General features: G+C 42.2%; 99 protein-coding genes and 1 tRNA gene (1 of these 100 running past the window's edge). 22 read left to right on the plus strand and 78 right to left on the minus strand.

Going from position 1 to position 115,343, the window contains the following annotated elements; genetic code table 11:
- Positions 1 to 156 precede the first annotated feature (156 nt).
- Positions 157 to 1,314 (plus strand): site-specific integrase, encoded by a 1,158-nt coding sequence (locus DWW23_RS00005; protein ID WP_122351268.1) that lies wholly within the window; start codon positions 157 to 159, stop codon positions 1,312 to 1,314.
- Between the two features lie 1,602 nt (positions 1,315 to 2,916).
- Here DWW23_RS00005 and DWW23_RS00020 read toward each other — a convergent pair.
- The 7 genes from DWW23_RS00020 to DWW23_RS00055 all read right to left on the minus strand — a co-directional run bounded on the left by DWW23_RS00020 (position 2,917) and on the right by DWW23_RS00055 (position 8,536).
- A complete protein-coding gene (locus DWW23_RS00020) occupies positions 2,917 to 3,837 on the minus strand; it encodes a DUF5712 family protein (protein WP_122351269.1) in 921 nt (306 codons plus the stop codon).
- A 4-nt stretch (positions 3,838 to 3,841) separates the two neighbouring features.
- On the minus strand, positions 3,842 to 4,426 hold the full coding sequence (locus tag DWW23_RS00025; protein ID WP_122351270.1) for a BfmA/BtgA family mobilization protein: 585 nt from the start codon (positions 4,424 to 4,426) through the stop codon (positions 3,842 to 3,844).
- Positions 4,427 to 4,710: 284 nt separating this feature from the next.
- Complete coding sequence (locus DWW23_RS00035; RefSeq protein ID WP_122351272.1) at positions 4,711 to 5,043, minus strand: helix-turn-helix domain-containing protein; 333 nt, start codon at positions 5,041 to 5,043, stop codon at positions 4,711 to 4,713.
- Positions 5,044 to 5,172: 129 nt separating this feature from the next.
- Positions 5,173 to 5,799 carry a hypothetical protein gene (locus DWW23_RS00040; protein ID WP_122351273.1) on the minus strand — a complete coding sequence of 209 codons (627 nt, stop codon included), beginning with the start codon at positions 5,797 to 5,799 and terminating at the stop codon, positions 5,173 to 5,175.
- Between the two features lie 39 nt (positions 5,800 to 5,838).
- The gene (locus DWW23_RS00045) at positions 5,839 to 6,642 is read right to left on the minus strand and encodes a class I SAM-dependent methyltransferase (RefSeq protein ID WP_122351274.1); all 804 of its coding nucleotides are present in this window, start codon (positions 6,640 to 6,642) and stop codon (positions 5,839 to 5,841) included.
- Positions 6,643 to 7,131: 489 nt separating this feature from the next.
- Entirely contained in the window at positions 7,132 to 7,617 is a 486-nt protein-coding gene (locus tag DWW23_RS00050) for a DinB family protein (protein WP_122351650.1), read from the minus strand.
- Between the two features lie 85 nt (positions 7,618 to 7,702).
- Entirely contained in the window at positions 7,703 to 8,536 is an 834-nt protein-coding gene (locus tag DWW23_RS00055) for a helix-turn-helix domain-containing protein (protein WP_122351275.1), read from the minus strand.
- Positions 8,537 to 8,868: 332 nt separating this feature from the next.
- On the opposite strand from DWW23_RS00055, the gene DWW23_RS00060 reads away from it, so the two are divergent.
- The 4 genes from DWW23_RS00060 (at position 8,869) to DWW23_RS00075 (ending at position 10,453) form a co-directional block, all read left to right on the plus strand.
- Positions 8,869 to 9,183, plus strand: a complete 315-nt coding sequence (locus tag DWW23_RS00060; RefSeq protein WP_122351276.1) for a helix-turn-helix domain-containing protein — start codon at positions 8,869 to 8,871, stop codon at positions 9,181 to 9,183.
- Positions 9,170 to 9,463, plus strand: a complete 294-nt coding sequence (locus tag DWW23_RS00065; protein ID WP_122351277.1) for a DUF3876 domain-containing protein — start codon at positions 9,170 to 9,172, stop codon at positions 9,461 to 9,463. Before DWW23_RS00060 ends, DWW23_RS00065 begins: the two co-directional genes overlap by 14 nt.
- A gap of 77 nt (positions 9,464 to 9,540) precedes the next feature.
- Positions 9,541 to 9,834, plus strand: a complete 294-nt coding sequence (locus tag DWW23_RS00070) for a helix-turn-helix domain-containing protein (RefSeq protein ID WP_122351278.1) — start codon at positions 9,541 to 9,543, stop codon at positions 9,832 to 9,834.
- A gap of 91 nt (positions 9,835 to 9,925) precedes the next feature.
- A complete protein-coding gene (locus tag DWW23_RS00075) occupies positions 9,926 to 10,453 on the plus strand; it encodes a GNAT family N-acetyltransferase (RefSeq protein WP_122351279.1) in 528 nt (175 codons plus the stop codon).
- Between the two features lie 315 nt (positions 10,454 to 10,768).
- Here the strand turns inward: DWW23_RS00075 and DWW23_RS00080 are convergent, their stop codons facing one another.
- The gene (locus DWW23_RS00080; protein WP_122351280.1) at positions 10,769 to 11,989 is read right to left on the minus strand and encodes a site-specific integrase; all 1,221 of its coding nucleotides are present in this window, start codon (positions 11,987 to 11,989) and stop codon (positions 10,769 to 10,771) included.
- Between the two features lie 242 nt (positions 11,990 to 12,231).
- Positions 12,232 to 12,304 (minus strand) — tRNA-Lys (locus tag DWW23_RS00085).
- A gap of 380 nt (positions 12,305 to 12,684) precedes the next feature.
- On the opposite strand from DWW23_RS00085, the gene ettA reads away from it, so the two are divergent.
- The 4 genes from ettA to DWW23_RS00105 all read left to right on the plus strand — a co-directional run bounded on the left by ettA (position 12,685) and on the right by DWW23_RS00105 (position 17,331).
- Complete coding sequence (gene ettA, locus DWW23_RS00090; protein WP_122351281.1) at positions 12,685 to 14,373, plus strand: energy-dependent translational throttle protein EttA; 1,689 nt, start codon at positions 12,685 to 12,687, stop codon at positions 14,371 to 14,373.
- 24 nt (positions 14,374 to 14,397) lie between these two features.
- Positions 14,398 to 15,051 (plus strand): DUF1080 domain-containing protein, encoded by a 654-nt coding sequence (locus tag DWW23_RS00095; RefSeq protein WP_122351282.1) that lies wholly within the window; start codon positions 14,398 to 14,400, stop codon positions 15,049 to 15,051.
- 3 nt (positions 15,052 to 15,054) lie between these two features.
- Positions 15,055 to 15,573 (plus strand): GNAT family N-acetyltransferase, encoded by a 519-nt coding sequence (locus tag DWW23_RS00100; RefSeq protein WP_075557309.1) that lies wholly within the window; start codon positions 15,055 to 15,057, stop codon positions 15,571 to 15,573.
- 255 nt (positions 15,574 to 15,828) lie between these two features.
- Positions 15,829 to 17,331, plus strand: a complete 1,503-nt coding sequence (locus DWW23_RS00105; protein ID WP_122351283.1) for a mechanosensitive ion channel family protein — start codon at positions 15,829 to 15,831, stop codon at positions 17,329 to 17,331.
- Here DWW23_RS00105 and DWW23_RS00110 read toward each other — a convergent pair.
- The 14 genes from DWW23_RS00110 to DWW23_RS00175 form a co-directional block, all read right to left on the minus strand.
- Positions 17,328 to 17,669 carry a hypothetical protein gene (locus DWW23_RS00110; protein WP_122351284.1) on the minus strand — a complete coding sequence of 114 codons (342 nt, stop codon included), beginning with the start codon at positions 17,667 to 17,669 and terminating at the stop codon, positions 17,328 to 17,330. The genes DWW23_RS00105 and DWW23_RS00110 overlap by 4 nt on opposite strands.
- A 587-nt stretch (positions 17,670 to 18,256) precedes the next feature.
- Positions 18,257 to 18,604: a hypothetical protein gene (locus tag DWW23_RS00115; protein WP_122351285.1), complete on the minus strand. Its 348-nt coding sequence runs from the start codon at positions 18,602 to 18,604 to the stop codon at positions 18,257 to 18,259.
- Positions 18,605 to 18,639: 35 nt separating this feature from the next.
- Positions 18,640 to 18,951, minus strand: coding sequence for an HU family DNA-binding protein (locus DWW23_RS00120; protein WP_122351286.1), 312 nt, complete (start codon positions 18,949 to 18,951; stop codon positions 18,640 to 18,642).
- 9 nt (positions 18,952 to 18,960) lie between these two features.
- Positions 18,961 to 21,699 (minus strand): fimbrial protein, encoded by a 2,739-nt coding sequence (locus tag DWW23_RS00125; RefSeq protein ID WP_122351287.1) that lies wholly within the window; start codon positions 21,697 to 21,699, stop codon positions 18,961 to 18,963.
- 44 nt (positions 21,700 to 21,743) lie between these two features.
- Positions 21,744 to 22,625: a hypothetical protein gene (locus DWW23_RS00130; RefSeq protein WP_122351288.1), complete on the minus strand. Its 882-nt coding sequence runs from the start codon at positions 22,623 to 22,625 to the stop codon at positions 21,744 to 21,746.
- A 302-nt stretch (positions 22,626 to 22,927) separates the two neighbouring features.
- Positions 22,928 to 23,707, minus strand: coding sequence for a DUF6261 family protein (locus DWW23_RS00135; RefSeq protein ID WP_122351289.1), 780 nt, complete (start codon positions 23,705 to 23,707; stop codon positions 22,928 to 22,930).
- A 217-nt stretch (positions 23,708 to 23,924) separates the two neighbouring features.
- A complete protein-coding gene (locus DWW23_RS00140; RefSeq protein ID WP_122351290.1) occupies positions 23,925 to 25,103 on the minus strand; it encodes a fimbrial protein in 1,179 nt (392 codons plus the stop codon).
- 6 nt (positions 25,104 to 25,109) lie between these two features.
- Positions 25,110 to 26,234 (minus strand): fimbrial protein, encoded by a 1,125-nt coding sequence (locus DWW23_RS00145; protein WP_122351291.1) that lies wholly within the window; start codon positions 26,232 to 26,234, stop codon positions 25,110 to 25,112.
- Between the two features lie 27 nt (positions 26,235 to 26,261).
- Positions 26,262 to 27,167, minus strand: a complete 906-nt coding sequence (locus DWW23_RS00150) for a FimB/Mfa2 family fimbrial subunit (RefSeq protein ID WP_122351292.1) — start codon at positions 27,165 to 27,167, stop codon at positions 26,262 to 26,264.
- A gap of 1 nt (position 27,168) precedes the next feature.
- Positions 27,169 to 28,311 carry a fimbrial protein gene (locus DWW23_RS00155; protein ID WP_122351293.1) on the minus strand — a complete coding sequence of 381 codons (1,143 nt, stop codon included), beginning with the start codon at positions 28,309 to 28,311 and terminating at the stop codon, positions 27,169 to 27,171.
- A gap of 21 nt (positions 28,312 to 28,332) precedes the next feature.
- Positions 28,333 to 29,463, minus strand: a complete 1,131-nt coding sequence (locus DWW23_RS00160; RefSeq protein WP_122351294.1) for a fimbrial protein — start codon at positions 29,461 to 29,463, stop codon at positions 28,333 to 28,335.
- Positions 29,464 to 29,586: 123 nt separating this feature from the next.
- Positions 29,587 to 30,831, minus strand: coding sequence for a fimbrial protein (locus DWW23_RS00165; protein ID WP_122351295.1), 1,245 nt, complete (start codon positions 30,829 to 30,831; stop codon positions 29,587 to 29,589).
- Between the two features lie 218 nt (positions 30,832 to 31,049).
- On the minus strand, positions 31,050 to 33,017 hold the full coding sequence (locus DWW23_RS00170) for a response regulator (protein WP_233564224.1): 1,968 nt from the start codon (positions 33,015 to 33,017) through the stop codon (positions 31,050 to 31,052).
- 538 nt (positions 33,018 to 33,555) lie between these two features.
- Positions 33,556 to 33,843, minus strand: coding sequence for an HU family DNA-binding protein (locus DWW23_RS00175; protein WP_122351296.1), 288 nt, complete (start codon positions 33,841 to 33,843; stop codon positions 33,556 to 33,558).
- A gap of 557 nt (positions 33,844 to 34,400) precedes the next feature.
- Here DWW23_RS00175 and DWW23_RS00180 point away from each other — a divergent pair.
- The 4 genes from DWW23_RS00180 to DWW23_RS00195 all read left to right on the plus strand — a co-directional run bounded on the left by DWW23_RS00180 (position 34,401) and on the right by DWW23_RS00195 (position 39,841).
- Positions 34,401 to 35,459 carry a fimbrial protein gene (locus DWW23_RS00180; protein WP_122351297.1) on the plus strand — a complete coding sequence of 353 codons (1,059 nt, stop codon included), beginning with the start codon at positions 34,401 to 34,403 and terminating at the stop codon, positions 35,457 to 35,459.
- Positions 35,453 to 36,373 (plus strand): FimB/Mfa2 family fimbrial subunit, encoded by a 921-nt coding sequence (locus DWW23_RS00185; protein ID WP_122351298.1) that lies wholly within the window; start codon positions 35,453 to 35,455, stop codon positions 36,371 to 36,373. Before DWW23_RS00180 ends, DWW23_RS00185 begins: the two co-directional genes overlap by 7 nt.
- 6 nt (positions 36,374 to 36,379) lie before the next feature.
- Positions 36,380 to 38,761 (plus strand): hypothetical protein, encoded by a 2,382-nt coding sequence (locus DWW23_RS00190; RefSeq protein WP_122351299.1) that lies wholly within the window; start codon positions 36,380 to 36,382, stop codon positions 38,759 to 38,761.
- A gap of 216 nt (positions 38,762 to 38,977) precedes the next feature.
- Positions 38,978 to 39,841, plus strand: coding sequence for an AraC family transcriptional regulator (locus DWW23_RS00195; RefSeq protein WP_122351300.1), 864 nt, complete (start codon positions 38,978 to 38,980; stop codon positions 39,839 to 39,841).
- Here the strand turns inward: DWW23_RS00195 and dnaB are convergent, their stop codons facing one another.
- Positions 39,842 to 41,371 (minus strand): replicative DNA helicase, encoded by a 1,530-nt coding sequence (dnaB, locus tag DWW23_RS00200; RefSeq protein WP_075557304.1) that lies wholly within the window; start codon positions 41,369 to 41,371, stop codon positions 39,842 to 39,844.
- 195 nt (positions 41,372 to 41,566) lie between these two features.
- Here dnaB and DWW23_RS00205 point away from each other — a divergent pair, with 195 nt between their 5' ends.
- Positions 41,567 to 42,493, plus strand: a complete 927-nt coding sequence (locus DWW23_RS00205) for a magnesium transporter CorA family protein (protein WP_075557303.1) — start codon at positions 41,567 to 41,569, stop codon at positions 42,491 to 42,493.
- An 84-nt stretch (positions 42,494 to 42,577) separates the two neighbouring features.
- On the opposite strand, the gene DWW23_RS00210 is transcribed toward DWW23_RS00205, so the two are convergent.
- The 4 genes from DWW23_RS00210 to DWW23_RS00225 are packed head-to-tail and all read right to left on the minus strand — an operon-like array spanning position 42,578 to position 49,369.
- Positions 42,578 to 43,753 carry a multidrug effflux MFS transporter gene (locus tag DWW23_RS00210; RefSeq protein ID WP_122351301.1) on the minus strand — a complete coding sequence of 392 codons (1,176 nt, stop codon included), beginning with the start codon at positions 43,751 to 43,753 and terminating at the stop codon, positions 42,578 to 42,580.
- Complete coding sequence (locus DWW23_RS00215; RefSeq protein ID WP_122351302.1) at positions 43,750 to 45,120, minus strand: efflux transporter outer membrane subunit; 1,371 nt, start codon at positions 45,118 to 45,120, stop codon at positions 43,750 to 43,752. The genes DWW23_RS00210 and DWW23_RS00215 overlap by 4 nt, the downstream gene beginning before the upstream one ends.
- On the minus strand, positions 45,117 to 48,254 hold the full coding sequence (locus DWW23_RS00220; RefSeq protein ID WP_075557300.1) for an efflux RND transporter permease subunit: 3,138 nt from the start codon (positions 48,252 to 48,254) through the stop codon (positions 45,117 to 45,119). Before DWW23_RS00220 ends, DWW23_RS00215 begins: the two co-directional genes overlap by 4 nt.
- Before the next feature lie 2 nt (positions 48,255 to 48,256).
- Positions 48,257 to 49,369 (minus strand): efflux RND transporter periplasmic adaptor subunit, encoded by a 1,113-nt coding sequence (locus DWW23_RS00225; RefSeq protein ID WP_122351303.1) that lies wholly within the window; start codon positions 49,367 to 49,369, stop codon positions 48,257 to 48,259.
- Between the two features lie 186 nt (positions 49,370 to 49,555).
- On the opposite strand from DWW23_RS00225, the gene DWW23_RS00230 reads away from it, so the two are divergent.
- Positions 49,556 to 50,443, plus strand: a complete 888-nt coding sequence (locus DWW23_RS00230; protein WP_075557298.1) for an AraC family transcriptional regulator — start codon at positions 49,556 to 49,558, stop codon at positions 50,441 to 50,443.
- Positions 50,444 to 50,505: 62 nt separating this feature from the next.
- On the opposite strand, the gene DWW23_RS00235 is transcribed toward DWW23_RS00230, so the two are convergent.
- From DWW23_RS00235 to DWW23_RS00305, 15 genes are all read right to left on the minus strand, one after another.
- Positions 50,506 to 52,074, minus strand: coding sequence for an Mfa1 family fimbria major subunit (locus tag DWW23_RS00235; RefSeq protein ID WP_122351304.1), 1,569 nt, complete (start codon positions 52,072 to 52,074; stop codon positions 50,506 to 50,508).
- A gap of 32 nt (positions 52,075 to 52,106) precedes the next feature.
- Positions 52,107 to 53,117 (minus strand): DUF3868 domain-containing protein, encoded by a 1,011-nt coding sequence (locus DWW23_RS00240; protein WP_122351305.1) that lies wholly within the window; start codon positions 53,115 to 53,117, stop codon positions 52,107 to 52,109.
- Between the two features lie 13 nt (positions 53,118 to 53,130).
- A complete protein-coding gene (locus tag DWW23_RS00245; RefSeq protein WP_233564225.1) occupies positions 53,131 to 53,646 on the minus strand; it encodes a DUF3575 domain-containing protein in 516 nt (171 codons plus the stop codon).
- A 495-nt stretch (positions 53,647 to 54,141) separates the two neighbouring features.
- Positions 54,142 to 54,429, minus strand: coding sequence for an HU family DNA-binding protein (locus DWW23_RS00250; RefSeq protein ID WP_122351307.1), 288 nt, complete (start codon positions 54,427 to 54,429; stop codon positions 54,142 to 54,144).
- A 12-nt stretch (positions 54,430 to 54,441) separates the two neighbouring features.
- Positions 54,442 to 55,197, minus strand: a complete 756-nt coding sequence (locus DWW23_RS00255) for a tyrosine-protein phosphatase (protein ID WP_122351308.1) — start codon at positions 55,195 to 55,197, stop codon at positions 54,442 to 54,444.
- An 8-nt stretch (positions 55,198 to 55,205) separates the two neighbouring features.
- The gene (locus DWW23_RS00260; protein WP_122351309.1) at positions 55,206 to 57,566 is read right to left on the minus strand and encodes a polysaccharide biosynthesis tyrosine autokinase; all 2,361 of its coding nucleotides are present in this window, start codon (positions 57,564 to 57,566) and stop codon (positions 55,206 to 55,208) included.
- Between the two features lie 12 nt (positions 57,567 to 57,578).
- Complete coding sequence (locus DWW23_RS00265) at positions 57,579 to 58,331, minus strand: polysaccharide biosynthesis/export family protein (protein ID WP_370449231.1); 753 nt, start codon at positions 58,329 to 58,331, stop codon at positions 57,579 to 57,581.
- A gap of 52 nt (positions 58,332 to 58,383) precedes the next feature.
- A complete protein-coding gene (locus DWW23_RS00270) occupies positions 58,384 to 59,619 on the minus strand; it encodes a carboxypeptidase-like regulatory domain-containing protein (protein ID WP_122351310.1) in 1,236 nt (411 codons plus the stop codon).
- Between the two features lie 37 nt (positions 59,620 to 59,656).
- Positions 59,657 to 60,889 carry a YjbH domain-containing protein gene (locus DWW23_RS00275; RefSeq protein WP_233564226.1) on the minus strand — a complete coding sequence of 411 codons (1,233 nt, stop codon included), beginning with the start codon at positions 60,887 to 60,889 and terminating at the stop codon, positions 59,657 to 59,659.
- Between the two features lie 19 nt (positions 60,890 to 60,908).
- The gene (locus tag DWW23_RS00280; protein ID WP_233564243.1) at positions 60,909 to 61,601 is read right to left on the minus strand and encodes a YjbH domain-containing protein; all 693 of its coding nucleotides are present in this window, start codon (positions 61,599 to 61,601) and stop codon (positions 60,909 to 60,911) included.
- Positions 61,602 to 61,676: 75 nt separating this feature from the next.
- Complete coding sequence (locus tag DWW23_RS00285) at positions 61,677 to 61,949, minus strand: DUF4248 domain-containing protein (protein ID WP_122351313.1); 273 nt, start codon at positions 61,947 to 61,949, stop codon at positions 61,677 to 61,679.
- Positions 61,946 to 63,133 (minus strand): DNA primase, encoded by a 1,188-nt coding sequence (locus DWW23_RS00290; RefSeq protein ID WP_122351314.1) that lies wholly within the window; start codon positions 63,131 to 63,133, stop codon positions 61,946 to 61,948. Before DWW23_RS00290 ends, DWW23_RS00285 begins: the two co-directional genes overlap by 4 nt.
- The gene (locus tag DWW23_RS00295; protein WP_122351315.1) at positions 63,130 to 64,467 is read right to left on the minus strand and encodes a DnaB-like helicase C-terminal domain-containing protein; all 1,338 of its coding nucleotides are present in this window, start codon (positions 64,465 to 64,467) and stop codon (positions 63,130 to 63,132) included. Before DWW23_RS00295 ends, DWW23_RS00290 begins: the two co-directional genes overlap by 4 nt.
- On the minus strand, positions 64,464 to 64,964 hold the full coding sequence (locus DWW23_RS00300; protein WP_122351316.1) for a hypothetical protein: 501 nt from the start codon (positions 64,962 to 64,964) through the stop codon (positions 64,464 to 64,466). Before DWW23_RS00300 ends, DWW23_RS00295 begins: the two co-directional genes overlap by 4 nt.
- 301 nt (positions 64,965 to 65,265) lie before the next feature.
- Positions 65,266 to 65,706: a hypothetical protein gene (locus DWW23_RS00305; protein ID WP_122351317.1), complete on the minus strand. Its 441-nt coding sequence runs from the start codon at positions 65,704 to 65,706 to the stop codon at positions 65,266 to 65,268.
- Between the two features lie 342 nt (positions 65,707 to 66,048).
- On the opposite strand from DWW23_RS00305, the gene DWW23_RS00310 reads away from it, so the two are divergent.
- The 3 genes from DWW23_RS00310 (at position 66,049) to DWW23_RS00320 (ending at position 67,423) form a co-directional block, all read left to right on the plus strand.
- A complete protein-coding gene (locus DWW23_RS00310) occupies positions 66,049 to 66,504 on the plus strand; it encodes an HU family DNA-binding protein (RefSeq protein ID WP_122351318.1) in 456 nt (151 codons plus the stop codon).
- 97 nt (positions 66,505 to 66,601) lie between these two features.
- On the plus strand, positions 66,602 to 67,063 hold the full coding sequence (locus tag DWW23_RS00315; protein WP_122351319.1) for a glucosaminidase domain-containing protein: 462 nt from the start codon (positions 66,602 to 66,604) through the stop codon (positions 67,061 to 67,063).
- Positions 67,064 to 67,096: 33 nt separating this feature from the next.
- Positions 67,097 to 67,423 (plus strand): hypothetical protein, encoded by a 327-nt coding sequence (locus DWW23_RS00320; RefSeq protein WP_122351320.1) that lies wholly within the window; start codon positions 67,097 to 67,099, stop codon positions 67,421 to 67,423.
- A 56-nt stretch (positions 67,424 to 67,479) separates the two neighbouring features.
- Here DWW23_RS00320 and DWW23_RS00325 read toward each other — a convergent pair whose 3' ends face one another.
- From DWW23_RS00325 to DWW23_RS00405, 17 genes are all read right to left on the minus strand, one after another.
- Complete coding sequence (locus tag DWW23_RS00325) at positions 67,480 to 67,719, minus strand: hypothetical protein (protein ID WP_122351321.1); 240 nt, start codon at positions 67,717 to 67,719, stop codon at positions 67,480 to 67,482.
- Positions 67,720 to 67,919: 200 nt separating this feature from the next.
- On the minus strand, positions 67,920 to 69,164 hold the full coding sequence (locus tag DWW23_RS00330; protein WP_122351322.1) for a DegT/DnrJ/EryC1/StrS aminotransferase family protein: 1,245 nt from the start codon (positions 69,162 to 69,164) through the stop codon (positions 67,920 to 67,922).
- Positions 69,165 to 69,170: 6 nt separating this feature from the next.
- Entirely contained in the window at positions 69,171 to 69,755 is a 585-nt protein-coding gene (locus DWW23_RS00335; protein ID WP_122351323.1) for an acetyltransferase, read from the minus strand.
- A gap of 6 nt (positions 69,756 to 69,761) precedes the next feature.
- Positions 69,762 to 70,370: a sugar transferase gene (locus tag DWW23_RS00340; RefSeq protein ID WP_122351324.1), complete on the minus strand. Its 609-nt coding sequence runs from the start codon at positions 70,368 to 70,370 to the stop codon at positions 69,762 to 69,764.
- Between the two features lie 10 nt (positions 70,371 to 70,380).
- The gene (locus tag DWW23_RS00345; protein ID WP_122351325.1) at positions 70,381 to 71,511 is read right to left on the minus strand and encodes a glycosyltransferase family 4 protein; all 1,131 of its coding nucleotides are present in this window, start codon (positions 71,509 to 71,511) and stop codon (positions 70,381 to 70,383) included.
- Positions 71,512 to 72,582, minus strand: a complete 1,071-nt coding sequence (locus tag DWW23_RS00350; RefSeq protein WP_122351326.1) for a glycosyltransferase — start codon at positions 72,580 to 72,582, stop codon at positions 71,512 to 71,514.
- A complete protein-coding gene (locus DWW23_RS00355; RefSeq protein WP_122351327.1) occupies positions 72,579 to 73,448 on the minus strand; it encodes a glycosyltransferase family A protein in 870 nt (289 codons plus the stop codon). The genes DWW23_RS00350 and DWW23_RS00355 overlap by 4 nt, the downstream gene beginning before the upstream one ends.
- Positions 73,449 to 73,454: 6 nt before the next feature.
- Positions 73,455 to 74,588, minus strand: coding sequence for an EpsG family protein (locus DWW23_RS00360; RefSeq protein WP_122351328.1), 1,134 nt, complete (start codon positions 74,586 to 74,588; stop codon positions 73,455 to 73,457).
- A gap of 6 nt (positions 74,589 to 74,594) precedes the next feature.
- Entirely contained in the window at positions 74,595 to 75,644 is a 1,050-nt protein-coding gene (locus tag DWW23_RS00365; protein WP_122351329.1) for a glycosyltransferase family 4 protein, read from the minus strand.
- 219 nt (positions 75,645 to 75,863) lie between these two features.
- A complete protein-coding gene (locus tag DWW23_RS00370) occupies positions 75,864 to 77,036 on the minus strand; it encodes a Coenzyme F420 hydrogenase/dehydrogenase, beta subunit C-terminal domain (protein WP_122351330.1) in 1,173 nt (390 codons plus the stop codon).
- 191 nt (positions 77,037 to 77,227) lie between these two features.
- Positions 77,228 to 78,250, minus strand: coding sequence for a glycosyltransferase (locus DWW23_RS00375; RefSeq protein WP_158583141.1), 1,023 nt, complete (start codon positions 78,248 to 78,250; stop codon positions 77,228 to 77,230).
- Entirely contained in the window at positions 78,247 to 79,365 is a 1,119-nt protein-coding gene (locus DWW23_RS00380; protein WP_122351332.1) for a polysaccharide pyruvyl transferase family protein, read from the minus strand. Before DWW23_RS00380 ends, DWW23_RS00375 begins: the two co-directional genes overlap by 4 nt.
- Before the next feature lie 206 nt (positions 79,366 to 79,571).
- Positions 79,572 to 80,717 (minus strand): CDP-glycerol glycerophosphotransferase family protein, encoded by a 1,146-nt coding sequence (locus DWW23_RS00385; protein WP_122351333.1) that lies wholly within the window; start codon positions 80,715 to 80,717, stop codon positions 79,572 to 79,574.
- Positions 80,718 to 80,738: 21 nt separating this feature from the next.
- Complete coding sequence (locus tag DWW23_RS00390; RefSeq protein WP_122351334.1) at positions 80,739 to 82,265, minus strand: lipopolysaccharide biosynthesis protein; 1,527 nt, start codon at positions 82,263 to 82,265, stop codon at positions 80,739 to 80,741.
- A gap of 141 nt (positions 82,266 to 82,406) precedes the next feature.
- Complete coding sequence (locus DWW23_RS00395; protein ID WP_122351653.1) at positions 82,407 to 83,756, minus strand: Gfo/Idh/MocA family oxidoreductase; 1,350 nt, start codon at positions 83,754 to 83,756, stop codon at positions 82,407 to 82,409.
- Between the two features lie 94 nt (positions 83,757 to 83,850).
- Positions 83,851 to 84,909 carry an endonuclease/exonuclease/phosphatase family protein gene (locus DWW23_RS00400; RefSeq protein ID WP_122351335.1) on the minus strand — a complete coding sequence of 353 codons (1,059 nt, stop codon included), beginning with the start codon at positions 84,907 to 84,909 and terminating at the stop codon, positions 83,851 to 83,853.
- The gene (locus DWW23_RS00405; RefSeq protein ID WP_122351336.1) at positions 84,884 to 86,803 is read right to left on the minus strand and encodes a UDP-N-acetylglucosamine 4,6-dehydratase family protein; all 1,920 of its coding nucleotides are present in this window, start codon (positions 86,801 to 86,803) and stop codon (positions 84,884 to 84,886) included. The genes DWW23_RS00400 and DWW23_RS00405 overlap by 26 nt, the downstream gene beginning before the upstream one ends.
- A 485-nt stretch (positions 86,804 to 87,288) precedes the next feature.
- Between DWW23_RS00405 and DWW23_RS00410 the strand changes: the two genes are divergently transcribed.
- Positions 87,289 to 87,900: a Fic family protein gene (locus tag DWW23_RS00410; RefSeq protein ID WP_122351337.1), complete on the plus strand. Its 612-nt coding sequence runs from the start codon at positions 87,289 to 87,291 to the stop codon at positions 87,898 to 87,900.
- Between the two features lie 253 nt (positions 87,901 to 88,153).
- Here DWW23_RS00410 and DWW23_RS00415 read toward each other — a convergent pair whose 3' ends face one another.
- The 16 genes from DWW23_RS00415 to rfbA form a co-directional block, all read right to left on the minus strand.
- Entirely contained in the window at positions 88,154 to 90,397 is a 2,244-nt protein-coding gene (locus DWW23_RS00415) for a GH92 family glycosyl hydrolase (protein WP_122351338.1), read from the minus strand.
- An 81-nt stretch (positions 90,398 to 90,478) separates the two neighbouring features.
- Entirely contained in the window at positions 90,479 to 92,653 is a 2,175-nt protein-coding gene (locus DWW23_RS00420; protein ID WP_122351654.1) for a beta-N-acetylhexosaminidase, read from the minus strand.
- 455 nt (positions 92,654 to 93,108) lie between these two features.
- On the minus strand, positions 93,109 to 93,453 hold the full coding sequence (gene rplT, locus DWW23_RS00430; protein ID WP_005635321.1) for a 50S ribosomal protein L20: 345 nt from the start codon (positions 93,451 to 93,453) through the stop codon (positions 93,109 to 93,111).
- Positions 93,454 to 93,559: 106 nt separating this feature from the next.
- The gene (gene rpmI, locus DWW23_RS00435) at positions 93,560 to 93,757 is read right to left on the minus strand and encodes a 50S ribosomal protein L35 (protein ID WP_122351339.1); all 198 of its coding nucleotides are present in this window, start codon (positions 93,755 to 93,757) and stop codon (positions 93,560 to 93,562) included.
- Positions 93,758 to 93,808: 51 nt separating this feature from the next.
- Positions 93,809 to 94,456 (minus strand): translation initiation factor IF-3, encoded by a 648-nt coding sequence (infC, locus tag DWW23_RS00440; RefSeq protein WP_122351340.1) that lies wholly within the window; start codon positions 94,454 to 94,456, stop codon positions 93,809 to 93,811.
- 33 nt (positions 94,457 to 94,489) lie between these two features.
- Positions 94,490 to 96,445: a threonine--tRNA ligase gene (gene thrS, locus DWW23_RS00445; RefSeq protein WP_122351341.1), complete on the minus strand. Its 1,956-nt coding sequence runs from the start codon at positions 96,443 to 96,445 to the stop codon at positions 94,490 to 94,492.
- A 154-nt stretch (positions 96,446 to 96,599) separates the two neighbouring features.
- Positions 96,600 to 98,723: a tetratricopeptide repeat protein gene (locus tag DWW23_RS00450; RefSeq protein ID WP_187576748.1), complete on the minus strand. Its 2,124-nt coding sequence runs from the start codon at positions 98,721 to 98,723 to the stop codon at positions 96,600 to 96,602.
- Between the two features lie 242 nt (positions 98,724 to 98,965).
- Positions 98,966 to 99,292: an acetyl-CoA carboxylase biotin carboxyl carrier protein subunit gene (locus tag DWW23_RS00455; protein ID WP_122351343.1), complete on the minus strand. Its 327-nt coding sequence runs from the start codon at positions 99,290 to 99,292 to the stop codon at positions 98,966 to 98,968.
- 28 nt (positions 99,293 to 99,320) lie between these two features.
- Positions 99,321 to 100,868 carry an acyl-CoA carboxylase subunit beta gene (locus DWW23_RS00460; protein WP_122351344.1) on the minus strand — a complete coding sequence of 516 codons (1,548 nt, stop codon included), beginning with the start codon at positions 100,866 to 100,868 and terminating at the stop codon, positions 99,321 to 99,323.
- Positions 100,869 to 100,887: 19 nt separating this feature from the next.
- The gene (def, locus tag DWW23_RS00465; RefSeq protein ID WP_122351345.1) at positions 100,888 to 101,445 is read right to left on the minus strand and encodes a peptide deformylase; all 558 of its coding nucleotides are present in this window, start codon (positions 101,443 to 101,445) and stop codon (positions 100,888 to 100,890) included.
- Positions 101,446 to 101,448: 3 nt separating this feature from the next.
- Positions 101,449 to 101,871: a Holliday junction resolvase RuvX gene (ruvX, locus tag DWW23_RS00470; protein ID WP_122351346.1), complete on the minus strand. Its 423-nt coding sequence runs from the start codon at positions 101,869 to 101,871 to the stop codon at positions 101,449 to 101,451.
- A gap of 69 nt (positions 101,872 to 101,940) precedes the next feature.
- Positions 101,941 to 103,338, minus strand: a complete 1,398-nt coding sequence (locus DWW23_RS00475; RefSeq protein ID WP_122351347.1) for an undecaprenyl-phosphate glucose phosphotransferase — start codon at positions 103,336 to 103,338, stop codon at positions 101,941 to 101,943.
- 100 nt (positions 103,339 to 103,438) lie between these two features.
- Positions 103,439 to 104,575 carry an OmpA family protein gene (locus DWW23_RS00480; RefSeq protein ID WP_122351655.1) on the minus strand — a complete coding sequence of 379 codons (1,137 nt, stop codon included), beginning with the start codon at positions 104,573 to 104,575 and terminating at the stop codon, positions 103,439 to 103,441.
- 112 nt (positions 104,576 to 104,687) lie between these two features.
- The gene (gene gmd / locus DWW23_RS00485) at positions 104,688 to 105,839 is read right to left on the minus strand and encodes a GDP-mannose 4,6-dehydratase (RefSeq protein WP_122351348.1); all 1,152 of its coding nucleotides are present in this window, start codon (positions 105,837 to 105,839) and stop codon (positions 104,688 to 104,690) included.
- A gap of 13 nt (positions 105,840 to 105,852) precedes the next feature.
- The gene (locus tag DWW23_RS00490; RefSeq protein WP_122351349.1) at positions 105,853 to 106,926 is read right to left on the minus strand and encodes a GDP-L-fucose synthase; all 1,074 of its coding nucleotides are present in this window, start codon (positions 106,924 to 106,926) and stop codon (positions 105,853 to 105,855) included.
- On the minus strand, positions 106,923 to 107,798 hold the full coding sequence (gene rfbA / locus DWW23_RS00495; RefSeq protein ID WP_122351350.1) for a glucose-1-phosphate thymidylyltransferase RfbA: 876 nt from the start codon (positions 107,796 to 107,798) through the stop codon (positions 106,923 to 106,925). The genes DWW23_RS00490 and rfbA overlap by 4 nt, the downstream gene beginning before the upstream one ends.
- A 211-nt stretch (positions 107,799 to 108,009) precedes the next feature.
- On the opposite strand from rfbA, the gene DWW23_RS00500 reads away from it, so the two are divergent.
- The 3 genes from DWW23_RS00500 (at position 108,010) to DWW23_RS00510 (ending at position 112,210) form a co-directional block, all read left to right on the plus strand.
- The gene (locus DWW23_RS00500) at positions 108,010 to 108,582 is read left to right on the plus strand and encodes an HdeD family acid-resistance protein (RefSeq protein WP_122351351.1); all 573 of its coding nucleotides are present in this window, start codon (positions 108,010 to 108,012) and stop codon (positions 108,580 to 108,582) included.
- A 308-nt stretch (positions 108,583 to 108,890) separates the two neighbouring features.
- A complete protein-coding gene (locus tag DWW23_RS00505) occupies positions 108,891 to 110,888 on the plus strand; it encodes an OPT family oligopeptide transporter (RefSeq protein WP_122351352.1) in 1,998 nt (665 codons plus the stop codon).
- 8 nt (positions 110,889 to 110,896) lie between these two features.
- Positions 110,897 to 112,210: a SpoIID/LytB domain-containing protein gene (locus DWW23_RS00510; RefSeq protein WP_122351353.1), complete on the plus strand. Its 1,314-nt coding sequence runs from the start codon at positions 110,897 to 110,899 to the stop codon at positions 112,208 to 112,210.
- A 238-nt stretch (positions 112,211 to 112,448) separates the two neighbouring features.
- On the opposite strand, the gene DWW23_RS00515 is transcribed toward DWW23_RS00510, so the two are convergent.
- Together DWW23_RS00515 and DWW23_RS00520 are read right to left on the minus strand one after the other, a co-directional pair.
- Complete coding sequence (locus DWW23_RS00515; protein WP_122351354.1) at positions 112,449 to 114,014, minus strand: RagB/SusD family nutrient uptake outer membrane protein; 1,566 nt, start codon at positions 114,012 to 114,014, stop codon at positions 112,449 to 112,451.
- Between the two features lie 20 nt (positions 114,015 to 114,034).
- Positions 114,035 to 115,343, minus strand: the final stretch of a protein-coding gene (locus DWW23_RS00520; protein WP_122351355.1) for a TonB-dependent receptor. 1,805 nt of this gene lie beyond the right edge of the window; only the last 1,309 of its 3,114 coding nucleotides appear in the window; the start codon falls outside the window, past its right edge — the gene reads right to left on this strand; its stop codon occupies positions 114,035 to 114,037.

The raw sequence follows: 115,343 nt of genomic DNA on the forward strand, positions 1-115,343 counted from the left end.
AAAACTTTTCCCAGCATTCTGTTTCAGAGGATATGGATTTCCCAACACCTGAATTAGAAGTAATTATGACTTTAATTTTCTCATAATAAGCTTGTTATTGATCCCGTATGTGAAAATATCGTATTTTTGCACTTCATAAATACTTCACAATACTATATGAATACAAGAATATCTTATAAATTTGTTCTGAAAGCAGAGGCTAATAGCAGAGGATTATATCCGGTCTATATGAGAGCTTTTCTCCATGGGAAGAAAATAGAAATCGCCACTTCGATAACTATAGTGGAAGGAGATTGGTCGGAAACCAAGCAACGTGTGAAACGGCGCAATAAGCTCAACGAGAAGCATAATATGATTCTTGAAGCTTTCGAAAAGAAAGCCTTAAAATGCATTTTGGATAACTTTGTATACGAAGAAACTCCTTTGACTTTAAGGCAATTTAAAGATTATATGCTGTCTATTGGACAAACCGAAAACAGTTTCACCGATTATATTCTCAATTATCTGAATGAAAATAAATCACGTTTGCGGTCTGAATCGTGGTGGAGCTATAAATCTCAAATCACTAAACTGCTGAAATTCAGAAAACACATCAGCTTTGCAGATCTAACAGAAAAGTTCATCAATGAATACCAACATTACATGCTGTACACTCTTCATAATAACGAAAATACAGTGAGCAAAAGCCTACGCTCTTTACGAACCTTTATAAATATAGCCATGCGGTACGGTCTTATTAAAACTAACCCATTCAAATATATTACCATTAAGAAAGTAGATGGGAAACGGGATTTTCTTTCAGCAGAAGAGTTGAGCAAATTGTCCGATGCCTATATCTCAAATAAAATAATAGACGAGCAAGAAAAAGAAGTACTTCAATATTTTTTGTTTTCTTGCTATACCGGGTTGCGCTACTCTGACTTAAAAATGTTAAAAACATCATCAATAAAGAATAATATCCTACACATAAATATGCATAAAACAAACTGTCTGGTCAGTATTCCGCTATCTCAAAAGGCATTACAACTTCTACCGAATAAAATAAATTCAGAATCCGATTATGTTTTTCGAGTTTATTGCAACAAGGTGACCAACCGAGTTCTAAAACAAGTAGGTAAACGTTACGGAATCCCTAAAAAGTTGACATGTCATGTCGCAAGACATACTTTTGCCACAGTTTCTATCATTCTTGGTATACCTATAGAAGTTGTAAGTAAACTATTAGGACACGCAAGTCTTAAAACGACTCAGATATATGCTAAGATCGTAGATAGTGTGAAAGAACGGGAAATGGAGAAATGGGATAAATTATAAGTTCAAAGAATGATGAATGAGTTAAAAAAATGCAAATTTGCAAGATTGATTAATAATCCTAATAAAAAGAGACATGGCTGGCCATACACTCAAATTAATGATTTATACAATTGTCTTAAGAGATGGAGAAAAGAAAGACTCAAATTTCAAGAAGCTCCATCAAGCTATTTATGAAAGCACAGAAAAGGAGAAGGCTAAATTGTTTGACATATACAAAGATAGGTTCTTAAAATCTTTTAAGGAGAAATTTGTTTTGTCAATAACAACACAAAAGGCATTGCAATAAAGTCTATAAACTGTATTCCTGAAATAAATATCATTGACGGAATGATGATAGGGGACTTACTGGCATTGAGCAAGAAGTTTATAAGACCTCAAGCTCTCGAGATAAAGAAGATACAATTACAGAGGATGAAATTACTGTACAGCCTTACTACTTTAAGATTTGGATGCCATATAATAGTAATTTAGGGGTTATAATGATTCAGAGTTATACAGAAGTAGGAGTGGTATCCCTCGTTGTAAATAAGCTTAGAGGCTTTGTCAGGAGCTATAGTTCATTTATTTCGACAGACCGTTTTGTCCATGAAAAATAGAAGAAAGACTTAAAATAAATATAGATAACTTGGATATATTACTAACGATTATACTTAGCGATGAATTCAAAGAACCAAGACAAGAATATCCGATTGTTGTAAAATGCAGATTCATATAAACACATTTTGTTGAGAAGAAAAAAAGAAATATAATATAAAATTCAGGATATGGAATAAAATTAAATTTAGTGAAATAAGAAAAAAATGCAAAAGTTTTTTTGAAATGTTAAAGATTTCAATAGGGATAAAAATAATAATCATATAAATAGTATTTATACGTATTTCTTTGCCACTACTACTGTTTGAATACGCTCTTTTTTTCTTTTTTAAGGGTAGACGGTTATAGAATATAGATGACAAATACACATAATTATCTGCGCTTTACGTCTGTTTGCTAATTATTACCTTTTCCGTTCATACTTTCGCAACGAACATCTGCCTTACACAAGGTGTTCCGATATAGATACTTAGCCAAATGATGGGGCATACTAATATCAAGACAGTACAAATTTAGGCAGAGGTCACTAAAACGAAAATTAATGAGGATATGACAAATTTAACAGAACGGATTGAGGGAATATACCTTTGTGCCAGAGAAAAAAGTCAACTAAGTTTATTCCATTGGAAAATAAGATATTAGATTCTCTGTTGATATTGCGAAGTTCTCACCATCTATGGAGTAAAAAACTAACTTCTTGGCAAATGCACAACTTTTAGTATTGGCGTACTCTATGCAAATATTATTAAAATCGTATTTCTAGGCTACTTCTATCAGAAATCAGATAAAGCGAGTTCCGTATCCTATCTGTTCTTTACTAAAACTAAATCGGGCAATAATCAGGCAATCAGGTGGAAATTGACTTTTAATTTTCTGATAAACAGATGCAAATCTACTCGGCTGTTTCTTTGGGTGTCGATAATATTATTCACAGTCAGGTAGACAAGCGATTTGCAATACTTAAAACACTCCATCAGGTAACAGTCTATATCGGTTCTTCGTAATCAATTATCGTCTTATTCCTCTCTGCTTTTTCTTTTTGCGTTTTTGAACTGGTAATTCCTCTGCTAGTGTTACATCGTAGTTGTTGTTATCATCTAATGAAAAGATTGATAAGAGAGAATCACCGCCACTATTATTTTGCTGATTGTTAGAGTATTTATTGTCTTGTTTGCTATCAAGATTGCAAGATATATTGTTTTCTTTTTCACAGGATTGAAATCTCTCTTTTTTCTTTTCGCCAGTAAAGTTTTGATTCTGTATTTCAAGTTGTTCGGAGATAGAACTGTTCTTCATCGTATTGTAGTAATCAAATGATTCTGTTTGCTGACGATTGTAGTTGAATAGTTTATCAAAGCCCTGTTCCGCTTGTTTGAATAGGTTCACACGGTCAAAACCTCCTGTGACAGTGCCTTTCTTAGTATTCTTATGGTTGGTAAGCGGTGACAGTTTCTTTTTATTGACTTGATCTTTACGACTTACAATCAAATGACAGTGCATATTCAGCTTATTATCGGAACGACTACGGTTAAAATGAATCTTCCCATAGAACTTTATATCTGCTTCGGATAGTCCTTTATTGAAGTTATTGGCATATTCAGAAATAAACACCTCACGGATATAGCGTTTCATTGCTTCGGCTTGTTCTTGTTCTGTGTTACCCATTACTCGAAGTTCGCTTTCCGATGGGCTGACGTGGATAGCAAAAAACTTTGCATCTGTTTTCAGCAATTGCCCGATATTGGTGTCTATATCCTTAATAACTTTTGATTTGTAGATATTATCGTCTGTCAGGTTGAAAAATCCTTCGGTATAGATACCCTTTTCCATCCGTTCTAAATCTTCATGTTCCATGTAATTGGCTAACTGTCGGGAACTTTCTGCATTATTATATGCACCGTTAGATGGTGGAGCAAAGTCTATGTGCATCAGCTTATGTATTTATCAGGTTTGTAATTTCTGTTTTCAGATTCTCCTTCCTTTTACTATCCATCACACCACAAGCAGAAAGTTCCGAATAGAGTTGTATCAAGTGAAGCAACTTCTTATTATCCCGTTGGTGTATTTGGTATAGTGCATTTATCTGTTTGGATTGGTTGTTTATTACATCGGCATGATTACAGAACTGTTCACTTAACTTTTTGAGTACGGCTGTGTGTTTCTCTTGGCTGGCTTCCAGTTGAGAGAGAATAAGAGTTTCCAAAGTTTTACCGATTGCATCGAAACGTAAAGCGATTGAATTTGTAACCCGTATCATGGGATTCAGTTGTTCTTCCTCATAGTGGCGGATGAAACGGATAATATCATCCTGCCTCTTATTTATTTTCGCCAGTTCCGATTTTACGGATTCAGGTGCTTCGGATGGGTTGATATGTGCCCTGTCTATATATCCGAACGCCAGTTTTACAACTTCACTCTTTTTCAGTGAATAGCGTTTGCATATTTTCTCTACCAAAGCTGCCGTTTCCTTGTCTATGGAAATGGTAGTAAATATCGTTTTTCTACTGCTGTTTGGCATGGTAATTACTTTTTTATAGAAATATAAATAGATAAATGCCTGATAATAAGTATTGAAAGGAAAATGCTTATTATAGGTGTTATTACAGCGTGTTCTTGTAACACGCTAAAGCCGAAGGCTTTGCCTCGCAGAGCAAGAGGGAAGAACAGGACTTGTCCAGTTCCCTCTTGCTCAATTTAGCGAAACGTGCGAAGCCGGAAGGCGTAGCTGTTTCTGCTAAATTGGGGTGGTAACATAGAGAAATAGCCTAAACATAGGCTTCTTTCCTCTGCTACCTTTTGCTTTCAAGGCTTATTCTCTAATTGATTAGCTTTTTCAAACTGTTTGTAGGTTTGAGAGTCGGCACGTTCACGAACAAAAGCCCGAATATCATTCGCTCGATAGTAGGTTTTCTTTCCGATGGTAAAGTAGGGTAGTTGTCCGCTTACCCTGTAACGTTGAAGCGTTCGGAAAGATACTTTCAACAGAAAGGCTAAATCCTGATTGTCGAGTATCTTTTCATTATCATCCAGTACCTTATCGGTGTTTATAAGAGATTTTAGGTCTTGCCCTATTTCAGTCAGTTTCTTGGATAACTTCTCCATCCATTTTTCAAAGTCTTCGTTGTCTATATACATTTTGCTTCATTTTTAAGTTAAACATTAAGATTTCCAATCGATTGATAAAGCAAAGTTCAGCAAACGGGCGCAAATAAATTAGGGGAGTAGATCATCTATTCCCCTATAAATTATTGATAAGCTACTGATTTACAAATACCCTCTATTTTTACTTTCGATCTTGATAGCGATTATTAATTCATTTAGAAACTCTGTCAGTTTTGTGGCTTTACGCTTAAAAACATCATCCCTTTTCTTGTATATGTCTGCAAATTTAAAGTTCATTCCTTTCTCAAATACCCGTGCCAGTTCTGAAAAATTCACAGGATTTCCAATCTTGTTTTTTACGGAGTGTGAATAAAATAAACCGCATATCAATTCCATTATATCAATCATATCAACATCATTAGCTAAATACACATCAGGGTCAAAACTATTTTCTGTGTTTATCGGAAATAAATCAGGGTTATCCAAGCGGAATTGTATCACCTTAAAAGTTGAATCTAATATACTTAATACCTTAATTATTAACAACCGGATTTCAAGTGAAGATTTATCATCCTCAACCTTTAGACGCATATTCAATTCTTTTACCTCTGCTACTGTGTAATTTATAGCAAAGCATAATAATATAATATTCTGTTCTTCCTGACAAAACAAAAGGAGTTGCCGTACAAAATCATCATAAGCCATTGATAATTCTATACGGTCAATCTCATTGCCATTAACAGAGCAAGAGAGTAGTTTGAATAACTTTGTTTCTAAGAAACGTTTCACTTATACTTTAAATGGCTAGGTTACATATAATCAAACATTTCACTTTTCTGCAACTATGAAAATTTCACTGCTTGATGTGAAATTGTTCTTACCGAGTAAATCTCTATAAATTGTTATTTTGCGGAATCCGACCTTTTCTAATATGTCTGTTATTTCTTTCTCTGAATAATATCTTTCCCAAATAATAAAATGTTTGATTGTTCCTTCGAGTACCAAGTTGTGTTGATATGCAAATACTTTGTTCTTAGGATAATGGAATGTTTGACTCAAAAGCAGATATTCATTTTCATCCCAGAAACCACCGTGAGGTGCATATTCCCAATTTTTATTTTCCTGTCTGTCACTAATTATCCTTTCCGAGAAAACATCAAAAATAAAAGTTCCGCCATTAGTAAGAGAGTAATATATATTATCTAGTAATCGATCACGGTCACTATCGGAATGAGTTCCCATATCACAATAGATCATGGTTATAGTATCGTACTTGCCATTGGGATAATCATTAATGTAGTCATTCAGAATGTATTTTATTCCATTCCGTTTTCTTTTAGCATACTCTATTGAAGACTTATTAAAGTCAATACCTGTTACAATATAATTTGCATCTGCAAAAAGTGACGTATATAATCCCGGTCCACATCCCAAATCAAGTAAACGACTTTTAGGTTTTGAATGTTTAAGAACAAAATTCACTATCTTTAAAACAGATTCTTGCCTTCGGCTAGCTTCATCAGACTGAAAATCGAGATGTTTTTTTAATATTTGCTGCTGAATATAAGGATCAGTCCAAATATTATGATTGGACTTTTCAAATAGAACTGGTTTTTTGTTGATGATTCTCATTTGTATTTTGAATATTTGTTATTATAAAAATCCCATAATAGGATAAGAAATACAACTATCCGTTACAAACATAGAAATTTACGCACCTTTTTCGGGCTAAAAATAATATTGCTAAAATGTTAGGAAATGATACGCAAACAAGTAACAGAAAGGTTTTCTGCTACAACAAAAAGTTTGTATGGATAGAATATCCGCGTATCTACATATAGAGTGTATTGGTTCAGTGTGCTAAAATAGCGATTTCTATTTAAATAGCGATATATTTTAATGTTTTTCTAAAAACAAATTTGATAGGCAACTCTTTTTCACGAGTTCGATAAAATATTCTATGAATGAAAGAGAGTTATTTGCAGCAACGGAAAAACATAACGGGCTAGGGTAGTTCATACGTTCTTTATCCATTCTCTATTTAGACTTTCTGTTTTGCAAAACTCTAACAGTCAGAAATATACTCCAATATGTTATACTTGTCGCAAATAACTCAATAGTTTATTGAATAGTGCTTTCAGCTAGTTCATGAATTTCTTTCATATGCAGGTGTAAATGATCTAAATAACCCTCTATCATTTCTTTTAGTGTAACCTTAGTTCCTTCAAAATCACACCAGTAATTATCTAATTTCGTTACATCTACGGAATGAATAACGTGCATGATATGTAAATTATAAAACTTCCATAATTGGATTAAGTTAACCCAATCTGCATTTTGATAATCTTGCAGAGCTATCCACAGGTCATTATCCTGACGATAATCAGGGAAAAAAAGCAGGTCTTTGCTGTATTGCAGGCGCACCATTCGTTGATGATTGTTGGATGCCGAATCAATCAAATGACCGAGTATCTGCTTGATGGTACGATTCTGCCTGTTTTTTGTTTGTGTTATCACTTCTACAGGCAAGTCGTTTAACAACCTCTCTTCCGTTTCAATAACCTTTGCAATTCCATCGGTTATATAGTTAAAATTAGTTTTTTGCATCATGTTTCAGTTTTAAATTCTTCTGCAAAAATAAGGCTTTTGCCTATCGTTCAATTGTAAAAAACTGACTTTATCCAAAGCGAAGCTATGCAAAACGATTGGATTTGATAACGTTAAGCCTACAATCTTCGGAAAAGAATGTAGAATACGGAGAGCGGGAAGATAAATATTGAGTTGGTGAACAACCTGAAAACTCCTTAAAGTCCTTTACCAAGTGAGAGGGATCATAAAAGCCACAGGAATAAGTCAGATCTGCAATCTCTAATTTTGGATTATTCTGTAATAGATACAGAACTCGCTGAAAACGGACTACTCTGTAATATTCTTTAGGGCTCATCCCTACATGGTTGGTGAATATTCTTTTAAACTGCCTATATCCTAAACAAGCACTTTCAGCAAGATTATTCACCTCTATTTGCGGTTGATTGATTATTTGGCTGATAGAATTCTGTACCCTTTTGTGATTGTAATCTATATCAATCAGCCGCTTCATGAGAAAAAGTTCGATAAACTGAATACAAGACTGAACGTTTTTTTCGCTGGAAATGGAATTTTTAAGATGGTTTAATTCTATATCCTCTAAATCTTCAATGTCTATGTAACGGTTATATAAGTCACTCATAGGGCATTGTATAAAGGGGTTTAAGCCTAAAGGATGAAATATAATAGCAATCATATCAATATTACCCGCAGAAACCAAACTTCCGTAAGCGGAAAATTGTCCCCGAATAAAATTCTTTGGTTGTAAGCCTTTTGCTTGGATGTTCAAATTGTCACCTCGATGAAAAACAAGATGTACACAGCCAGATGGAATAGTTTGAATCATTACTGGTTCTATTTCATCGGTCTTTAGCACCCAATAATATTTAATATATTGGGAAAGCGATAGTGACGGATATAGAATTTCACTTTCTCTCATTTCACATCTATGTTGTATGCTGAATATCTTGCCGTAAATATAATGTTTATTCTCCGCATTACAATAATGTAACCAATTAAAACAGGCTATAGACTATGATGTAAGCTCATAACTAGTTTTTTGCTTTCTTTTATCTGTTTTTATTAAGTGGTTCTGATAGTGAGTTTACTATTTTAACTTCCGCAGATTCTTATATATACATTTAGGTAGTTAGACATTAGTAGCTTTATGCTACCACTTCCAGACAGTTTGGAAAACGGCTCTTGATTCTTCTTTCATTTGCTGGTGAAATAGAATCAACACGTTTTATAAACCATTAAAATTAAAAGAGCATGGAAGTAGTAACCATCGAAAAGAGAACATTCTCGTATGTCTGCGAGAGGTTCACGGAGTTTGCCAAACGGATAGAGAGTTTGTGCAGCACTCATACTCAAAAAGTAGAAAACTGGCTGGATAGTCAGGAAGTATGTCTGTTGTTAGGCTTTAGCAAGCGAACGCTGCAATATTACCGAAGTAGCGGACGGCTGGCTTATTCTCAAATAGGGAGCAAGATTTATTATAAGTCTTCCGATATTGAAAGAATTATTGCAGATAGCGAAACACAGAGTCAATCACCCAAACAAATCATGCCTTATGAAAAGAACTAAAGAAGATTATCCGTCCTTCAACCTGTTCTCCATTGTTGGCACATGGGAAAGCGTTAATCTGAATCCTACGGTTATCATCTACCGGAACGACAAAGATTACCTTCTCTCTATTATATATGTATCGGAAACCACCAAACAGGCTTCACTCGCCACTTATGAAATACAGAAAGAAGGTAGCCTGTATTTTATTGCTCCTGTTCCTAAACGAATTTACATAGATTATGATCCAGTGAAAGATATACTTAATTTTTCATCATTGGGTGATTATCTGCGTAACTAATCAATCAACCAGCTAATCATACAACTAATTAGCTATCAATCTTGAAATCAATATTTCAATAAAACAATCTTTCAATCATGGAATTAATAAATAAAGATACACCGCAAGTCAAAGAGTTTATTTCTTCGCTTGACTCAATGCTGAATGGCATTGAGACTATCGTAAAGCACTATAAACCCCACCTGAACGGAGAACGTTTTCTTTCCAATCATGAGGTTTCTAAAAAACTAAATGTCAGTTTACGAACTCTGCAAGAATGGCGAGATACGGGATTAATACCCTTCATTCAGATAAAGGGTAAAATCATCTATCGGCAAAGTGAAATTGATAAACTGCTTCAAAAGCACTATTTTGAAAGCTGGAAGGAATAACTAACTAAAGAGTATGATTTCCACTATCTTTAAAAGAAATCTCTTTTATTGAGGTGGAAATTATACCTTTGCATCCCAAACATTTGTAATTATGAAGTTTGTAATAGAATCCGGCACGCCTGCCGATATTGACGAGTTAGAAAAGCTATATGATGATTTGAATGATTATCTGGCAGCTACCACCAATTATCCCGGATGGATAAAAGGCATTTATCCTGTTCGTGAATGTGCAGTCGATGGAATACAGAATAATACTCTTTACGTTGTCAGGTATGACGAAAAAATTGTCGGTTCTATTATCTTAGACCACCAGCCAGAAGAAGCCTATAATAATGCAAGGTGGAAGGTCGATACAGACTACAGCCATATTTTTGTAATACGTACTTTTGTTGTGCATCCTTCATTCCTGAAAATGGGTATTGGTCGGGCTTTAATGGATTACTCATTTGAATTGGCTTTACAATCAGACATTAAATCTATCCGCTTAGATGCTTACGAGAATAATCTTCCGGCAATCTCTCTATATGAGAAATGTGGTTTTGAATATATTGATACCGTAGACTTAGGACTCGGTAACTATGGGCTGGATTGGTTTAAACTGTACGAGAAAGTCATTTGAGGTATATCCTAACAAAAAAAGTACTTGCTCTGCTACCCTCGAAAACATTGTTTTTCGGAATTTAATTTGAATCATTGACTTTTCCAGTGAAGTATTTAGTCTGTGCAAGTCTTTTTCTAAAAATACGCTCGGAATGTAATGGAGAGGAAGATTTTTAGAAAAACCCGTAGGGCTTGGACTTGAACAGGCTAAATACGGAACTTACCTTTGTCAATGCTTCATATTGAGTTCTGGAAAACTTACTTTAAAAGAAAAGGATTGAGAAAATGAAATTCATTCTTCCCAATTTTTTTTCTATATTGGTTACTACATTATTTATATAGCCAATTCCGATAAACAGCTATTTACTTTCTGCATATCCTTTAGAATATTCTGATCCAGTACCCGTGCATAGTGTTTTGTTACGCTGGTATCTGTATGACCTAACATCTTAGCTACATTCTCCATACTTACGCCATTCGCTAGGCAAATGCTTGTGGCATAGCTGTGTCTAGCGGTGTGTGTGCTCAAATTCTTATGAATTCCGCACACATCCGCAATTTCTTTGAGGTAGCTATTCATGCGCTGATTACATAATACAGGTAATAGTTTTCCGGTACATTCTGCCACATCCTTATATTTGTCAAGTATAGAAGCTGCCACAGGCAACACAGGAATATTACACATGATTTTTGTCTTTTGGCGGTTCTTTCTTATCCAAAGTTCCCCTTTATTGTCCCTTACCAAATGTTCAGGCGATAAGTCTTTCACATCACTGAACGCCAAGCCAGTAAAAATGCAAAAGACAAAAATATCCCGTACCTGCTCTACTCGCTTAATGGTGAACTCTTTAGCGAGAATAATTTTAATCTCATCCATTGTGAGAAATTCAGGATCAGTCTCTTCCAACTTAAAGCGATAGTAAGCAAATGGATCTTTCTTAATCCAGTCGTTTTCCAAGGCAATGCGGATAATCTTCTTCAAGTTCTTCAATCGGGTGATAGCAGAGTTCTGCGCACAACCTTTTTCAATCTTCAAGAAAGCGTCAAACTTAGAAATGAAGTTCGCTTCTAAATTATTCAAGGCAATATCTGAAAGCTGATATTCCTTCTTGATAAATTCTTCCAAATATCGGGTAGTGGTTTCATACCGTTGAACGGTCTTGCTTACAAAGTCTTTGCCAATCAACTTACGACTTTGTTCGTTATGCTCTCTGAATACCTGCAATAGCGTTTTGTTATCTTCGTCTACACCGTAAAACAACTTTCTCACCAGATCGACATTGATAACTTTGTCGGAAGTTTCCAGTTCCCTATAAATTTGGTGTATGCGTGAACGTGTGATTTCCAAGTAGTGGTTCAGTTCCACCGACATACGGTCTTTACCTTTTGAGTTTTCTTTTGCCTGATTCCATAAGTTCACAGGGCAGCTTCTTTTGATAGAAATATCTACCATACAGCCATTTACAGTGATTCTCATGCACACGGGTGCTTCTCCGTTCTTTAATAATTTGCCTTTCTTGATGAAGTACAAAACCGAAAATGATTTTCTAGCCATTTTTACATCGTTTTTAGAGTTACAAAACTATGTATTCTCTTCCAAAGTAGTGCTACGCAAAATACTATGAATCAGTGAGAAATATGCAAATTCGTGGGACTTTTTTCGATTAAGTTTTAGTCCCACGATTTATCCACCGATAATATGCTTGAAACGGCTATTTTCTGCCACCTGCTAGAAAAAAGAAATCCCCGATAATGCTTGATTATCAGGGATTTGCTTGATTTTTCTTTTGTTTTCAGTGATCCGCCTGGGGTTCGAACCCAGGACCCCATCCTTAAAAGGGATGTGCTCTACCTGCTGAGCTAGCGAATCATCCTGTGCGTTACTTCTGTAATGCGGGTGCAAAGATAGAGGGTTGTTTTATATTATGCAAATATTCCAATAACTTTTTTACATAAATTTCTACCAAAAGTTCAGAACACACTGGCTTACTGCACATAACAGATACAATATTTTCACTCCGTCTTTTGGCACCACTCCAGATGTTTACCATTTGCAAAAGCCTGACACCCTTTATCTGCCCTTCCGGCCAACCCAACAAAAAGCAGGAAACAGCCGAATCACGTCATTATGTGACTGCATCAGCAGATACAAAAGAAAGATCATCGGGTATATAAGATATTATTTTCGAATCTGAAGATATTTCCGTAAGTTTGTCCTGGAAAAAAATTAATAAACATACTTTAATTAATATGGCAGACGATAAGAAAATTATTTTCTCGATGGTTGGCGTGAGTAAGACTTTCCCGCCCCAGAAACAAGTATTGAAGAATATTTATCTGTCTTTCTTCTATGGAGCCAAGATCGGTATTATCGGTTTGAACGGTTCCGGTAAGTCAACCTTGCTGAAAATCATCGCAGGCATTGAAAAAGAATACCAGGGAGAAGTGGTGTTTTCGCCCGGCTATTCGGTAGGTTACCTGGAACAGGACCCGAAACTGGAAGCTGGCAAGACTGTGAAAGAGATCGTACAGGAAGGTGTACAGGATATTGTAGACACATTAAAAGAATACGAAGAAGTAAACGAAAAATTCGGTGATCCGGAAGTGCTGGATGATCCCGACAAGATGGATGCACTGATCACCCGTCAGGCAGAATTGCAGGACAAGATCGACGCAACCGATGCCTGGAACCTCGACAGCCGCCTGGAACGTGCGATGGATGCCCTGCGCTGCCCGCCCGAAGACCAGATAGTCGATACGCTGTCAGGAGGTGAACGCCGCCGTGTTGCCCTGTGTCGCCTGTTGCTTCAGCAGCCGGATGTGTTGCTGCTCGATGAGCCGACCAACCACCTGGATGCCGAGTCGATCGACTGGCTGGAACAACACCTGCAGCAATATGCGGGTACGGTGATCTGTATCACGCACGACCGTTACTTCCTCGACCATGTGGCTGGCTGGATTCTGGAACTCGACCGTGGCGAAGGTATTCCCTGGAAAGGCAATTACTCTTCCTGGCTGGATCAGAAGACGAAGAAGATGGCTATGGAAGAAAAGCAGGTCAGCAAACGCCGCAAGACACTGGAGCGTGAGCTGGAATGGATCAACATGGCTCCTAAAGCCCGTCAGGCCAAAGGTAAGGCTCGTCTGAACTCATACGAAGCGTTGCTGAACGAGGACCAGAAAGAACGCGAAGCCAAGCTGGAAATCTTTATCCCGAACGGTCCGCGTCTGGGTAATAAGGTGATCGAGGCACAGCATGTAGCGAAGGCATTCGGTGAGAAACTGTTGTTCGACGACCTCAACTTCATGCTTCCTCCGAACGGTATCGTCGGTGTGATCGGTCCGAACGGTGCCGGTAAGACAACGCTGTTCAAGATGATTATGGGCATGGAAAGCATCGACAAAGGTACATTCGAAGTGGGTGAAACCGTGAAAGTAGGTTATGCCGACCAGACACATAAAGATATCGATCCGAAAAAGACCGTTTTCCAGGTTGTTTCCGGAGGACAGGAATTTATTCGCGTAGGTGGAAAAGAGATCAACTCGCGTGCTTACTTGTCACGGTTCAATTTTGCAGGTGCCGATCAGGAAAAACTTTGCGGTGTCCTGTCAGGTGGAGAACGCAACCGCCTGCATCTCGCCATTACGCTGAAGGCTGAAGCCAACGTGCTGCTGCTGGACGAACCGACCAACGATATCGACGTGAACACGCTGCGTGCACTGGAAGAAGGTTTGGAAAACTTCGCCGGTTGTGCCGTTGTCGTTTCTCACGACCGTTGGTTCCTCGACCGTATCTGTACGCATATCTTGTCGTTCGAAGGCGATTCGAATGTGGTCTTCTATGAAGGAACGTATTCCGAATATGAAGAATACAAGCGCAAACAGGGCGGAGATACAGAGCCTAAGCGCGTACGTTACCGTAAACTTATTGTTGATTAATTACCATATAATTCATTTAGAACCATGAAAAAAAGAATGCTCTGCATGGCGGCTATCGCTGCTGCTTTCCTCTGTTTCGGAAGCGATGCAAACGCACAGAAAACAATCAAGTTGTTCAACGGGAAAGACCTTTCCAACTGGAACTTTGTCGTCGACAAAAATTCCGTTCCGGCTGAACAGGTCTATTCCGTAGGCGACGGTGTGATCAAGATCAAAGGACAGCCTTTCGGTTACATGTACACGAAAGAGAAATACGACAACTATAAGTTGCATGTGGAATGGCGTTGGCCGAATGGTGACCAGGGTGCGAACAGCGGTATTTTCCTGTTGATCGCCGACCCGAAGAATCCGTTCCCGAACGGCATCGAATGTAACCTGATGTTAGGCAGCGCCGGCGATTTCGTCCTGTTGGGCGGTTCCGACCTGGCACAGTATCAAGGCAAGCCCGGCGAACCTCGTCCTGGTTTCCCGGTAGTGAAAAAGAACGCTCCCAGCAGCGAGAAGCCTGCCGGAGAGTGGAACGAAGCCAACATCTACGTGAAAGACGGTAAGATCAACGTCTACATCAACGGCGTTTACCAAAACACGGGATGGAACAAGCAGAAAGACGGTTACATCGGCTTGCAGAGCGAAGGGAAAGAAGTGGAGTTCCGTAATGTGACGCTCACTCCCTGGTAATTTATGGAATACATCATCAGACAAGAGACGGAGCAAGATCACCCGGCTATCTACGACCTGATCCGGACGGCCTTCGAAACGGCGAAAGTCAGTGACGGGGATGAACAGGATTTCGCTGTCAATCTAAGGAATAACAGTAAATTATACATTCCCGAACTGGCGCTGGTAGCTGAAGAAGGTGGCAAGCTGATCGGTCATATCATGTTGACCAATACGTATATCACCCAACCGGACGGCAACCGGTTCGATGTCCTCTTGGTTGCTCCGCTTTCGGTCGCCCTGGAATATCGAAGCAAGGGTATCGGCGGCGCACTTATGCGGGAAGGTCTGAAACTCGGCAAAGAGATGGGATATAAGGCGGCATTCCTGTGCGGCGATCCGAATTACTATCACCGGCTCGGCTTTAAGTCGATCGCTGATTTCGGACTGACACACAAGAGCATTCCGGCGGAATATGTCATGGGATACGAGTTAGTCCCCGGCAGCCTGAAAGGGATTACAGGGGAAGTGCGGGTTGAATAAACAATTCCGAATCAGTCTGAAAAAATAACCGGCGGATCTTAGAGTTTAAGATCCGCCGGTCAATAAAAGTAAAGTTGGTTTCTCAACGTAGAACTACGACCAAAGTCTCACCAACAGTCCAGCCAAAACCACCCGTAAAGATTGTCTTCGATAAGCTCTCCACGTTTGAAGTTATCGATCAACTCCACAAATCTAACGTAACAATTTAGCTTCTTCATTGTTGTATCTAAGTCAACAATAAAAACGAACGCCAACATGAGACTGTACAGATCATTATATCTTCTTCTGCTACTATTAGTTATGCATATAACGGGGCAGGCGCAATTACAAAAGGCTATCAAGGATATTTTTTCGGCTGACGAAATAACGACGGAGCATACCGACTCGGCCAAAGCCTCCGACAGATCGAGCACCACCGGAAATACGACTTCCGCCTCCTCCCCCGACTCTATCGCCTCGTCCGAATTACAAAAATACGATGAGACTTTCAAGCTGAAAGCCGGACAGATACAGAAACTCGACTCGCTGCGGAAAGAGTCGGTTGCCAAAGAAAAGGAGATGAAAAACGACAGCTGGTGGCAGACGGGGAAACATATCCTTTATTTCGTATTGGTATTGCTGGGGCAATTCCTACTATTCCGCCTATCTTCCTGGCTTTACAAGAAAGTGAAAAACCGTATCCAGCAGTTGAAAGATACCAAGCTAAAACCGATCTCCATACAGAATTATGAGATACTGGATACACAGAAACAGGTTTCCCTGTTGATCTTCCTGGCCAATATCCTCCGCTATCTCCTATTGTTCATCCTGTTGGTTTTAACGATACCGATCCTTTTCTCTATCTTCCCGCAGACAAAAGAACTGGCGTATAAGATCGCCTATTATATCTGGAATCCCGTAAAAGATATCCTGGAAGGTATCCTCGGCTATATCCCTAATCTTTTCACGATCATCGTGATCTGCCTGGTTATAAAATACGTCATTAAGGGCATCCGGTATCTTGCCACGGAGATAGATGCGGGAAGATTGAAGATTAATGGTTTTTATTCGGACTGGGCAATGCCGACCTATCATATTATCCGGTTCCTGTTGTATGCTTTTATGATTGCGATGATCTATCCTTATCTGCCGGGAGCCAATTCGGGAGTCTTTCAGGGAGTATCTGTTTTCGTCGGGTTGATCGTCTCGCTCGGTTCCAGCACAGTGATCGGGAATATTATTGCCGGGTTCGTGATTACTTATATGCGCGCCTTCAAACAGGGCGACCGGATCAAACTAAACGATACGGTGGGCAATGTGATCGAAAAGACCGCCTTCGTCACCCGTCTGCGCACCATCAAGAATGAGATCGTGACGATACCGAACTCATTTATCATGTCGTCACAGACGATCAACTACACGTCGTCGGCACGCACCTACGGGCTGATCATCCACTCGGAGGTAACGATCGGCTACGATGCCCCCTGGCGCAAGGTGCATCAACTTCTGATAGATGCCGCCAAAGCAACACCCGGCGTAATGCCTGAACCGGCTCCCTTCGTTCTCGAAACGGCCCTGAGCGACTTCTACCCTGTCTACCAGATCAACGCTTATATCCAGGAGGCGAACAATATGACGACCATCTATTCGGCCCTTCACCAGAATATCCAGGATTATTTCGATAAGGCAGGTGTAGAGATCATGTCGCCCCATTACACAGCGTTCCGGAATGGCAACGCTTCTACGATCCCCAAGGAAGAAGAGACGAAAACGAATTAAGCAGGCTTAGTGCCTATCTGTGCCCTTTTCCATTTGACGAAGCCGTCGATGGGTTTGTCGAGTTGGAAAAGGAGACGGTCGTCAGCAACAGTTATCAGGACGGCGGAGGGAATCAGAGGGAGACGCATGTGGTCTACGTTGAAAGAGGCTTTCATGATGATTTCACAACCGTCGTAAACAACCTCTTTGGCGAGGGTCACCGGAAAATCCTTTGCTACCAGATAGTATGCCGAACGCTCATAAGCGCACCAACAATCGTCTTCCAGATAAAGGTAGACGTATTTGTCGTTATCTACTTCGTTAAAATAAATCAAGTCTATGTCTATGATCTGTGTCATAAGTTGGTTGTTTTTCGAGAGATTGTTTATGAAATTCGTACTATGTTCGTTTTTAGTAGAAAAACAGTACTATTTACCCTGATTTTATCACTTTTATCCGGTAATCGTTTTCCTGTTGCAAGAGCCATTGTATTCGTTAGGCTACGCAGAGGCTTGGTTTGGACGATTGCCGGGGATAAAAGTGCTAGAATCATAGTTCACGTAGGACTATGTTACGATAAGAGGACAGACTTTTTAAGATGATAAACAAGAGATTTTGTCGCATGCGACGTCTTATTTCGCAAAAATGAGGCAAAGTGTACATAAAAGCAGAACGACCCCGCTAAAATTTCCGGATACTGAATGTGTACCGTGCCTTGTAAGGCTAGCGAAAAAAGGGTACAATCTGCGTCAGAAGCTATTCTGGACAGGTCTTTATAAAATAACGCCTGAGGGTCAAATCTTTTAAAATAAATATATATCTTTGAGCACGAAAAAAAATAGTCCTACGTGAACTAAGTCCATTTTAAACAATACTTTTCGATGTTATTTTACCCTTACTAAAAGAATTTATTGCAACAATTACGCACCTCGGGTACGGAGATTAATTACGCCGGCATCCTGCTTACCTGTCCTCCTTTCCACTCGACAAAACCTTCGATGGGTTTATCTATTTGGAAAAGCAGGCGGTCGTCGGCAACGGTTCGCAGGACGGTGGAACGGCACAAAGGGAGACGCATTTGATCGATATTGAATGAAGCCTTCATTAAAATGACTTCATAACCATCATCATGAACGATCTCGATATCCAGACACACAGGAAAATTCATTACAGCCAGGTAATAGGCCGAACGTTCGTAAGCGCACCAGGTATTACCTTCCAGATAGAGATGGACGTACCGGTTGTTTTCGACTTCGTTGAGTAAAATTAATTCTACGTCGGATGCTCGTTTCATATTGCGTAATATTTATTGTTTTATAATCTTTTTATTCAACCCTTTGCCGATTGATTGTTACTTTCGGTCTTATCCTCATTCAGATGTTCCAGCATCTGTTTGCTCGGTTTGAATTTTACGCTGTTGCGCGGAGCGATCATACAAGGTGTATTATATTTTGGATTCCTACCCGGACGCCCCGTCTGCTTCCATAAAGAGAAAGTACCGAAGTCCCTCAATATAACGGAATCATCTTGCTTCAAGGCATTTTCCAGTTCTTCTTCCCAAGCTTTTACAAAAATCAAAACATCACTCTTATTCAACCGAAGTTTGTCTGATATTCTATCTATTAATTCTGATCGGTTCATTTGTTTGATTTATTTATCTTTTACACAACGATAATTTGCAGATATGCTTTTTTTCAGAGGCTGTAACGAAACATTTCCCTTCATATAATATGCACGTCTATCCTCAAGAGAGTTATCATTTTCATTTAGCAATCCGGATTTTGTTGCCGAATGTAGATTATAACTTTCTGAAGTACCATCCTTGCGATGGAATGCGATAATTGAAATTTCTCTTTGATTTGGCAATCTCCAACCTTTACCTAACTTCGAACATGGATTCAACTCCATATTTTCCCATTTTACAGTGTTTGTTAACATAAGAGGACTAACCTCAAAGCTCTTCGGCAAACGATTCTCTTCAACAAGGTGGGTATGGTCCTTGCTAAGAGGCGAAGACACATTCGAACGTAATGCCCTAGGATTCAAATAGTCATTCGAGAAAGATTGATAAGTATTCTTTTCATATTCTTTGAAAGATTCCGCCTTATCTTTTAATTGCCCATGTGGCTCCAAAAAATCAATTACTTCACCTGCGATACTTGATAAATTACGAACACAACGATAAGGAAATGCACTCTTTTTAGACCAAGACAAAGCTTCCCTATAGCTACTTGTAGAAGACCCGGCACTTGCCCAAAAGACCATTATCCCGTTATTATAAGTGCTGCTCAAATAAATATAGTCATTATTATTATCTGCAATTCTTCGGTTTCCCGTAAACAAACGCACTTCTTCAGGTAGTACATCTACTCCCATCCAAAAACCCATATATTGGTTAAGAGCCGGCAAATACCAACGTATCTCATCATCATTAATCACGCCATCACCATTCAAATCCCTGTTACGATTTAAACAGGCATAAAAAGATGTATTATATCCTTCTTTCATCTCATTGTTTACAAAATCCAGAACATCATCCCATCTTTCTTTACCATTATATACATTCACCATATTTTCACGTCCTTGTAACATATCAGTGTTTCTAGATTGAATATCAGGAGTCGACGCCACAGGATCCCCTTCCATTACAGACTCAGTACCCCATACATTAAGCTTGTCTACGCTCAAATCATAGATCGACCAGATTGATTTCTGGGTAAAAACATACTTGGCCATACTGATAGAACTTTCTGACGAAGGATTATAGTTTTTATAATAATCAGTAGATATCTGTATTGTTCGGGGAGACTGGTTTATAAAGAATGAAAAATTCTCCGGTTGTTTTTTATCGGCATCTGTATAATAAAAATACTCATCAATAAAACAGGTGTAATAGATTTTTCCTTCGTTATCATAAGCATCGTCATCTTTTAGAGAATAATATAAATCCTTTTTAAAATTTACTGCATCTAAAAGCTTTGCATTATATTCGTCTGATGCATCTTTATATTTCGCATAGCTCTTTACACCCCGCTCATTTCTTCGGTAACTAACCCAGTCCAAATCCTTTTCGTCAGCCACAAATGAGTTTCTAGGAGTAGCAGCCTTTATTTCAAAACTATTCACAAAATCAGCTTCAGACGAACACTTGTCAGCTAATTCTTTTATCTCATCTTTTGTAAACGAAATCACAGTCGTGCCATAATGTGCATCAAATGTCGTTACATTCGATGAAGATAAATACATCTCCGCATCACTGCTCCAGGACTGCTCATCCGTTAGCACTTCGACCAGCAACTTATCGATGCCGATGACAGTAGCATTATAAATATAACGGGTATTACGGAATATCTTAAAGTTGGTAAAATCATTTTTACTCCAATCTCCCATATGGATATAATAGGTGGTATATGCTTTTACATCTTTTTCTTTTGTATCACCAGGCACTACTTCGTGCGATGTCTTGCCTTCATAAGTCCCTTTCAGAACAATATATGTCGAATTCTTGTCCGCATAGACAAAGGATGCGACTTTATCCTCCATTCTTTCTCTCTCATCCACAGAAGACGGAGCTCCCACACCTTCATTTATTTCTTTACGGTTCTCCATCATCAGAAAAGAAAATGAATAAGTTGTAGACGACCTGTTTCCCATTTTAAAAGTCGAATTAACTTTAGAATTGAAATAACTTCCACTACAATCATTCTCCCCCTCAATCAGAGAAGATGATTCGGGAGCGTTCACGACCTGCCAGGTATCGGCTGTAAACTTTACCGAATTTCCCCCGGAAATATTGAAAGAAACCGATGCCATAATATGCTTCAAATCGATTTTTCCCGCACTTATTTTCCCATCAGTGCCAACTATGCAACAGGCTTCTGTTTTCTTGAGCTCATTATCATCCGCTACAAACCACCCGCTCATCAGGTAATAGTCGTCGAGGATCGATATATTATGATCCGGCAACTTAATATCCAGATTTTTCAAATCATCCAGTGAAGTTATTTTCTCCAGGTCATCTTTCAAGCTAAAAAGCGAACTCTCATAATTGGCAACACCATAAATATACTTGTAACCCGATGTTGTTTTAAAGGAAACCTTACCAGATGATGGTTGTTCAAAAAAATACGTTTCCCCTTCCTTTTCAAGAGTTCCATCCTTTTCTTTGAATACCAGGATTGCCAAAGTATTTATTTTCGCACTATTCGAAATATCACTAGCCTTCGTTTCTACCGTCGTGCTCTCATGTAGGCTGAATCCCAGATTTACCGTTACCGGAACACCTTCCTGCGCATATCCTTTCTTGTTGATCAATTCTTCATCCGAACAAGAAGCCAATGCCAACAGGACCGCCAACAGGCAAATTATGTTTTTATTAAAGTTTATCATGATGTTTTTATTTTATTATACCTTCCTGCTACCTGAAAAAACGATTATGAAAAGCTTACGTCGTTACTAATCTCTCTGATTTCGTGAATCGAATACGAAACGGATACTTCAAATTTTACCGAAACCTTCAAGTCGATAATCAATTCATAAGATTTTCCATTCAACAGTGCATCTAACGTTTTACCATTTTCTTTAAAAGAAATATCAATCGAAACATCCTTTTGCTTACCGTCAACAGAAATCGCGCCTGACAGTTTCAATACCGGATCTTTAACTGTATATGTTCTGTATGTAAAAGCGCTTACATCAGTCAAGTCGTAAGAAACCGATTCTGCCAAAGCTGCTGTCGGATTAACTATTTTGGATGATGTTGCAATATTAGCCTCATAAGCATTCGCTTGAAAAGTAGGGTTTCCGTCTCCTTGGATATTAACTTTTACTTTCACCTGTGCAGACAAATGATAAAGTGCAACATCCAAATGGTTAGACTCTTTTTTAAGTTCGATTTCATTTTTACCAACCATTACCAAATCATCCAGATTTTCCACTGTAGCATTTTCAAAATCATTCAATGTATAAATAGTCGAGAATTTATCCACCGGTGCATTTACAACAACATATACTTTTACTTGACCCTCTTTACTGTCTATATTTTCGATCGATACCGGATTTCCACCCTTAGACGTGCCACTTGCATATCCTACACGGTCGCCGGTCTTTGCTTCGAATACCGCAATGACATATTGACTGATGCTATTGTCACTACTTTTAGTTGCAGTTTCTTCGGTTAAGAAATTTACTACTATAGATGTAGCAGTTTCGATACCAGCCGAATTTCCGTTGTTGTCGATACCTTCCATTTCAGAAGTACATGCTGCAAATGACAGAACCATTAAAATTGCTAAGACGATATTTTTTGCTTTCATAGGAATGAATTATTTGCGATTTAAAATTTTACCCTTTCGATTACAATGCAAATGTACTGCGTTGAACCATAACGGATGCACGGCAAATAGTTCAGCCAGGTGAGGTATTTTTTTAAGCCTTGAAATTGATAAATTCACCCTATGAAAACGATAAATACACCTAGTAAAAAAGAGGTTTCCCGAAAATAAAAAAGAACCTGAAAAATTATTCTCACAAAATTGATAAAAATACCATCGACCGTTATTTTCGGGTACTTTTTAACGTTCACCTACGGCCGGATGGTATTTATTAAAGAACAGGTTCACTCTATTTCCGGACGGTCGTCTCCTCCACCGCCACTGGGCGTATCGGGAACAAAGGGAGTGTCAATGTCACCAGGAACAGGAGGGACGGTTTGTTTCAATACCTGCTGTTTGTAATGTACGATCTCCTTATTCTGCAAGGTAATCAGGTTTCGGTAAAGATCGTCACCTTCCAAAAGGGCATGGGCGTTGATCTGTTTGACCACTTCCTGATATACCTCGTCGGTCGCCTTACGGGCTTCTGCCAATCTGTATGCAGGTTTTTCCAACTGTTCCTTTTTACGGCTGTCGGAATAGCTACGTACATTGGAGTTCCATTCTTTCAATTGCGTAAGGAAAAGGGATAAACCGAGCTTATCGACATCTTCGGCATATTTGGTTTCCAGATCCTGGATCAGATTCAACAACAGTCCGGTTTCTTTATCCAACTGCTCTTTCACGTCGATACGATAGTCTTTCAGCAATTGGTCGATTCTGATAGCGGCAGCATGAACACCGGGGTCTACAACAGCCTGCTGAGCCTTCACGATGGATTTTATTGCTGTATAGAGAGAGTCGCGCTTGCTGTCGAAGTCGGCTATCTTATCTGTATTGAGACTTTTCTGCGAGATTTTCAGCGCCTCGTCTTCACGGTCGATCGCCTGTTTATAGCGGGGTAATACCTCCGTGAGTTTTCCTTTTACCGCCGTATCGGCATCGATGCGGGCATAAAAATCAGTGTTGTAAAGGTAATGTGCTCCGTTATTCATACGGGTAATACTGATCTTGTTTATTTCCATGTTATTTACGATTAAAATGAATATGCTGTCCTGAAGAGCTACGAAAGCTCCGCGCGGTCCCGCTGAAAGAAAAATCATCCTGCAAAACGTCCGCGCTACCGGAACGGGGGTTTTGATGTGTTACAAAACCTTTGCTCCGGCAGCACGGACTTATCGAAGTGCTTCAAGAGCTTCGGCGGGACGGCGCGAAGGGTTTGAAGTGCTTCGAAGGGCTTTTTCAGTTTACCCCTTCATGCTGAGTCTCTTCAACGGCCCAGGGATCGGGAGAAACGGTGATTGTTGCATAGGCATTCTCGCGGTATGTCTCATCGCCGGAGCCTTTTCCCGTTATCGTAGCACTGATACGGATCACGTAGTTGCGGATCACACCGGAAAGTTCCCTATCCTGCGTATCCTTCATATTCAGAAGGCGGACAAAGAAATAGCGGTCTTTCAGGATCGGAGTATCACTATCTTTAGGGAGTATGTCTCCTTTCAGGATGATGGTTGTAGGGTGGCTCTTGTCCGTGTTTTCCGTGACATAACATTGCCATTTTCGGGCGGTGTTCGTGGGGGTATATTCACCACCCATTACTATAATTGGAGTTTTGTCGCTTTCAGGAGTGAATAGGTCGAGAGATGCCAAATACTTGCCCTCACCTGCTGCACGCCCATTCAGATAGGTTGGATTGTTCTGCCACTCTACCTCATTTCCATTGTCAGACTGCTCCGCCAGCATAGCGGCTTCTTTCGCATCGATCACATATACCCGTTTCAGACGGAAACGCGCCTCTGCCTTTATAAGGTCGGCGGCATCGTCATCGCTCCAATCCACCATGATCTTTTCAAAATCGATGCGACTGGCGGTGCGGTATACAGGAACTGCACTCCTACTATAAAAGGCCTCCGAAGTCGCATTTTTAAAAACCTCTTCCGGGCCGATATAGTTATTTCCCGGCTGTAGGGATGTTATATCTATGAAACGGCTGCACATCGGTTGGTTATCCACCTTGATACTTTTCAGGTCATACATTTTCGTTTTCAAATCCTCTATGCTTGAAAAAGTCTGATTGCCGACATTGACAAGGATGATATACTTATATGGTGTGTTGCTTTTGGCTGCGACGCGAATCGTGTCGGGGTTACTACTGTTATCTTTGTAATCCACATAAGAGGATGCCAGCAGATTGCCGTCAGCTTTGAAAATGGCAGCGTAGATGTTGTTGATTTTATCTTCGCCTTCCTTCATTTCACCGGCTTTTGCCGATTCGCTTTTCGTCTGCATCGAGCCGGGGACAACTGACAGGGTGAGCGTCGCGTCCTGTGGGACGGTTACTCCGGGTTCATCTTCGCCCGACGAACAGGCTGCGAGCAAAACCAATGCCAATGAAAAGAATGTGATACTGATCGTTTTCATATCTTCTTATTTTATTTCTTCGGTTTGATGTACATATCCCCAGCCAGCCACTTCGACACGGACGTCGAGCGAAGCATCGTCGCTGTCGAAACTTGTTCCTGTGAAAGTGACGTGGAGACGGTAGATATAGTTTCGCTTCACATAATTATGGTCGTACCCGTTGAGCAGCCCGTTACGGTTGACGGGCGACGTGAACATGCGGGTCTGCCCCGTTTCCACCAGCGTCGCTTTCACTACCAGCAACATAGGGGGCGTGTCGGACGAGTTGTTTTCGAAAGCGTAGGTTTCAAGAACGGGAGACAATACCGGACTGTTGTCACTGACGATCAGGTTGAAATCAGCCCCCAGGAAATCCACCGGATAAGAATCCGGGGCAAAAACGGAAGCTGCCTCGGATGCACCTGCCCCGTAAACCAGTCCGGCCTGTGCCGAAGCTGCTTCGACGGCTCCCCAGTCGGCTTCGCTGAAATAATGGGAGTTGCTCTTCACGTTTGCCAGGCTAATATGATCGATCCGCACGGTTTTCCCTTCGAGGGGCGTACCAGCAAAACGGGTTTCGATGGTGTTCATTTCTATACGGGCAGCGATGCGGGTAAGCAACAAGGGGGTGGAGAGATCGTCGACGTTGGTACCGGCGGTGAAACCGATCAGGTTGTCGTCGCCTTTCTCCAATGCCTGCGTCGAGCGGATTACAGGCGTGCTGAAAGTGAGCGAACTTTGTGTCTGTGAGGCGAGCGAGGCAAGACGCGACTGCAAAGCGGCGTAGCTGCCCACCGTCGCATCCATACTTTCCGGAAGGTTGGCCAATACGACGAGCATAACGCGCTCGGGACTTGTCTCTATGTCGGTGACGGTCAACATCGAAGGATCGGGGTTGGCAACACGCTTATAGCCGATCAGGGCGGAACCGTCGCTGTTGAAAACATAGGCCGTCAGGTCATGTATGTCGCTTTCGCCGGGCAGAGCGTTCGGGTCGTCTGCTGCCGCCTTGCTTTCCGACTGGCTGCGCAATTGTACCCCAACGGAAAGACTGGCTTGCCCTGATGGGGCCGGAACCGGTTTGTCATCTTTCGAACAGGCGGCCAACAGAGCAGTAACAGATAGAAATAAATAAATTTTATGTAAGGTCATTTTTCTGCCGATTTAATGGTGATTGATTTAAAATTCGATATGATCGTCTACCGTTCCCCAAGGGCGGACTGTCTGGCGGACGGACAGCAATGCACCGTCTTCGCCGAAACGCAGGACGACATAAAGGATACCAGCTTCGGGGGCAACCAACGGGTCGCCGTTGTCATCGTGTGTAGCGACAGCAAGGGACTTGTCTTCAGCCGTCAGTTCGACATTGATATTTTCGCCGGCGCACATGCGGTAGTTTGGGGCGAAATATTCCGTATTGTCATCCCATCCGGCATCGGGACGGTAATAAACGCTGTCGCCGATCTGATTACCCCGATAGTCGAAAGCGCTCAACGTGCGGTTCACGAAATAATCACAGTCAATTTGGCCGGCTACAGCGGCAGGGACATTCTTTTTAAGGGCGTACCGGATTCCCTGCGTCAGGATGTTGACCTGCGAAAGTTTCGGACGGACCACGATGGTGTCGTCCCGGTTAAAACCGCCTCCGGCTTTTGTCTGTACAAGACGGTTGCCATAGAACAGGTCGTCGGGTTTCTGAGCCAGACCATCACGGCTTTTGAGCATGACTTTGAGTTCTTCGATCAACTCGCTTTCCGTAACAGTCTGGTTTTCTCCGGAGACATTTCCCCAGGCTATCACATGCAGGTTCCGGTCTTCCGGATAATTCAGTATGATGTCTTTCCGGTTACGTATCTGGTCTTCCGTCATGCGGACAGTTTTCAGATATTCGTAATCTTCATCAAAGACATAGAGGGAGGCATCCGCCAGGGCGGTGCCCGTCACGTCGTCGCCTTTGGCGTTCTCCGCTTTCAGCGTCAGTTTGTAACAGGCGGTCAGGTCTTCCTGGATACAGCCGGTCGTTATCAGGGTGGCTGCACAAACTACGGCAACCAGCCATCTATGGGTATGATGGTTCTGTTTCATATTATATTTCGATTTCTTCGTCTATGGTTATTTTATCGAGCGTCACGTTATCCCATGTATTTATGATGATGGTAACAGACATGTCGATATTCTCTTTATTATCTCCGGGTTCTGGAGAGCCTTTGCCCTGGATGGTCGCCTCGATCTTATACAGGGTGTTGCGTTGAACGCCTTTTGCCAGTTTGATGCGGTAGTAACGATCGGTAAGGACATTCTTGTTAGTATTGCTGTCGTACAGATCACCTTTGATGTAGAGGATGACGGGGGCTGCGTTGTCTTTGGTATCCGAATTGGTCATGACGTAGAAGGAAGCGACATTAGATATTACAGCATCCTCCCCCGATTTAATCGCAATCGCCGGATCAAAAGATTTATTCAAATAAGAGGCATACACGTTTCCTGCTACTATATCCGAATTTGCTCCTGAATAGAACTTTTCGATACCGCATAAATAACCGCCTTCCTTATTTTCGATCGTATGCTCTGCTTCTTTGTTTAATGATGTATCGAACAGATAGGATTGCGGACGGACATTTGCCAAAAAGACTTGTTTCAGTTTAAATTGTAATCCTTTTATTTGTTTCAGGTCATTGTCTTGCCAATCGACGGCAACCTTGCTTAAATCCACACGGCCGACTATGCGTTTGATTGTTTTACCTGTTATCTTATTTTCGCCGGCTTGGATCTCTATCTCTTCCGCTGCGTTTGTCATGACAAATCCTTTGTCGGCACCTTGCACGCCCAACGAAGTTGTCAGGGCGTAATAAACGGCCGGATCGAAAGAGGCCACTTCGTCCGTATTCGCGATCAGCAGCATTTTGTATGTTCCGGTTTTCAGTCCGACACGGGCGGTCGTGTCCTGATCACTATCTCCAATCTTCCGGAAACCGTGGGCTATCACCTCGTTATTCGCTTCATCGATAAAAACGACGGTCAGGTTTTTGATCGCGTTTTCAGTATCGTTGCCTGGTTCCGTCGATGATTCAGCTTTCGTAACCTTCGTTCCGGCAACTCCATCCACCGCAACAGAAACCGTGGCGAACGCATCCGCTCCATCCGGCACTGGCGACGGGCCATCCTCTTTTGAACAGGCTGCCAGCAGCAAGCCGGACAAGAGTATATTATATAATGTATATCGTTTCATATCTGAACTGTTTTATCGGGATTAATCTATCGAGGGATTTTCTACAATCTCTCCCCATGCCTGTACTTCCACCATGCTTGTCAGTGTCGTACCATCGAATTTGGGGCCTTTGATAATGGCATCGATCGAATAGATGACATTACGCCGGACATACAGATGTTCCGTAACATTCGTGATATCATCATGTTGTCTGTTTACTTCGATCGGATAACAAATATCCTTTATTTCCTGCACAATCCCGCTTTTATCTTTATAACGATAAGTTCCGCGGATGATCAGGAGGGTATGCCAGGTCGTTTCTTTCATATTTTCGTAAACAGAATAAGCATCGACTGCACAGTTCGCAATCAGGCCGGTATCATCCGTCGCATTGCGGAAATCATAATTATAAGCTGTACGCAGGTTGGCAGATAGTTTCGGTGCATTTGCTTTGTAGATATTTTCCAGGTCGGCATTTTCGCCCGCCAGGAAAAAATCGGGCAGGGAATGATCGGTGACTTCTACTGCGCCCCAGTTTTCTTCGCTGATATAATGGCTATAATTCTTTACATTCGCCATGAATACCGACTCCAACTTGAAAGCGGCTTCATCGGCGTATTCGTCCAAAGGACGTAAAAACAGTTTATTCAGATAAACGCGGGCAATGGTGCGGTAGATCGTCACCGGAGTTGCACTGACAAGGTTGGCTCCCTCCTTTTGCATGCCGACTGTATTCATACCGGGTTTCAACAGGAAGGTTTGTACTCCCGAACTCATTGTCGGGGAGATATCTTCATTTTCAATTGTCTTGGCCTGGGTCAGGAATTGGTCCAGGGAGGTTAAACCGTCAAAAGTCCCATCCGGAGCGTTGGCAACGACGAGCATGCGGATAGAACCGGCTTTCAACGGGCCGATGTTTTCAATCGTATTCGTTTGTGATACTTCGCTGGCGACGATCAGGTTGTCGGCCTCTTCACCGGAGGTGCCGAATATAGCGATATAGAGACTTTTAATCGCTGCGCCACCGTCTGATTTGGTTCCGATCTGAGGAATCGTGATACGTAGTGAAAGTGAAGCGTCTCTGTTCTCTTCTGTTCCCTTGTCTCCGTCATGGGAGCAGGATAGTAAAGTGAGAAACAGAAATACGTTGTAAAATAAAACCCTTACGTTCATATGGTATAATTGTGTTTTATATATCGTCAAACCGGAATTTAAGGAATGAAATCAATCCGGAGAATTCTCCGGATTGATTCTTAATACATGAAAAAGTAATTGAGCGTTATCTGGCAATGATTGTTAATCGATGCTCGGATCTAATACTACTTCACCCCAGTTTACAACTTCGATCTTCGAAGTCAAACTTGCCGCATTGCTTTCCGGATCGATCGTGCCGCTACCCGGACCTGTAATAGTAACATGCATAACGTATTTAACATTACGAAGTACGCCACAATGCTGTGGGAAATCTTTACCATCGGCAGTAAGCTCATTATTATTTATAGCAACTGTCCAGTAAGCATCACTTGTAGTTGCGGGAGTACCTGCTTCTGTTGTATATGAATAAGTACCTTTAAGAACCAAAAGGGTTGCATTATTTTTAGCCGGACTGATTATGTTATTCGAAGCATTATCGTAAACGAAAAATTGAGCACCGGTAATATTCGCAGACTTGCCATCAGTATCACCACTAGCATACTCAATAACAGTAGTATTCTCTTTTGAATATGCAACTTCATTTTCTGTAGTTGAACCCGCTATTAGAGAACTACCTCCATCAACAACCGAATTCCAATTTAGTGAAGCACTGAATAACCCAGTTGTTCCATCAATACCTCCAACTCTTACACCATTACGAACATTTGCAACAAATATTTTACTTAATGTTAATTTTGCACCTTTTCCTTTTCCAAAGCCTTCACGTGGATTCACTTTAATAGAAGGAACTTCTATTCGTGCTACATTGCGGTACACTTTAATATTTTCCTCTCTAAGAACCTGATCTGCAGTTGTATTATTTTTAAAAACGCTACCTGCCAAGTTATCTACCATTACATTTCTACCGGCTTTTAATGTCAAGTCATACACTTTGCTTGACATTAATAAATTGTTTGTATTTATTGCGTCATCAGAGATTTTTTCTAGAAATCCATTCAAAGTTGAAACACCCTTAAAGAGATCTGTTGTAGGATTCGCAATCACCAAGAATTTTACAGCGCCCGATTTTGCCGCAATACAAGCAGTTGTATCTGATTGATTATCCTTTTCTACATAACTTAGTAAAGTACCTTGGGCCATGGCACTGCCCATTGCTCCATTATTAAAAACAGCAATACCTATTTTACTAACAGTACCGAAAGCATCATCCCCTGCCTTCGTTATACTTTTCAAAGAGGATCCGCTATTACCGACAGGGCTAAAAACAGCCGTAAGTGAAGCATCCATTTCCAATGCCGGATCTGGGATATTCGGATCATCGTCGTTTGAACAAGCGCTGAATGCGCATGCAACCATTGTTGCGTAAAGTAAATTCTGTAATTTCATAACTATAATTTTTTAAATGTGATAAATCATTTTATATACCCTAATACTTAATAATTTATTTGAGGATTAAGCATTTTCTATAATGTGTCTTGTTGACAGTGCAAATGTATAAAACCCTTATTTTACAGCCTATCGGTATACTTATCACCCATGTGAGGTAATTTTTAAATGATAAAAATTCCTCTGTTTATTTACATTTATTTTAATGAATACCATGTTCACACCTTTACCGGTTGTCCGTATTGAGAAGGATTTACACCATACTGTTCAGTAAACCGCTTACGGAATGTCGCCATATCGTTAAATCCAACCATTTCGCAGACTTCAATAATCGAATACCGCTGTTGCGAGATCAATTCGGCAGCCCTTTTAATACGGACGCTGCGCGTTAATTCTAGAATACTGCAATTGGAGAAAGCTTTCACCTTACGATAAAGCGTCGGAATACTCATACTCATTTCATCCGCCAGGAATTTAGCATCGAAACAGGGGTCATCCAGGTGGTTTTCAATAGTCTTCATGATCTTTTCCATAAAAGCATTCCCGGCTACTTCGATCTCGTTAAGTGGGGCGGGTATTACCACAGGGGTACCTTCCGGACTCTCCGAAGGCTGCGTATAGAACTCTTTCATCTGTTCACGACGTTTGATCTGGCTGATCAGTTTGCTACGTAACACTTCGAGGTCAAAAGGCTTAGTGATATAATCGTCTGCACCTGCTTCGATACCGGCTATCACGTCTTCGTTCTCTACCTTGGCCGTCAACATGATAATCACGGTCTGACAAGTTGCCGGGTTGGTCTTGATCTCGCGACAAACGGTAAAGCCGTCTTTAACAGGCATCATGACATCACAAAGGATAGCGTCCGGGCGTTCTTTCTTTGCAACCTCGACACCTTCGTCGCCATCACGGGCCTCCACAATGCGGTATTCTTTATTTAAAGCGTGACGGAGGAACCAACGAATCTGATCGCTATCATCGATCACCAGCAGTTTCTTTCCCGTCTCTTTCTTTTGTGGTACCAGTTGTACAAAGCCGGAGATCTCTTCTTTCTGTATTTCATTCAGTTTGACCAGGTCAGCATCCGGTTCGACGAATTCGACAGGAAGTTCCATCAATTCGCGTTTACCCAGCGGTCCTAAAATTGTACAGCGAGTCCCTCCCTGCCCGGGAAGGCTTTCCTGTATAAATTGGGCTTGGACCGCCTCGGCCATATCTTTGATGTGCTTCAATCCGATACGGGTATTATCCTGTTCATTCAAACCGTCATCCTGTACACTCAGCGAACCATAGGCTTTTCCATCTTTTCGAATTATAGAAATGTCGACGGTTATCTTACCGTACATAAATGTATTCTTTAAAGAATTAGATAAAAGGGTTCGTAAGGCATATTCCATTTTCCTACGGTCGATCCACATCCACAAAACGCGGGTTTGCGTATTGATCTTAAAGTCAATATTGTTCATAGCGATCCAATCGACGAACAAGTCGCACATCTGTTTGGTGATCTCAACGATGTCATAACGGGCCAAACGCATGTGGTTCGATACATCGTTACCGTGGCGGATTTCCTGCAGCTGGTACATCATATCCTGCAAAGCGAGTGTGTTGCGGTAAGCTGAAAGGACTTGGGTAGATACGAGCCTGTCGAGTTCACGATTCTGTACCAGCTGTCCCAAATAGCCTAATATCAACGATAAAGGTGTTCGCATCTCATGTACTGCTTCAACAAAGAAAGAGTTGTGGATCTTCTCTAGTTCGGCGGCCTTATTAAGGGCTTCCTGGCATTTGGCTTCCTGTTCCATAGTCCAGTTGTCCGTTTCTTTGATCTTGTTTACCATGAGTTGCTGCATTTCCCGGTTACGCACAGTCAGGGTGTCAATGGATTGTTTCAACTCTTCGTTCTCGACACGAAGGTCGGGGTATGGCACAGGGACGGATAACGGGATCTGGGCGGAGGTTGGTTTCTGTTCCTGCTTATCACCGATTTTCTGTTTGAGGATACGGTACAGGAGGATCGAGATACCGCACACTATTAATAACAGGAGGATGAGAATGCAAAGGAGATAGCTCCTTTCATCTGGCGAGGCTGCCTCACTTTCATTTGCGGCCATCAGAGAGGCTGCATTTCCTGTCAGTATAGTTCCTACGGGCAAAAACTTTCGAAGTAGATCAATCTTTTCCATTATATCAGGTGTTTATTTTGTTGTTTTATAGAGTGCCTCCTACTATTTCCATCCTTCCAGTAGAAGCCAGGTAGCATTTCAAAGTGTTTTTCTTTAGTTTTTCGTAAAAAACAGGTTGTTACAGCAATACTTTGAAATACTTATTATCCATACAATCATACGCTTACAGACTTTTAAAAGTTACAGGAGTGATATGCATAGTCCATACAGAACTATGTCTCAATTAGATAAACACGTTTTTTGAAATGAAAAACATATCAAAACATCTGACGCCAATTGGGAAAACGTCAAAAAACAGTGATAGTATAGAAGGAGTTTACGCAGAATAGTAGGCATTCCGAACCTCCGGTTGGTACCGCGCCCTATTTCACCCGCAGAAGTAAAAAAGAAGAGAAAAAAGAAAAACGTATAATTCCTTTATAAAATAAGGCCTCAGTCATAACCATATCAAATAATTTCCTACCTTTGAAGCCGTAATAAATATAGTTCTGTATGGACTCCGGTTACTTTTATCCATCCCGCTTCACCCGGAAACAAATCATTTTCTTTTCCTTTTATTAATCTTATCGATCAACTCTTTGCTGGGCTTCAGACGTATGGTGTCACGCGACTCAAACATCATAGATTCCCCTGTTCGTGGATTTCGCACAGCCCGAGGTTTCTGTGATAACAGAAAGATCCTCCCGAAGCCATGAAAGGTTACTTTTTCATCTGTGAGCAGCCCTTCGACCATAATCGACACAACTGTATCCACACAAACACGACTATCCACTAAACTCATACTCATCTTCTCCGCCAGCTTTCTGGCAATTAAGTTTCTATTCATCCTTATTACTTATCAAAATACACGCAATACATTATCGCCACAAAGTTCGGACTTTCAATCCATCTGTGCAATCTCAATATTTTTCTAAATATGTTCTATTTTTTCTGTGAAGGGGGAAATTATAGGGAAATTGGGAAAAGGAAGGTTTGATTTTGGTGAAAAGAGCGTTTCTATATTCAAGTGACAATTATCAATATTACTTACTAATCAAATCATGTATTGTTTTTACAAGTAGCATCGGGAGCCACCTGTTTTAATACTTTCTTTATTGCTTTCACTATTTCCGGACGTTTCATAAACCTGATATTATATCATACAACAATCACAAAGGTAACATAAAGCAAACAAAAATAATGATATCAATTACTTTTTCTATCCCCTAACCACTGATTTTTACGCCATCATATTTAATTGTTCTTTAAATATTTATGTTATTAGATCGGAATATATAAACGAACGCCACTTTTATATAAGAGCAGAACTATTGCAACATCGTAGATTTGCAGAATCAAAACCATAAATAATATAAAGAGTGTTTATTTCAATCTATTAAAAAAATGAGAACAACGAGTAAATTAATCACAGGAATGCTTGCACTGGCTTTATTGAGTGCCTGCAGCAACGACGAAATGAATGAAGGAGGTAACGGAGAGAAAGCATCTATCACGATCACTTTGAAAGGTGAAAACCTGTCATCGAAAGCGACGGGCAACACTTCGGATACCGAAACCGACGAACGGAAGATCGTAAACTATAAAGTCTACGTTTTCAGTTATAACAGCGGCGTATTGGAAAAAGAGGTAGACGGTGCTGTCAGTAATGGTATAGCAGGATCGACACAGGTCGACGGTCTGAATACTGCCGGTACGAAACGCGTAGTAGTTATCGCCAACCTCCCCGCCGGATTTCCAGCCGTCAGCAACTATACCGACTTTGAAACGGCTACTTTCGACCTCGGATTACAAAACCCGGCGAACCGTGCAACAACAGGTCTTGTCATGAGCGGTGAGTCCTCGGAATTGACATTGACCAGCGGAAGCCCTGTCCCGGTAACCGTAAGCATCAGACGCGTGGTTGCCAAAATCGAACTGGGTTCGGTCACCATTACCCCGGAAACCGGACACACCGAACCATTTATCCTGACCCATGTCAGCATCCAGAAAGCGAAGTCGAAAGCGACTATCGGACCGAAGACAGTCCTGTCTGAGATACCGTTCTACGGCGGTTTCGGTGGTACGGAAAGTGCTGTCCCCACACCCGACAACTATCTGTTGGACGCCATCACGACCGATCAGCCGAACGGAACTGCCAAATCCTTCGATAACTTCTTCTATGTATTCCCGAACGAGGAAACAGGAGCAGAAACCTTGCTGACCATTAGCGGAACATATAAAGGGACTATCACCCATTTCCCGTTCCGTATCAACAGCATCGTTTCCGGTACCGCCGACGGAACACTCATCAAACGGAACACCCGTTATATACTAAATGTAACGTTGAAGAAATTAGGAAGCGGAACGACCGATCCCGACGGTCCGGGTGATCCGGCAGCAGTCGAGGTAACTGTCACTACCGAAGGTTGGGAAGGTCCGCTGGTACAGGATGTAGAATGGTAAGATCGACAATCAGGACTATCGTTCTGTTGTTGTTGATTTTGGGGCAGACAAGCTGTATTCGCGAAGGTTTACAGGAGTGTGAAGAAGAGTATTTCGTGACTATAAAAGTGGTGGATGCACTCACCGGAGAAGATATCACCGACTCCGGAGAAGTCAGCCATGCCGATCTGTTCGTCTTTGATGCGGACGAGCAATATCGGTACACCGTCAGAGCCGACTCGAACCAGATCCGGCAAAGAATACCGATACCCATCACGCTCGAAAATATCGATCACTACTGGCTGTCCGTCTGGGGAAACCTGGACGGGAACCAGTATATCACCAAACTGGAACCTTCCAATACCCTCGATAACTCGACAGTCTCCGCATCCGTCAAAGAAAACGAAAACCAGTCTCAGACACTGGACGACCTCTTTTTCGGCTTTGCGCAGATCGGCAAATCCCCTAAATCCCCGATCAGAAATGAAGAAATAATCATTTCCAGGAAAAATGCCCGGATGTATCTGACCGTCCGGGGTCTTCCTATCCTTCATAAAGCGGTAGATTATTACTTCACGATCCATCTGAACAACAACGGATATAATTTTAAAGGGACACCGATCCCGAATGCAATAGTAATCAAGCAAAACGGCATCACGCTCGCAAACAACGATTTTGTCTCTCCCTCCTCCTTCAACCTGATCCATACAGACAGCAGCCGGGAGGATTACGCGACTGTCAATCTTTACAGAAGATCGGATGCAGAATACGGAGAAGACATACTTATAGCTAGTATAAATTCTGATTTAAACGGAAATCCCATTGTTCTTCCGGCCGGCCGGACAACCAATCTGCTGATCGACCTGCGCCAGGAGATCAGTGTTCACATCAAAACAAGCCCCTGGGACAAGACAGAGCAATGGGTCGAATGGTAATTAATTATGAATAAAAGATATCAAGCTTTCAACCGGACAACAATCTGGCTACTGCTTCTATTGACATTCGGTCTGACGACCGTTTCCTGTACCGACGAAACGTTTGTCGGCGAAGGAAGCAGCAAGCACACGGAAGACCGGATGGCAGTCCGGCTGACCATCAGCACACCTGCTGCCCAAAAGCCGGAAACCCGGAGCACGGAACAGGAAGAACAGATCGAAGAAATATGTATACTGGTGCTCTCCCGGCAGTCGGCGGATGCCGAATATCAGTTTCTTTACTGCGTAGAAGGAATAAATATTAATCGCCCCTACAGCAATACGACGACCTTCACCGCTATGCTCAAATCATCAAACGACCCGGTCAAGCTCATACTGATCGCCAACGCCAGCCAAACCATAGCGGAGAAGTATCCCGAAGCAGGCGATACGGAAACCCGTCTCAAAGAGAAGCTGGTGTACGAACTGGATAACGGCAACGGCAGTCCGAAACAGATCACCGGCTATCTGCCGATGTACGGCGAATACTCGCTTCCGAAACTGGATGCAGGGCAGGTCAATGCCGATATACAGATCAGGATGCTGCGCTCCGTAGCGAGAGCGGATGTCTATAATAACGATGCGACAGGACATTTCCGTTTGCAGAGCATACAGGTGTTCCGTCCGTACGATAAACTGCAGCTTATCCCTACCCACACGACTGTCAACAGCGAAGGAGGGCCGAAAGTCGATGCACCTTCCCTACCCGATCAGTCGGTTTTCTATCCAGTCGGATTCCCCATGCCGCAACAGAATATTGCAGGTGGCGATACTTCGATCGAACAGATATATCTTCCGGAAGCCCCGGCTCCGGCTACCGAAAAGCAGATCAGCGATGCGACCTGCCTTGTAGCCGGAGGTATCTATGATGATGGTGTCCATCCTGCCAAAACAGTATATTACCGGATCGATTTCAAGCCGTCCGGGCATCCATTCGGACAGATCCTGCGAAACCACCGGTATATGTTTGTTATCCAGAAGGTATCGACTGCGGGTTGGGAGACACCGGAAGAAGCTGCGGTAAATGTTCCGTCGGGTATTGTCGCCACCGTCGAACCATGGGATGAGAATACCACTGATATGTATTTCGACGGAGAGCATCATTACGGCGTTTCCTCCCGTCATGTCAAGCTGCAATACCGGTTGGGCTCGCAAGAGGTTGTCTACATCGACACCGATCTGACGGGCGACCTTTTGCAATGGGTGGATGCGGAAGGTAATCCGCTCGATGGCGGTGAACTGTCCACCTCTTTGTCGAGCGACCGTTTTGAAGTTTCCCTGATCGAAGGGACGGACACTTACAACAAAATACAAAAACAATTGCTGTTCCGTGCCAAACAAGCGAATAACACTTATTCCGATTACTCGGAATATATGATGATTCATGTCAACCGTTGGAAAATATTGATCACGATCACCCAGACGGCCAACAGAAACGGCAACGAGATCGTCCGCGTGTTAAGCTCCGACGAGATAGGCGGCTTACATCATACGACCGCTAAAGCCATGCGTGCCATACTTGACAATCATTTCGGTCCCGGAAAAACGGTACAACTCGGAGGCATAGAATACTCCTCCGTCCCTCCCGGAATAACGATCAAAGATGCGCTGACTTACGAGAAGCTGTCGCAACAAGATATCCTGGTCCTGTCCAACAACACCCGCCCCGACTCTGCCACAGCCCGCCGCATACTGGACTGGCTCGGGGCACGCAAGAACAGGGTGCTTGTCCTGGGCTTCGACTGGAAAGATCCGGGTATCACCGACAGTTACAGCGGCGGCCATCCCGAGTATGCCACGACAACCAATTACCAGGTCTTGAAACTGCTGCGGGATGATGTAACACCTTACTGGTACAACGGAGGAACGAACACTTCGATCGGCGACACAGGCCCGGTTCGTGAGGATATGATCGCTTCGTTCGATATCAATGCGGACAATAGTTATTTCTTCCGGACAGGTCCTTTCACGGCACCGGAAAATATCGAGATCACCAGTTGCGGATACTGGCTGGAAGATGTATGGTGGGGACGTATGGAGGTACATAATCCCGATATCGTGCCGCTTATTGTCTTCAAGGACGTAGTCAGGGACGATGGTTCAGGCCGCCTTCCTGTCTATACACCCAATCCGGGAGGCGACGGCCGGATGATCATGGGGATAGACAAGAAAAAACGGATCGTATATGTCGGCGATATGCAATTTTTCGGTGTCGGCATCGGCAATGACCTGAAGAAAAGCTCACGGATCGACAACACGAACGGCAACCTGACAAACAACTATTCGCGGATCATGGCAAACCTCTGGGCATGGATGATCGAAGAGGTTGTCCTGGGAAACAGCGAATAAGGCGTTTTTCGAAACAAGAAAACAGGATGATGTTTCTAATTTCGACACAAACAGGATTTTTAGCATCAAAATAGGCTTTTGTCACAAGCGGATTTTGTTCTAATTCCGAATAATACGTTGGGAAGTCTTATTCAAACTTAGTTATAGCACTTAAAGATCAGAGGACGACATCTAATTTTGTGGAATTCTGATAAATACAAAAAGCAATTATCGATTATGGGAATTCTTTATAAACACGAACACGTTGCCTGCAACGATTTTCAGTTCCCTGTGCAACGGACTTTCCAGGTTTTCCGTCCGCAGCCCGGGGTAAAATGTACCGAGCCGGATAATACCCGCTCCATCCTCCTTTTTCTGCTGGATGGAGAGATAGAGTTCAGTAACGACTCGATCCAGAAGCATATCCTGCAAAAGAATGAGATCGCCTTGATACCGGCGGGGAGTACCTATTCGGCAGAGATAAAAGTGCCATCCCATGTGGTCGCCTGTTGGTTCAGTAACGATATCAAGCTGTGCAACCGCATTCATCTGGAGTCTTTATCGGAACACAAAAAAGACATCACTTACAGTTATAATACACTTCCTTTCCAGGGCGAGGTAAAGACTTTCCTCTACTTGCTCAACGAGTATATGGAAAATGGTATCGGATGCAAGCACCTGCAGGAAATGAAACTGCAGGAGTTGTTTATCCTTTTCAGGGCTTATTATGCAAAGGAACAGTTGGCCGCCTTCTTCTATCCGATCCTGAGCCGGGATACGGATTTCAACCATTTTGTACTCTCCAACTACAAGAAAGTGACGAATGTGGAAGAGTTTGCCCGCCTGGCTCATATCAGCCTGTCGGCATTCAATCGCAAATTCAAGAAGCATTTCAGCGAACCGGCTTACCAATGGATGCTACATCGTAAAACAGAAGGTGTGCTGGACGATATCCGGAGCACGAACAAGTCCTTTCTGACGATCTCGCTCGACTGGAATTTCTCATCACAGGCGCACCTGACAAAGTTTACCAAACAACAATGCGGCCTGTCCCCTTCGCAAATCCGGGAACAGGCCGCACATGATCTTATCCTCGACTGATCAGAACGGAACCTCGCTGCTGCTGCCCTGGTTCAGGAAATCTGCACCGGCAGGCGGTATCGGAGGTAACGGATCCTCACTGTTCATATTCGATGAGAACTCGCGCACGGCAACATCCTCATCTATATTCATAAACTTCGCATAATCGCCTTTAAACCGCAGACGCACATCACCTGTCGCACCGTTACGATGCTTGGCGATAATGATCTCTGCCAGGCCGACCAGCGAGTTACCACGCTCATCTTCTGTGATCTTATAATATTCCGGACGGTGGATAAAGCAAACCATATCCGCATCCTGCTCGATCGCTCCTGACTCACGAAGGTCGGCCAACTGCGGACGCTTTCCTTCGGCTCCCTGACGGCTTTCCACACCACGATTCAACTGCGACAGTGCGATGATCGGTATGTTCAACTCCTTCGCCAACCCTTTCAATGAACGGGAGATCGTACTTACCTCCTGCTCGCGGCTACCGAAACTCATACCACTCGCATTCATCAACTGAAGGTAGTCGATGATGATACATCGTACCCCATGCTCACGCACCAGACGGCGAGCCTTGGTACGCAACTCAAACACCGAAAGACTCGGCGTATCGTCCACATAGATAGGTGCGTCATACAACTCCTTGATCTTGAAGTCCAGCTGCTCCCACTCATAACTTTCCAAACGTCCGCTCTTGATCTTCTCGCCCGGGATCTCACATACGTTTACGATCAGACGGTTTACCAACTGGACGTTACTCATTTCAAGCGAGAACAAAGCAACCGGCACATTATGATTCACCGCCATATTCTTCGCCATGGAAAGTACGAACGCCGTCTTACCCATCGCAGGACGGGCAGCGATAATGATCAAGTCGGAATTCTGCCATCCCGAAGTGATCTTATCCAGCGCATCGAAACCGGTACGCGTACCGCTCAGACCTTCCTTCTGGTTCGCCGCTTTCTGCAACAAATCCATCGCATCCTTGATAACGGGATTGATCTGGGTTACGTCCTTCTTTACATTCCGCTGGGATATCTCAAACAGTTTACCTTCCGCTTCCTGCATCAGGTCTTCCACGTCGATCGTTTCGTCAAAAGCCTTTCCCTGGATCATCGCAGTGAAAGAAATCAACTCTCTCGCCAGGTATTTCTGGGCGATGATACGGGCATGATATTCGATATGCGCACTACTGGCAACCTTGCTGGTCAGCTGCGAGATATAAAACGGTCCGCCCACCTGGTCCAGTTCCCCGCGTTTCCTCAACTGCTCCGTCACCGTCAGCATGTCGACCGGCCGCTGGCTGGCTGCCAGATCCACAATAGCCGCATAGATCATCTCGTGCGACTTTTCGTAAAAGCATTCCGGCTTCAAGATCTCACTGATGATCGAATAAGCATCTTTTTCAAGCATCAAGGCACCTAAAACGGCCTCTTCCAACTCACGAGCCTGTGGCTGCAGACGTCCCATATCAGACACTACAACAGGTTTTTGTTTCCCCTTTCCGGAGTTTCCTCTTCCGGTATTTTTAGTTCCTTCTGCCATTCTCTTTAGTAATTTTCGAATGCCAAAAATACGATTTTTATTTGGTATTCATTCCTTTTTTCTACCTTTGCAGCCGTAAAAAGTAATTAACTAATTATGGACGACAGTATTCCGCGAGAAACATTAACAAGTAAAAATTAGCGGACGGAGGTTTCTTATTACCTCTGTTCGTATCAACAACGAAAGGAGGCAATAATGAGATCGTTTCTTTATTGTGAAGCCGGCTTTGTGGAAAAAGACAAGTGGCTTCCCGACTGCTGGGTAAATGTAGAATGCCCTACCCCTGAAGATATCCAATACCTTTTAAACCAGTTTCACGTACCCCAATCATTCCTGAGCGATATCGAAGATACCGACGAACGTCCGCGTATCGAGTATGAAGGGAACTGGTTGCTGACGATCCTGCGTATCCCGGTACAGAGCACTGAAAGCGGTATTCCTTTTACAACTGTCCCGATCGGCATCATCACGAATAACGAGATCATTATCTCCGTCTGTTATCATAAGACGGAGTTATTGCCCGATTTCATTCGTTACAGCCGGCGCAAAGAACTCGTCGTACGTCATAAATACGACCTGATCCTGCGACTGATCCATTCGTCTGCCGTCTGGTTCCTGAAATATCTGAAACAGATCAACAACGAAGTGGCACGTGCCGAAAAAGCGCTGGAGAAAAGTATCCGTAACGAAGACCTGCTGCGGTTGATGAAGCTGGAGAAAAGTATGGTTTATTTCAATACGTCCATCCGTGGAAATGAAGTGATGCTCTCGAAGCTGCAAAGTATTTTCCAGGAGCCGATGTATATGGATGCCGAACTGGTAGAAGATGTGGAAACCGAGTTGAAGCAGGCGCATCTCACAGTGAACATCTACAGCGATATCCTTACCGGAACGATGGATGCCTTCGCCTCCATCATCTCCAACAATGTGAACACCATCATGAAACGCATGACCTCCATATCGATCATCCTGATGGTTCCGACACTGATAGCCAGCTTCTACGGGATGAATGTGATCAACTATGTAGAAGAACTACCGCACGGATTTGTCGTGATCGTACTCTTTTCCATCACCTTGTCGGCACTGGCATTCTTCATCTTCAGGAGGATCAAATGGTTCTGATACATCTCCATCACAGATAAGATTAGGGGCTGCAGTAAGATATATACTACAGCCCCGTTTCATTTGTTTGACAGAAAAAGATATTTAATGCTCCTTCGCCACATATATGCAAAGGAGAGAACATACGGCACAGACAACAAAGACGATCCCCGTCGAATGCATCAGGTTTCCCATGCCGACCAAAGGAGAAACAACCCCGCCGAAAGCGAAAGAAACCGATCCCAGCAATGCAGACGCACTCCCCGAATACATCCGTCCCTTATCCATAGCCAGTGTCGTGGAAGAAGTGAAGCAAAGCCCCAACGAAAAAAGGATACAAAGCATAAACACCTCATACACCCAAAAACTGCATCCGGCAAACAAAGCAACCATCTCACACACGGAAAAGACCAGCAACCCGACACCTCCGGCAAGCGTCCCGTTCTCCACCCGCTTAAATTTCACAGCCAACGCAGCAGCTATCACCACCGCCAGCGCATTAACCCCGAAACAGATACTGAAATCGAGCGGTGTAAACCCATAATGTTCCTGCATAATAAACGGTGCAGAAGCAATATTGGCAAAGAGTGCAGCCTGGGCGAACCCAAGCTGCAACATGTACCCCATGTAAGGACGGTTTCCAAATAAAGGTTTGAAGTTCCGGAAAGCATGTAGAAAACTGGATGAAACACGCCTTTCACGGGGTAATGACTCCTGATAATAAAAAGCTGCGAATAAAATCAGCGTGCCGATCAATAGCAAAACGCCGAAAATACCTTTCCAACCGGCTATCCCCGTCATTGCACCACCAACGACCGGTGCGAGTACGGGTGCCACCCCATTGATCGAACCGATAACCGCCAACATCTTCGCCAGTTCATGCCCTTCGAACATATCCGTAGAAACAGAACGCGAAATAACAATCCCTCCCGACGCAGCAATGCCTTGCAGTAACCGGAAAGCAACGAACTGATATATATCGGATGAATATATACACCAGAAAGTAGCTACGATAAAGAGCAGAAGCGACCACAACAACACGATCTTCCGCCCGTATTTATCGCTCAAAGGACCAAAAAACAACTGTCCTACCGCCAACCCGATCATACAGGATGTCAGACTCAGCTGCACCATCGACGAAGAGGTCCCGAACCATTCGGCCATCGACGGAAAAGACGGCAGATACATATCGGTAGCGAACGGCCCGAAAGCCGTCAGCATACCGAGGAATAATAACAAGAAAACTTTATAGTTTATTCTATTTTGAACCAGGACTCTCATTCGCAACCTCCTCCTAACGCATTATATAAACTAACAACAGATTGTAACTGTGAAAAACGATCGGAAACCACATTCAGACGGGCACTCAACAGCGACTGCCGTGCGGTAAGCAACTCCAGATAAGTTGCATTCCCCGTCCGGTACAGCGATTCGGATGTTTGTACCGTACGTTCCAACTCTTTGCATTGCCGTTGATGGCTGTCGAGTGTCCGCTTCACCGATTCTACGGCATACAGCGCATTATTCACCTCCTGCCCGGCATCCAGCAAAGCCTGTTTATAATTAAGCTGTGCGATCTGTTCTTCATCTTTCGATACACGAAGATTCGAGATCAGCTTCCCCCTATTGAATATAGGCTGTGTCAGCGAACCGATAGCCGATAGTATCCATCCGCCGGGATTTGTCACTACCTGCCCCAACGAATTGGTCCAGCCCACACTACCCGTCAGTGTCAGATTCGGATAAAAGGCAGCCCGAGACTGGTTCGTGGCATAGTAAGCATTCGCCAGTTCCATTTCAGCCTGTACCACATCCGGACGTTTGGACAACAAGCGGAGAGGAACACCGGCATTAACCTCCTCCGGCAAGGTTTGTTCCGCCAGCGTACTCCGGGAGATGGATTGCGAAGTCATCCCTAACAGCGTACAAAGCGTATTCTCTGCCTCACGCTGCTGTCTCAATAAGTCGTTATGAGTAGCTTCCAGCTCATACAGACTGGCACGCGCCTGTGTTACGGCATTCTCCGTCTCCTCGCCTACCCGTAGCTTTGCCTCCATAGTCCGCACCTGCTCATTCCAGATATCGAGCGTAGACTGGCTGATCCCGATCTGCTCATCCAACATCAACAAAGAATAGTAATTGTTGGCGACAGTCGCGATCAGTTCCGAACGAACCGCCTGCCGGTAAGCCTCCTGCTGTAAAAGAGTGGCCTGTGTCCCCTTCTTCGCATTACGCAGGCTACCGAACAGGTCGACTTCCCAACTGGCCTGCAAAGGCAACTCATACGTTTTCACACTCTTCGCCCCGTCCGTACGGCTGATAGTCCCTTGCGGCGACAAGCTCAGCGACGGAAGGAAAGAAAGACGGGCAGCCATCAACTGGGCCTTCGCCTCATCTACCCGCAGGAAAGCAACCTGCATATCCGTATTGTTCTCCAATCCGTAACGGATCAGGTTTTGCAACAACGAATCCTGAAACATCTCTTCCCAGGGAAGATCCCCCAGCGTCAGGGAATCTTCCCCGACAGCCGGGTTATCACGGTACAGGCTGTCGACCGGCAGATTGTCCGGCCGGTGATAATTCCGGTAAACCGAACAACTGCTCAGCAAAGCCGTACATATTATAATACTATATATGATCTTTTTCATTTTCTATCTTCTTTTCGTTTACCCATCACCCGCTCTTCAATATATTGGAATACGATAAAGAAAGCAGGCGTCACAAATAATAAAGCAACGGTTCCGATAACCATCCCTCCGACCGTTCCCACACCCAGCGAACGGTTACCATTGGCCCCCACACCCGAAGCAACCATCAGCGGTAACAAACCGAACACCATCGTCAACGCCGTCATAAGGATCGGACGCAGGCGGACAGAAGCTGCTGCCATCGCCGCCTGTGTCAGCGACATACCGGCCTGACGGCGTTCCGTAGCATATTCCGTCAACAAAATAGCCGTCTTTGAAAGTAATCCGATCAGCATGATCAACCCCGTTTGTAGATAAATATTATTCTCTATCCCCCACATCCGGGCAAACAGGAAACTACCCATCAAGCCGAAAGGAACGGATAAGATGACAGCCATCGGAATAAACAAGCTCTCATACAAGGCACAAAGTATCAGGTAAATGAACAGGATACATACCCCGTAAATAATCACCGTATCATGCGAGTTCGCCATCTGTTCCTCTTCCCGCGTCATACCGGAAAATTCATAACCATAACCGGTCGGCAATGTCTGGGCAGCCACTTCCGATACCGCATTGATCACATCACCCGAACTATATCCTTCGGCAGGCATCCCCTGCACATTGATGGATGAAAACATATTGAACCGTGTCAGCGACTCCGCCCCGTATGTCTTGGTCAGTTTTACGAACTGGCTTACCGGAGCCATCCCATCGGTCGTCTTCACAAAGATATTGTTCAACGACTGCATATCTTTACGGTAATCGGACGGTGCCTGCACGATCACCCGGTATATCTTCGTAAAACGGTTGAAGTTAGAGGCATAAATACTCCCGAAATACCCGGACAACACCGACAATACCTGATCGGTCGATGTCCCTGCACGCTGGCATTGTGCCTCGTCTACATCCACCCGGTACTGCGGGAAGTTCTCACTGAAAGAGGTATAAGCCATCTGTACCTCCGGACGTTTATTCAGTGCTTCCAGAAAATCATTGGTCACATTGCTCAACGCCTCGATCCCTTTTCCCGAACGATCCTGCAGATAAAGCTCGAAACTGTTTCCCGTACCATATCCGGAAATCATAGGCGGGGAAAAGACAAATAGTTTCGCATTCTTGATATGTGCCGTACGTTTATAGATCTCGGCGGAAACAGCATCCACACTGTTCTCTTCCCCCTGACGTTCATCCCAATGTTTCAGCTTGATGATAAACATTCCGTGCGAAGCCCCGCTCCCCGATCCCATACCGAAACCGGCTACCTTATTGAAATTGTCTATCTGGGGCAGATCCTTCAACTCTTTTTCCACCTCGTCCATGATACTAGCCGTTTCCGCCAGCGTACTTCCGGCAGGCGCATCCAGGCTGACAAAGATAGAACCTGTATCTTCCGAAGGAACCAACCCCGTCTTGGTAGTACTCATCAGATAAAAAAGTGCAACGACAGCAATCCCCCAGGCACCCCAGGCCATCCATTTCCGCTTAACGAAGAACTTAACGCCACTCTTATATTTAAGAACCAGTTGTTTGAAAGCCGAATCGAAAGCCAAACGGAAACGGGTGGAAAACTCCGGCTTCTTACCATCCACCAGTATCTCGTTCGGTCGCAGGATCAGTGCACAGAGTGCCGGTGAAAGCGTCAACGCATTGATAGCCGAAATACCTACGGCAACGGCCATGGTTATACCGAACTGGGTATAAAACACCCCGGAAGTCCCTCCCATAAAAGAAACAGGGATAAACACCGCCATAAATACCAGTGTAGAAGTAACGATTGCAGAAGAGATGCCGCTCATCGCATCCACCGACGCTTTGTAAGGTGAACGATACCCTTCATCGAACCGCACCTGCACCGCTTCCACCACGATAATGGCATCGTCCACAATCGTACCGATGGCAAGTACCAGCGCAAACAAGGTCAATAGGTTAATGGTAAATCCCGCAATATACAGGACGGCAAACGTACCGATCAGCGACACAAAGATACTGATGGTAGGGATCAGCGTAGAACGCGGATTCTGCAAAAAGACATACACCACCAGCACCACCAGGATAATCGCCTCCAGCAAGGTCTTTATCACCTCGTTGATGGAAGCGTCGAGGAAGTTCTTGGTACTCATCAGTTCCACCACTTCCACATCTTCCGGCAGGCTTCCTTTCAGTTCTTCCAGATACTTATCTATTTCCTGGATGATTTCATTCGCATTCGTACCGGCGGTCTGGTTGATCATACAGGTACTTCCCGGCGCACCGTTCACCGTACCGGTATAGGAATAGCTTTGCGCTCCCAGCTCCACCGTAGCAATATCTTTCAGGCGAAGTACACGCCCGTCGTCATAAGCACGGATCACGATCTCCTCGAACTCCTGCTCCTTTTCCAACCGTCCGCGATATTTCAGCGTATATTGATAGACATTCTTGGAGTCCTCGCCGATAGCACCCGTGGAGGCTTCTATATTCTGGCTGGAAAGTGCTGTTTCCACATCACTCGGTTCCAGTTCGTACTGCGCCATCACATCCGGCTTCAACCAGATACGCATCGCATAGTCCCCTCCCATCACATTCACTTCACCGACACCGGAGATACGTTGTATCTGGGGTTTCACATTAATGCTCAGGTAATTGGTCAGGAAGGTCTCATCGTATGTACCGTTCGGACTGTACAAACCGAAAATCTTCAGCATACTGCTCTGCCGCTTCATCGTTGTCACACCGACTTTGGTCACCTCTGCCGGTAACAGGGATGTGGCGGTAGATACTTTATTCTGTACATTCACGGCAGCCATATCCGCATCGCTACCCTGTTTAAAATAAACCGTGATCTCCGCGCTACCGGTATTGCTGGCGGTAGAAGTCATATAGGTCATATTCTCCACCCCGTTGATCGCCTCTTCCAGCGGGACGATCACACTCTTCTGTACAGCTTCCGCATTAGCTCCGCTATAAGTGGTAGACACACGGATCGTAGGTGGTGCGATGTCCGGATACTGTTCCACAGACAAAGCATACAGCCCGATCAATCCGGCCACCGTGATAACGACCGAAATAACCATCGATAAAATCGGCCGGTCTATAAATTGTTGTAGTTTCATAGTCAGTTCTCCTTTGTTTTAGTACCCGACACGACTGTACCGTCTTTCAACAAACCGGCACCTTCCGATACGATCACGTCACCGGCCTTCAGTCCGTCCTCCACAATATACTCTTTACCGTCATTGACCTCAAACACCCGGATAGGTGTCGACACCGCTTTACCGTCCACCACCTTATAAGCGAAAATACGGTTCTGTATCTCGTAAGTACCGCCCTGAGGAATCACGATACATTCCTCCCGATCGTAAGGCACGATCACATTGGCCGAACCTCCGCTCATCAGACGCTTTCCCTCATTGCCGAATACCGCACGCATACTGACAGTCCCGGTCGTCTTGTCTATAATCCCGCTGATCACATCCACTTTTCCCTTTTGCTCATAGACCGTTCCGTCATTCAGCTCCAGAGAAACTTCCGGGAACGACTCCAACGCCTTATTCAGCGAACCATATTGGGCGGTCAGTGAAAGAACCTGTTTTTCCGTCAGCGAAAAATAAACATACATATCCGAATTGTCCGAAACACGGATCAAGGGATCGGTCATCGAAGCACTCACCAGCGCCCCGATACGGTAAGAGGTCATACCGGCAAACCCATCCACCGGACTCTTCACCAGCGTATAAGACAAATTATTCTCCGCATCCCGCTTTTCCGCCTGTGCCTGAAGCAAAGCAGCCTTGGCACTCTTATAAGAATTTTGTGCCGTACGGAGTTCGAAATCGGAAATCACACGATCCTCATACAGCAACTGTTTTCCTTCCAGCGTCTGTTTGGCAGTTGCCTCATTCGCCTCTGCCGTAGCCACAGCCGCTTCCGCCTTCTGCAAGGCGGCTTCATAGGGAACCTGATCGATCACGAACAATACTTGTCCCTTTTGGACATGTGCCCCTTCTTCTACACACACCTGTGTGATCGTTCCTGAGACCTGCGGACGAACTTCCACATCCTGCTTTCCTTCTATCACTGCCGAATATTTGACAGACAACTGCCTGTTCTCCGGCTTCAAGGTCAATAAAGGGTAATTTTCACCTTCAACCTGTTGTTGCTCCTGTTGTTTACAAGCCACAAACAGCAGCAAACCTAAACCAATCGTAATAACACTTCTTGCCTTCATTTTCTTGCATTTGTTTTTCTCGAAGGCAAAAATAGAAGCTATCTTACAAGCGTCATTTGTACAATCCGCTCTCATATTTGTCCATTTTGCCCATCATTATAGATTATTAGCAAAACGTTTGTCTATTTAGCGCATAGATTTGCTCATTTTAGACATGATATAATTACATTCGCGAAAAAAACAGCCATGAATCCACTAAGCCTGGAAGAACTATTCCCGATGTTTCCGCCTGCCTGTGTTTTAACCGACAGGGTGTTATTGGTTCCTTCATCCGAATTCGGACGGTTAAAGGAGCATTATATCGAACGTACCCGTGCCTTCATCCTGGTATGCAAAGGTTGCCTGGTACTGCAACTCAATGGAAGACGATACGAAATGAGGGAACATACACTCCTGGATATGCTGGACGGGATCACCATCCAGATTCTCAATACCAGCACGGATATAAGAGCTTACTGCCTGTTCATCAACTACAAGTTTGCCAGTGAATCCCTGAAGAACCTGAAGCCCGGACCACTGACTTATATGTTGGACATCATGGACGCTCCCATCCTCTCTTTCTCTCCCGAAGAGAACCATATTCTGGAAAACCAAATGCTTCTGCTCCAAGACTGCCTCCGGAATACAGACAACTATTACCGGACAGAGCTGGCCAGGACTTACTTCAAAAGTTTAATGCTTGAGCTGGGTAACCTGCTTTTCAAACACAGGGCACCAGCAGATGAAACCCCTTCCACGATCGAAAAGAAAGAACTGGTCATGCTGGATTTCATGAAACTGGTATGGCAACACTTCAAGACAGAACACAATGTGGATTTCTATGCCGACAAACTCTGTATCTCGACCAAACACCTCTCACGAATCATCAAAGACCAAATGGGAAAGACACCTCATGCCGTCATCTCCGAAGAAATCTTCCACATGGCTATGACCCTATTGGAAGACGACAGAATCCCGGTTCGCCAGATCGCAGAAATACTGCATTTTTCAGACCAGGCGGCTTTTTGTAAATTCTTCAAGAAATACAAGGACATATCACCGATGGCCTATAGAAAAAAAATAGCCACGGAATAAACCGTGGCTACCTGGCCTGTTTTCATAGAAACAATCACTGTCTCCTGAACAACAATATATACTTATTTAAGGGTTGCGCCTCCGTCTCCTCCCTGATTCCGGACAATCCAGGGTAACACATTAAAATCCATTTTCAGATAAGCTTCATATTCATCCGGTTTTTCCGGATCGATCTCCGGAGTTCCCGTGCCGAGTCCTGAAATATTGGTCACCAGCAAACGATAAATATTGTTGCGTACGATCGCAAACTCCATGACTCCCATCTCATTCTCCTTATTATTATCCAGATGTCTGATCCAATAATTATAATAGCAATAATAGCTCGCCACTTCCGGATCTTTCCGGTAACGTTTCACAAACACTTTTGCCAGTTCTTCATCGGTCGATCCTTCCGTAATACCATCCAGTTTGAATCCGGCATCTTTCATAGCCTGGATGCTGGTATAAAATTTATAATTCGCATAATAGATAACATCAGGTCTCGCATCGGTCGTCTCCTTATTCTCTCCCCAAAGAGTCTCAGGTGTAAAACTGGCCTTAAACCGGACTCCGGTGGAATAAGCATTCAACTGGTTCGTTTTAAACATACAGTTTTCAAGACAGTAAAAACCATGGAACGAATTAACCGGTACAGACTGCCAGTTTTCAGCAACCGTCTTCAATGGATAAGCATAATATCCGTCCGTATTATCGAAATCGGTAGCCCCATCTATCGTTTTCGAGAAGAAATAAGGATCGATCACATACCCGTTAACAGGATTTATCTCCCCGAAATTTCCGTTTGTAATGGTATAGGAAGAAGGAGCCCGGTTTGCAGTCAGGACTGCTGTATGACGGAAGGTGTAAAACCAACGGCTTAAGTTGATATACTGGAATCCGGACAGGCTGATGGAAACATATTTATCGCCATCGCCGGTCATCAGATCGTATTTCTCTTTCGACTGTCCGACCAATACCTTAGCCATAGCCCGCTCCAGATTTATAGTTATGATAGTAGGATCTTCCGACGGTAAAATCTCACGTACAGTCACTTTCAAATTCGAATCCGTAGTACCCTCATACAAACCGCTATTGTCGGCACGCCCTGACATCAATAAAGTACCATCCTCGGTCAAAACCCCGAAGCCGTCTTTATAAGTGGATCTGTCCACCAGGTTGATAAACTCATTCTCCGTATTGAAAGAACCTGTCACATCCCCGTTGGCAACCGTAAAAATATCATACGTACCCGGATCTATCAAAACCCTGTTAGCCGTGTACTTTACGATATGTTCACTCTGGTTTCCGGAAGAAGCATTTTCCGAAACCTGTGGTCCTGCCGTACGGGTTATATTCTCCAACGAGATCTTTTTATATAAAGCCTTCGTATCCGAATTGAACAGATAAACGGTAAGCGACTTTACATTATACTCATTGGCAGTACCGGTTTCATAAATACCCGAAGTTTCCGCCTCGCCGGCTTTGGTCGTAGAACTGTTAGGAACGACAAAAGCGAACCGGACATTTCCTTCTCCCTCGTCCACAAAGCCGGAATTATCTTCCGGTAATACATCTGCATCGTTAATACATCCCGACAAGCCCAATACCAGGCATAACAGTCCTGCTGATTTTACAAAAAAGTTGTTTTTCATATGATAAAAGCACTTAGTAAATAATTATACATTCAATGACGTTTATTATTCTCAAAAAATGCGGCCAAATTCATACCGGCCTCTTCCGATCCTTCCGCTTTTGCCGCTTTCAGCAAACGAATGCCTTCATACAGATTCCCGGTCATCAACTCATACACCCCTTTGCAATTTTTATAAGCCAGGGTTTCATGGGGTGCCATCCGCAGAAACTCTCCGGCTGCCTGCCAGTTGCCCTGCTCGATAGCAGCCGCTGCCGCATTCAGATTGGCTACCGGATGAGCCGGATAAATCTTTACACTCGTTTCTATTATCTGATAAAATTTCCCCGGTTCATTTTTATAACTCAACGCCACCATATACAATTCACGTAAAGAAAGCATCTGGGGATTCATTTCCGCCACCACCCTGGCCTCTTCCAGGTTAAAATTCAGTTCTTTCTGATTCCGTACATCGGTCGCATCACTTTCCGGAGAAATGTATGAAGCCTTTAACCCGGATACTTCCGAAACCTTCGGCGAAAGCGTAACATCATTGGTTACAGCAACTCTCTTTACCTCCGGTGACCTACCCGATTCTTTCAGACCGATCGTTTCCTGGACAATTTCCCCGGAAGAAGCCAGCCTGTTTACCTTCAAAAACAGTTCCGGCATACGCATCCAATTTTCGGAAGCAACAGAAGTATTATAGATCACTTCACAAGGGTATTCTCCCGACAGTTCCCTGACAAAAAAATATTTCTCCCCTTCAATACCTTTTCGTTTATTCAATACACGGTTCCGTTCATATATGCGATGTCTTTTTTTACCGTTCAGCAAGACAGGGGCAAGTTCTTTCTCCTGCCTGTTCTCTTTTATCACCGGAATAATGGTAAGTGATTCGTCAGATGTGAAATCATGGGTATTGACAATACATTTCACCGATACCATCAACGAATCACCTTTCACAAAACATGACTGCGATTTTATCTCCACATCAATATCCTTTGCGTATAAGGAGTTGCAAATAAAAAATAAGCCCAGCAACACGAGCGGATTGATTTTCATATTTATTGTTTTTTTATTGTATAAAGTAAATTAGAGATATGCCTATTTGTGTCGGTCCCACATAATTGGTATGTGCCTTTTCTATGCGGGGAGTTCCTTTTTCCTGCCCGTATTTATCATAACTCAGATAAGCATACCCCAAAGCAATACTAGCTTCCAGGTTCCATAGCGGACTTATCATCCATTGGTATCCGTAAGAAATTCCGGCACCGACCAGATTTCCCTGAAAACGATAATCTGACAATATTCCTCCCCAATTAAAACGCGCATAATGGGCCTGTATACCTACAAAACTTCCCTGAAAAACTTCACCAAACCATCTTCTGAACTCCGGTTGTATAAGCAGATGTTTCATCTTCTTGTTATCAGCAAAAGTCCACGGGTTATAACTGATAATAGAACTGAATGAATAGGCATCTTTACATTTTATTTCTCCCCCGATATTCAAAGACGACGTCAAATCATAAAGTACATTTGTTTTCACTGCTATATTCTGACAGTTCAATTTAGATAAAGAACTGATAATCATTATTATAAAAATCAGACTCTTAGGACTATAAAGCCTGATAAACATCTTACGACACATTATCATAATAACACCAAAAACAATTATATAATTACTTTTATATCGCATATCAGATATTATAACAAACTATTAATACTATATTGAATTATTCTATTTTCATTTTAATAAAAAAATAATGACTAAAATAAACGAACGTTTTTTCTAGTCATTATTCCGAGACGAAAATTCAAGATGATATGATTATTGTAACTTCTTGAAAAACCACATATATCTGTCTGTAATTCAGTAAAATAAAAAGATAAAAAACGCTTTGTTTTTCATTTAATATAAAATATATTTGCACCAAATAAATGACTAGAAAAAACGTTCGTTTATTTTAGTCATTACATCGGATCTTTATGAATTCAGCATAAAAAAACTCTGTATTTTCCGACTTTAATTGAAATAATATCGGAAAATACAGAGTTAAATATTCAACCGGACGAAAGCTTAAAGCAGCTATTCTTCCTCTTTATTCAGTTTTCTGACCAGGTCATCCGCAGCACGAAATTTCACGGTACTTCTGGGTGCAAGCATCAGGGGTTCCATTGTTTGCGGATTCCTGACCGGACGAGGTTTCTGAAACATTGGAGAAAAAACCCCAAGGCCCCCTATCCTTACTTTATTTTCTGATTTCACTTCTTCAAATACAGTATTAATAAATGTATTCAAAACATTCCGTACAGCACTTTGCGTATACCCCGTCTTTTCTGCGATAGAGTATATCAATTCTCTTTTGTTCATCATATTTTTACAGTTTTAAATTTTTTGTTCTTCCAACGATCCGCTGTTCCAAAGCGAATCGTTATTATTAAATAGTTTGTAGATTTGTTTCATCTGACTTCCCGACAAGTAGAGTTTTTTCAGGCCTTTTTCATAATCGGCCAGCCGGTGAAAATCCGACCCCACATAATCATAATATTCTTTATTCAACAAAATCCGGGCAACCGACCGGGCTTGCTTTCCATACAGTCCGGCCAACGAGAACAAATTCAACTGAAACTTATATCCTTTGTCTTTCAGAAAATAATAATCATCCTGCGTCATATACTGATACAGTTCCGGATGAGCGATAACAGGCCTATACCCTTCCAGCATAAGATCGAATAAAAAAGTCAGGAATTTCTCGGGTGCCGATAAGCGGGAAGTCTCCACCAATATCTGCTTACCGGGGAAAGTCAATACTTTTCCCCTCTTACGGGCATCAAAACCATTATCCAGCATATATTCGGCAGCCAGACATAATTCAATATCCGCAGGGCAACACTCTTTCAGAATGGAATATTTTGCCTGTAAAAGTTCTAACGAATTATTCGTACATTCTTCCGCAATATGAGGAGTAAGGAAGATTCGCTTTACCCCTACCTCCCTCATCCTATCCAATGCAGCCATCGAGTCCATTAAGGACTCCGCTCCCCCGTCCACATTGGGAAGCAGATGTGCATGCACATCCGTCATTCCCTCAAGCAATGTGGTATAAAGAATATTTCTCTTCGGTATAATCCAGGTCAACATAACGGAAACTATTTTGATTTTTTCTTTTCATTCCCGTAACCGTAGCCATAACCATAGCCGTATCCGTATCCGTAACCATAGCCCGAATGGTTATAGCGTACGCCGTTCAGGATCAAACTCATATTCCTGAACTTATCCTGTTTATACAGCTTCTCCAGTTCCGGAAGCTGGCGGCGGTCCATCAAACCGGCACGCAGGATATAAATGGTCAGGTCAGCTACGCGATTCACAATAGCCGCATCGGCAACCAGACCTGCAGGCACATTATCCAGAATGATATAGTCATACCGTTTCTTCAGCTCTTCGATCAAAGTATCCAAACGGGTACTCAACAAAAGCTCGGAAGGATTGGGAGGAACAGGGCCCGTATGGATAATATCCAGATTCTTCGCAATTTCCTCTTTTCCTATGATTACATCTACATCATCCACTTTTCCAGATAAATAGTTTGTAACTCCCATGTTAGTGCTAGCACTAACATGGCTGCTAAGGGTACCCTTACGAATATCGAGATCGATCAGTATCACCTTTTTGCTGGTCAAAGCAAAGCTCATCGCCAGATTCATCGACACAAATGTCTTACCGGCATTCGGATTGAAAGAAGTAAACATCACCACTTTCATATCCTTTGCTTTCACACGCATGAAATCCATATTCGTACGAACAATGCGGAATGCCTCCGAAATACTGTCGCGCCCGTTTTCACGCACGACTATTTCATCTTTATTCTTCTTGTCACGCAAAGGGATCTCTCCCAGGAACGGAATCGATACGGCATCTTCCACATCTTTACGTGTACGCACGGTTGTATTCATAACTATCCGCAGCCAGATAATACCTGCCGGAATAGCCAACCCCAATACCATAGCCGCCAGTAAAATCATCATCGACTTGGGAGCCACCGGACTCCGGCTACCCTGGGCAGCATCGATCACACGGGCATTACTTTCCGTGATCGCCTGCGATAAGGCATTCTCTTCCCGCTTATTCAGCAGGTAGAGATACAGCTCTTCCTTGATCTTCTGCTGGCGTTCGACCGACAGCACATACTTCTGTTGTGTCGGTACAGCCGAGATACGGCGTGTCGTTTGTACCTCCCGCTCCTTGATATTCTTTATCTTGATATTCAGACCGACAATCAGGTTGTCAACCGCCCGGATTATGGTCTGTTTCATCGCATTCAGCGAATTGTTCAGATCCATTACCACCGGGTTCTTATTACTACTGTTGCTGATCAGTTTGTCACGTTTCAGCAACAGGTTGTTGTACTCGCTGATCTGTCCCTCGATATTCACATCCGCGATGCCGGTATTAGCCGGTATCAGGTCGGCACTTTTATGAGGGTCCGTGAGGTAATCGCGTATATATTTGGCAAGCGTCCTCTGGTTTTCCAACCCCAGTCCTTCTTTACTGTACTGACTGCTTTCCTGCAGGTACATGCCTGTCTCGGAGCTGATATCCGTTAACCGGTTTTCCCGTTTATACGTTTCGATATCGGCATCCACGCTTCCCAACTCCTTTTCAATAATGATCAGACGCTCATTGATGAAATTGGATGTATTCACCGTTACCTGGTTCTTGTCGTTTATCGCATCCTCATTGTAAACAGCGATCAACATATTCAGGATATCCTCCGCACGCGGGATAGACACATCCTGCAAAGTCAGGTTAATGATCGTAGCCGTTTTACTGGCTAATACCACTTGCAGGGCATTGCTGTAATTCAATGCGACATCTTCCCGGTTCTTCTTCCCGACAACGACAGACTTTCCGAAATATTTATCCGAATAATACAAGGTCGGAGTTACCACCAGCTTGCCGGCAGGCGTTGCCACCGTATCGTTCAACACGACCTTCTGCATTTTCCCCTCGGCCATAGAGAAATCCGACAGCAGCACTTCTTTTTCCGACAAAGGCGTCACTACCAATGAAAACGCCTGCGTCGCCTCCGCCTCCGGGAACTGTACGGCTACAGGCGACTGCGTATACAACTCAACCGTACGCAACCCATCCTTTTCCGTATAGCTGACATCCAGATTCAGACGCTCGGAAACAATATTCATCAAACGTTTCGATTTGAAAACCAACACCTCGTTATCCACGTTGCTTTTTACATTGAACATATTCAGTTCTTCAAAAGCCGCCGATTCACTAAGACCACCCCCTTTGGTATTATCCTTGATCAGCACGGAAGCCGTACGTGTATACACCTTCGGCGCCCATTTCAGATACAGGAACGCCACCCCGCAACAAAACAGGGTGGACAACAGGAACCAGTACCAGTTAGCCAGGACTATATGGAAAAGGTCGTTCAGATTCAGTTCGTTTTCTTTTTCACGTAAATAAGTAGTTTCTTGTTCAGAATTCATTAGATTATCCGATTATTTAAAGATTAATACCGCGATCGTCGTCAGCAACGAAATGACAGAAACCCAGACTCCGATCGAGTTATTCTGGTTAATGCTGCTCTGACCTGATTTCGCTTTATTCGGTTCTACATAGACAATATCGTTCTGCTGCAGGTAATAGCAGGGAGAATTAAAAATATCAGCCGACCGAAGATCATGGAAAAGGATCGTACGTTTCCCGTTATTTTCACGGATAACACCTACCCGGTCGCGACGGCCGTAGATAGTCAGGTCGCCTGCCATACTCAATGCTTCCAGCAATGTGATACGGTCGCCGGAGATAGTGAAACTACCCGGACGGCCCACTTCGCCCATCACCGAAACCTTAAAGTTCAGGAACTGTACCGTTACGATCGGATCTTTGATCAGGTCGCCTTCGATCAGCTTGCTCTTTACCAGCTCCGTCAACTGCATGCGGGTCAACCCTTCCACATGGATCTTCCCCAGGATCGGAAAATCTATATCTCCGTTCGTATCCACCAGATAACCTAAAACACGTTGCTGTCCGCCATTATTCGATCCCAACTGATAAGTCACCATCGGCATATTAAAAGGCAACGCCAGCTCCGGATCACGGCTGTTTACCATGATAGCCAGCAGGTCGTCGCTATGAATAATCACTTCATATTTCTGTTCGATCTCCTGCTGTTTCAATGGGATAACATCCTGTAGATAGATAATTTTCTTGGTTGAAGTGCAGGCGGAAAAAAACACCGCCATACACATCACCAGATAAGTCACATATTTTATCTTCATACTTTTCTTCTTTTCCGGATATTTACTCGCCTGAACCACCGGAATGACTTCCATGACTCGCCCCTTTCTCAGTTGTCACTACCAGGTCGACTCCCTCATATTTCACAACCGGAATGGTCAGCGCTACAGTCTGTCCTCCGAATACGACCGGAAAACCAAATACCGTAGTAGTGGTCTTTTCAATCATGGAAACAGTCGCTTTCATATCCCCGCTTACTCTGGCATCACGTTTCAATGTCATCTCACCGACACTCTGAGTTCCTCCCAGCAATGAAGCCAATGAACTTTCGACAGCACCGGATAAAGCTGTAACATCACTATCACTCAAGCCTGCCAATTGTTTCTTCAGCAGGTCGCTCGTAGTTCCGTCGATTTTCCAACCCAAGTGGAATGTCACATCGATCGCCTGTTCTTTTGAATCCATATTTCCCAGATTATCAATCACAACCGATGCCAGATCTTCAGTTTTAGATGTTCCCTTTTGTGATGAACAAGGCACTCCGAACGAGTGATTTGAAAATCCGTCGATCGTGGTCATATAATATCCATTTCCATTGTAATCGGCAGTACCGGTTTCATTCCACACGCCGTTCTTCTCCACATAATGCCTTACATCAGCAAAATAAACGCTGTTACTTGCCGGATTCTTCATCCGCAGAATAACAGGCTTCTCAAAAGTCTGACCGTCCGGTTCACAACTAACAGTAGAGAGACTGGCACGAACGGTACCTGCCTGAGACTTTTTAGCACCTTCCTTATAAGCCGTCACAGTTATATCCGTTGCCGTTTTAACCGCACCGGCCGGAAATTCCAGTTCCACCATTTGCCGTTTAGCCTCTATCACTGTACTTCCGGCATCCGGAGTAACGGTAACAGGCTGATTTTTTTCCTCCAGTTCCTGCACCAGCGATACGACACTCTGTTTCTTGGCATCAGACGGGAAACTGGCTTCTGCCGTAACGGTCACATACCCGCTCTTCTCAAAAGTGACAACGTAATCATTTTTCGATGTCATCTCCAACTGGAAAGTACCGTCGGCGGCCGTCGTTGCTTCCGAGTTCGATGCAGTTACTTTTACACCCTCCAAAGCATTATTTCCAGCCATCACTTTTCCGGCAATGTAATAGACCTCCGCATCCAACGGATTTTCCACAATGACGGGAGTCGGTTCATCTTTCTTACAGGAACTAAGTCCTACACCTACTGTTGCAGCAAGACATATAGCCATGCCCGCAACCAAATGCTTGTTCATTTTCATTTTGTCTTCTTTTTTGTTAAAAAAATATTTCTTGATATTATTTGGATTGTTCTGCCAGGATCACCAGGTTATCCTTGATAAAGTCAGGATTGTAGTAAGTGCGGTTTCTGTTTTCATCCGGACGTGTCTCGTAAGAACGTCCCAGCCTGCGTGATGTATACCGGGGCCCCGACTGCGCTTCATACTGCCAGTCAAAATATTCCGGCAAACGCATCCGGACAGCCCGGTGCTTGCTACGTTTTTTCCGGGGCAGAGGAATAGCAAAGTGAAATCCTCCGTTCACCTCCCCTTCGGAATACATGGCAAACAAACCGACTGTTATCTCTCCGAAATGACGGCTGCAATCACCACGCACTCCATAATCGCCATAGATATACCGATGCGCCGATAAGTCGAACTGCAAATTATAATACGGCTCGTTATAGCGCACCAATACCGAGCCGTTTACCCGTCTCCATTGTGTCACCTCCCATCTACCGCCGTAAAAAGTGGATGCTCCCGTCAGGCCGCCGCTCAAGCCGAAAGCCCAACGGTCGGAATTTGTATGATACAACAGGTTCAGGTCCACCCCGATCCGGTCCTGATTAAAATTGCCTACACTCAATGTCGCAAACACATTTTTCGGTAACCGTATTTCCTGACGTACCACCAGCATCCCTGCACGGATATAATCCATTTCTCCTACCAGATTATTCCAGACCGGAAATATCACCTGCCCGGTAAAAGAGGCACCTTTCCATAAACCGATCTCTACAGCCGGTGCTATATCGAGTACGGCTCCGTATATTTTATCCAGCCAGGAATTTTGCAATCTGACCTGGGGATACAATACCAGATCCACTTTCCCTGCCGAACGGTTTACCGCTTTCGTCCCTTTCAAAGCCTTCATAACCTCATCCGTATCGTAACTTATCGCCAGTCCCTTCATCACGGCCGCCAGTGACAAACGCCCCTGCCGGTAAGCAGAGACAAACTCCCGGTCCAGCGACACCCTGATTTGAGGAATTCCGTTTTCCAATACGGCCAGTTGTATGTTTTCATCTGCAATATCCGGTTCATCCAATAAAGTCCGGATCACCTCAAACAATCCGCGATAAGTACCCCGGTAAACATTATCCTCATAAGCAATACACACCCCACCAGCCTGTACCGCCACTTTTACGTTTTCCATCCCCAGGTCGACAAGCGTCTCCTTTACTGTCGCCTTTCCTTTCCAACCAAACAGACTACCCAGGAGAAATAAAAAAAGTATACGATATATCTTCAACATCCGACTGTAACGATTTAAGTCATTTCCAGCATCTGAACTCATACCGTATCCCGGCAGAGAGAGCTTTGAAATCATAGCAGAAAGCGTGTAGGGATAAATGATTGAAAAACCGTGCGGCAGCCCCTACACTCACTGCCTCCGTATCATATTCGACCATCAGTACGACAGGTTTCAGAAAAGCCGGACGATAGCTTACTCCTCCAAAAACGCCCTTATGGTAAGCATCTTTACGGAACGGGATATTACCTCCCAAAGAAAGCCCCAGATCATGACCGCCGAATAACAGATGTTTCGTTCCAACAACATATACGGACGAGAAAAAACGGTTGCCTTTGACTTTCGCAAACATATTCAGTTCGCCGCTCGTAAAGGCATCATTCGATCCCAGAACGATTGCCGGATGCCACTTCCCCTCTTTCAGGGGGCGAAGACGCAATGAGACAGAACGGTCCTGCTGCCATTTATTCCCGTTTTCAAATTCTCCGTGAAGTAAAGTACAACGGTATGCAACCTCCAGGAACGGCAGGAAAGTCATATTGACAAAATAGTTTCCGGTATCATAGTCCCAGTAGCCGGGTGTCATCGCTTCAGGCAGGAAATTAGCTCCTCCCATAAAAGTTCCGTCTGCTTGCATATCCGCAGTCGGAATCGTCTGCAATCCGGTCATGCCCAGCGAATACTGGGCATTCAATGACGAAGCGACCGGTAACATGCAGACCACAAAAAAGAATTTCAAAAAATAGTTCATTTGATTTATCTGTCAACAGATATTTCTTTCATCCTAAAATCAGGGTTCGCCCAGAACTTCCACAATATACCCCACCTGGCGCGGTGTCAGAATGCGTTGCGTACGGTTCCATCCCGTCTTTCCCAGGCTACGGAGTAATCCGGCATTTGCCGTCACCCATACTTTCAACCGGCGTGAGGCTGCCGCAGGAGTCAGATCCGGACTATACAATATCCCCAGTTCCATCCAGGTAAAACTGCGGTTCTTCCACATCCTTTCCTCCTCATCTTCCCCGGCGGTCTTTATCCTGCTTTTTCTATCATCCTTCTTCATACCCACCTCCAGTCCATCGTGGCCGGACGTCTCTCCCTCTGCGACAGACCGGTCAGGTAAGCCATTCCGACATTCAGGCAACGAAGTGCCTCCATCCGTTTCGCCGTATCGGTAATGGCAGACAACAGCAGTATCCCTTCCCGGATACGTCCCAACAATAAAGCCTCTTCCGAAGAGGCCCCCTGCATGAGTCTTTCCCGCAGATACCTTGTAAACCTTTCTTTTCCCCAAAGCCTGAACAACGAGTCCGGGTCTTGCCCTTCCGGCAGTTCCATCCTATACACCCGGAGATCTTGCATACCCAGCTGGCAAACCGCCTTTTCAGCAGCCTTTCTTCCTGCTGCGTCCGCATCCAGCATCACGACCACCCGCGAGGTGTATTTCTTCAACAAGGCAATATGCCCGTCGCACAAAGCCGTTCCGCAAAGCGCCACCGTATTCCTGAATCCGGCTGCGTGCATCGCCAGCACATCTTTGTATCCTTCCACCAGAATGGCAAATTGTTTTTCACGAATCATTTTCCGGGCCATATCCAAGCCGTAAAGTAGCTCGTTTTTACGATAGAGTCCGCTGGTCGGCGAGTTGATATATTTAGGGATATCCGGATTTTCGGTCAGACGGCGTGCTCCGAACCCGACCAACTGCCCCTCCTCATTCCGGATGGGAAACACCAGCCGGTTACGCATTGCCTTCCATTCTTCAGGAACCATCGCCGGTGAAGTCCCAACCCCGAAATCGAGCCAGGTCGGTGTCAGGTCCGAATCCCCTGAAGCGGCAGGAAGGAGAGACGAAAGAAACTGAAGGTTTTTTTCAATTGAAATTTGAGAATCGAGATTTGAAAATTTGTCTGTTTCACATACCGGCTTTGTCAATTTGACTTCGGGTTTGACCTCAGATTTCACTTTCGACTTTCCATTTTCCATTTTCAATTTATCTATTGCCTCTCCGAACGATATCCCTTCTATCTTCTGTAAAAAACTGATTACGTCCCCTTTCTCTCCACAGGCAAAACAGATGAAACACTGCTTCTCCGGATTTACCGCCAAAGAAGGGTGACGATCTTTATGGAACGGGCAACACCCCAACAGGCTTCTCCCCTTCTGCGTCAGCTGTACATACCGCCCGATGATTTCTTCGATCGGCGGTGCAGACTGTTTTATATTGTTTATTTCCCGTTGCGTCATGATGCAGGAGTATTACGATAGTTCGTGATCTTCGTATAAGATTCGTTGTAACGGTAACGGGCAATTCCTGTCGCCCCGTTCCTGTTTTTCACGATATAAAGTTTGCCTACTCCCACCAGGCTCTCCCCTGTCCGTTCGTCCCGTATAATCCCATGCTTTTCCGGACGATAGACAAAAATTACACAATCCGCCACCTGCTCGATCGTACCCGAATCCCTCAGGTCGCTCATCACCGGGACATGTGCCTTATCCGGTCTCGTCTCGCAGGCACGGTTCATCTGCGAAACAAGCAAAACCGGACAATCAGCCTCCAGTGACAGCTGTTTCAAGGCAGTCACATTACGTCCTACCACCTGATCCAGTGTTTCATTCTTCTGGCGGACCGACGACAACAGATGCAGATAATCGATCACCACCAGGTCGCACTCGCCCGCCTTACTCTTCAGCATCACCTTGGCTCGGATATCGCCGACCGTACAGCAAGGCGTGTAATCGATATACAACGGTAGCTTATCCAACTTCTTTCCTGCTTCCGCCAGCATCTCCAGTTCCTGTTGCGTCAATCCGGAAATACGCAGATGATCGGCATCCACATCGGTCATGCCAGCCAGGATACGGTTCAGCAGTTGCAAGTCAGACATTTCCAGGCTGAACAGGCAGACATGCTTTCCGGCACGTGCCGCATTGACAGCGATATGAAGTGCCACCGCCGTTTTCCCGTCGCTGGGACGGCCGCCCAAAACGATCACCTCCCCACGATGCAAACCGCCCGTGACATAATCAAGTTCCTCCATCCCGCTCAATATCCGGGTGACATCCTCGGAAGCATTCATCCGTTTCCGGTGCCATTCCACAGCCTTTGCCGACAGTTCTCCCACCGTCTGCATCGGTTCCCCGTCGGCCGTATTCCGCCGGATATCCATCAACGACTGCTCCGCCTCCGCGATCAGCTCATCGGGCACGGCATCGAACTGTCCCGATTTAAAATTCAGCATAACGAACAATTGTCCCAGCAGACGCAGTTTATACCGGCGTTTCACCTCATCGGCATACAGGCTTACATTCTCTCCGGTACGGACATTCAGCATGGCCGGGAGGATGAAAGAAAGCCCGTTCAGTTCTTTCCACTGTGCCTCGTCCTGGCGACGCATTTCAGTCTCGACCGTCATCATATCCGGCCGCACACCCCGGTTGTACAAATCCATGATAACCCCGTAAACAAAGCTCAGCGACTTATCTTCAAACATCTCTTTACGCAAGGAAGAAGCTACCAGCATCGGAGCTTCCGCCGAGGTCAGCAGGCAACAGATCAACGTTTTCTCGACATCCATCATACGTCACTCCTTTCCTGTCGGTTACCGGCATCCTGCATGCTGCGTCCCCCCATTTTCCGCTCGATATCGGCCAATGTGCAAGACGGCTCAGATTCCCGTTGCTGCGTGTCCGTTTCCAATTCGTAACCGGAAAAATAGTCGTAGCCGCAAATACCGATACGTGTTCCTCCGGTCACGGCATTGATTACGATCAGATGATCAATAGCCAGTAATTTCAAATAATAGCCGACCGACCCGATACTGATACAAGTCAATTCCGACAATTCATGATAGGTTCCCATATACTCCCCCCGGCGGCAAATATGCCGGTACTTCCCTAAAATCACCGTTCCGTCGATATAAAAAGCTCTGATAATCAAAGTGACGTACATTTTTGCCAGATCGCGTTCTTTTTTTATCGGACAAGTTAACTTGTTCAAGATCTTTCTCGGCAACCTGATAAAAGCCTTTCCCAGTAACGTTGCAACCTGGGCATAGTTTCTCTGCTCTCTGTTCATTGTGTTTGGTTTAACTAAAATTAGTATTTGCGTCCTTATGTGCGCTCTATTCGCAAAAACAATTGAATAACATCAGATCATATCAGGTTTATATTTGCTCTCTATTTAGCTTTTATGCGTTCCTCTTTAATATAAAAAGAAGTATTTCTTATATAAAGATTTTATAATAGGAGGTTTTTCAATTTTTTTCAGAATAAGACCGTTCTCCAACGCTTTAAAACAAAGGTACACAGTGCTTTTCTGATATAAAAAACTGTTTTTCACGTATTTATTACAACCCAACAGACTATACATCAACAGGTTAGTTATTAAAAATTCCGTTCTTTCTCTTCGGTTCGAGCTTCATTTCCCGTCTTATCTGGTCATGTATATGCAGATAATCCTCATGTGCATTCTTCAGAATGCTGCAGATGTACGATTTTTCAAAGTCGGTTTGAAAGATCATGTAGATATAATCCGCCAGTTCCTCATACGAACAATCACCGAACATCCCGCTTCTGACCATCCCCGACAAATATTCGATAAACAACTTCGGTTCCTTTACCCTGATCCGTTCCAGGTCGAGGGGACCGGTATCGTAATGGCAGTAACTGTATATCACCTCGCGGTACTGTTTGAAAAACGACCTGGCCAGGTCGTCCCATGTCCTTTTCTCCCTGATCTTCGGGTCTCCCAGCAAAAATGCCAGTAAAAAGATATCCGGTATCTCATTTTCGTGTTCGTCGATCGATTTTTTCAGCAAAGGGAACGACAGATGTTTACCTGCTATTCCTCGTATCCTTTTTTTAAAAGGCTGATTCCTTTTTGTAGATCTTGTCTGTTAAATAAATCCATAAGTCTATACTTTTTTATGTCTCCGTATAGTCTGTCCGGATTGTAAAACATATACCTTTTGTCTTCAAAACATATATGTTTTAACAACGAAACATACCTGTTTTGAATGTAAATATTTAACTGTTTTTATCTGACCCTATCTGTCTCTACCGGCATCTATCTGTCTGCGTGTTTTCGGGCTGCCGTACCTTTGTAATGTTATCGATAACCAACAATTAATTTCAAGTATCAACCCTAATTTTTAAAATCTATGCCATTAAAGTACAGACTTGTCAAACGCAAAGACATGAGTAAAGATGCAGCAGAAGGAGCCGAGCTCTACTATGCGCAGACCAGCATCAGTAAAAAGGTCGATCTGAACCGTATCTGCAGCCGTATCAGCAAATACAGTACCGCCAGCCGTGGCGATATCCTGCTGGTCCTGGACGGTTTGATCACCGTCATGAACGAATCCCTTGCCGACGGCGAATCGATCCATCTGGGCGATTTCGGTAGTTTCCGTATGGTTGCCGGCAGCAAAGGTTCCAGCACCGAAAAGGATTTCAATTCTTCGTTGTTCAATCGTGCTCATATCGTATTTTATCCGGGTACCATGCTGATGGATATTGTCCGCGACGCTTCTTACGAGAAGTGGGTCATTCCGGGCAGCGATTCAGGCTCCGGTTCAGGTTCGGGCGGCGGTAGCGACCGTCCGGAGATTGAGTAAAAGAATCAACCAATTTGCCAATGTGGCAATTAAGATTGCAATAATTGGTATTCCCATTGGCATATTGACACATTGACAAATAATTTCATTATCGATTATGACAAAACTAGATTTTATCAAACAGTATCTTCCCCTCGCCCAAAAGGCGGCAGAGCGGTTCGGAATGAACCCGGTCATCATCCTGGCTCAATCCGCCATCGAGACCGGTTGGGGCGAAAGTGCGCTGTGCAGAGGGCATAACAACTTTTTCGGCATCACCGCTTATGGCCGTCCCAACCCTTTCTGGGAAGGAGACCGTACCGACCTGTCTGCCAACGACGGCCGTCCGTGTCTGTGGTTCCGCAGTTACCTCACTCCGGAAGCCAGTTTTCTCGATTTCGCCCGTCTGATCCACTCGGCCTATCCTGTGGCCGCGACTCTCACCTTCCACCCTTCCGCCTACGCCAAAGAGATTGCTTACAGCAAATATATCAGCGAAGTGAACGGCGATAACCGTGCGGCTTACCAGCGTATGTTGGTGGCGGTCAGCCGGTCGATAGAGCGATTGAAGGTAAATTAATTTTCAATTCTCAATTTATAATTTTCAATTTCCATGAATGTCCTTGAAACAATTCTCAACTTCCTCACCGGCCTTGCCCGGATCATCTTCCCCCGCAAGCGAAAACCGGCAGCCGGTGACTGCCCCTGTTCTCATCCTCTGCCTGCTCCTCCTGAGCCTCCTCTCCCTCCTGATGAGGGAGACGGAAGTGACCCTGACCTGCATCGGGGCGATTCTCTCGCTCTCACCCAGGGGGACTGGGGAAGCCGCAGAGATGGGAAGAATAACCTCCCGCCCGGAGCTGACTGGCTCGGAATGTCAGGATATAGCCTGATGCTGATGGGCGGGGTCGGGTGTCTTTATAAATGGTTTATTGCGTAAGCGATTCCTGCTGGGGGTGTGTCACTAGGGTATTGGTGATACACTCCCTTTCTATATTACAAATCATGGGAATTATTGATTTTCTTAGAATAACAAAGAAAAAAGTTCCATCCCATCTCCTTCCTCAATCGTTCCATCACTTCTTCGGTAGAATGAAATTCACCGCGCTTATGAGCTTTAACCGCATAATCGGCCGAAGCATCCAACATTTCCTTTAAAATAAGCGTTTCTGAATTTCCTTTTGAAGTCAATTCTTTAACATACTTATAAACTTCGGATAACTTTTCTTGATCCAACTTTATAAGTTCCTTAAAATATCAACTCTCAATGTATCTACACTAAAGGTATTCATATCGTTTTATATTTGTAGTTCCTTTTTACAAAGGAAGTAAATCATTTAGAATAATCATTCTCTCTTCTTTATTTAACATTTACACTTCTTTAAAATAAGTATCCGACCAAGTCGGAGCGAACTGACATATAATATTCAATTATTTCACTTCTGAATCGCCTTCTTGAGCTCTTGCACAATATAAGCCACATCATCATCCGTCACACATGGTCCACTCGGCAAACAAAGTCCTCGTTTGAACAATGATTCACTCACACCGTTTACATAACAATGATTATTCTTATATACAGGTTGCAAATGCATCGGTTTCCATAGCGGTCGAGATTCAATACCGGCAGCATCCAACGCCATACGCATCATTTCCACATTTCTGTTCGGTTCCGAATTCGTATGCAAGGAAGAAGCCTGATGTGTCATTCCGGCAGCTCCCCCTACAGTTCCCTGAACAACCGCTTCATAAGCTCGTTCTTCCCCTTTCACATGCAAGTCCGGATCAAGTAGAATTGTATTCAGCCAGTAGTTACTATCGAACCGGGGAGAAGGATTCTCATGCAACACAATCCCCTCCACTCCGGTAAGCTGTTCCTTATAAAGCTGACAAACATGTTTATGGTGAGTGATATGCTCATTCAGAACTGTCATCTGTCCTCGACCGATACCGGCACAGATATTCGACATACGGTAATTATAACCTATCTCCTCATGCTGATAATAAGGATAAGACTCGCGAGCCTGAGTTGCATAGAACATGATCTTCTTTTTCACCTCTTCGTCCGGACAGATCAACGCTCCTCCACCAGAAGTGGTGATCATCTTGTTACCGTTGAAAGAAAGTACCCCGTACCGTCCGAACGTACCGCAAACCTGTCCGTCATACCGGCTGCCCAATCCTTCGGCCGCATCTTCGATAACCGGAATATCATATTTATCGGCTACTGCCATGATCTCCTCTATCTTGGCAGGCATCCCGTACAGATAAACCGGAACAATTGCCTTCGGCTTTTTACCCGTCTTAGCAATCCGATCCTTAATAGCCTCCTCCAACAACTCCGGATCCATATTCCAAGTATCCATTTCCGAATCCACAAACACCGGAGTAGCCCCCAGATAAGTCACCGGATGCGAAGAAGCACAGAAAGTAAAGCTCTGTACGATCACTTCATCCCCCGGTTCCACACCGCAAGCCAGTAAAGCCAGATGGACAGCTGCCGTACCAGCGGAAAGGGCTACAACTTCCTTTGTATTTCCTACAAAATGTTTCAGATCCTCTTCAAACCCATTCACATTCGGCCCTAAGGGTACAACCCAATTAGTATCAAAGGCTTCTTGAATGAAAATCTGTTCTTTGCCGCTCATGTGAGCAAGGCAAAGGTAAATTCGTTTGTTCATTATCTATTACAAATATTTTAATATTTTACACCTATTTCCTACTGCTAAAACCCTGTCCGGAATATCTTTGGCAACCACCGAGCCTGCACCTATCACAGACCATTTACCGATTTTTACTCCCGGTAAGACCGTCGAACCTGCACCGATCCAACTTCCTTCACCAACATGTACGTTTCCACAAAGCGAACTATGTGGAGAGATATGCACATAATTTCCTACTACACATTCATGATCGACAGACACTCCGGTGTTAACAATACAATGTTTCCCTATACAGGCACAAGACTGGACAATCGCTCCCTGCATTATTACCGATCCTTCCTGCACGGTAGCATAAGGAGAAACTATTGCAGACGGATGTATCACCGTTACAAACTCAACATTCAATTTGTGGGCAATAACCTGACGTATTTTATTATCCCCTATACTTATTATCAGAGGTGAAATATCTTCTTTTCCATGAAAAACCGGATAACCCAACAGTTCATTTATCTCCGGATTATCATCGACAAGGCCCTCTATCTCTATATGATTCGCTTTTAATATATCTATGATCACTTTAGCATGACCACTCGCACCGTATAAATACATATCCGTTTAATTATTACCCGTAAAAAACTCCATCGTAGCCTGTCCCTCTTGTGAAATACCTTCCCGGACAAACACTTTTTTTATCGTTAAAAAGATGATTTTCACATCCAACAGAAACGAACAATGATCCACATACCAAACATCCAATTCAAACTTTTTCGTCCAACTAATCGCATTGCGTCCGTTTACCTGTGCCCATCCGGTAATACCCGGCCGCACATCATGGCGACGAGCTTGCTCTTTACTATACAATGTTAGATATTGAACCAATAAGGGACGAGGTCCGATCAACGCCATATCCCCTTTCAAGACATTTATCAACTGGGGCAACTCATCGATTGAAGTAGAACGGACAAAACGCCCTACATTTGTCAACCGATCCGCATCAGGCAGTAAATTACCGTTAGCATCCCGTTCATCCGTCATGGTCTTGAATTTGATCACTCTAAAAACTATTCCTCCTTTACCGGGTCGCTCCTGTGTAAAGAACGCACCGCCCCCCTTGTTGGCAAAATGCAGCCATAGGGTGATAACCAACAATATCGGCCAAATCACAGCCAATACACAAAAGACGATGATAAAATCGATCAATCGTTTAAAGAAATGTTTATACATTGATTACTCCTTAAATTATAGACTTATATTCAGCCAATAATGCATCCCATACCATTCGCTGTTCATAGCGGGAAACAATCAACGTACGAGCATTGGCAGCCATCTTTTCCACTTCCACTGAATGGGACGCAAAATATTTCATCGCTTCATACAGCGCCTGTTCATTTTTAGAAGGAATGATCACCCCATTACGATCCGGCAAGACAATCTCATTACATCCATTTATATCCGTCACGATAGCCGGAATCCCCATAGCTCCGGCCTGTATGACCACATTCGGGAATCCCTCTCGGTAGCTGGGAAATACCAATGCGTCCGAAGCTGCTAAAAAGGGGCGGACATCACCTTGAAACCCCATGAAACAAATTCCCGGATGATGCAATATCTGTTCTTCCACCTCCGGTAAAACCGGATCTAATTCTGTTTCAAATGGTCCGACCAATAACAGACGCACCTGGTCATCTTCCTGATACAACCGCAAAAAAGAATGCACCAATTCGTTTACACCCTTATCTTTCACCATACGCCCGACAAAACAGAAGGTAAAAGTCCCTTCCTTTTTATAAAGCCAAGCCTTTTCCATAACCTCCGGAATTCTGTCGAAATATTCGAGATCAATCCCGTTCACATTGCCATTAGCAATAACATGAAGTGGCTTAGAAGTAATTTTGTAGTTGATCAGATCCCGCTTCACCCCTTCTCCTTCCGGATTGATATGCGTTGCACAGAAACAGGTCAGGCGATCCATCGCAATTAGAAGCTTCTGCATCTTCCCTGTAGTTGTAGGAAACACCAATCCCGTAAATGTATGCATGCGGACAGGAACCCGTGTAATCCAAGCAGCCAACATAGACAATAACCCTGCTTTGGGAGTAATGGAATGAACTATATCTGGCTGTTCCTTGGCAAAAAGAATAATCAATCGGATTAGCGATATGAAATCTTTCACCAACGAAATCCGCCGTTCCATCGGAACTGAAACGGTACGCACCATTTCCCTCTCTTCCAACACTTTCATCTTCTCCCCCGGAGATGATACCGCCACAACTTCATAATGTTTGGAAAGCATTTTAAGCTGGCCTTTCAAAAGGGTTTCGAGGGAGGTGGGGATAGTAGAGGTACGAATTAATTTCTTTTTCATTTAAATAAGTGATTGATATAACTGCAAATACTGATCAGCCATTTTCTGTATATCATACTCGGAAGCTCTATTCATACATTGCCTGGAGATTTGTTGATAATAGGTAGAGTCTTCCTTTAATTTCATTATTGTTTCAGCCAAAGCTTTAGTATCTTCATGTGGGAAAAGGATTCCGGCATCTCTTACCACCTCTGCCAAACCGGGTATATCAGTAGCCACGACCGGCTTACCTGCCGCCATCCCTTCCACTGCTGCCAAGCCAAAACCCTCCCAATGGGAAGACATCACAACAATATCAGATGTTTTCAATATTTCAGGTACATCACTTCTAATCCCCCAAAAACGGACAGTATCCTGAAGACCTAAGCGACTTACCAAATTTTCTAAAACAGATCGTCTTTCCCCATCTCCAACCAACCACAATTCATACTTGTCGGTTGGCAAATACTGAAATGCTTTTATCAAAGTATCTTGATCTTTTTGATAACGGAAGCCGGCAACCATCGTAATAATGGTTTTCTCGCAATCTTTCATGGCAGAACAAACCAAAGCCCTCCGATATACATCACTATTGATTCCATTATAAATAATGGGAACTGACGATAATTCAAATCCTAAGTATTCTATCAAATTCTCTTTCGTCTTGTCAGATATACAGATCACCGATCGATATCTCCTATACATCCACTTATCCAACAATTTATAACACGTCAAATCGCGTCTTCGATTTGACGTGTTATGTTCGGTGGTAACAAGTACCACCGAACATAACACGCTGCCGAAGGCAGCGAATAGCTGCGAAGCTGTATTATGCGTATGCACAATATCATACTTTCGAAGAAAAGGAATTAGTTTAAAAATATATAACGGATTATAGACCCAACCTCCTTGACTGAACTCATAAATTGTCACCCCTTTCGCGCGTAACTGCTTCTTAAAAGTCGTTTCTGTCCCATCAAACAACAATACATCCACTTGATGTCCCTGCTCCCGATAAAGAGGAACCATATCTACAATCAACTTTTCCGCTCCACCTATATAGAGAGAAGTTATGACTTGAAGGATTTTCATGAACGCAAGTCTTTTAAATGATACAAGAAGCCAAAAGGATACAAGACCAAAGAACATATTCCAATCTGATTCAACTTAAAAACGAAAGTTTCTTTTGAACAAAAAGAAAAACGCCAATAATTGATGGCAGCTTTCACCTTTTGTAAAAAAGGAATGGGCATTCGGTAGAGTTCCGAATAATGCAGCATGGATGCCAATGGGCTGGTCATCCTCATTTTCACTATTTTGACCGTCAACCCATCGGGCAAGTAATCGCACAGATAAACATTCCTGTTAAAATAGCGCAGTTTATATTTGAGAGCTATACGATTCCAAACCAACGCCTCTGGACAAAACTTTTCGTTTTCTATCTCAGGGAAAGGAGCTTTTTTCAATACAGATGTACGAAACACTTCTGCCATATCACCTGTTGATTTATACTTAAAGCGAAAATCAATAGAATTACAATCTAATACCTCATGCGTAAACTCTCCTCCTACCTTTTCACCCGTAAAATAATACTTCAACCCGCACACTCCGGCAAAAGATAAATCGTCTGCTACTTGCGAATAATAATCAGACACTACAGCTATGGAATTCGGAGGCAGTTGATCATCACTATCCACAATAAAGAACAACTCACCTTTCGCCTCTTGCACACCTCGATTTATAGCACGATGCTTTCCGCCATTAGGTTGCTTGAGATAACGAATATTTATTTTATTCTCTGATATACAAAAAGATATCAGTTCTTCTGTATTATCAGTACTTCCGTCATCGACTATCAGCCATTCAAAATCCTGACAGGTCTGCATACAGAGACTTTCATATAACTTATCTATAATATAAGCACGGTTATATGTAGGAGTAAAAACAGTTGTCATCATAAATAATCATTCAAAAAAAGTTACATTATATAATTCTAACCAAGAACGATAAGGAAGCATAGCACCTCCATCGAATAAGATTATATATCGAACAAATCCATATAAACTGATGCAAACTGTACCCCCAATAATCATCCATCTTTTATATTTATAAATATCACATAGATATCCCAAAAGAATTGCATATGTGGGAACAAAATAGTCAACCTCACGCCTAAAGAACAAATTAGATCGGAACAAAGTCATAATGGGTAATAATATCAAGAACAATTTTATAATAAATGGTGCATATTTATTACATTGTACTATTTTGTCATAATTGACGACCAATAATAGCATCACCAATAAATATTCCAATGTATGAAAAATATTTAATTCTTCTTCTCCCCCTAAATAACTTAAAGCTTTATCCTTCATAATCGGATCTGAAATAAGATCTGTCAAGAATCCAAACGATGCAATAGGATCAATACCTAATTCTGAAACAATTATAGTAGGAATAAAAATGCAGTTCAAGATAATAATCCTCTGTTTAGTTATATCAAAAAAAGAAATCAAATAAACTAAATACAAAAAAATAACTCCATTATGAAAAGGAAGGACTAAAAAGGTTAGAAGTAGATAATATTTTAAAGCCTTCCGCTCATATATCAAAGGTATCATTAGATAGAACAAAACAATCGTTATCGGCTGTCGCATAGATATAAACGTTTCATAGAAAAACATTTTATAGAGAAATATCAAGATAAATATACCCCAATGGACAGTAAACTTTTTCAATCCAATATACATGCAAGTATAGATGATAATTGATTGCAATACCAAGTAACCATAAAAAGACAATCCTAAAAATGTTTTTATAAATGATATATAACCAATATATCCATTTTCCATATTGAAAAGAGGATATATTTCATGTAAATGGCTATAGTTTATTAAATAATCTCCTAAATAGGGAGTATTATTATATACTGACAGATACACATAAAAATCAGTACCACCCATAGCTCGAAATCCAGTTAAAGATCCCAAGACAAACAGCATCAAGCAGTCACAATAAATCCGTTTCCTTTCCGGAATCTGCTCTTCGATAAAAAGCAAGAAAACTATTAATAAAAATATACTAATATAAAAATCCATTGTATATCAAACAAAAAGTTTTCTCCACATTGTCAAGACAGCCTCTTCTGACCAATTTATTTCAAAATCAATTACAGCAGAAGAAGCCATTTTCTTACGAATCTTTTCATTAGAAAGTAAATAAGAAATACCATCAGACAATGCTTTTACATCTTCAGACTTGACCAATAATCCATCTATACCATCCTTTACGATATTTTGAGGACCACACGGACAATCAAATGCTACAATTGGTAATCCACAAGATTTAGCCTCTATCAAAACTAATCCAAACGACTCAAAACGAGAAGATAATACATATAAAGATGAGTTTAAATAAAACGATAGTATATCTTTTGTAGGGAATAATATTGAGACTGAATCAGATAAATTTGATGCAGAAATCAAAGCATTCAATTCCTCTCTATCATCACCTTCTCCTATAATTTTCAAAGACCAATCCGGATGTACAGCTATTACTGCTTTCCAAGCTTCTATCAAAAGGTCAAATCCTTTACATGCATCCAAACGTCCTACACTCAATACTATTTTAGATGTTAATTTAGAGTGTATTTTTGAGGAGTTCAAACGAGTAAAATTCGGAATACACAATATTTTCCGACGCAGTATCACCGGATAATTCAACCTATCTGTTTTTGTTAAAACGACCTGGCGATAGCTGAAAATAGCAGAGACCAATCTCATTAAATATCCCCACACGGAACCAGCTTTCAGAAAAAAATGTTCCCAAGTCACTATTTTACAGTTTAATCCTATACATGCCCAAATACTAATTATAGCCATTTGGAAAGCAACATTTACCAAATAATCAGGCTTATGGACTTTTAAAAACTTCCTTAACGCCACAATTGATTTTCCTCTCTGAGAGAAAGATGAATATAAAGAATAAATCTGTATTCGTGAATTCAATGTAAAAAATGAATCCGTACTTTCATTTAACAATACAAAACTTACAACAAATCCTCTTTGAACAAGAGCATTTGCGACATCGACTGTTATCCTTTCCGTCCCTGCGCCTTTAGAAAGAGAGTCTATAAAAAAAACTATGTAACGCATAATATATCTCACTTACTCAAGTTTGAGATTTAGTTGTTTAAATACTCATAAATTACCAAATTTCCGCACATAATAAAATAACTAAAGCCTCTTTTATATGATGGTAATCTAAATCCGAAACTTGAATTATATTAATAAAAAATCAATCTATTTTTTTCTTACTTTTTTGTTCCATTAACGACAAATGGAAGTATTCCTATGCTCATAATATTCTATATCTTAGTAACTTGTATGACGTATGTAACGAATGAAGTCAAGTCCGCAGCGCATCAGATGGATATAATACTCCTTCCAAAAGGGGTAGTATTGAGTATGTTTATTAAACGATACTCGTAGTCCATCAGCTACATAAGTGGCATAATATCGGTCTCGTTGTTCTTCTCCTAAAATATTCTCCACCAAAACCTTATTCCCGTAAATAGCTTGATCAAGGTTGCTCTCAAAGCTTGTTATCTGATACATTATCTTACTATACATTTCTTCGCCCTTATCAGAATTAATAAGAATCATTGAAATACCTTTGTCGTCATCCAAATCTGGAAAGTCGCGCCCTATTCCCCAAAAATCTCCGAGAGAGATATCGCCTTGTCGATTAGTTGTAGTAAACGGACAATGGAAACAAGCATTACGCTGGCTCTTATTACTGAGGAAAAGTTGCATATAAGGATCGAACGTTGCATTCTTAAAATATTCCTTACCATTATCAAAATGAAGGTTTATGTATAGACGCTTCCATTCTTTTCTCTTGCTTCGAAAACTGATAAAATGAGCATGCGAACCATACAATTGCTCCATCATCTCTTTATATTCCTTGAAAAGTTTAGGTGAAGGAACACCATGGCATAAGACATCTACACAATAGAGATTATCAAACGGCTTGATCAGAAACTTCCGGAGACCTGCCACCTGACAAGGGGTACCAGAGAACAGAACCTTCCTTCCATCAAGAAGTTGTTTGCGTACCTGTGGGAAGATTCCTTCCACATTACTCTGCACATACTTACTCGAACGTAAACGAATAATGTCTTCCAAAGTTTCACAAATGATATGTACAGCATGAAGATTTTTATCCATCGCACAACCAACAACGACTCCACCTTCTACTATAAAAACCTCAGCAAGGAGAGAAAAAACACCACCAGAAGAACATGCTTTACGAACAACAACATCCTGATGTTTAGCTCCAATTACACGTCTCACACTTCTCTCAGATTCCGGATGTAACATTGGGCAAACCTTCTCACACAATCCGCAATTCACACACGTAGCAACATCAACTTTAGGGAACTTAAAACCTTCAGCATCCTCTACCATTGTGATACTATTATGTCCGCATACAGATGCACAAGCAGTACATCCACAACATTGATTCTTATCAGTTATATTAATCATTTTATATAAGCTATCCTCTACTACTCGTAATTAGGCTCCAAAATCTTGGAACACGGATCTTGAGAATACCTCCAATTATTATTAAAACATATATAGTCAAAACTGGAAGTCATAGTGATTCACTTATCTGAAGATACGGCTTCAATCCTGCTGTTTTCACATAGATAATATTTGTTACTCCTTAAATACTTTTACTTCAGAATTTTTTTTAACGGATATAACAATTTTGATTTCACTGCATCTATGCGAGCAATCTTGAGCATTTCACTTACTTCATTATTACGCGCGAGAGTGAACAATTTACCATTCAGTTGCGAACTTGATGATAATCCTCTACAGATATACTCATCCTGCAAAATGTGTTGCAAATGAGCAATTTGCTTTTCTCGGCTATATGGAGCTCTTATTTCCATACTTGTTAGAGCCGGAATACGGCAAGCGAAATGATAATCAATACTGGTCAATACATTGACATTAGCGCCCCCTTGTTGCTCCACGAACAGATATATATCATCAAATGCCTTACGATAGTGCTCATATAGATCAGGGTGGAAGCGATTAGTTGCCCCACTGCCCGATTGACGGTAATAATACAATGGAAACCTAATATATCGAATACTATCAGCCATGAGTATTACCTTCCAACTGAAAAACATATCCTCTCCATAAGTCATAGTAGGATCAAGGCGAATTATCTCGCCTACACAGCTCCGCAGTATTGCTTTGTTCCAAAGCGATACCGCGGAGCTGTTCGCCATTAAATAATTAAAAGCCTCCTTATGCCCATTCTGCACATCCTCTACTTTTACTTCTGATAGTATCGGGACAAACTTAGGATTTGTATAGAATGTAGTAAAATCCCATACAATAATATCAGGATACGTTTCTACAATCTCTTTTCTAAGAAGCGACAATAACTGTGGATGAAGTATGTCATCTGCATCCATAAAATATAAGTACTCTCCCCTACATTCGTCAAGTCCGCAATTCCGTGTAGCACTCACGCCTTCATTAACCTTATCTATTACACGAACATTCCGATATTTCTTTTCATATTCACGAAGTACAGACAACGAACCATCCTTTGAACCATCATTAATAAGTAAAATCTCACAATCGCCAGTATCCTGCACAAAAATGCTATCTAACGAAGCCTGCAGATACTTTTCTACATTATAAACAGGTATGATAATACTTAAAAGCGGATTTTTCATCGTGTCCATTCCTTTAATAATTCACATCCTTTAGCCCTATCTTCTTGCATGATACGATGCACCTCAACATAGTCGATATATTCCTCGATAGTACTGATGCTATCACTATAAATATGATCACCCAAACCCAATGGTTTGAGGAGTGTAGTGATACGGTCGTTCATCTTTATTGCAACACCTGTGACAGGATAAGTCAAAAACTTTTTACTAAACAAAAGAGTAAATACAGTACCGTGAAAAGAGTTAGTAATGACATATTCAGCATTAGCAATGAGCGACAGCCACTTGTGAATGCTTGCCTGTGTATGCTTGAACTTATCTTCTTGACCTTGGCTTGCAACATAAACAATTTTCAATCCCTTTTCCTTGGCAAATGCATGTATCTCTTTCCAGTTGATGATAGTGCGTGTTCCAAGAAAGTAGATAAACAGATATTTATCTTTAGGCAGCTCCTTAGAGGCAATTTTGAGATAGTCAGCTGCAGTCAACAACATCGTAGGATCAGCAACACATACTGCATCCTTACGACCTGCGTTTACACAGATCTCCACACCACTTTGCTCTCGAACAGAAACATAATCAAAACGTTTCAACCATTCAGCCAACGTTTTATCATCAGGCATGGTATCGCATCCACCAAAACTGGCTGCATAAGCAATTTTACGCATCTCATCACGCACCCAACTCAAATAGTAAATACCATCATGGGTATTCCAAATTTGATCACTCCCAACCACAAAAGCATCCGCATCTGGCGGATCGTTCTGCAACACCTCAAGTGTATAAACCTTGGTGCAATTCAAGTACTCTTGACGAAACTGCTCAAAACCGAGGTCAACAGTACGCTTTCTGAGCTTTCCGTGTGTAAATGTATAAAAGGCAGAACGGATAACACGCTTCATCAAATAAAATGGATAGGGCGAAAGACGATAGATTATACGTACCTTTTCCATCAATTGCTGCTTGAATGTAGGATTATAATCTCTGCCATTCATTGTACGCACCAAAAAAGTCTGATGCCCCAACGACTGCAAATATGTCTGTAAGGCATAGCATTGCAGCAGCTGCCCATAATTATCTTCTGTCTTCCAAAAAGTTAATATGCCAAGTTTCATTTTCCTTAGATGTCTCTATTATCTATTATTGCTATTTATCATTATAAAAAGTTCATAATCAGTTTTTTTTGTGTAATAATACTTTCTAAAGTATCACATAAATGTTCTCCAGTATTATATATTGATATTATTATTGATAAAAACATAAAAAAACAACTACCTTCTAAAATCTTATTACATTTTTCTTAGATACATTCATAATATACTTATTTAAAAGCATTCAATACTGTATTTTCCATTGTCCATTTTCCAAAACATCTATTTAGCCAATCTGTCCTTTGTTCATGCAAATTATACTTATCTATACATAAAATACTTTTCTTTAAGTCTGATAAAGTGTAAGTCTTAATAGTCGGCAAATTTTCATAATCAAGAATAAATCCTCTGTCTTCTTTTTTATATGTATCAAAATCATATGCATAACAGATAATATCTCTATCCAAATACAAAAAATCAAATAATACAGAAGAATAATCAGTCACTAATATATCTGTATATTTTAAAAATGGATATACATCTATTTTATAAGGCAACTCTAACATTATACTTGCTATAGAAGGATAATTATCTAATTTCTTTACAGATGCTACCAAATGAAATTTTGACACAAAAAAGAAATCATTCTTATCTAACAAAAGAAAAAATTGTTCTATCTCACTTAGATTTGAGACTCCTAAAAAAACACTTTTATTCTTCCTAAATGTAGGTAAATAAAAAATTATTTTTTTCCCATCTTTCTTTTTTTTCTTCACTATATTTAAAAATTCACGTTCCAAGTTTGTCAAAAAAGGCATATCATGATTCAAATAAAAATTACGAGGATACATACCATGAATCATATTTTCTTTTTTAACTTTAAAACATTGTTCAAATAAAGAATCTCCGTAATTAGAACATGACAATAAAAAGCTTGTATCTAAATCCCACAATTTTAAAAATGAGTTATTATTTGAATCAGACAACCCGAACCTTTTTATTGGTAACCCATGCCACATATTTATCAATTTAGCACCTTTAGTCAAAGGCACTAATAAATCATAAACGAACTGATCATAAAAAAACAATCCTGCTCTTATATGATAATATACACTTTTCAAAGAATTTCTTTTACAGACCAAATACCCTGCAGAAGACAATTCATTTTCTATTTCATTATCATTTGTCAACCACACTATTTTATCAAGACCTAACTTATTCATATTCTCATTTAAATATAGATACATATATCTTGAATTATCAGCAAATCTATCCCCTCCCCAACCTGTACAAACAACAAATGTTTTTTTTCGACTAAAAAAGACAAAGAAAACAGACAAAAATACATTTATAACAAAACGAATTACGACTCTCATAAATCACGTAATATATTAAATTTATATTTTATTCATTTTTCCAAACATCTTCATAAAAGGAGATAAAAATATTTTTTGTTCAGAATTATTCAACCCATAATATATAAATAAAGGCAAATATATTAATGCAAATAAAATCACTATAAAAAACCACTTTTCAAAAGTATCAATCTTAAATATAGGCATAATAAAAAATCCAATCATACAAAAAACAAACGGAATAAAACTCATTCTACCTATTTCTTTCCAAAACAACACAACATCAATATGAATTTTTTTGTAATAATATATATTCATTACTACAATCTGTCCAATTGTAAGTCCAATTGTATTTGCAATAGCACAACCTATTCCTCCATATTTTTTTGATAAAACAATTGAAATCGTTAAACTTAAAACAGAAATTATCAAGTATGCAACTGAGCGAAATCGCATTTTATTACGAGCTTGAAGTATCAATATACCTGTATTTTGTATAAAAGGAACGGTCAATGGTATTAAAAAAAATAATGCAATACTGTAACTTTCCATATAATCTTCACCTGCCCATAAAACAATAAACTGCTGACCAAACAAAATAAAACAAAGTAATACAAAAACCATTACTGCATACTGCATACGCCCTATACGAATAAATAAATCTGATAATATCTTATCATTATCACCATTTACAACAATATGCATTACTTTGGGGAGAAATACCCCTGCTATAGCATTAGAAAAACTCATATACATATTTTGTAATTGAATTGCCACTGCATACACTGCTACAATCGCTGCCCCCTTGAACATCCCTAGTACAAACTGTCCTGTGCTCCAATAAATACGATCCATGATAGCATTCAAGAAAATCCAAAAAGAATAAACGGATACTTCTTTGAAAAAGCCCCATCGGAAATGTCCGAAACGAACTTGAATCTTCAATTGCTTTTTACAATACCAATAATTGATCAATAATGTCACTACATTAAAGATTGTTGTAATAACCACCATTCCTATAGCTCGATAACCTATCAAAAGCATGGCTATCATCACCAAAGGGTTCAATATGATTCGTACTATTCCCACTAATTTTTGAAATACAAAATTCTCATAAGCTGTGATAATCGATCCCCAAATACTCATTGGGAAGGTAAAAGCTAAATTGAAGACCATTAGTAACATCATGACGCGAATTTTATATAATTCGTTGTCATTCATAGTTGCATGAAATAAATAGTCAACATTAAAATAAAGGGCTAATCCTATCAGCAATACTAAAATTCCGATTCCTATATAAAGAAGAAAAAACATTCCGAACATTTCATATTGTTCACGGATTTTCCCTTCAGCACGGAATTTTGCTGTATAACGAACTATAGCATTTCCAAAACCTAAATCCAAAACGGTTAAATAGGCTACTACCGAAGCGACAAGGGAATATAGGCCATATTCTGACTGCCCCATCATACGCAGCATAAACGGGGTGTACAACAAGCCTACAACATTATTTAAACTGATAGAAACGTAAGAAAGAAATGCACCCGCTTTAAGTTGATTTATTTCCATACTAATTTTTCAAATAATCTCTATACAATCATATTATGATTACGATATCTCAAAAATATAACACACACTGTTGATCAATGGTGAACTGATTAGCCATTTCAACAATGTATTTATAATTAGAATATCACATTCTGTATAAATTCATATTTCATAAAAATTTTCACGTTCTGAAAATTGTTGCATAACCTCAGCCATACGAATACTTTCTTTACGACATAAACGAGTTGATGAAAAACGTTTATTTACAATGCATGAAATGAATTCTTGAATTTCATATCTAAGCCCCGCTCCATCCCATTTATAAAAATATTTTTTATTATCATTCTGATTTTCATAACGTAATTCAAAATAATCGGTTTTCCACCAAGGAGCCGGAACATAAGCATAACCTTTTGTACCTGATATGACAAGATTCCCTTCCGTTTTTACTCCAAGTCCTACTTTAAAAGAACATGTAGCTTTTGGATAACGAAATACACCTTTTGTGTACATATCTACATTATTGTCCATCCGGCTATAAATATTCAAATTTTCATAATTCACTCCCAACAATTTAAAAATAGGAAGTAATGGATAGCTTCCTAATTCATAAAGAGAGCCTCCCGCTTGTTCTGGATCTAATTCTCGTAAATCTTTTTTGTCGTCCCACAATTTTGAAAGTGAAGCTTCTATATCTACAATATCTCCAACAAGGCCAGACTTAATCATAACCATTAGATGATTAAAAGCAGGACAATGCGCTGTTTTATTTGCTTCCATCAAAATCAGTCCTTGCTTTTCAGCTAATTCATAAAGCTCTATTGCATGGTTCCCACAGAGTACCATTGGTGTTTCGCAGAGAACATGTTTCTGAAATCTTAGAGACTCTTTAATATAATCATAATGAGAGAGATGAGGAGTTGCAATATACACAGCATCTACTGCAGTATAAAAATCAGCCAAATCAGAATATACCTCTATATTGCTATTGCTTTTGCTTAATAACATAGCTGCATTTATGTTGATATCATAAACTGCTACAAGATTTATACCGCTTACAACCGAAGCTTCCATAGGAAAGCGTTTTGCCACACGACCACAGCCTATAATTCCTACACGTACTTCATCTTGACTCCCCTCACGGAGCATACTAGAAGAAATTCCTTTTGTACGAGGCAAATATACAACCTTGCAAAACTCATTCAAATAATCAAATTTACCCTCCCAATCACTTCCTATTGCAAATATATCAACTTCATATTTTTGTATATCATCAATTTTTTGGCCAATATAATCTTCTATAATAATTTCATCAGCATAACCTGTTGCACGCACAGCCTCTACACGTTCTAATACATTATTTCGAACGTTAAGTTTTCCTCTATCACGATCAAAATTATCATTAGTTACACCAACAATTAAATAATCACCTAATTTTTTGGCTCTACGTAATAAGTTTATGTGCCCTTGATGCAAAAGATCATAGGTCCCATAGGTAATAACTTTAACCATGCCAATCGTATCTATCTTAAATTTATATATTTCCAATAAGAAAAAACAGAAGTAACCAGACTTATCATTTATTTCTTACTATAAAATAAAAACGTCAATTTATTATTCCTTTCCAAACTACCATATTATGGTCACTATAAGATGTTTCCGGAGAATAGCATTCATGACCTTTCAACGATTTCGAATAGAAAACGTAATCAATCCGCCAGAGTTTGTATAACTGCCGGAAAGTATATTGGTAGCCACTTCCACAATCACGGAAACCATCAATCAGTCCTTTCCGTACCTGACGATAAACATAGGAAGCCGGCGTATCATTAAAATCTCCACAAACTAATACCGGATAAGGAGATTGTTCGATCTCTACACGAATCGAATCAGCTTGATCTGCCCGTTTCTGATAATTACTTTTCATTTTCAGAGCTAAGTCCTTGACAGCCTTCATCCGAATTTTCAAATCTTTCCCTGGCGTAGTAATTATGCCGCGATAGGAATTAACGCTTGTTGTTTCGAAGTGATTGTTAATCACACGGATATATTGATTGTTTATTCGTATATCAGCTATTAATGACATATTCTGAGAATTTTTATAGTAAAGAGCTTTTACCGAATGGATCGGATAACGACTATAAATCGTTGTTGGTAAATGGTCCGTGCGTCGGCTGATATATTTATATAGCACATAATCAAAAGCGTATCGAATGCTGTCCCGATGATAAAACCCATCGCCTGTCGCTTCCTGGAAACAGACGATATCGGGTTTCAACTCCTTGATATAAGTGGCAGCTTCATTCATCGTGTACTTTCTGTCCCAATAAAAATGACTTGCATTATAGGTGACTACGGTCAAAGGAGTACCTCCTTGTTCTGATGTAGTCGGTTTATTCCAATATGGAGGTTGATATACGGCTAACAGATAACCTGTATGGATCAGGATGGCAAACAGAGGGATTAAACTTTTCCTCTTTTTCTTTGTGAACAATTGTATCCCTATCAACAACAGATTACCTGCCAATATCGGCCAGACCAGTAATGTCAGAAAGGATAGCCAGATACAAATTCCATCGGCATAATAACCACCGATTAAACAGAGGACAGATAAGGCAGAGAAAAATATCAGTAGGATATCATTCAACTTTATCCAACACTTCATACTCCGAATTCCTACTCTTGAACTCCGGTACAATCCCTTTCATCATTTGGACTGTTCCCATCTTATCGACTTTAATCGCCAATGTAATCAGCGGGTTCATAACCGTACAAATATCATTGTAATCATATTCTCTCACTTGGGCACGATATATTTTGGCATTATTGGTAGAAAGGGTATTTTCTTTCGTTGCCAGAAGTTCCTCATACAGCTTTTCGCCTGGGCGAAGACCGGTATATTGGATTTCGATATCCTCGCCGGGGACAAGACCTGCCAGTTCAATCATACGACGAGCCAGATCAGCGATCTTTACAGGGGTTCCCATATCGAATACAAAGATTTCATTACCCTTACCCATAAAGGCCGCTTCAAGTACCAAGCGGCACGCTTCCGGGATTGTCATAAAGTAGCGGATGATGTCGGGATGAGTCACTGTTAAAGGGCCACCTTTTGCTAATTGCTCACGGAAACGGGGAATAACAGAACCGTTACTTCCTAAAACATTACCAAAACGGGTCGTGATAAAACGGGTTTTACCCGGATGCAAGCCTTTGCTGATAGCAATACTTAAACTTTGTACATAGATTTCAGCCAGGCGTTTGGAAGCGCCCATTACGTTAGTCGGATTAACCGCCTTATCGGTAGAAATCATTATGAATTTATCTACATTGTATTTGACAGCCATATCCGCTACATTGCGAGTACCATATACATTCGTATGAACAGCCTCACAAGGATTTTCCTCCATCAAAGGTACGTGCTTATAAGCAGCCGCATGAAACACATACTGAGGTTGAAAACGCACGAAAAGAGATTCTACACGATCGATCATCCGGATATCTCCCATTACAGGAGTAAACTCTACCTGAGGAAATTTTTCTTCCAGTTCCAGACGTATATTATGCATGGGAGTTTCGGCACTGTCGAATAAGATTAATTGTTTCAGATTGAATGTACATAATTGACGACAGAGTTCGCTGCCAATAGAACCGGCAGCTCCAGTGACTAAAACCACTTTACCTTTTAAGGATGCGGCGATTTCAGCCATATTGATACAGATTTCCTCACGACCCAATAAATCTTCTATATGTACTTCAGGAAGATTGTGAAAATTAACCCTGCCTTTCTTCAATTCATCGACAGAAGGGAGTATCAACATACGAACCTTCTTCTTTTCACAATAACGGACTAAACGCTCACTCTCTTCTTTTACTAAATGATAGTCAGTAAACAGAACAGCTTTAATATTTTTCCTGTTAACCAAATGATTAAAGTCTACCTGTTTTTTGATTGAGTAAATTCTGTATTTTCCTACACGTAAACAGGTGTGATCGCCAAAACGTAGGAAACCACAAACTTTATACAGTAGTTTGTCGCTCAGGGAAGCATCAAACAAGAAAGTCCCGGATTTATCACCCTGATAAATCAGTAGTTTTCCTTGATTTAAGGATACACTATTGACTATAATTGTATAGAAAACAATCATGAAGACACGGAGTATTGTTAAAAGGAAGAATGTGAGGGATAAGTCTACTACAGCTCCTAAGGCTAATTCACGAGGAGATTGAATCGTCGTGGTCAGGTAGACCAAAACAACGATGAAAAGTACCTTTATTAATGAAGATAAAGCGAGACGTCCGGCTTCTGTAAATGCAGAGTGCCGGATCACACCTTTATAGGTCTGGCACAAAAAGAAACTTGCCAGACTACTGCAGAAAGAAATGAATAATATATGAAAAAGAGAATCGTCTACAAGCTCTGTCCCAAGGATATACCACAGGAATGACAGAGAAGTAGCAGTTGCCAGAATTGATAAAAATAAATCAATAAATAGGACGATCCAACGGTTAAAAAATTTAACGCGTGATAATACTAGTGCAAAACCATTGATATTCATAAGTCACAAATTAGGGGTGTTATGTAAAAAAGTTCGTCAGTCCCAAGCGGCCAACCTACATAAACAACTGAAAATCTTATACTTGAAGGTTATTGGAGTGACTAAAAAAAACGATCGTTTTTTCTAGTCAGCCTTATTTGACTAATATTTGTTAACCTATGATTGAAGCGGCATTTTGAAAAAACAAGATCAAAACATTGAAAAACAAATAGATAAAATTCCCAAAACCTTTTGTATTTCAATAAATATCTCCTACATTTGCAGCACAAAAAAATGACTAGAAAAAACGATCGTTTTTTCTAGTCATTATGAATTCTAGCCCCTCCAATTTTTTTTAAGATTCACATTATGAAACAAATTTATCGATCAATCTTCGCTTCTATAATACAGTTTTTAAAATACAAAAGCTTTGAGAAGATTCATATTACTAGTTCACTACTTTACTTATATTTATGTATATTTGCTCTTCATATAATTTAGTAGCTATGAATAAATACACTACAAATAAAGATGAATCTGAAATTTTACCAAATCTTCTAGGACTACTAACAGCAGAGGATATTGCAGCATCTGAATTCGAAGGATTTTTATATGCGGAATTATTCCTTTCTGATAAACTTTCAAAAAGAACTAAATTTAATATCAACTATATCCTGAAAATACATAAACTAGCTTTAGGACATTTATATACTTTTGCTGGAAAATACAGGACTGTCAATATGTCAAAAGGTGGTTTTATATTTCCGGCTGCCATATTTTTACCTAATTCAATGAATATTTTTGAACAAGAGGTATTAAAGATGTTACCAAACAAATATGCCTGTAAAGAAAATCTCATAGCAGATATAGCAAAAGTTCATGCAGAGTTATTGTTTATTCATCCATTTCGCGAAGGTAATGGAAGAACAGCTCGTCTATTAGCGAACTTAATGGCACAAAAACAAGGATACCCTAAACTAGATTTCACAAAGATTGCATCAACCTATTTTGACAAGTATATATATGCTGTACAAATGGCAGCTAATAAAGAATATGGTTGGATGGAAGATATTATAAAGATGACTTTTGTAGACGGAGCTGAACTTTCTCGTAAATAGATAAGGCCATTTCTTCAGAAATATGAATCCCTTCTATTCTAAAAGAGGCAATCATGGAACGCAAAGATTCCATCTTTTTTTCCTCTGTTTGATCTTTTGAAATTCTCTCTTTCATAAACATTTATCTTTATACAAAGATACATTTTATTTTCTACAATACCAACAATACACTTCCCTTTATTGCTTTAAGCCATTAAAAAACCCCAAAAAGCCAATAGGCCTTCCGGGGTTCAAACAAGTTATTTTCTAATGTTTATTTATGCGTATCTTCTAAAATAAATTTCAATGTTCCGGCATTCACCAGTTCTTCCTGAGAAATAGTATAGCCTTTCAACTTCTTTCCTCCGGCTGTTACCTCTTTAATGTAGATATCTTCCGGAGTTTGATGCATCGACTCGATCACCAGTTCACCTTTCGGATAGAATTTCTTGTCCAGATCGATTGTTACCTTATTGAAGGTCGGTGATGTTAATACATAATCCATATCACCCGGACAAGCCGGATAGAATCCCATCATAGAGAATACAGCCCAGGTAGACATTGTACCGGTATCATCGTTACCAGGGAGACCGTTCGGTGCGTTGTGATAATATTTGCTTAGCAGTTCACGAACGAGCTTCTGTGTACGCCAGGCATCGCCTTTGAAATAGCTGAACAGGTAAGGATAAGCGATATCCGGTTCGTTAGCCATATCATAGTGGCCTTCGTCGAATACCATCTGCAGCTTATCTACAAATTTCTTCTGACCACCCATCAGCTTAACAAGGCCGGGGATATCGTGAGGTACATAGAATGTATAGTTCCAGGCACTTCCTTCGTGGAAGCCAGGATTCGGTTCGAAGTTTTCTCCTTGTTTCGGGTTGAACGGAGAATAGAACGTTCCGTCAGGCAGAAGCGGACGAAGGGTTCCGAACTCTTTGCTATAATAGTTCTTATATCCCATAGAACGATCGTGGAATAACTTGGCATCTTCTTTCTTTCCTAATGCTTTGGCAAACTGAGAAAGGTTCCAGTCGGCAATATAATATTCCAGGGCGTGAGATACAGAGTTATCGTACTGTTCACGAAGAGGAACATAGCCTTTACTCATATAATCGTTATTGTCCGGACGAAGCAGGTTGAACTCACCCGGTGTAGTAGCTCCTTTACGCATCGCTTCGTAAGCTGTTTCTACATCGAAATCACGAAGACCGCGCATCCAGGCATCTACTATATAAGGTATAGAAGGATCGCCTTCCATCGTCAGAGTTTCACGTCCGTAAAGTTCCCATTTAGGCAACCATCCGCTTTCTTTATACATATCGATCATCGTACGGATAATGTCGAGCTGGCGTTCAGGGAAAAGAAGAGTCATCAGGGTACTTACATTACGATAAGTATCCCACAATGAGAATACAGTGTAATGGTTGCCTGTGGTATGGCCCACTTTCAGGCTTTCCATCATCGGATATTCGCCGTTCACATCCTGGATAATGTTCGGATGGATCAACAGGTGGTATAAGGCGGTATAGAAGATCGTTTTATCGTCTTTGGAACCTCCTTCAACCTTTACACGGGACAGATCGCTGTTCCACATATTACTGGCGGTAGCTTTTACTTTATCGAAATTAAAGTCCGGCTGCTCCGTATTCATGTTCAGACGGGCATTTTCGATACTGACGAAAGAGACGCCCATCTTTACTTCGATTGCTTCGTTTTCTTCCGTATCGTAGGTAAACCATACACCGATATCGTCACCGCTCATGTCACGGTTGTATTTGGTATACAACTTATATTTACCCGAATAGATATCCCATTCGGCTTCCACACCCTTCATTTCACGCTGTTTTTTCCAATATCCCATCGATTTAGGAGCCTTGCTGACCTTCATCACAAAATAGATAGGGAAAACAGCCTGTGGGTTATAGCAGAAAGTTCCCAGCAGTTTACTACCTTCGATCTCGGTCTCATTAACGATACGAACGGTGGCTCCGGTCTCGTTGGTCAGTCCTTCACCCAGATTTAAAAGGATATTGCCTTGCCCTTTCGGGAAGGTGAAACGGCTGAGACCTGTACGCATACTGGCTGTTGCTTCTGTCTTGATATTATATTTTGTCAGGACATTGCTGTAATAACCGGGATGGGCGACTTCATCTTTATATTTACTGCCGTATTCACGGTAATCGACTTTCAGTTCACCGGCTGTAGGCATCAACAAAAGACTTCCTAGTTCAGGACAACCGACGCCGCTCAGATTGACATGAGCAAACCCTGTCATGAAATCATTGTCGGAAGAGTATGGAGTGGACCACCATTGGCTGTCTTTATCGAAGCGGTTACTCTCCGACCCCATCACATTGAATGGAGTGACACTCATCATACCTTGGGGACAAATAGCTCCGGGATTGGTTGTCCCGTAGTTACTGGTCCCGATAAAGGGGTTTACATAATCTACCGGCTGTTGTGCTGCCGCCATCAGGCTGCCACACAGCAGAAGGCTCATTACTTGCTTCTTCATTCTTGATTTATTTAGTTACTAATTAATATATTGTATTCTGTTATCATTAATAATGTACTAATGGAAATAGCAAAGTGAATCCTACCAAACAACAATCTCATCGACAAAAATAAATCCTTTGTTGGCTTCGTCAGCCTTCAGGCGAACGTAACGGGCTTTCCAGTCTCCCTGGAAGAGATATTCCTGGAAAGAGAGGTCTGCATCTTTATTGGAGATGGTTGTCGGGATAATTCCCTGAGAGGTGAAGTTTGTACCGTCTTCCGAGGTCAGTAGCTCGACACTGGTCGGTTGGTAAACACCCGGACCGATCAACTGCATAAAGCGAGCCGATACTTTGTGAATGTCGGTCACTTCTTCCATATCGATCACACAATCGAGATCGTTCAGATATCCCTGCCAGCGGCCATCCAGATAAGTCAGTCCACCACGGTATCCGTCGATCAGGGCATTCATACCTCCCGCCATATAGCCGGGATACAACTTACTATTATAATGTATAGGCTTATTGATCGCACGATGATAATCGACTTTCTTTTCCGTCGGTGCTCCCTGCAACTGACCGTTTCTGAAAATAGCAGCTTTGACATAAGCAGAATCTTTTACCACAATCACGCCATCATAAAGGGCGGAAGAAGCAGTCGGAACAGTCCCGTCTGTCGTATAACGGATCTCTGCCGGATATTTCTCTGCATCCAGGAATACTTCTATCTGTTTCTTTACTGTATCGACAGACATGGTAACTTCCAGTTCGTCGGAAAGGGTAAAGGTGTTTATACCCATCTGCTGCAATTTTGAAATATGAGCGTTCATACGAGGTTTGAAGTCATTCCACTCACGCTTTTCCTGAGGAGTCCAGCCAATCTCGGCAACAGCAAGCGCACGCGGGAACATCATATATTCCAGATGTTTCTCATTCGTGATATATTCTGTCCAGGTATTCGCCTGTACACCTATAATATGTTTACTTTCTTCTGCGGTCAATGAATCGACCGGAACCGGGTTATAGCTGTACACTTTCTTGATCGGGGTATATCCGCCGATAGCATAAGGCTGTGTCTTCGGATCAGCCTGATAGAAATCCAAATACATATAATTGCCCGGTGTCATAACCACATCGTGTCCCATACGGGCAGATTTAATTCCACCACTTTCACCACGCCAGGACATAACGGTAGCTTCCGGTGCAAGGCCACCTTCAAGGATCTCATCCCAACCGATCAACTTACGGCCTTTAGAGATCAGGTGTTCTTCCGCTTTATGGATCATATAACTCTGCAGTTCATCCACACTCTTCATGCCATTCTTTTTCATCAAAGCCTGACATTTAGGACAGGTCTTCCAAGCTCCTTTACCGGCTTCATCTCCTCCCGCATGAATATATTCGGAAGGGAAAAGTTCGATCACTTCATCCAGCACATCTTCCATAAAGGTAAACGACTTCGGGTTGCCTATGCAGAAATCACCATTCTTATAAGGCTGACCGGAACAACTTAACTCCGGATAGGCAAACAATACTTCTTCCGAGTGACCAGGGAATTCGATCTCCGGTATTACATTTATATGTTTAGAGGCTGCATAAGCAACGATCTCACGTATATCATCTTTCGTATAATAACCGCCATAAGCACCCGGAGTGCCTTCGGGAAGATATTTACGATCCTTTCCATCCCACCATTTCCGCCAGTCGGATTCTGTCCGGAAAGCCGTCTCTGTTGTCAGTTTAGGATATTTATCCATCTGTATACGCCAGCCACCGGCATCCGTAAGATGGAAATGCAGATTATTCAGTTTGTAGAAAGACATCACATCCAGCAGTTTGAATACCTCTTCTTTCGGAAAGAAGTGGCGGGACACATCCAAATGCAATCCACGGTACTTGAGACGAGGTTCGTCCTGTATGGATACATAAGGGAAGCCCTGTGGAGTAAATAATTGCCGGAGAGTCTGCTCACCATAGAAGAGGCCCGTTTCTGTAGCCGCTTTCAAGTCGATACCTTTGTCATTAACTGTAAGCTGATATCCTTCCGGATTTCCGCCTAATGACTTATCGACAACAAAATGAACATTTGCAGGTTTTTCCGTAGAGAAGACCGCTGCACTGTCTGCCTTGAAAAAACCATCGGCCACAGTGAATTGTGCCGGTAACGGGATTAGATTCAACTGCACTGTTTCCTTCGGAGAACAGGCTACAAGGAACAACGAACATGCTACGGTAATCCCAGCCATCGTCATGCGCGATTGTTTTGGCAATAACATCATAATTTATTTTTTGTGTATTTATTCTTGGTGCGGTAAATATACAAAGAAAAAGGGAAAATCCCGTAAGAGATTTTCCCTTTATATGAGAAGAAAGCCGCACCCTAGATATGAACAAACTCCGTATGACAGGATTTGAGTGCTTTGCCACCTTTGTAATCCGCTGTGCGATGCATCCCCGAAGGGTGCGGCCCGCCATTAGCGACAAGAGCTGTGTCTCGGAATTAAAATAAACTGATGAGTTTCCCAATCGAACAAGTGCGGCTAACTCATTTTTCTTATTACAAAGATATGTAAAGCCTTTGAATCTTCCAAACAAAATGTCAACAATTTCCCCTTAAATAATGAATAAAAAAGTGAAGTCGCAGTGTTTCAGAAGGTATGAATTGTAAAAAGCTAACAAAAAAAGGGTCCCGTTATCGGAACCCTTCTCCTATTGACATTTATATATCAATTTACTTTACTTTCGCTACGATTGCTTTGAAAGCTTCCGGATGGTTCATTGCCAAGTCGGCCAACACTTTACGGTTGATCTCGATACCTGCAGCATGCAAAGCTCCCATCAAACGAGAGTAAGACATACCTTCCAGACGAGCGGCAGCATTGATACGCTGGATCCACAATGCGCGGAAGTTACGTTTCTTGTTACGACGGTCACGGAATGCATAAGTCAAACCTTTTTCCCAGGTATTTTTTGCTACGGTCCACACATTCTTACGTGCACCATAATAACCTCTGGTAAGTTTTAAAATCCGTTTTCTTTTTGCTCTTGAAGCAACATGATTTACTGATCTAGGCATAATTCTAATCTGTTTTGAATGTTAGCGTCATCCTTCATGATGATCTTACTTGCTAAATACATTCGGTTAATAAAAATCTTTGTAAAACTCGCTTAATTTAAGAAGATTACTTCATGCCAAGCATTAGCTTAACACTTCTTACATCAACAGTAGCAACAAGGCCGGTATGAGTAAGATTTCTCTTAGCTTTCTTAGTCTTCTTCGTCAAAATATGACTTTTAAAAGCGTGTTTTCTTTTGATCTTTCCTGTTCCGGTAAGGGCGAACCTCTTTTTGGCACCGGAATTAGTCTTCATCTTAGGCATTTTCCAATTTGTTTTAATTATTAAACTTGACACCCTCTAACGGGCGGTTTTTTATTCTTTGTTTCCCTCTGCGTCAGACTCTGTCCTCGGCTTCAAGGTTATAACTTTCTTAGCCACAGGCTTTGCAGGTCCGGCAGATGCAGCAGGTTTCGGAGTAGCAGTAGCAGCAGGTGCGCCTGCCTTTTTCGGTGTCAACATGATGATCATGCGTTTACCTTCCAATACCGGCAACTGTTCGACTTTACCGTAGTCTTCCAGGTCATTAGCAAAACGAAGTAACAAAACTTCTCCCTGCTCTTTGAAAAGAATGGAACGTCCTTTAAAGAACACATATGCTTTAACCTTAGCTCCTTCTTCCAGAAATCCTTTGGCATGTTTCAATTTAAAGTTATAATCATGATCATCAGTCTGAGGTCCGAAACGAATCTCCTTCACTACAACTTTAACTGACTTCGCTTTCTGCTCTTTCTGTCGTTTTTTCTGCTGATAGAGGAATTTCTGGTAATCGGTTACTCTACAAACGGGGGGCGCAGCATTGGGTGAAATCTCAACCAGGTCCAATCCCATATCTTCAGCCATTTTTAAAGCTTGCGATGTCGGGTATACGCCCTGTTCTACATTGTCACCTACTAGACGAACTTCACGAACACGAATACGTTCGTTAATTCTATACTGTTCTTTCAGATTGTCATTCTTCATTCAAAAAGATTTATTCTCCTCGTTATTAGTTATTTATTTATTACTTTTTTGCCAACGATTCATCATGTCCTCTACTTCATCGTTCAAAAGCGCTGCAAAGGTAGCAATTTTCATCGAACCTTTATCACCTTCGCCCTGTTTTCTTACAGAAACTTCATTATTTTCTGCTTCTTTTTCTCCAACGATGAGCATGTAAGGAATACGTTTCAATTCATTGTCACGAATTTTACGGCCAATTTTCTCGTTTCTGTCGTCTACCAGTACACGAATATCCTGTTCTTCCAGTTGACGAGCGATATTCCATGCATATTCATTGAATTTTTCACTGATAGGCATGATACATACCTGATCCGGAGTCAACCACAACGGGAACTTACCGCCTGTATGTTCGATCAGCACAGCAACGAAACGCTCCATTGAGCCGAACGGTGCACGGTGGATCATTACGGGACGATGCTTTTTGTTGTCTTCGCCTGTATATTCCAGTTCAAAACGTTCCGGCAGGTTATAGTCTACCTGGATTGTTCCGAGCTGCCAGCGACGGCCGATAGCATCTTTTACCATAAAGTCAAGTTTCGGACCATAGAAAGCGGCTTCACCGTATTCGATCTTGGCTTTCAGGCCTTTTTCCTGACAGGCTTCGATGATGGCGGTTTCTGCTTTTTCCCAGTTATCTTCCGAACCGATATATTTATCTCTGTTTACTTTATCACGTAAAGAAATCTGAGCTTCGAAATTTTCAAAGTCAAGTGCCTTAAAGATGATAAAGATAATATCCATTACTTTCAGGAATTCGTCTTTCAGCTGATCCGGACGACAGAATAAGTGAGCGTCATCCTGAGTAAAGCCACGAACCCTTGTCAAACCGTGCAACTCACCGCTCTGTTCGTAACGATATACAGTACCGAACTCTGCGAAACGCAAAGGCAGGTCTTTATATGAACGCGGGAATGACTTGAAGATCTCACAATGGTGAGGGCAGTTCATCGGTTTCAACAGAAATTCTTCACCTTCCTGCGGAGTATGGATCGGCTGGAATGAATCCTTGCCGTATTTTGCATAGTGACCTGATGTCACATACAACTGCTTTGCACCGATATGCGGAGTCATCACCTGTTGGTAACCGTATTTCTTCTGAATACGTTTCAGGAAGTCTTCCAGTTTCAAACGTAACTGAGTACCGCGGGGTAACCATAAAGGCAAGCCTGCTCCTACTGCAGTAGAGAATGTAAATAATTCCAGTTCCTTACCGATCTTACGGTGGTCACGTTTTTTGGCTTCTTCCAGTAACGCCAGGTATTCATCCAGCATTTTCTTTTTCGGGAAAGTGATACCATACAAACGAACCAACTGTTTACGTTTTTCATCACCACGCCAGTATGCACCAGCCACGCTCAGAATTTTAACAGCCTTCAGGTAAGATGTGTTAGGCAAGTGCGGTCCACGGCACAGGTCAGTAAAAGAACCCTGTGTATAGGTGGTTATTTTACCGTCTTCCAGTTCACTGATCAACTCAGTCTTATATTCTTCACCTCTGTCACCAAACATTTTCATAGCGTCTGCTTTGGAAATGTCCTGACGTTTGATTTCTTCTTTCTTTGCTACCAGTTCAAGCATTTTTGCTTCAATAGCTGCAAAATCACCTTCTTTGATTGTAGCTTCACCCGGATCTACATCATAGTAGAATCCATTTTCAATAGCCGGACCGATACCGAACTTGATACCAGGATAAAGTTCCTGCAGGGCTTCTGCCATCAGGTGAGCACTCGAGTGCCAGAATGCATGTTTACCTTCTTCGTCGTCCCACTTCAGCAGATTCACTGTCGAATCCTGCATAATAGGGCGAGACAGGTCCCATGTTTCTCCGTTCACACTTGCGGCCAAAACTTCCTGAGCCAAACGGGAACTGATACTTTCTGCGATCTGCATTGCAGTAGTTCCTTCAGCGTATTCTCTTACGGAATTATCCGGAAATGTAATCTTTATCATAATCTGTTCTCTATAATTCTTTAATTAGCATGCAAATTTAGCATTCTTTTTCGTAAAATGATATTTTTAGTCTAAAAGATATATGCTTTAAACCCAAAACAGACATGTTTTGTTGGAAAACATGTCTGTTTTGATTCAAAAAAACTGATTCATATCAATTGCTTGTCATACGTTTGATGATACTGTAAGCATTAATAATACCCAGCTCACCGGCTTTACTTAGGTCGGCAATTCCCTGATTGGCATCACCCAAAGACAAGCGTGCCAGCCCACGATTAAAATAGGCTTCCGCAAAATCGGGATCGCGCTTGACTGCTTCGTCATAATCCTGTATGGCAGCCCGGAAATCACGCTGTACGCAACGCAGGTTTCCACGGTTGAAGTAAGCATATACGAAACCGGGATTCAGACGGATTACCATGTCGTAATCGCGTGTGATCATTTCGTGTTCGTAAGCTCTCTTCTTATCCTTTACCTCTGCCGATGCCACATCGGATGGAGTTTTAGGTGCCGGGGCCTGCCCCATCTTGAAGTTCATACTATTCATAGACATAGACAAATCATCGGTACTGGATACCTGTGACAGATTATAAACCAATTGTTTGTAACGCACCACCGCACGATTGAAATAAGCCATGGTATAGGTTGGATCGAGTTCCACGACTTTATTGAAGTCTTTAATCGCTTCGGTAAAATCCTGTACCAACATATAGTCGACAGCACGTCCAAACCATGCATCAGCGTTATTCGGCTGAGTTTCTATTTTAGCTGAATAGTCATTTATGGATGCAAAGTGCACCGCAATCTGATCTTCCGTAAGAGCTGCTTCTTCGTTGGTGATACGCAACTTACGGGACAACACCATGCGGGCATTATATTCCTCGATCATCTTATCATAATAGACGATCTTCTTGACTGGATCGATCTTTTCATAATAAGTCAGGACGAACTGAGGTTCCAGGTCTACACGCACATTACGATCCTGCACACGTCCACGCACATCGCTTTGATATTTATTTCTGCGCTCTTCATCCTTATCATATACCACCAAACGGTTAAATTTGCTGATGTTTTTATCTGACTTTTCACGCGTATTCTCCTCTTTACTGTCCGGAGAGGTGGCATCATTCCCCTGCCCCGTATTATTGGAAGCCATAGCGTTGCCGGTCTGACCGGAAGCATTCCCTTTTTTACTATTATTTTCCATTTCGATAGCGGTCCAGTAATCGCGGTCGGCACCGACCTGATCATTCATCTTACGCTTCGCTTCCGAACGGCTGTAATAGCCCGGGGTAAAGTTCGGATATTGTCCCAGGACGACATCGAAGTCGCGGACAGCACCCCGATAATCACCGGTTTCAAAACGTAAAAGAGCACGGTTATAGTAAGCCATATAGTTATCCGGTTCTTGTTGGATAACCACATCGAAATCTTCGATAGCACGGTTGTTGTCACCTACCTGGTAACGAAGCAATCCACGGTTAAAACGAGCGATGAGATTATTTTTATCCATGCTGATTACCTGGTCGTAATCGTCCATTGCACCGCGAAGGTCGTTCTTCTGATAACGAACCAAACCACGGTTTATATAATAACCGCTTTCACGCGTATTCAAACGGATGGCTTCATTCAGGTCTGCCAGCGCTCCGTCGAGGTCGTTGGTCTGGTAGAGCAATATGGCACGGTTACCATAAGAAGGTGCATAATATGGGTCCATTTCAATCGCCTTATTATAATCGGCAAGCGCTTTCACCGTATCTCCCTTTTCACTGTACATCGCACCACGGGTCAGATAATTCATAGAATATTTAGGATGCGCTCTCATCAGCACATCGAATGTCTTCTCCGCATCATTATAGTCTTTTCGCTGAATATTGGCAACAGCCTTATTGACAAGCATCTGACGATCGTCAGGCTTGAATTCAAGTCCTTTATCATAATCGGCAATCGCTTCCACATATTTTTCCTGGCTCTGGCGGGCAATACCGCGGGCATAATAAGCTTGCACCAAAAAGGGATTCCGCTCAAGACATAACGTACAATCTTCTTCGGCCCCTTTGTAATCATCCAGATTGATTTTCGCGACAGCACGATAAAAATAGGGTTCCGCAATCCAGGGCTTCGCTTTAATTACCTGGTTAAAATACTGTATGGACAGCACGTAATCTTCAAAATATAAAGCATTACGCCCAATTGCCAGCACACGATCCGTATTGATCTGGGCCGACATCGCCAACGAAAATGCGATAAACATCAGAAAAAGGAATATTTTTTTCATCAGATTGCCTTAAGTGTTAAAAAGAGGTGTGTCGAAAGGTTTCAACGGACTTTTCGACACCCCTCCTTGTTTAGCGAACAAAAATAAGCAATTCGGATGAATGTTAAAACGGTTCTTGGTAAAATTATCCTCAACAAATCGTAATCTAGTCAAAAAACATAAACCGGACATAAAAAAGGTTGCGTTACAAAGTGCAGAACACCTCTAACGCAACCTTTCTCTACATTTATATATAGCCGGTTTTACTTCGGCTGTATTTTTGCCATCAAATGATCTTTTGTGATCTTGTCACCTTCCTTTACGCCCAACTCGGTAATCACCCCGGATACCGGAGCAACGATCCGGTTGTACATCTTCATCGCCTGATGGATGAGAAGCAACTGGCCGGCTTCAACTTCCTGACCCTGCTCCACATAAATCTTCACGATGGTTCCCGGGAGGTTGGAAATCACATCACCGACGAAGGGCTTATGCCACATCTTACGGTTCTTATATTTCTCTGTCAGCAGCGTTTTGTACTTACGGGCGGTAACTACAAAATCTACATATTCATTTTCTTTATTTTCCATATTTCAAAAAGTATATGTACGGATTTAATTAGAACGGAGGGATTCCGTGCTTTTTGGCCGGTCTGCATTCCTCTTTCAAAACAGAAAGTTTCAGAGCGTGAAGCAACAGCGCACGTGTTTCTTTCGGCTCGATAACAGAATCAATAAATCCTTTTGAAGCTGCCACATAAGGATTAGCGAACTTCTCGATATACTCTTTTACTTTTTCCTGGCGCATTGCATTCTGGTCTTCAGCTTCCATAATTTCCTTACGGAAAATAATGTTTGCTGCACCTTCCGGTCCCATCACGGCAATCTCCGCACTCGGCCATGCAAACATAAAGTCAGCACCCAGGTGACGTGAGTTCATCGCGATATAACCACCACCGTAAGCCTTACGCAGGATCACAGTAATCTTAGGTACAGTTGCTTCAGAATAAGCATACAGAACTTTTGCTCCGTGACGGATCACACCGGCATGTTCCTGGTCTACGCCCGGCAGATAACCCGGCATATCTTCCAATGTAATGATAGGAATATTGAATGAATCGCAGAAACGGATGAAACGTGCGGCTTTATCAGCACTATCGCAATCCAGTACGCCTGCCAGTACCATCGGCTGGTTAGCTACGAAGCCTACTGTTTCACCAGCCATACGACCGAAACCGACCACGATATTGGCGGCCCACAGCTCCTGAACTTCCAAGAAGTCGGAGTCGTCGACGATGCATTTAATAACATCACGTACATCATACGGCTGTTTAGGGTCAGCTGGAACAACTTCTTCGATGTTCAACATAGCTGTCGGCTCTTTCGGTTCAGTAGTCTTGGCACGCTGCTGATTGTTCCAGGGGATAAAGCTAACCAGACGCTTAACCTGTTCGAAACATTCTTGTTCGCTCAATGCATAGAAGTGAGCGTTACCTGTTGTTTCTGCATGAACACGGGCACCACCCAGATCCTCCATAGAGATATCTTCACCCAAAACAGTTTTGATCACATTCGGACCGGTGATAAACATCTTGGAGATGTTTTCTACCACGAATACGAAGTCGGTCAAAGCCGGAGAATAAACTGCACCACCGGCACACGGTCCCAGGATCAATGAGATCTGAGGGATAACACCTGATGCAATCGTATTTCTATAGAATATTTCTCCATATCCGGCCAAAGCGCCAACACCTTCCTGAATACGTGCACCACCAGAGTCATTGATACCGATAATCGGGCATTTCATCTTCAGTGCATGATCCATGATCTTTGTGATCTTACGGGCATGTTGCAAACCTAATGAACCACCGGCAACAGTAAAGTCCTGTGCATAGATACATACCGGAGCACCGAAAATAGTACCCGTACCTGTAACCACACCATCACCCGGAAAGTCTTTCTTATCCATTCCGAAATCACGGCCATCATGCTTTACAAACAAATCGTACTCATGAAAAGAGTTTTTGTCCAGCAAGGAAAGAATACGATCACGGGCAGTCAGTTTACCCATTGCGATCTGCTTTTCGATAGCAGCCTCGCCTCCCCCCATCTCTACGACGGCTTTCTTCTCCCTGAGGGCCTGAATGTTTTTACTTAAATCTGTCATATTATTTAATAGATTTTTATTATTTACCGACAGCTTTTGCTCTGTATGAACAACGAGCGGTCCCTTTAATAATACTATTTAGTTTTCCTTTATTCAATTGACGACGGATAGCCGACACATTATCAATGAACACATGACCTTCCAGATGCTCACATTCATGCTGTACAACACGTGCAGCAAAACCATCCACGACTTCATCATGTTCCACCCAATTTTCATCCATATATTTCACACGGATCTTACTGGCACGGGATACCTTTTCATGTACGCCCGGAAGGCTCAGACAGCCTTCTTCCATAGCTATTTCTTCTTCACTGCGTTCAACAATGTCCGGATTGATCATTGCACGCTTGAAACCTTTACATTCAGGAAAATCATCTCCCATCACATCTGCATCGATTACGAGCAAACGGATCGACAGACCAACCTGGGGAGCGGCCAAGCCTACTCCATCGGCATTGTACATCGTGTCGAACATATTTGTTACTAACTGCTTTAATTCCGGATAATCTTTTGGTACTTCTTCAGCCTCTTTTCTTAATACGGGCTGTCCATATAAATATACTGGTAAAATCATAAACTATAACTGATATTTTTTATTTTCCAAATATGATTGTAGGATAATAACTGCACTGATTTCATCAACAAGACCTTTATCCTGTCTTTTTTTCTTCTTCAGACCTCCATCCAGCATTGCCTTATGTGCCAGGACAGATGTAAAACGTTCGTCGTAATACTCAACCGGAACGCCCGGTATTGTCCGTTTCAGATGTGTAACGAAAGCTTCTACATACTTCATATTCTCCGAAGGTTCATTATTCATCTGTTTCGGCAAGCCGACCACAAACAAATCAACCGGTTCTTTTGAAACATAAACAGACAACCAGGGGACAAGCTCACCGCTCGGCACTGTCGTCAACCCATTTGCAATCATTTGCAAGGTGTCTGTAACCGCTAATCCGGTCCGTTTCCGACCATAATCAATTGCTAGTATCCTTCCCATCGGCTGCAAAGATAACACAAATATGTATTTATATTACACAAATACGCAAAAAGTGTGCAGCTTATAAGTTTAATAGGCATTCTTTTCACCTTTCGACATATTCAAAACCGTCACCACAATGATCTTCAGATCCAGGAAAAAGGACCAATTCTCAATATACCACACATCTCTTTTCACACGACCTTCCATTTGCTCCAGAGTCTTTGTTTCTCCCCGGTAACCGGTCACCTGCGCCCAGCCTGTAACACCAGGCTTCACTAAATGACGCACCATATATTTATCGATAAGCGCCGAATATTGCTCGGTATGTTTCAGCATATGAGGACGGGGACCGACTACTGACATGTCTCCTTTCAACACATTGATAAATTGAGGAAATTCATCCAGATTCGTGCGGCGCAGAAAATCTCCGATCCTCGTTTTACGGGGATCGTCTTTTACCGCCTGCAATTTATCCGCATCCGAATTGACCCTCATAGTACGGAATTTATAACATTCAAATTCTTGTCCATACAAACCGGTTCGTTTTTGTTTAAAAAGGACGGGGCCCGGAGACGTTATTTTTATCAATGTCCCGACAATTACATAAAGTATCGGGTAAATTGTCAAGAGAATTCCCAAGGAGAAGACTATATCAAAAGACCTCTTCAACGCCCGATTATAGGCTGCTTGCAACGGTTCACGACGTACGGCTAATAATGGTATTGACTCCATTATTTCCATAACGAGACTCTTCTTGATATTTCGATAGAATTCGGGCACAATATAGAAACGAATCATATGCTTTTCAGCAAAATTCATTATCCGCAATATCTTCTCATCCTGTGTTCCCGGCAATGTACAATATATTTCATCGATATCGTTAGCTTCCACATACTCCTCCACTTCATGCGTCATACCCAAATAATTCGGCAACACACTCTGCAAAGACAAATTATCATCAAAAAATCCCATGATACTGAAACCATAGGAAAGATCATTTTTCATGACCCGATATAACTCCATCCCATTTTTACCGGCTCCTACAATAATAATTCTTTTGAAATTATGACCTTTTCTACGATACATCTTCAACGTGACACGAACAAAAACACGCCAAAGAGCAAAAATGACTACCGTTATTACATAATAGATCAACAGAAATGTAGCCAAAGCGTCACCTATATTCAGAAATATGAGGCAGGTTGCAAACAGAAACACCAATATAGAAACTAAAGCAAAAGCACGCTGAACAATTTTATCAATAAAGACTACAGCCACATGCAATTGCATGGGGACAAAATATAAAGCAAAGAAGTAACAAAAATTCAATAAGAGAACAACCTCTCTTAAGCTATTAGATAGTGCCTTTGTATAAAAATCCCCTAATCCATAAAAAACAGCAAAGAACAACAGATTTAATACTAACAAATCTCCTATTCCTATCAGCCACTGGATAAGGTAACCATGTTTCTTGTCGAATTCCATAACTGTGTTCTAAAATTCTACAAAAGTAATCAATATTCTGTGCAAAAAAAAGGCTGCACAACATAATGTGCAGCCTTTTTCAGGATATAATCGAAATAAATTATTCGTTAGCAGACATAATAACAACACGGTTCCAGTTGTTTTCGCTATACGGTTGTTCATCAGAACCTCTCCATTCGATAGAAATCTGGTTAGAGTTAACACCGTATTTTTCGATCAATTCTTTAGCAACGGCTTTAGCACGTTTTTCAGAAAGACCCATGTTATATTTAGATGTACCTGTGTTCTTATCAGCAAAACCAATAACCTTGATAGGTGCATTGTTAGATTTCATGAATTCAGCAGTATTGTAAATATTGATCTGCTGGTTCTTGTCAATCTTAGAACTATTCAAACGGAAGTAAACTACATTGTCTACATAGTTATTTACAACATTAGTTACAACTTCTTCGCATTCAGGACAAGATTCCGGACGTTTGCTCAATTCATCGTTAGCAGCACGCAGAGAGTTGATCTGATTGTTCAGGTCATTCAACAAAGCGTAATCCATCGGTTCCAAAACTTCGAAATCAGTTTTACCCAGTTTGAAAGTCAAACCTGCACTCAACTGTGCGATACCGTCTGTCAGGTGGAACATATTAACACGGTTGAACTGTTCATTCAACAAAGAACCCTGAACTTCCACGTTCAAATCAACACGTTTGCTCAAACGGAAAGCAGTAAGAATACCGGCATTCAACGTCGGAGATTCTGTTCTTGCATATCCCTGATTTTCGAAACGCTGTGCGTAACCGAAACCTACCCAAGGAATCAAACGGAATACTCTTTTTTCATTATAAACTCCCCAGAAATTGGTAACATCCCATAACAAGTCTACATGAGCAGCTGCATATTTGTTGTGCTGCATGATTTCTGCGTTGTCACCTACAAATCCGTGTAAAATACCACCGTTCAACTGAGCACGGAAAGCCAAATACGGATTGAACCACTTACCAAATGAGAACTGCGGAGCAAAATTCAGACGGTTTCCAAAATCTGCTTTATTATTTTGGTCACCCAACAACATACTTGCACCACCGGCAACAGAAATAAACCAATTGTCGCCAGCTTTGTTTTTCTTGAAATTTGTCTTATAACCTTTTTCAGTACTAAAACCAACTTGTGGTTTAAATTCCTGTGCTGACACAGAGAAAACAAAACCTGACAACAAAGCTAAAAGTAATACTTTAGTCTTCATATTCATCAACTTTTTAATTAAACAATCAATTACCTTAAATAACGCTCAAATTTAGAGCAAAATTAACTCTTTTTTTAACTAAAACAAATTAAATCTATGTTTTGTTCTTAATTTATTCAAAATAATTCAGAATTTTATATCCTCCTTCTCGCAGGTAGGACTCTTTTTTCATCAGTTTGATATCATTCTGCATCATATCCTGAATAAGAGCATCAAGGGTGTATTTGGGTTCCCATCCCAAACGGGTACGGGCCTTTGTAGCATCCCCAATAAGCAAATCCACCTCGGTCGGACGGAAGTATTGAGGATCGATTCCTACAACTTCCTCACCTATCCGTTCTTTAAAACGTTCGAGATAAGCCTCACCTACTTTCTCTATAAACATTTTTTCGTCAATATAGTTTAATACTGCGACCTCATTAACATTTTCTCCTTTGAAAATAATTTCTACACCTATTTCATTAAAGGCTTTACTGATAAAATCACGAATAGTCGTCGTTATTCCGGTAGCTATTACATAATCAGACGGTTCATCCTGCTGAAGAATGGCATACATCGCACGAACATAATCCTTAGCATGCCCCCAGTCTCGTTTGGAAGATAAATTCCCCATATAAACTTTTTCCTGCATACCCAAAGCGATACGCGAAACAGCACGGGTCACTTTACGGGTAACAAAAGTTTCCCCCCGAAGCGGAGATTCATGGTTAAACAAAATCCCGTTGGACGCATGCATCTTATAGGCTTCCCGGTAATTGACCGTAATCCAGTAACCATACAACTTAGCTACAGCATAAGGACTTCTGGGATAAAAAGGAGTTGTTTCTTTCTGAGGCACTTCCTGAACCAATCCGTACAATTCGGATGTTGAAGCCTGATAAATACGGGTTTTAGGGATCAGGTTCAAGAGCCGTACGGCTTCCAGGATACGCAAAACCCCGAGCCCATCGGCATTAGCAGTATATTCTGGTGTATCAAAACTAACTTTCACATGGCTCATAGCCGCCAGATTATATATTTCATCAGGTTGTACCTCACCTATTATACGAGTCAGATTCAGGCTATCGGTCAGATCACCATAATGGAGAATCAGATTCCGGTTCTCTACATGAGGATCCTGATACAGATGGTCGATACGATCCGTATTAAACATAGAGGAACGACGTTTGATGCCATGTACCGTATATCCTTTTTTGACAAGATATTCCGCCAAATAAGCTCCATCCTGCCCCGTTATGCCTGTTATTAAAGCAACTTTACTCATTATACTAAGTTTATTATTGTTTGTTTAAATACCAATTATATAAAATTTCCACGCCATCGGCTATCTCTATTTGATGATGCCATCCCAAAGCATGCAGTTTACTTACATCTGTCAATTTTCGCAATGTTCCGTCGGGTTTGGATGCGTCAAAAGCGAGTTCACCCTGAAAACCGATCTTATCCTGAATCAGTTTTGCAACTTCCCTGATGGATAATTCTTTACCCGTACCTATATTTATATGGGTATTGCGCACTTCATTGCCTTCCGGACGCACATCAGAAAAATTAATATGTTCCATAATGTATACTGAAGCATCGGCCATTTCTTCGCTCCACAAGAATTCACGAAGCGGCTTCCCTGTTCCCCAAAGTTGTACTTTTCCTTGAGAAATACCATATTTCCCAAGAACAGCCAGAATATCCTTCTCCGGAGCATCACCCGAGATTCCTTCTACCGGACGCGCATTCAAATCCTTTCGCAAAGCATCCCAATCATTTGCATGAAGACATTTGGCTAGATGAATTTTGCGAATCATAGCCGGAAGTACATGAGAAGTTTCCAGATTGAAATTATCGTTCGGACCATACAGGTTGGTTGGCATCACGGCAATATAATTCGTGCCATATTGCAGATTATAACTTTCGCACATCTTTATACCTGCAATCTTTGCTATGGCATAAGGTTCGTTGGTATATTCCAGCGGAGAGGTCAGCAAACAATCCTCAGGCATCGGTTGCGGAGCTTCGCGAGGATAGATACAAGTACTTCCCAGAAACAGCAATTTCTTTACATTATTAATATAAGAAGCATGGATCACATTATTCTGTATCATCAGATTGATATAAATAAAATCTGCACGATACAAGCTATTTGCCATAATTCCTCCCACATGGGCGGCCGACAAGAATACATATTCCGGTTTCTCGGTTGCAAAGAACTCATTCACCGCACACTGGTCTGTCAAATCCAGTTCGGCATGGGTACGCAAAATAAAGTTTGTATATCCTTTCTGCTTCAGGTTTTTCAGGATAGCCGATCCAACCAGCCCCCGATGTCCTGCTACAAATATTTTGCTGTCCTTATTCATTCCTTTACTAATTTCAATAAATACTGACCATATTGATTTTTAATCATTGGAGTGGCCACTTCTTTTAGTTTTCCGTCATCTATCCAACCTTTCCGGTAAGCAATTTCTTCCAGGCAGGCCACTTTCAAACCCTGACGCTTCTCTATCACTTCCACAAAGGTCGAAGCTTCCGACAAAGAATCGTGTGTACCGGTGTCGAGCCAGGCAAAACCACGTCCTAACAACTGGACTTTCAGTTCCCCGTCTTTAAGGAACTCCTGATTCACAGTCGTGATCTCCAATTCTCCACGTGCCGAGGGCTTAATCTGCGTTGCCACCTCAACCACTTTATTCGGATAAAAATAGAGTCCGACAACAGCATAATTCGACTTAGGAGACTGAGGCTTTTCTTCAATACTCAGCACATTCCCTTCTTTATCGAATTCGGCTACACCATAGCGTTCCGGATCGTTGACGTAGTAACCGAACACAGTTGCTTTTTGTTCGTTCTCCACATTGTTAACGGCCTCTTTTAACATAGCCGTAAAACTTTGTCCATAAAAGATATTGTCGCCCAACACCAGGCAAACCGAATCATTTCCAATAAATTTATTCCCTATAATAAAAGCTTGTGCCAGCCCGTCGGGTGAAGGTTGTTCGGCATACTCGAAATGCACACCATAATCCGAACCGTCCCCCAGCAGTCGACGGAATCCCGGCAGATCCTGCGGGGTCGAAATAATCAATATCTCCCGTATCCCGGCCAACATCAGGACAGAGATAGGGTAATAGATCATCGGTTTATCATAAATCGGCAATAATTGCTTAGATACACCTTTTGTAATCGGATACAAACGGGTTCCGGAACCTCCGGCCAATACAATTCCTTTCATTAGGTTCAGACTTTTTAATTATTAAAATAGAGTACAAATGTATACAAAATATTCGATTTGTCCTTATTCGGCAAAGACCTCTTTCCGATGTGTTTAAAGGGAAGAAGACAATTTAAGAGAGAACTGACCATAATGTATATAAAAGAAGATTTTTACAACCTTTCATTCCTGCCTTTTGTTACAGTAGAAATAATTTTAATAACAAATTGATATGAACACATTTGACGAAAGAATTAGTTCCGCCGTAAAAAACTGGTGGGTTTCACTTCTACTGGGATTATTATATATCCTGATTGCAATATGCCTGATGTTCACGCCGATGGCTAGTTATGTTGCATTAAGTATCTTATTCAGCGTTGCCATGTTTGTGAGCGGAACACTTGAAATCCTTTTTGCCGTATCCAACCGGAAACATATTTCCAGCTGGGGCTGGTATCTGGCCGGTGGTATCATCGACCTCATACTGGGTATTTACCTGATGGCAAGCCCTGGGCTGAGCATGACCGTCCTTCCGTTTATCCTCGCATTCTGGTTAATGTTCAGAGGTTTCTCTTCTACTGGTTATGCGATGGACCTGAAACGGTTCGGAACCGGAAACTGGGGTTGGTATATGGCTTTCGGAATTCTGGCTATTATCTGTAGCATCGCCATTATCTGGCAGCCGGGATTAGGAGTCTTTACACTCGTTTATATGATCGCTTACGCGCTGCTTATCATCGGTATCTTCCGCGTAATGCTTTCTTTTGAACTGAGAAGCCTGCATAAGAAAAACGAAAAAGAATAATTTCATCATTTCCCCAGGAGGACACTGTAGTTTCCTCCGGAAGAAATTCTGGTTCCCTGCGGAGGAAATTGCAGTTCCCTCCGCAGGGAATTACAGTTTCCTTACCCGGGAATTACGAGGAAACTGTAATAAATTCATAATCAACCGATAAAAGGAATACGCCACACACACTGCTTTCATATAAACCTCGAGCCCTCCATTCTTACCACCCTAATCATTGTTCTATAAAAAAAATAACGTAGTTTTGTAACGCTATAGATACAGAAAAACACATTTGAGATTAAATCTAACTAAAAATAATAGTCACCGTGAAGAAGGAAGATGAAGAAAAGGTAAGCGGGCTACCGGAAAATGCCTACAGAGAACTCAAAGAAGGAGAAGTATATAACCCTATCATGTCACCCAATAAACAGTACAAAGAAGTGACACCCTGGTCTGTGTTTTGGGGACTTGTGATGGCCGTGATATTCAGTGCGGCTGCAGCTTATCTGGGACTGAAAGTCGGACAGGTCTTTGAAGCAGCCATCCCGATCGCTATCATTGCCGTCGGACTGTCGAGCGGCTTTAAACGAAAAAATGCATTAGGGGAAAATGTTATTATCCAGTCTATCGGAGCTTGTAGCGGCGTGATCGTAGCCGGGGCGATTTTTACCCTTCCTGCTTTATATATCCTGCAGGATAAATATCCGGAAATCACCATCAACTTTTTTGAAGTATTTATGAGCTCGCTGTTGGGTGGTATCCTCGGCATTCTGTTGTTGATTCCTTTCCGGAAATATTTTGTTTCAGACATGCACGGTAAATACCCGTTCCCGGAAGCTACAGCAACGACACAAGTGCTCGTTTCAGGTGAAAAAGGCGGAAGCCAGGCCAAGCCCCTTATCCTGGCCGGACTGATCGGAGGTTTATATGATTTTATCATCGCCACATTCGGATGGTGGAGCGAAACGATAAGTACACGGATCGTCAGCGCCGGTGAAATGCTGGCGGACAAGGCTAAAGTCGTTCTGAAAGTAAATACAGGTGCAGCCGTACTGGGGTTAGGTTATATTATCGGTTTAAAATATTCAATGATTATCTGTGCCGGTTCATTCCTGGTTTGGTTGGTGATCATTCCGTTGATGTCCGCCTTTTTCGGTGCAGATGTACTGACACTAGGCAACGACGCGATCACCGCAACAGTCGGAAGCATGAGTGCAGAACAGATATTTACCACTTATGCCCGCCATATCGGTATCGGGGGTATTGCTACAGCCGGAGTAATCGGTATTATCAATTCCTGGGGAATTATCCGCGGAGCCGTGGGATTGGCAGCCAAAGAACTGAAAGGGAAAAATACGGAAGCCGACACAGAAACGGTACGCACACAAAAAGATTTATCCATGAAGATCATCTCGATCGGTATCTTTGCGACACTGATCGTTACCTATTTGTTCTTCCATTTCGGTGTACTGGATAACTGGTATTATGCCCTGATCGGTCTGTTGATCGTCGGGATCATCGCTTTTCTGTTCACAACCGTTGCCGCCAATGCGATTGCGATTGTCGGAACCAATCCGGTATCTGGTATGACATTGATGACACTGATCTTATCGTCGATCATTCTGGTTGCTGCCGGACTGAAAGGAACAGCCGGTATGGTCTCGGCTCTGATCATCGGAGGTGTTGTATGTACGGCACTTTCTATGGCGGGAGGCTTCATTACTGACCTGAAAATCGGTTACTGGCTCGGAAGTACACCGGCAAAACAACAAACCTGGAAATTCCTCGGTACACTGGTTTCTGCTGCAACCGTTGGCGGTGTTATCCTTATCCTGAACCAGACATACGGGTTTACCACCGGACAGCTGGCAGCTCCGCAGGCAAATGCGATGGCAGCTGTTATCGAACCTCTGATGAGTGGTTCGGGAGCACCCTGGATACTGTACGGAATCGGAGCCGTATTGGCTATCATCCTGAATTTCTGCAAAATCCCGGCATTGGCTTTCGCATTAGGCATGTTCATTCCGATGGAATTGAATACCCCCTTATTGATCGGTGGTGCTATCAGCTGGTATGTTGGAAGCCGCAGCAAAGACAAGGCATTGAATACTGCCCGTCTTGAAAAGGGTACATTGCTTGCTTCCGGATTCATTGCCGGTGGAGCTTTAATGGGTGTTGTCAGCGCAGCATTGCGTTTCGGTGGCATTAACCTGGTAAATGAAAAATGGCTGGAAGGAAACTTTGCCGAGCCTTTAGCTGTTCTTATGTATATTGCATTAATGGCTTATCTGGCGATAAGCTCGATGAAAGCGAAAAAAGAATAATATAAACAATGGATGCACCGTTAGTTAATGTTGGGATTATGACGGAAAAGGCACTCTCATTCGTATTCAACGGAGAATATATCCACACCGAGAGCAGTTCTTTTCTGACGGGAGAACAACGGGCGTTGTTCGTAAACGGGAATATAATATACAACGGTAAGCTGTATAAGGAGCTTTTCTTTGAACCGGCTTCGCCTGATTCTTCATTCGACCTGAAAGCTGTTACGATCGGAGTTGATTTTCACTGGCAAAGACAGGAAGACCAACGATTCAAAGGTGCATTGAACCTGGTAGCAGGGAATGAAGGTATTGTGGTGATCAACAGCATCGATGTTGAAGAATATCTCACCAGTGTGATCTCGTCGGAAATGAGTGCCACAGCTTCAAAAGAGTTGTTGAAAGCGCATGCCGTGATCTCCCGCAGTTGGTTGCTGGCACAGATTGAAAAGACGTTCCGCCTGGGAAATGCACCGGAGAAATACAAAAGTTGTGAACGCGACCGTGACCAACTAATCCGTTGGTACGACCGCGAAGATCATGGTATGTTCGATGTCTGTGCCGATGATCATTGCCAACGTTACCAGGGCATCCCCCGTGCTTCCACTCCGATAGTGGAAGAGGTGATCCACGAAACACGCGGCGAAATACTGACCGATGGCGAATCGATTTGCGATACCCGCTTTTCCAAATGCTGCGGAGGCGTAACCGAGCAATTCGAACATTGCTGGGAGCCTGTGCCCCACTCCTATCTGACAGCCGTTCGCGACAGCAAGGAGAGCGCTTTTCCTGACCTGACCGATCCGGTCGAAGCAGAAATGTGGATACGAAATTCGCCCGATGCTTTTTGCAATACGACAGATCAAAAGATATTGAGCCAGGTGCTGAACAATTATGATCAGGAAACAACTAATTTCTATCGTTGGAAAGTGACTTATACACAGGAGGAACTTGCCGGACTGATCCACCGCAAAAGTGGTATCGACTTCGGCGAGATACAAGATCTGATCCCATTGGAAAGAGGGAGTTCCGGACGTATCGAAAAGTTACAGATCATAGGTACACGCCGTATTTATACGATCGGCAAGGAGTTGGAAATACGGCGGACCTTATCGGAAACCCATCTGTATAGTTCTGCTTTCGTTGTTGATAAGGAAAATATGCGCCTCAACATCCCGCAGCGTTTCGTACTGACGGGTGCCGGTTGGGGACATGGCGTAGGGCTTTGCCAGATCGGCGCAGCAGTTATGGGCGAACAGGGCTATTCTTATACGGAGATATTGTCACATTATTTCCGGGGAGCTAAAATTGAGAAAAGATATTAGTTCCTTTCCACAAGCATTCAGATACAAACATATTAAAATCTAAAAAGGTCGCTAATCTCACGATAGCGGCCTTTTTTTGTGTTTACCTATCTTTCCGGCTCCTAGTGGTAGCCGGTTGTCTTTACTCTCACGAGCTCTAACTGATTACAAAGGAATAAATAACTCTACAAGTAACCAAGCAAAATAGATTAATAAGGGTATTTTCCCCACAAAATGGGGAAAAATACCGATAAAATTATTAATAACCTTTGTTTTGTATCAGATTCTTACTCTTTGATATCTCATTTGTTGGTATAGGGAATACGTGATTGACCGATGCATTGAATGTACGGGACGGCCAGGCTTCTATTTCTGTTATCTCTAAATCGTCTTTCGACTGAGGAACCGGGATTTTAGCTTTAACACTATATCCATGTAAAGGTTTCTCCACATAATTCTTCGCAACACCCCAACGGATCAGATCCAACATACGATTCGAAAACTCTCCGGCCAACTCACAACGGCGTTCATTCATCAAATCTTCCTTCGTAGCATTCTGCTTAGGAGACAAACCGGCACGTTTACGTACTTCATTCAAAGGGGCATCTCCGTTCTGACCTTGCCAAATCAAAGCTTCGGCCTTCATTAGCAACACTTCGGCATAACGAATCAACGGTATATTCAGACTTGTTGTCGGATTATCGCCATTCGGATTGACAGTCGTACCGATAGCATCTGCCGCCTTGAACGGATCCATATATTTATTGAACTGCATACCGGATAAACTTTCATTGGAGTAATATACCTTTTCCTGTCCCAGGAAAAAGAACTTGTCACCTGGTTGAAGAATAGTGGCAGGCAGACGTTTATCGCCTACTTCGAAAGCTTCGACCAATTCGATTGTCGGAGTGAAATACCCCCAACCGTTATATTGCCCCCAACCTTTATTCTCCAACAATGCGCCGGGAAGGAAAGAACCGGCCACTTCCGAAGACGGAGAAGAGAAAATATATTCATCACTGTAATTATTCTCGATCTTGAATACATCGGCGAAATTATCCAACAGGCGGTTCTTTCCTGAGTTGATAACCTTATCACAATATTCAATAGTGGTTGCATAAGAAGATGCATCATACTGAGCATCGAACAAAGCAACTTTAGCAATATATGCCCAACAAGCAGTTTTATGCGGACGGCCGTAATCAGCCTCTCCCCATTCTTTAAAGTCAGGCAATAATGCGGCAGCCTTTTCAAAATCTTCTATGCAATAAGCATAGTTATCGCGTACACTCTTGACACGGGGTACATCCAGTTCATCTACTGCCAGACCCGGCTCTACAATAGGTATACCTCCGTTTTCTCCATTATCCCCGTAATAAGGAGCGATCCAAAAGTAAGCCCAGGCACGGAAAAAATAAGCTTGTCCCAATACTTTATCCTTTGTATCTTCACTGATATTCATATCGGGAACATTTAAAATAATATCGTTACAACGTTTGATCAACTGGTACATTTTCGGCCAGTTATCCACGACATCACGGCTATAATCCGCCGTAAAATTCTTCATGGCAGCACAACCGGCTTGTGTACGTCCTGTTACCACATCATCACTACAATTGTAATAATGCATAAAGCCACGCCCGACAACACCGGCTTCCCCGGTCCAGAAATAAAGTCCGTCAGCTGCACGAAGCGCATCATTCTCCGTCATCCAGAAACGGTCGCTGGAAGGTTCTCCATATTTATTATAGGTAAGGAAATCCTCACAAGATGTTAATCCGGCCAATGCCAGACAAAGAATTCCTATTTTCAATACTGTTTTCATACTTTGATTCGTTTATATGCTTAAAATGTAAGATTCAATCCAAAAGAAACTACACGGGATACAGGATATGTACCGCCATCTACTCCGTAATTACCCACTTCCGGGTCCATTCCTGAATATTTAGTGAAAGTCAACAGGTTTTCACCACTTGCATACACACGCAGATTGGGTGCTCCGGGTGCATTTCCGAACAAACTTTTAGGTAAAGTATAACCAAGCGTAATATTTTTTACACGAAGGTAACTACCGTTTTCCAGGAAAAAGTCAGAAACCGTACTGTAATTCCCGTTCGTATCCGACATACTGATCAAAGGGATATCCGAATTATGATTATACCCCCATGAATCCAAAACGTCGGCAGACATATTCCAACCCTGACCGGCAGCATAGGTCATTACCTTGACTCCGTTGAATATTTTATTTCCGGCAACACCTTGCAGGGCAATGTTCAGATCGAAATTCTTATAACCGAAAGATGCATTCAAACCATATGTAAACTTCGGAGTATAACTACCCATATATTCGCGGTCATTATCATTGATGATTCCATCTCCATTCAGGTCTACGAATTTTTGATCACCAGGTTTTGCATTCGGCTGTATCTTCGTGATATTTCCATTCTGGTCCGTATGAGTATAGGCATCTATTTCCGCTTGTGATTGAAAAATACCATCTGTCTTTACTACATAATAAGAATACCAGGGTTGTCCGACTTTGGAACGTAACGGTTGCATAGCACGGATAGTCAATCCATGAGCAAAGAAATCACGATCTCCCAAATCCTTTACCTCTGAACGGAGAAAAGAAAAATTCGCATCCACATGATAAGAAAAACCTCCCTTTGATGTATCTCCATAACCTAATGTAAACTCAACTCCACTATTCTGCACTTTACCTACATTTCCCAGCGGAGCAACCGACACGCCACCGACAGATGCAAGCGGAACTTCCTCGATTAAGTCCTTTGTATTCTTAATAAAATAATCAGCCCCGAAAGCCAGTTTTCCTTCTAAAAATTCAATATCGAATCCTAAGTCTGTTTGTTCTGAAGTCTCCCATTTTAAATCAGGATTAGGAAATGTCGTCAATCCCAGTCCCAGAATCGGGTTTTGGTGGCTATTCCCCAAATATGTATAATCACCGGTCTGTGACAAGTTAGACATATAAGAGTAGTTACGCACACCGGCTACATTACCTATCTGCCCCCAGCTAGCACGTAGCTTCAACAATGAAATCACCGGATTATCCTTCAAAAACTTCTCGGAAGAGATCTTCCAGGCACCGGACACTGCGGGAAAAATACCGGAATTATTCTTGTAATACAATTTT

Origin of the sequence: Parabacteroides sp. AF14-59 (assembly GCF_003479515.1) — a bacterium.
Lineage (GTDB): Bacteria > Bacteroidota > Bacteroidia > Bacteroidales > Tannerellaceae > Parabacteroides > Parabacteroides faecis.

Bases quoted from the DNA above. Each gene is read 5' to 3' on its own strand.
- DWW23_RS00410 (WP_122351337.1), top strand. From the start codon at position 87,289: ATGAATAAATACACTACAAATAAAGATGAATCTGAAATTTTACCAAAT.
- DWW23_RS00150 (WP_122351292.1), bottom strand. From the start codon at position 27,167: ATGAAACAGAACCATCATACCCATAGATGGCTGGTTGCCGTAGTTTGT.
- DWW23_RS00145 (WP_122351291.1), bottom strand. From the start codon at position 26,234: ATGACCTTACATAAAATTTATTTATTTCTATCTGTTACTGCTCTGTTG.
- DWW23_RS00160 (WP_122351294.1), bottom strand. From the start codon at position 29,463: ATGAACGTAAGGGTTTTATTTTACAACGTATTTCTGTTTCTCACTTTA.
- DWW23_RS00210 (WP_122351301.1), bottom strand. From the start codon at position 43,753: ATGAGAGTCCTGGTTCAAAATAGAATAAACTATAAAGTTTTCTTGTTA.
- DWW23_RS00315 (WP_122351319.1), top strand. From the start codon at position 66,602: ATGACAAAACTAGATTTTATCAAACAGTATCTTCCCCTCGCCCAAAAG.
- DWW23_RS00460 (WP_122351344.1), bottom strand. From the start codon at position 100,868: ATGACAGATTTAAGTAAAAACATTCAGGCCCTCAGGGAGAAGAAAGCC.
- DWW23_RS00515 (WP_122351354.1), bottom strand. From the start codon at position 114,014: ATGAAAACAGTATTGAAAATAGGAATTCTTTGTCTGGCATTGGCCGGA.
- DWW23_RS00490 (WP_122351349.1), bottom strand. From the start codon at position 106,926: ATGAATAAGGACAGCAAAATATTTGTAGCAGGACATCGGGGGCTGGTT.
- rplT (WP_005635321.1), bottom strand. From the start codon at position 93,453: ATGCCTAGATCAGTAAATCATGTTGCTTCAAGAGCAAAAAGAAAACGG.
- DWW23_RS00230 (WP_075557298.1), top strand. From the start codon at position 49,556: ATGAATCCACTAAGCCTGGAAGAACTATTCCCGATGTTTCCGCCTGCC.
- DWW23_RS00140 (WP_122351290.1), bottom strand. From the start codon at position 25,103: ATGAAAACGATCAGTATCACATTCTTTTCATTGGCATTGGTTTTGCTC.
- DWW23_RS00025 (WP_122351270.1), bottom strand. From the start codon at position 4,426: ATGCCAAACAGCAGTAGAAAAACGATATTTACTACCATTTCCATAGAC.
- DWW23_RS00275 (WP_233564226.1), bottom strand. From the start codon at position 60,889: ATGTTGAAGATATATCGTATACTTTTTTTATTTCTCCTGGGTAGTCTG.
- DWW23_RS00215 (WP_122351302.1), bottom strand. From the start codon at position 45,120: ATGAAAAAGATCATATATAGTATTATAATATGTACGGCTTTGCTGAGC.
- DWW23_RS00300 (WP_122351316.1), bottom strand. From the start codon at position 64,964: ATGAACAGAGAGCAGAGAAACTATGCCCAGGTTGCAACGTTACTGGGA.
- DWW23_RS00185 (WP_122351298.1), top strand. From the start codon at position 35,453: ATGGTAAGATCGACAATCAGGACTATCGTTCTGTTGTTGTTGATTTTG.
- thrS (WP_122351341.1), bottom strand. From the start codon at position 96,445: ATGATAAAGATTACATTTCCGGATAATTCCGTAAGAGAATACGCTGAA.
- rfbA (WP_122351350.1), bottom strand. From the start codon at position 107,798: ATGAAAGGAATTGTATTGGCCGGAGGTTCCGGAACCCGTTTGTATCCG.
- DWW23_RS00280 (WP_233564243.1), bottom strand. From the start codon at position 61,601: ATGTTACCGGTCGCTTCGTCATTGAATGCCCAGTATTCGCTGGGCATG.
- DWW23_RS00330 (WP_122351322.1), bottom strand. From the start codon at position 69,164: ATGAACAAACGAATTTACCTTTGCCTTGCTCACATGAGCGGCAAAGAA.
- DWW23_RS00080 (WP_122351280.1), bottom strand. From the start codon at position 11,989: ATGGCTAGAAAATCATTTTCGGTTTTGTACTTCATCAAGAAAGGCAAA.
- DWW23_RS00115 (WP_122351285.1), bottom strand. From the start codon at position 18,604: ATGAAACGAGCATCCGACGTAGAATTAATTTTACTCAACGAAGTCGAA.
- DWW23_RS00510 (WP_122351353.1), top strand. From the start codon at position 110,897: ATGGATGCACCGTTAGTTAATGTTGGGATTATGACGGAAAAGGCACTC.
- DWW23_RS00205 (WP_075557303.1), top strand. From the start codon at position 41,567: ATGAGATCGTTTCTTTATTGTGAAGCCGGCTTTGTGGAAAAAGACAAG.
- DWW23_RS00110 (WP_122351284.1), bottom strand. From the start codon at position 17,669: ATGACACAGATCATAGACATAGACTTGATTTATTTTAACGAAGTAGAT.
- DWW23_RS00180 (WP_122351297.1), top strand. From the start codon at position 34,401: ATGAGAACAACGAGTAAATTAATCACAGGAATGCTTGCACTGGCTTTA.
- DWW23_RS00135 (WP_122351289.1), bottom strand. From the start codon at position 23,707: ATGGAAATAAACAAGATCAGTATTACCCGTATGAATAACGGAGCACAT.
- DWW23_RS00415 (WP_122351338.1), bottom strand. From the start codon at position 90,397: ATGAAGAAGCAAGTAATGAGCCTTCTGCTGTGTGGCAGCCTGATGGCG.
- DWW23_RS00340 (WP_122351324.1), bottom strand. From the start codon at position 70,370: ATGTATAAACATTTCTTTAAACGATTGATCGATTTTATCATCGTCTTT.
- DWW23_RS00345 (WP_122351325.1), bottom strand. From the start codon at position 71,511: ATGAAAAAGAAATTAATTCGTACCTCTACTATCCCCACCTCCCTCGAA.
- DWW23_RS00370 (WP_122351330.1), bottom strand. From the start codon at position 77,036: ATGATTAATATAACTGATAAGAATCAATGTTGTGGATGTACTGCTTGT.
- DWW23_RS00070 (WP_122351278.1), top strand. From the start codon at position 9,541: ATGGAATTAATAAATAAAGATACACCGCAAGTCAAAGAGTTTATTTCT.
- ruvX (WP_122351346.1), bottom strand. From the start codon at position 101,871: ATGGGAAGGATACTAGCAATTGATTATGGTCGGAAACGGACCGGATTA.
- infC (WP_122351340.1), bottom strand. From the start codon at position 94,456: ATGAAGAATGACAATCTGAAAGAACAGTATAGAATTAACGAACGTATT.
- DWW23_RS00100 (WP_075557309.1), top strand. From the start codon at position 15,055: ATGGAATACATCATCAGACAAGAGACGGAGCAAGATCACCCGGCTATC.
- DWW23_RS00250 (WP_122351307.1), bottom strand. From the start codon at position 54,429: ATGATGAACAAAAGAGAATTGATATACTCTATCGCAGAAAAGACGGGG.
- DWW23_RS00480 (WP_122351655.1), bottom strand. From the start codon at position 104,575: ATGAAGACTAAAGTATTACTTTTAGCTTTGTTGTCAGGTTTTGTTTTC.
- DWW23_RS00405 (WP_122351336.1), bottom strand. From the start codon at position 86,803: ATGAATATCAATGGTTTTGCACTAGTATTATCACGCGTTAAATTTTTT.
- DWW23_RS00295 (WP_122351315.1), bottom strand. From the start codon at position 64,467: ATGATGGATGTCGAGAAAACGTTGATCTGTTGCCTGCTGACCTCGGCG.
- DWW23_RS00395 (WP_122351653.1), bottom strand. From the start codon at position 83,756: ATGGTTAAAGTTATTACCTATGGGACCTATGATCTTTTGCATCAAGGG.
- DWW23_RS00420 (WP_122351654.1), bottom strand. From the start codon at position 92,653: ATGTTATTGCCAAAACAATCGCGCATGACGATGGCTGGGATTACCGTA.
- DWW23_RS00475 (WP_122351347.1), bottom strand. From the start codon at position 103,338: ATGGAATTCGACAAGAAACATGGTTACCTTATCCAGTGGCTGATAGGA.
- DWW23_RS00245 (WP_233564225.1), bottom strand. From the start codon at position 53,646: ATGATTATCAGTTCTTTATCTAAATTGAACTGTCAGAATATAGCAGTG.
- DWW23_RS00175 (WP_122351296.1), bottom strand. From the start codon at position 33,843: ATGAATAGAAACTTAATTGCCAGAAAGCTGGCGGAGAAGATGAGTATG.
- gmd (WP_122351348.1), bottom strand. From the start codon at position 105,839: ATGAGTAAAGTTGCTTTAATAACAGGCATAACGGGGCAGGATGGAGCT.
- DWW23_RS00360 (WP_122351328.1), bottom strand. From the start codon at position 74,588: ATGGATTTTTATATTAGTATATTTTTATTAATAGTTTTCTTGCTTTTT.
- DWW23_RS00365 (WP_122351329.1), bottom strand. From the start codon at position 75,644: ATGCGTTACATAGTTTTTTTTATAGACTCTCTTTCTAAAGGCGCAGGG.
- DWW23_RS00035 (WP_122351272.1), bottom strand. From the start codon at position 5,043: ATGTATATAGACAACGAAGACTTTGAAAAATGGATGGAGAAGTTATCC.
- DWW23_RS00270 (WP_122351310.1), bottom strand. From the start codon at position 59,619: ATGAAAATGAACAAGCATTTGGTTGCGGGCATGGCTATATGTCTTGCT.
- DWW23_RS00130 (WP_122351288.1), bottom strand. From the start codon at position 22,625: ATGAAAGCAAAAAATATCGTCTTAGCAATTTTAATGGTTCTGTCATTT.
- DWW23_RS00075 (WP_122351279.1), top strand. From the start codon at position 9,926: ATGAAGTTTGTAATAGAATCCGGCACGCCTGCCGATATTGACGAGTTA.
- DWW23_RS00060 (WP_122351276.1), top strand. From the start codon at position 8,869: ATGGAAGTAGTAACCATCGAAAAGAGAACATTCTCGTATGTCTGCGAG.
- DWW23_RS00045 (WP_122351274.1), bottom strand. From the start codon at position 6,642: ATGAGAATCATCAACAAAAAACCAGTTCTATTTGAAAAGTCCAATCAT.
- DWW23_RS00105 (WP_122351283.1), top strand. From the start codon at position 15,829: ATGAGACTGTACAGATCATTATATCTTCTTCTGCTACTATTAGTTATG.
- DWW23_RS00050 (WP_122351650.1), bottom strand. From the start codon at position 7,617: ATGCAAAAAACTAATTTTAACTATATAACCGATGGAATTGCAAAGGTT.
- DWW23_RS00265 (WP_370449231.1), bottom strand. From the start codon at position 58,331: ATGTGTATGGCGGTGTTTTTTTCCGCCTGCACTTCAACCAAGAAAATT.
- DWW23_RS00125 (WP_122351287.1), bottom strand. From the start codon at position 21,699: ATGATAAACTTTAATAAAAACATAATTTGCCTGTTGGCGGTCCTGTTG.
- DWW23_RS00455 (WP_122351343.1), bottom strand. From the start codon at position 99,292: ATGGAAAATAAAGAAAATGAATATGTAGATTTTGTAGTTACCGCCCGT.
- DWW23_RS00170 (WP_233564224.1), bottom strand. From the start codon at position 33,017: ATGGAAAAGATTGATCTACTTCGAAAGTTTTTGCCCGTAGGAACTATA.
- DWW23_RS00095 (WP_122351282.1), top strand. From the start codon at position 14,398: ATGAAAAAAAGAATGCTCTGCATGGCGGCTATCGCTGCTGCTTTCCTC.
- DWW23_RS00285 (WP_122351313.1), bottom strand. From the start codon at position 61,949: ATGAAGAAGGATGATAGAAAAAGCAGGATAAAGACCGCCGGGGAAGAT.
- DWW23_RS00065 (WP_122351277.1), top strand. From the start codon at position 9,170: ATGAAAAGAACTAAAGAAGATTATCCGTCCTTCAACCTGTTCTCCATT.
- DWW23_RS00260 (WP_122351309.1), bottom strand. From the start codon at position 57,566: ATGAATTCTGAACAAGAAACTACTTATTTACGTGAAAAAGAAAACGAA.
- DWW23_RS00190 (WP_122351299.1), top strand. From the start codon at position 36,380: ATGAATAAAAGATATCAAGCTTTCAACCGGACAACAATCTGGCTACTG.
- dnaB (WP_075557304.1), bottom strand. From the start codon at position 41,371: ATGGCAGAAGGAACTAAAAATACCGGAAGAGGAAACTCCGGAAAGGGG.
- DWW23_RS00220 (WP_075557300.1), bottom strand. From the start codon at position 48,254: ATGAAACTACAACAATTTATAGACCGGCCGATTTTATCGATGGTTATT.
- DWW23_RS00335 (WP_122351323.1), bottom strand. From the start codon at position 69,755: ATGTATTTATACGGTGCGAGTGGTCATGCTAAAGTGATCATAGATATA.
- rpmI (WP_122351339.1), bottom strand. From the start codon at position 93,757: ATGCCTAAGATGAAGACTAATTCCGGTGCCAAAAAGAGGTTCGCCCTT.
- DWW23_RS00400 (WP_122351335.1), bottom strand. From the start codon at position 84,909: ATGAAGTGTTGGATAAAGTTGAATGATATCCTACTGATATTTTTCTCT.
- DWW23_RS00055 (WP_122351275.1), bottom strand. From the start codon at position 8,536: ATGAGAGAAAGTGAAATTCTATATCCGTCACTATCGCTTTCCCAATAT.
- DWW23_RS00240 (WP_122351305.1), bottom strand. From the start codon at position 53,117: ATGAAAATCAATCCGCTCGTGTTGCTGGGCTTATTTTTTATTTGCAAC.
- DWW23_RS00005 (WP_122351268.1), top strand. From the start codon at position 157: ATGAATACAAGAATATCTTATAAATTTGTTCTGAAAGCAGAGGCTAAT.
- DWW23_RS00255 (WP_122351308.1), bottom strand. From the start codon at position 55,197: ATGTTGACCTGGATTATACCGAAGAGAAATATTCTTTATACCACATTG.
- DWW23_RS00290 (WP_122351314.1), bottom strand. From the start codon at position 63,133: ATGACGCAACGGGAAATAAACAATATAAAACAGTCTGCACCGCCGATC.
- DWW23_RS00235 (WP_122351304.1), bottom strand. From the start codon at position 52,074: ATGAAAAACAACTTTTTTGTAAAATCAGCAGGACTGTTATGCCTGGTA.
- DWW23_RS00225 (WP_122351303.1), bottom strand. From the start codon at position 49,369: ATGAAGGCAAGAAGTGTTATTACGATTGGTTTAGGTTTGCTGCTGTTT.
- DWW23_RS00020 (WP_122351269.1), bottom strand. From the start codon at position 3,837: ATGCACATAGACTTTGCTCCACCATCTAACGGTGCATATAATAATGCA.
- ettA (WP_122351281.1), top strand. From the start codon at position 12,685: ATGGCAGACGATAAGAAAATTATTTTCTCGATGGTTGGCGTGAGTAAG.
- DWW23_RS00390 (WP_122351334.1), bottom strand. From the start codon at position 82,265: ATGGAAATAAATCAACTTAAAGCGGGTGCATTTCTTTCTTACGTTTCT.
- DWW23_RS00375 (WP_158583141.1), bottom strand. From the start codon at position 78,250: ATGAAAAATCCGCTTTTAAGTATTATCATACCTGTTTATAATGTAGAA.
- def (WP_122351345.1), bottom strand. From the start codon at position 101,445: ATGATTTTACCAGTATATTTATATGGACAGCCCGTATTAAGAAAAGAG.
- DWW23_RS00500 (WP_122351351.1), top strand. From the start codon at position 108,010: ATGAACACATTTGACGAAAGAATTAGTTCCGCCGTAAAAAACTGGTGG.
- DWW23_RS00450 (WP_187576748.1), bottom strand. From the start codon at position 98,723: ATGAAAAAAATATTCCTTTTTCTGATGTTTATCGCATTTTCGTTGGCG.
- DWW23_RS00195 (WP_122351300.1), top strand. From the start codon at position 38,978: ATGGGAATTCTTTATAAACACGAACACGTTGCCTGCAACGATTTTCAG.
- DWW23_RS00310 (WP_122351318.1), top strand. From the start codon at position 66,049: ATGCCATTAAAGTACAGACTTGTCAAACGCAAAGACATGAGTAAAGAT.
- DWW23_RS00155 (WP_122351293.1), bottom strand. From the start codon at position 28,311: ATGAAACGATATACATTATATAATATACTCTTGTCCGGCTTGCTGCTG.
- DWW23_RS00380 (WP_122351332.1), bottom strand. From the start codon at position 79,365: ATGAAACTTGGCATATTAACTTTTTGGAAGACAGAAGATAATTATGGG.
- DWW23_RS00165 (WP_122351295.1), bottom strand. From the start codon at position 30,831: ATGAAATTACAGAATTTACTTTACGCAACAATGGTTGCATGCGCATTC.
- DWW23_RS00350 (WP_122351326.1), bottom strand. From the start codon at position 72,582: ATGAAAATCCTTCAAGTCATAACTTCTCTCTATATAGGTGGAGCGGAA.
- DWW23_RS00355 (WP_122351327.1), bottom strand. From the start codon at position 73,448: ATGATGACAACTGTTTTTACTCCTACATATAACCGTGCTTATATTATA.
- DWW23_RS00320 (WP_122351320.1), top strand. From the start codon at position 67,097: ATGAATGTCCTTGAAACAATTCTCAACTTCCTCACCGGCCTTGCCCGG.
- DWW23_RS00385 (WP_122351333.1), bottom strand. From the start codon at position 80,717: ATGAGAGTCGTAATTCGTTTTGTTATAAATGTATTTTTGTCTGTTTTC.
- DWW23_RS00120 (WP_122351286.1), bottom strand. From the start codon at position 18,951: ATGAACCGATCAGAATTAATAGATAGAATATCAGACAAACTTCGGTTG.